Origin of the sequence: Bradyrhizobium agreste (genome assembly GCF_016031625.1) — a bacterium.
GTDB classification, from domain to species: domain Bacteria; phylum Pseudomonadota; class Alphaproteobacteria; order Rhizobiales; family Xanthobacteraceae; genus Bradyrhizobium; species Bradyrhizobium agreste.
Window position 1 is genome coordinate 57245 of record NZ_JACCHP010000003.1, and the last position, 115343, is coordinate 172587.

Here is a 115343-nt window from a genome sequence, read left to right on the forward strand (position 1 = left end):
CGAGCCCTTGACGCCCTCGATGATGACGATGTTGCCCTTGCCGCCGAGCGTCTTGAGCAGGAAGCGTGCGGTCTCGAGCCCGAGGCTGTAATCGTCGGCGCCGACGAAGGAGAGGAATTTGCCGCCTGCGGAGCGGTCGGTGATGTTGACCACCGGGATCTTGGCGTCGTTGATCTTCTCGACCCCGGGGACCATCGCCTTGTAGTCGACAGGCGTGAACACGATCGCGCTCGGCTTCTTCACCACCACGTCCTCGATCTGGCTGAGCTGCTCGGGGATCGAATCCGGCTTGGTCGGAATGTACTGGAGCGTCTTGGCGTTCATCGCCTTCGCCATGTTGTCGGCGCCGACCCGCACCGTCTGGAAGAACGGGTTGGTCTGGTTCTTGGTGAAGACGGCAATGGTCTCGCCGTCGGCGCGCGCCTGCGTGGTGAACGCGGCCGCCACTAACAATGCCAGATAGCCCAGTTTCTGTTTCATATTGTCTCCATCCCTCATTTTGCTTGTTGGATTTGTCGAAAACTCATTGCGCGCGGCGCCGGGTCTTCATGTCGAGCCAGACCGCCAGGATCACGATGATGCCGGTGACGAGCGGCTGCCAATTGGCGCTGACCGAGAGCAGGTTCATGCCGTTCAGCACCAGCGTCAGGATCAACGCGCCGATGAAGGTGCCGAACACGGTGCCGACGCCGCCGAACAGCGAGGTGCCGCCGATCAGCACGGCCGCAATCGCCGGCAAGGTCAGGCTTTCGCCGATATCGGCCTCGGCCGAGTTGAGGCGGGACAGGAAGATGATCGAGGCAAGCCCGGCCATCGTGCCTGATACCGCATAGACCAGGAGGAGCCGCCGCGCGACCGGAATACCGGAGAGGCGGGCGGCGACCGGATTGGCGCCGATGGCGTAAATCTCCTGGCCCCAGATCGTGCGCTGCGCGAACAGCGTGCCGATGCCGAGGAACACCAGCAGCAGATAGACCGGGATCGGCAGGCCGAACAGATAACCGCTGCCGATCTGGCGGAAACCGGCCGGGAAGCCGTGCAGCGTCTCTCCGGCCATGTACCAATAAGTCAGGCCGTTCAGCACCCAGAGCATGCCATAGGTGGCGATGAAGGAGGGGATGCGCAGCGCCGTCACCATGATGCCATTGAGCAGGCCAACGATGCCGCCGCAGGCAAGGCCGGTGAGGATGCCGAGCACGGGCGAACCGGTCGTGTGGATCACGGTGCCGGCGATGCAGGCGGACAGCGCGACATTGGCGCCGACCGACAGATCGAGGCCGGCGGTGAGCACCACCAAGGTCAGGCCCGAGGCGATGAAGAAGGTGAGGCTCGCCTGGCGCAGCACGTTGAGGATGTTGCCGAGGCTAAGGAAGGAATCGTTCAGCACCGCCAGCACGGCGCAAATCAGCAGCACGGCGAGCAGGCGATAGAACAGCTGGATCGCGTCCTGGGATAGGAAGGAGCGGGGCAGCGGCAGGGCCTCCTTGCTGATGTCCGTCATGCCCGGCTCCTGAGGCCATCGAGAAACAGGGCAACGATGACGAGGACGCCGACGCTTGCGACCTGCACCGAGGAGGGCAGCGAGATCAGGTTCAGCCCGTTGCGCAGCACGCCGACGGCGAGGACGCCAAGCAGTGTGCCGAGCAGCCAGCCATTGCCGCGCTCGAAGGAGGTGCCGCCGACGGCGACCGCCGCTATCGCATCGAATTCAAGCCCGAGGCCGGCGGTCGGGTGCCCCGAATTCATGCGCGCGGTCATCAACAGGCCGGCGACACCGGCCATGGTGCCGCCGAGCGCGTAAACCGCGATCAGCAGCTTGTTGGGCGAGAGGCCGGCATAACGCAGCGCTTCGCGATTGCCGCCGAGCGCGAACACATAGCTGCCGAAGCGGGTGTGATAGAGCAGGCCGTGGAAGGCAGCGTAGGTCACGAGCGCCAGCACGATCGGCACGGGGATGCCGAGCAGCGTCGCCGAATAGATGTCGCGAACGCTGTGGGGAATGCCGACCACGCTCTGGCCGTCGGACACGATCAGCGACAGGCCCTGCGCCATGCCGAGGGTGCCGAGGGTTGCCACGAACGGCGGGATACCCAGGATAGCGACCAGCCAGCCGTTGACGGTGCCGAAGGCCGCGCCAACCAGCACGCCGGCGCCGAGACCGAGCAGCATCGACTTGGTCGAAAGCGAAACGATGGCGACGCAGAGCGAGGTCAGCGTCAGCACCGCGCCCATCGAAAGGTCGAGCCCCTCGCTCATGATGATCAGCGTCATCGGCAGCGCCAGCATGGTCAGGATGGTCGACTGCACCAGCACGTTGGAGAAATTGGCCGGGGTGAGGAAGCCAGGCGCGATCGCCCCGAACAGCACGATCAGCGCCGCCAGCGCGATGGCGACGCCGGGGATGCGCTGGAGCGGATTGGGCTGTGCTACGACCGCGGCCTCACGCATGATGCATCCCCAATCGCACGATGTTCTCCTCGGTCAGCTCGTTGCGGGTCAAATGTCCGGCGACGCGGCCTTCGCGCATCACATAGGCGCGGTCGCAGACATGGCAGATCTCGACCTGCTCGGAGGAGATCATCAGGGCGGCCGCGCCTTCGGCGACGAGCCGGTCGATCAGCGCAAAGATCTCGGATTTGGCACCGACATCGATGCCGCGGGTCGGCTCGTCAAAAATGAAAAGCTTGGCGCCGGCTGCCAGCCATTTGCCGATCACGACTTTCTGCTGGTTGCCGCCGGAGAGCAGGCCCACGGTCTGGCGTGCGCTGGGCGTTGCGATGCGGAGCTGCCGGATCAGGCCGTCGGCGGTGCGCTGGCCGCGGCGCGGATCGAACAGCCCGCTCGGGAACAGTTTTCGCAGCGCCGAGACCACGAGGTTGTCGCCGACGGAGCGGAGCAAAGCGAGGCCCTCGCTCTTACGGCTTTCCGGGATCAGCGCGATGCCGCGGCGGGAGGCGACATCCGGCTCGCCGGAGATCGGCTTGCCGTCGAACACGATTTCGCCCGAGGCGACCGGGTCGGCGCCGAAGATGGCGCGCGCGACTTCCGTGCGGCCCGATCCGACCAGGCCGCAGAGGCCGACGATCTCGCCGCGGCGTACTTCGATATTGATGTCGGAAATGCCGCTCGGCGCGGTCAGGCCTTTGACCTCGAGCAGCACCTCGCCGGGCTTGTCGGCGAAATTGCGCGGATAGGTCATGTCGACATTGCGGCCGACCATCATGCGGACGAGCTGGTCGGGCGTGACGTCGGCCGGCTTGACGCCATCGATGCGACGGCCGTCGCGTAGCACCGTGATACGGTCGCCGAGCGCGAACACTTCGGCCATGCGATGCGAGATGTAGACGATGGAGACGCCATCGGCCTTGAGCCGCGCGATCAGCGCGAACAAGAGCTCGGTCTCCCGGTCCGAGAGCGCGGCGGTCGGCTCGTCCATCACCAGGATGCGCGCATTCTGGCTGATGGCTTTCGCGATCTCGACCATCTGCTGCTGGGCGACGCCGAGCGTGTTGACCACGACGGAAGGATCGATGTCGAAGCCGATCGTGTCGAGCAGGCGTTTTGCGTCGGCCAGGATCTTGCGACGGTCGATGGTGCCGGGGATGCGGCCCTTCGGCTCGCGGCCGAGGAAGATGTTCTGGGCGATGTCGAGATAGGGGACGAGCGAGAATTCCTGGAAGATCACGGCGATGCCGAGCTGTTGCGCGTCGGCGGTCGACGTAATTTCGACCTTCTCGCCTTTGTGGAAGAACTCGCCGGCATCGGCCTGGTAGGCGCCGCACAGCACCTTCATCAGGCTCGACTTGCCCGCGCCGTTTTCGCCCAGCAGCATGTGGACTTCGCCGGGGTAGAGCGCAAAGGACACGTCGTCGAGCGCCTTGACGCCCGGGAACGACTTGCTGATGCTGCGGAGTTCCAATAGCGGCGTCACTGCGGTCTCGCTCATGGCCGGACTCCCGCAAGGATCTTGCCGGGATTCATCAGCCCGTTCGGATCGAGCGCGGTCTTGATCGATCGCATTACATCCACGGCTTCGCCCAGCTCGTCGGTGAGATAGTCGATCTTGCCCATGCCGATGCCGTGCTCGCCGGTGCAGGTGCCGTCCATCGCAATGGCGCGGGCGACCATGCGGGCCTGGAGCGCCTTGGCGCCGTCGATCTCTTCAGGCCTTGCGGGATCGACCAGGATCAGCATGTGGAAATTGCCGTCGCCAACATGGCCGACGATCGGCGCGGTGAAGCCGTGCTCATCCGCATCCCGCCTTGTTTCTGTCAGGCATTCGGCGAGCCGCGAGATCGGAACGCAGACGTCGGTGATGACGGCGCGCGCGCCGGGCCGCAGGCCCAGACCGGCATAGAGCGTGTTGTCGCGGGCGTGCCAGAGCCGGCTGCGATCCTCCGGCGCCTTGGCCCATTCAAAGCCGCGGCCGCCGTGCTCGGCCGCGATCGCCTGCGCCAGCTCGGCCTGTTCGGCCACCGCGCTCTCCGAGCCGTGAAATTCGAAGAACAGTGTTGGCGCCTCGCGATAACCGAGCTTGGCATAGGCATTGATGCCGCGCATCATGACTTCGTCAAGCAGCTCGACGCGGGCCACCGGAATGGCGGCCTGGATGATCGAGATCGCGGTATCGACCGCATTGTGCAGCGTGTCGAAGCTGCACACCGCAGCCGAGATCGCCTGGGGCAGCGGATGCAGTTTCAGCGTGACCTCGGTGATGACGCCAAGCGTGCCTTCGGCGCCGACGAACAGCCGCGTCACATCGTAGCCAGCCGCCGATTTGCGCGCGCGACGGGCCGTGCGGATGACGCGGCCGTCGGCCAGCACGACTTCGAGCGCCATGACGTTGTCCTTCATGGTGCCGTAGCGCACGGCCATGGTGCCGGAGGCGCGCGTCGACGTCATGCCGCCGATCGAGGCATCGGCGCCGGGATCGATCGGGAAGAAAAGCCCGGTGCCGCGCAGCTCGGCATTGAGCTGCTTGCGGGTGATGCCGGGCTGAACCACGACATTCATGTCGCTGTCGTGGACGGTGAGCACCTTGTTCATGCGCGCGAAGTCGATACAGACGCCGCCCGCGACCGCGGACGCGTTGCCCTCGAGCGAGGTGCCGGCGCCGAACGGAACGATCGGCATGTTCGCGCCGGCGCAGAGCTTGACGATCTCGACGACCTCCGCGGTCGTCTCGGGAAACACGACGATGTCGGGGGGCAGGGCGCGATAATAGGACTCGCTCTGGCCATGCTGGTCGAGCACGCCGCGTGCGATGGTCGCACGCGGACCGATCACGCCCGTGAGGCGTTCCGCCAAGGCGGCACTGTTGACCGGCGATCCCATCGTTTCTCCCTGTCGTTCTTGTCGCGAACTGTTGTTCGTCCGTCGATTCGACGTTCGGCTTACGCCGCTTGTGCGTTGCTTGCGGCCTGCTTCAGGCCGAAATCATAATTGAGGTGATAGTAGGCGCTATCCACCATGCGACCATCCGGCGCACGGCCGGCCGGGCAGAGCACGAAATCGTGGATCAGGCTGTCCTTGACGCCGAACACCACGTCAGAGTCGAGATATTTGTCGCCGGCCACGAACACGTGGGTGACGAGTTGCTCGAAGCCCGGCGCCGAGATCATGAAGTGCACATGCGCGGGACGCCAGGGATGGCGGCCCTGCGCCTCCAGCATCTCGCCGACCGGGCCGTCATGCGGGATCGGATAGGCCGCCGGCTTGATCGACCAGAAATGGAAACGGCCGTTGGCGTCGGTGTGGAAGCGGGCGCGCATGGCGAGATCGCCGATCTCATCGAGCTGCTGCACGTCGTAGTAGCCGTCATTGTCGGAATGCCAGACGTCGACCACGGCGCCGGCGAGCGGGCGGCCATCGACCGTCGACACCGAGCCGGTGACGATCATGGGATCGCCTTCCATGTTGCCCGAGATGTCGTCGCCGCTTTGTTTCTCCGGCGCGGCCTGGACGAAGAACGGGCCGAGCACGGTGGTCTCGGTCGCGCCCTCGGGCACCGGATGATTGATCGCATCGACCAGCATGGAGACGCCGAGCGTATCCGAGAGCAGGATGAATTCCTGGCGCTTGTCGTCGCACATGTGGCCGGTGCGGGTCAGGAAGTCGATGCCGAACTCCCATTCCTTCTGGGTCGGGCGCACCTCGCGCACGAAGGCGTGGAGGTGGCGCACCAGGGCCTCGCTGACCTCTTTGATGCGCGGATCGCTCGCGCCCGCGATGCGCTCCAGCACGGCGTCGGTGATGTTGGTTTCGCTGAAATTACGCATATTCGCCTCCGTCGATCAGAGTTTGGGCTCGCCGAGGCCGGATAGTCGTTCGAGATGCTTCACGGTCGCGATGAAATCGGTCTCGCCTTCGCCCTGCGCGATTAGCGCGCCATAGGTCTCGCGCACCTGCGCGGCGAGCTGCAGCGGCACGCCGACAGCATGGCCGGCCCCTAAGATGAGATCGAGATCCTTGGCCATCTGCTTGCAGGAGAAGCTCGAGACGAAGTCGCGCTTTCGCAGCGGCGCAGTCTTGTACTTCACCATGGGCGAGGCCACCGCGCTCTCGTCCAGCACGTTCAAGATGTCCTGCCAGCCGATGCCGCCCTTGCGCGCCAGCGCCAGGCTCTCGGCCATCATCGCGGCCGAGACCGCGATCATGAGATTGACCGCGAGTTTTGCGTAGCGCGCTTCCTCGCTTGCGCCCAGATAGGTCTGGGCGCGGGTGAAGCTCGCCAATAGCGGTTTTGCAATTTCGAACGCCTCCTTCGGCCCCGAAACAAAACAGCTCAGCGCTCCCGTGTGCACGATGCTGGCATTGCCGGAGACCGGTGCTCGCAGATATGAGATGCCGCGCGCCTGCGCGGCGGCATCGACTTCGGCCGAGGCTTCGGCGCTGACCGTGCTGGTCTCGATCAGCACTGCCTTCGGCGCGATCGCGCCGATCAAGCCGGTCGGGCCGAGCATCACCGCGCGCAACGCGGCATCGTCAGGCAGCGACGTGATCACCCATGGGCGGCCGTTGACGGCCTCCGCGGGCGAGCCCGCGACGGCGATGCCATGCTCGCGCGCCTCCTTGAGCCGCGCCGCACTCTGGTCGAAGGCTGTGACGCCAAAGCCGGCCCTGGCGACGAGTTCCGACATCGGCAGTCCCATCTTGCCGACGCCGATGAAAGCGACCTGCTTGCTTGTATCAGTCATTGTTCTTGTCCGTTGGCCGCGTCATGCGGGGTGCCCTTGTCGTTCGATGTCCCGCACCAGCCGCCGGCCGGATTGCGCGAGAAGCTCCTTCTTCCGATCGAGCCCGTCGACCAGCAGTTTCCCGTTCCGCTTCTTCCAGATACCGCCGATCATGACCGCCTCGACATTGGCAAGGCTCGTCTGCATCACCACGCTGGCGACGGGGTCGTGGACCGGGAAGAGGTTGAGATCGTCGGCGTTGATGATCACGAGATCGGCGAGTTTGCCCGGCGTCAGCGAGCCGATCTGGTCCTCGCGGCCGAGCATGCGCGCGCCCTCGGTGGTGATCCAGCGCAGTGCCTCGCGCGCCGGGATCGTTGTCGTCGCCGGGATCGTGCCCTCGCTCCTGCGCATCTCTGCATTATCGAGCGCACGCTGCATCGATAGCGCCACGCGCGCCGCGGAGAAGAGATCGCCCGGCAGCACGGATTCCAGATCGATGCCGATGGTCGGGCGCACGCCGCGCTTGAGCAGCCGTCCGGTGATTGGAAAGCCATGGCCCTGAATCATCTCGTTCTCCGGCGTCACCGAGAAGGTGACGCCGAGATCGATCAGCTTTTGCAGGAGTTCGTCCGGCAAATCGTTGCCATGGACGATGTTGACGTTGGGGCCGACGAGACCGGCCTCGATCAGCTTCTCCCATCCGCCTGGCGTCTTCGCCGGTCCGCCGCCCTGATGCATCGAGGCGATCAGGCCAAGCTCCCGCGCCAGCCGAAAATCATGCAAGGACACATCGAGTATCGAATAATGCGGGCCGAGAATGGCGAGCCCGAGCGTGACCAGGCTATTGCGGTCGGCGAGGGGACCTGCCAGCAGCCGCTCGATCTCGTGGCGCGGATGTGGCACCTCAGAGAAATGCGGCTCGCCCGGTTTCGGCTCGGGCTTTGGCGAGCCGTGGAAGAAGGCGGCGCGAATGCCGCTCTCGATCAGGCCGCGCACGGCGGCGTCGGTATGAGCGGGACTAGGGTTGTTGTGGCACCAATCGACCAGCGTGGTGGTGCCGCAATTGATCTGGTTCAGCGCGCCGACGAGGGTCGCGATATAGATGTCGTCAGGCATAAACAGGGTCGCGAGCCCCGCATGCATGCGGCGGAAATATTCCAGCAGCGTCCAGTTCGCCGCAAAGCCGCGCAAGCCCGTCTGCCAGGTGTGCATATGGGCGTTGACGAGCCCGGGAATGACGATGCGCCCGCGACCGTCGACGATCTCGGTCTCCGCCGCGCCGCTGCCAAGCGCGATGCTCGGACGCACCTCCGCGATCCGCCCGTTCTCGACCAGCAAATCGCCATCCCTGACGTCGCCGATGCGGTCGTCCATGCTGATGATGGTTGCGGATTGGATGAGGGTGCGCTTCATCGCGATCAGGCCGCTTTGGAGATGACCGGCGGCTCGCCGGCCCAGGCGCGCGCGATGAGGCCGCGGATGGCGCCCCGCTCGAGCGTGCGCGGATTCCAGTAGGCGTTGGTGACGGCGAGGTCGGCCGCCCTGTCGATGCCGCCCTCGGGCATGCCGATGTCGCGCAGCGCGACCTTCGCGCCCAGGCGCTTGGCGAGATCGAACAGCCCCTTCGATGCATCCGAAGCACCGATCGCACGCGCGATCCGTGCCATCGCGTCAGGCACGGCGGGCGCGTTGTAGGCCAACGCATGCGGCAGCACGATGGTGTGCGTCTCCGCGTGGGGCAGGTCGAAGGTGCCGCCGAGCGTGTGGCAGAGCTTGTGATGCAGCGCCATGCCGACGGTGCCGAGGCAGACGCCGCACAGCCAGGCGCCGTAAAGCGCATCGCTGCGGGCGGCGCGATCGTCGGGCTTGGCGGCGATGGCGGGCAAGGCGCGCGCGAGCGCGCGGATGCCTTCTTCGGCCATCAGCGATGTCACGGGATTGGCGTCGCGCGCATAAAGCGCCTCCACCGCGTGGGCGATGGCATTGATGCCGGATGTAACGGTAAGGCCGACCGGCAGCGTCGTCGTCAGGTCGATATCGTAGATCACGGTCTCCGGCAGCACGGCCGCATCGCGCACCGTGGTCTTCAGGCCGTTCTCGGTCTGGCCGACGATTGGCGTCATTTCCGAGCCGGCATAGGTGGTGGGAATGCAGAGCTGGTTGACACCGGTGCGCAAGGCGAGCGCCTTGCCCAATCCCGTCGTCGATCCGCCGCCGAGCGCCACCACGCAATCGGCATCGCATGCCTTCATCGCCGCGAGCGCCCGCGCGGTGACCTCGACCGGCGTGTGCATCGTGGCGCCGGCGAAGATCCCGGCATAGAGCGGGCCGAGCGCTGCGCCGAGCGCCTTGCCTTGTGCTTCCTGCTGGGGCGTCGTCAGCACCAGCGCGCGCTGACCGCCGAGACGCTCGATCTCGGCTCTGGCTGCGGCCAGCGTCCCGCTGCCGAACACGACGCGGCAGGGCAGGTTTTCAAAGGTAAACGAACCGATCATGCGCCGGTCTCTGTCATGGGATAATCGACCTGGAAGCGTCCGATCCGCAAGTCGCCGAGCTCCTCGCGCACCCGCAGATGTTCCGGATGGGTGGCGTAGGCCTTCAGCGCCGCGTGATCGGTAAACTCGGAGACGAGGACAACGTCGCAGGCATAATCGACGTCGCTGACATCGACGCCGACCTCGATATGGGTGAGGCCTCCGATCCGGCCCTTCAGGCCCTCGAACAGGGTTTTGACCTTGGTCCGCGCCGCCAGGCGCTCCGCGGCCGTGTCCGCGCGCAGCCGCCACATCACGATGTGTTTGATCGGACCCGACATTTCCTAGATTTCCTCGCCTGCATTCTTGCTTGTTGGGTCCATTTTGCCTTGCAGAAATCGGAAATAAAGGTCAAAAATCGCAAGTCTCTTTTCCATTATGAGGAAGAATGGACCGGCTCCTCCAGCTCGAGGTGTTTTCCAAGACGGCCGAGCTCGGCAGCCTCTCCAAGGCCGCCGAAACTTTGCGGATGTCGAACGCGGCGGCGAGCCGGCACCTCAGCGCGCTCGAGGAGCGGCTCGCGGTCCGGCTGATCGAGCGCAACACGCGCAGGCAGTGGCTGACCGAGGCCGGGCAAGAGCTGCTTCAGCGTTGCAGCACGCTCCTGAACGAGCTTGCGGAGGCCGAGGACGCTGTCAGCGATCGCGCGCTCTCGCCAAAAGGCATGCTGCGCGTCACCAGTTCGTTGTCCTTTGCGATGATCTACATGGCGCCGATGCTGCCGGCATTTCGAAAACTCTATCCGAAGCTCGACGTCCAAATCATTGCGGCCAACCGCTATCCCGATTTCATCGAGGCCGGCATCGACGTCGCAATCCGCACGCGGGAGCAGGAGCCGGATTCCAACATCATCATCCGCCGCATCGGACAGATGCGCCGCGTGCTGGCGGCTGCGCCGTCCTATCTCGCGGCGCACGGCGTCCCCGAGCATCCCGCCGATCTCGCGCGCCATGACATGCTGGTCTACAATCTCGCCAACGATCCCTATTCGCTGCGATTGAGCAAGGGCAGCGCGACGCAGACCGTCCGTATCGCCCCGACTCTCGACAGCAATGATGGCCAGATCATCTGCGGCGCCGCGCGGGCAGGGCTCGGCATCCTGATCCAGCCGCTCTACATCGTGCAGAGCGATATCGTGGAAGGGAAGCTTGTTCCGCTGTTGCTTGACTGGGAATTGCCGCTCCTGACGATGAATATCGCCTATCAGAATAGAACCGGACTACCCGCCAAGATCCGCGCGTTTTCAGATTTTCTCGTCGATCATATTCACCGCAATTCCATGGAAGGAATTTGGATCGACACCTGAGACACTGCCATGCGTTCCGCTGGAATAGCGAGCAGGATAGACGGCTACGGAGAGACCAGTCGTGACTTGTGAGCTTGAGATGAGCCAACAAACCAGAGCAAAGGCCTTGATTGCATTCTCATTGCTTCCGCCTTCGCACCCTAAATCCGAGTTCGAACCGGAAGCGCCGGGCTGTCTGCAGCTTGCAAGCTTCCGGCGAGCTCCGCCGCTTCGGCGGTTACCTCCCCATTCAGCACGGCTTTCATGCGGGCGACATCGAGCTCACCCTCGTTGCGCGAAACGACGATGGTCGCAACGCCATTGCCGATAACATTCACTAAGGCTCTCGCTTCGCTCATAAAACGGTCGATGCCGAGGATGAGCGCCATGCCGGCGACCGGAATGGTCGGGACGACCGATAGTGTTCCGACCAGCGCAATGAACGACGCGCCGGTGACGCCGCTCGCTCCCTTCGAGGTCAGCATGGCCACTGCAAGGATCGCGATCTGCTGCGAGATCGAAAGATCCGTGTTGGTAGCCTGGGCAACGAACAGAGCGGCGAGCGTCATGTAGATGGAGGAGCCATCGGTGTTGAACACGTAGCCGGTCGGCACGACGAGACCGACCACCGGTTTCGAGCAGCCGAGACGCTCGAGCTTCTCCATGAGGCTCGGCAGGACGGGATCCGACGAGGAGGTGCCGAGTACGATCAGGATCTCCTCCTTGATGTAGACGAGGAATTTCCAGATGCTGAAGCCGGACCACCACGCGATAGGGCCTAGAACGCCGAACACGAACAGCGCCGACGTCAGGTAGAACAGGCCCACCAGCTTGATCAGGGGCCCGAGCGAACCGATGCCGTAGCGGCCGACCGTAAACGCCATCGCTCCGAAGGCGCCGATCGGCGCGAAACGCATGATGACGTTGATGGCACCGAAGATCAGCATCGATCCGGCATCGATGACCTCGCGCACAGGTCTGGCACGATCGTCCAGCCTCGACAGCACGCAGCCGAACAGGACCGAGATCAGCACGACGGGAAGGATGTCGCCGCGGGCGAACGCGTCGGTGACGGTGTTCGGAATGATGTTGAGCAGGAATTCCGCGATGGTCTGCTCTTTCGCCTTGCCGGCGTATTGCGCGACGGCCTTGGCGTCCAGCGTCGCGGGATCGACGTTGAAGCCGGCCCCAGGCGTCGCCAGATGGGCGGCGAAAAAGCCGATGAGCAGAGCGAGCGTGGAGACGACCTCGAAGTAGAGGAGGGCCTTTCCGCCGACGCGGCCGACCTTCTTCATGTCCGACATGCCGGCGATGCCGCTGACCACGGTGCAGAAGATCGCGAGCGCGATCACCATCTTGATCAGCTTGATGAAACCGTCGCCGAACGGCTTCATGTCGATGGCGACCGCCGGCCAGAAGTGGCCGAGCGCGATGGCGATCACGATTGCGGCCAGTACCTGCACGTACAGAATGCCGTAGAATGGCTTCCTGGCGCGCGCGCCGGTCGACATGCCGTTCATCTGTTTCTCCCTGATTATGGATTTCTTTGACGTTCGTCGGCCGAGAGCGGCATCGCGAGGAGGACCGTCACGGGCGAATTCGTCTTGTTGGTCAGGCGGCGATCCTCGCCGGGCGCGATACGGCAGGAATCCCATTTCCCAAGCGAGACTTCGGTCTCGCCGTTCGCGATGTGGAGCGTGCCGTCCAGCACGACGTACATCTTCTCCTGCGCCGACGAGGACAGGGTCGTTCCGCCGCCAGGCGCGAGCACGGAGACGCCGATCCAGAGATCGGATGAGGGCCCCGCCTCGCGTCCTTGCAGGCGGACCATCGCCATGTCGTGATGCCCGGGTGCGGTATACTCGGGCGCTTCGGCGAAGCGGACGACGTGCATGATCAGGCTTCCGGGCGCAGCACGATGCGGTCGCGGGACGCCCCGATCACCGCGGCATAGGCCGCTTTGGCGTCGGCGAGGGAATAGATGGCGGTGTCCCTGATCGGGAAGGGGCGAAGGCAGCCGTCGGCGAAGCCGGACAGGACGCCCCGCAGGACGTCGGCGCTCTCGATCGAGGAGAAGGCAAGAGTGTCGATCCCGACATAGGTGTGCCGGCCCCGGTAGAACTCCAGAATGTTGAACTGCACGGTCTTGTGCACGGCCGCGATCAGGATCTGCCGCCCGTCCTTTGCGAGGGAATGGTGGGCGTCGTCGAAATAGGGGTCGCCGACCGTGTTGAAGACGATGTCGGCACCCTTTCCGTCGGTCAGTTCGCGGACTCGCTTTGCAACGTCGGTCGTGGCCGAGTTGACGATCTCGACCGGCGCGTTGGCGTGGCCTTCATACGCCTCGTCCTTGCGCACCACGCCGATCACCTTGGCGCCTCGCCAGGTCGCAAGCTGCACCGCGGCCTGCCCCACCTTGCCGTTGACTCCCATCACAAGGACATGCTCGCCGGGCTTCGGTCTGCCGGATCGACGGAAGCCTTCGATCGCCGTCACGAAGGGCACGCCCAGTCCGGCCGCTTCGTCCATGGAGATGCCAGCAGGCTTTTCGACAAGCGCCGCTGTCTCGACGACCAGGTGCGATGCGTGCGTGCCGTCGCGGCGGATGCCGAGATCGCCGGAGGTGCCGAACACGGACTTGCCGACCCATTCGCTCGGGCCGTCGATCACCCGTCCGGCGAAGTCGCGGCCGGGCGTCCGCGGGAACACCGCATAGGGCATCAGGCCAGTGGCGGCCTTCACGTCGGATGGATTGACGCCGGCGGCTTCAACGGCGACGACGACCTCGCCCGGCCGCCGTGAAAGCGAGTGTCGCTCGATTACGGGCTCGAGCGATGCTGCGTCCGCCGCTTTGGCGTTGAGCCGAACGCAAGTCGCCTCAACGGAAGCGCTGGTAGCCGATCTGCTGATGACGTTCATGGCTCGCTCCTAGGCGGCGCTCACCGCGGAATGCCCGGGCAGTCCGACGATCTTGCGGGCTTCAGCGACGGTCGCGATCGCGCCTCCGAGGTCCTCGACGATACGGCGCGCCTTCGTGACCATCTCGGCGTTGGACCTCGCCAGCCGTCCGCGGCTGAGATAGACGGAATCCTCCAGGCCGACGCGCACGTGACCGCCGGCGAGATAGGACTGCGCGACCGTGGTGAATGCGGCCTTGCCTATTCCGATCGCGGTGAATTCCGCGTCCTGCGGCAGCAGATTGCGGGCGTAAAGCACGGTCTCCGGCGCCGGCTGAAAGCCGTAGCGCACGCCCATCACGAAGGAGCAGAGGACTGGTCCTTTCAGGGTACTGTCGGCGAGCAGGTCGTGCATCAGCGCGATGTCGCCGGAGTCGAACAGCTCGATCTCCGGCTTGACGCCGGCCTCCGCAATCACCTTCGCCATCCGCCTGACGTTGCCGGGCGTGTTGATGACGACCTCGCGGCCGGAATTCATGGTGTTGAGGTCGAGGGTGCAGATGTCCGGCCGCAGCACCGCGATGTGCTCGACCCGCTTCTCAGGCGGCATCAGCGTCGTGCCTTCGGCCGCGACCTTGGGATCGTCCTGGGACGGCACGAATCGACCGCCCGGTCCGGTCGTGATGTTGAGGATGAGTTCGGGATTGCGGGCGCGGATGCGCTCGACGACGTCGGCATAGTGGTCGAGCAGCATCGAGGGACGCCCGGTCTGCGGATCCCGGACGTGGATGTGGACGATCGCGGCGCCCGCGTCCGCCGCGCCGAGACAGGCGTCGGCGATCTGTTCGGGCGTGATCGGCAGATGGGGCGTCTGCTCCGGCGTCGTCAGATTGCCAGTGACTGCGCAGGTGATGATGACCTTGTCGCGTGGAGATCGCATTGAATTTTCCTTCAGAGCGAGCGGCCGCCGTCGACCACGAAGGTCGTTCCGGTGGCAAAGCCGAGCTGCGTGGCACAGGCGAGGATCGCGGAGGCGATGTCCTCCGCGGTCGCGATCCGCTTCAGTGGTGTCGTCGCGGCGGTTTTGGCGTTGAAGTCGGCCCCGCGGCCCGGAACAAAGCTGGTATCGACGACGCCCGGCGCGACCGCGAGCACGCGCACTTCGGGGGCGAGCACCCGGGCCAGCGACTTCGTCATGACGTCGATGCCGGCCTTGGCAGCGCAGTAGGCGATCGACGAGCCGATTCCATTGGTCCCAGCGATCGACGAGATCGAGACGATCAGGCCGTCGCCGGAAGCTTTCAGGAGCGGAGCAAAGGTCCGGATGGTCGCGAACTGTCCACGCCAGTTGACTGCGAACATCCTGTCGATGAGGTCGTCGTCCAGGGCCTCGAGATCGGCATGGGGGACGGGCTTGGTGAAGCCGGCGGCATTGACGAGGACATCGAGGCGCCCGAAGCGGCGCTCGATCTCGCCACGCAGCGCCTGCAACGTAGCGGTCCGCGACACGTCGGCGACCAGCGCCGCGTGGCCTTCTCCGGGCAGGGATTGCATCACCTTCGCGGCCGCTCCGGCTTCCTCCGGTACGTCGCGGTGACTGATCGCGACGCGGGCGCCGAGTTCGGCAAATTTGCTGGCCGCGACGGCGCCGATGCTGCCGGCCCCGCCGACGACGAGGACGACCTTGCCGTCCTGGGACTTGATCATGGTTCGCTCACTTGATCGGTGGTTTGGGAAGGATTGCTTCACCGGCTTGCATGACGAACCGGTAGTTCAGCGTGTACCAAGGTGCGCGCACGCCCGGCGCGGGCGGCTCGCCTTCCTCATGCCGACGATAGGCGCCGACGAGCGCACGCGTGACGCCGAACACGACGTCGCTTTCGAGATGGTCGTCATCGTCGACGAAGACCTGCGTGATGAGGGTCTTGTAGCCGGGTTTGAAGCCGAGAAAGTGGATGTGCGCCGGCCGGTAGGGATGCCTGTTCTGGGCCCGCAGCAGTTCGCCGACAGGACCGTCCGTCGGCACGGGATAGCCGGCTGGTTTGACCGATCTGAAGGAGAAGCGGCCCGCGGCATCGGTGGTGAACTTGCCCCGCAGGTTCATGTCCGCCTGCGTCGCGTCCTGGTTTTCGTAGAGGCCCACGGGCGACGACTGCCAGACGTCGACATCGACACCGGGGAGGGGCTTGCCCGCGACGTCGACGATCTCGCATTCGGCGAAGAGCTCTGGACCGGGCGTCGGGGACCGGACGATCGACCCGCCGTTCTCGGTCCGCGGGGAGTTGGCCCGCCAGAACGGACCGAGCAGCGCCGCGGCGGTTTCGGTCGCGCCGGCGCTTCCGTTGTTCAGCAGGCAGACCAGCGTCGAGAAGCCGATGGCGTCCGCGAACAGGATCCCCTCGTTGTGGCTGTCATGGGTCGCCTGTCCGATCCGGTTGAGGAAGTCGATGCCGAGATCGTACTCCGCCTCGGTGAGCTTCACCTCGCGGGCGAACGCGTGCATGTGCCGGACGAAGGCCTCCATCACCGTCCGGAACCGCTCGTTTCCGGCGCCCTCCATCGCGCGCAGCACGATCGGGGTCACGTCCTCAAGCCGCTGGATAATGCCCATCTTTCGCTCCGCCACGTATTGCACTCGATTGCAGCGTTACTGCAATCGATTGCAAATTGTCAAGCGGCCCTGTATTCTGCCGCTACCGGTCAGATAAACGACGGAAACTGCTGGTGAATCGACCTATCGCCACGATGAAACAGATCGCCGACGCCGCCGGGGTGCATAGATCGACGGTGTCGCGCGCGCTCGATCCCAAGAAGCGGCACTTGGTGGCCGACGATGTCGTCGAACGGATCGTGTCCCAAGCGGAGATCCTCGGCTATAGGCCCAATCGCATCGCCGCGAACCTGCGCCTGGGCCGGTCCGATCTCGTCGGCGTCCTGCTGCCCGACATCGCCAATCCGGTGTTCGCCCCGATTTTGGGAGGCATTACCGAGACGCTCTCCGCGGCTGGCTATGCACCGATCGTGGCGGAGGCCGGCAACGCGGCCTCGGAGCAGATATCGCTCGTCGAAACGGTGCTCAGTCAGCGCGTCGACGGCCTCATCCTGGCGACAGTCTCTCAAGACGACGAACTCGTCGGATTCTGCATCCGCCGAGGCGTTCCGGTGATTCTGGTCAACCGGTCGGAGGCGCGGGATCGGGTCTCCTCGGTGGTTTCGGACGACGCCTTGGGAATGCGTCTCGCCGTCGATCATCTCGCCGGATTGGGACATCGCCGCATCGCGCATATCGCCGGCCCGCTGTCGACGTCGACGGGCACGCTGCGCCGGGAGGGCTTCGAATCCGCCATGTCGCGCCACGCATTGCCGGGTATCGTGCGCGAGGCGGCGGCCTATAGCCGCTCGGCGGGCGCGGAGGCAACGGCGCACCTGCTCGCGACCAGCGGCGACATCACCGGGATCGCGGCCGCAAACGATCTGCTCGCTCTCGGAGTCCTGGACGCCCTGAGGGAGCGCGGGCTGCGGTGTCCGGACGACATGTCGGTGATCGGACACAACGATATGCCCCTGATGGATGTCGTCTCGCCGCCGCTGACCACGGTCCGGATCGAGCACAGGGAAATGGGGCGGATCGCCGCCAGGATGCTTGTCGATGCGATCAAGAACGGGAGCACCGACATACAGCACGTCGTGCTTCGGCCGGAGCTGGTCGTGAGGAGTTCGGCGGATCCGCCCCGCTCGACCTCCTGATCGCGAGCCACCGAGGAGGGCTTCGACTTCAGTCGAAGCGCCCAGCGCACCGCCACTCGCTCAGCAGGGCGCGCTTTGCAGCCAGCCCGTACAATCACCGACAACGATGTCCAAGCAAGGCGAGGCAGCGCGATCTAGCGTGCCGTCGACAATCCTGCCCTAAAGATGGCAATTGAACGGAGCTAGAGAATGCACGAGTCGCTCCCCGCAATCCGCAAGACGGCGGCACATCGGCCGCCGACGCATCTCGGCTCCGAGAAGTCGATCGAATGTAAGCTATTCAAAAGACTTCCGGATTTCGGACGGATTCATCCTGCGGGCTGGCCGCATTGAACGGCCTGCTCGGACGTTCGGGCGCCGACTGGTCGGGAACTCGGCGCTACGCACGGGGCGAGGGCCGTATTCAGAGCGGCGGCTCGCAACAGGCAGCCAAACTAGTATAGAGGGGCGCTGCGGCTTCCGATGATCGTGTCATCGCCGCTGGTGGCGGTCCGGAGTTCACCTGCCGCTCGTCGGCGGAAACGCGGTCCTCAGTGGTGCTGGCATATCGAAGCCTGTTTATCATCTGTGGCTTTGCAGCCCTCGTTTTCACCGACGATACAGCCGTTGCTTCTGCCGATTCGAATCAGTCGGGCGCGAAGCGGGCCGCTATGAAGTGGGTTACCTTGGGCTCTCCCGCAGCGCCAAACTCGCGGACGGCAGCTTGGACGATTCTGTCTGCGTTCGTTACGCGTTGATGTTGTCGCAGATGCTCCAGCCACGAGGCGACCATAAACGTCTCCAGGAAGCGTCCGCTGTCGGCAGCATCTTCGAAGACGTCCCAGGAATAGGCGCCATCACGCCGTCGTTGCGGCTCCAGTTGCTTGATTGCATTGAGAAAGGCGTCTCGTCGCTCCGAAGCGATGCGGTACTCCACCGTGACCAGTACCGGCCCGCGGTCGGCATCCGCGTCGATCGCCAGCACGGGTGCCGGCCAATGCATGGAGGGGGCGAGGTCCACTTCTTGGCCGCCCCGCAGCTTCCAACGCCAGGTCAGCGCGATGCCGGTTACCGCTCCGGCGGCCGCGATGAAGTGCGTCAGGGGCAGGCCGAACGCGGAGGCAAGCTGGCCCCAGACTGCGCTGCCGGCGGTCATCGCACCGAAGAACACGGTCACGAACATGGCCAGCCCGCGGCCGCGCACCCAGTCGGGCAGGGACATCTGAACCGAGACGTTCAGGCTCGCGAGAACGGCGATCCATGAGATGCCGGCGAGCAGGCAGGCGGCGAAGCCGAGTGCGGGATAACGTGCGACACCCAGCAGGACTAGGCAAGCGGCCGTGCCGAACGTGCCGGCCGCGACGAGCCGGTCTGGCCCCAGAACCGCCTTCAGCCATGGCAGCGCAAAGGCGCCGCCGACGGCACCGATGCCGATTGCGCCAAGTAACATGCCGTACAGTTCGGGACCGCCCGCGATCTGATTGCGAGCAACGAGCGGGAGTAGAGCCCAATATGCGCTGGCGAAGAAGAAGAACGCCACCGCTCGGATGAGAGTCGCGCGCAAATCGGGGTTATATCGCGCATGCCGAAAACCGATCACGAGGGCGCCGGTCAGGCGCTCGGGCGGAAGTCTGTTTCCTTGCGGTGTCGGCGGGCGCCACCAGAGCAGGGCGCCGATCACGGCGAAGTTGCTCAATGCGTTGATCCAGAACGGCGCCGCGATGCCTAGTACGCCGATCACGACTCCACCGAGCGCCGGTCCGATTGCCCTGCTGATATTGACGCCGACGCCGTTGCTCGCCACCGCCGCAGCCAGGTCTTGCTTCGGGACAAGCTGAGGCACGATCGATTGCCATGCGGGAGCGGTGAAAGCCGCGCCCGTACCGAGGAGGAATGTAAACAACAGCAGGATCGACGGATTGATCAGGTCGAGCCAGACCAGAACCGCGCTCACCGCTGCGACGACGGTGAGTAGGATTTCCGATCCGATCAGAAAGCGACGCCTGTCGACGATATCCGCCAGAGCGCCGGCGGGCAGCGCGAAAAGGAACATGGGAAGGCTACTCGCGACCTGGACCAGAGAGACCGTGAGTGGATTCGGATTGAGGCTCGTCATCAACCATCCGGATGCCGCGTTGTACATCCAGGTGCCGACATTGGCTACGACGGTCGCGGTCCAAACAACCGCAAACGCCTTGTGTCGGAACGCGATCCAGGGCGACGCACTCTGCGTCGCGGCCCGCGTTTGATTTTCGTCGATCATTGTCATGTGCTTTGCTGTGGCAAATCGCATCCTTTCGCTCTGGCGCAACGAAGGATCGAAACGACGGCGCTAAGGATCGGCTAGAAGCGAGGCTACACCGCCTATGGCGCAGGGTGGATCATGTCGCGCGCATATGCGAGGCCGATTCCGTATCCGCCACCGTGGGTTTCCACGATGGATCGAGCTCCATCGTAGGTTTCCCGACGGGTCCAGTCCCGCTGAAACTCCAGAAGAACCTGGATCCATGATGTCATATGTGCGCCTGCGTCGCTCATCCGTCGCAAGGCGAGATCATGGCTCACAGGAGTGAGACCGCCGCACGCGTCGCCCACCACAAAAACGTCAAAGCCGTCGTGAAGCGCTGAAAGAACCGGAAATGAAACGCAGGCTTCTGTCAGAAGGCCGGAAACGATGAGCCTTCGCTTGCCCGTTTGAACCACCGCTGTTCGAGCTGCGTCATCTTCCCACAAGTTCATATTCCGGCGCTCGATGGGGTGGATATCCGGAAGAACCTCCCGAATTGCCGCCATTAACGGACCGCTGTAGACCTTGGAGGCAGACGTTGATGCGACAATCGGTAGGCCAAACACCTTCGCGGTACGTGCCAGCGCAATCGTGTTGTTGAGAAGCACCTGACGGTCAATCGATCCGACCCCGAATGCGAGGCCAGCCTGTTGATCGATCAGCACTAGAGCACAATCGCTGGGTTGCAGCAGAGTCTTACTGTCGTTCATGACGGGAACCTCTCTCCGAAGTGCGCTGTTGAGTTCTCGGGGATTCCAAGTTCGTTCAAACAGACGGCAGGCGGGCAGCCTATATGAACCGCTCCCCCGGCTCTTGAACGATTGGACTGCGCGGTACAGGCAGGAAGCTCTTCGTTTGTGTCGGCCAGCAGTTGGGGCCGGCGACGGTTCAGACGCGCGGGTCTGCCTTGCGAGCCGAAGGACGCGCCTCCTCCGCAGAGGCTACCCGTCGCAATTCGTCGAGCAGAGCCTTGGCGCGCCGGAACGGGATGGACTCAAGACCCTCTGAGAATTTTCCGAGCGTTCGGCCCAGTACCGCCGAAGCTTCTTCGTTTTGGTGCTTTCGACGCAAGAAATTTGCAAGGCTCTCGGCCGATCTAAGCTCCCAGCCAAGGGCCGCCTGTCGTTCGGAAACCTCGATCGATTCACGTAAGTGGGCCTCGGCAGAGCGAGAGTCGGGACCCTCCAATACGGCAAGGACGTCGCCGTGAATCCTCAGCGCATCCGGGAGCAACCAGAGAGCATCGGTCGCCTTTGTTCGCTCCAGGCACTCCGCCGACGCCAACAGTCCCTCTTCGGGGCGACCGTCAACAGCCAGGAGCTCCGCCAACCGCCCGAGGAATGGAATGGACACATTGTCATATTGGGCGCCGCTTAGCTTCGAGAGCGCCTCCCGCAACAATCTTTCGGCGGGCTCGATCTCGCCTCTCAGGAAAAATAACCTGCCTTCGTAGCCGATCGAGGCAAATACATAGCTCTTGATGTTGTTGTCCTGGGCCACTTGCCTGAATCTCTGCAAAGCGCCGGCCGCCCGATCCAGGTCTTCAAGGCTCAGGAAGAGAGAAACCCCGCACCAACTGAGCGCCTGACAGATCGACGTCGGATTGCCGGTCTTTTCTGCCTCGGAATGTGCCGAAAGGCAGGCCAGAACAGTTCGATCGAAGCGTCCCAGATTCCAATGGGACCGCGCCATCACGCACTGCGCATAGATCGAGTGGTTCAGACCCCAGCGGCCTATGTGCGACGCGTCACTGTGAATTCGGAAGTATTCGTGCGCCTCGCGTGCGAGGTTCAGGGCCGTCGCATACTCCGCCCGGAAAAAGAGCGAGGCGCTCTTCACGCTCTTCGTCATCGCCAGCGCCGCGGGCTCGCCGACGTCCGCCACGAGTCTCTCGATCTTTTTCGTTCCTTCCAACGCGCCCTTGAAGTCGCCGCGCCGGTGCAGGAAGAGCACTAGGCCCAGCCGGGCCCGAAGCTCCCATTGCGGATCACCGAGCTGCCCCGCCAGTTCGATCGATCTGTTCAGAGCTTCTCGCGACTGACTCGTCATGCCCTCGGTGAACATCATCGCGAGTCCGAAGGCGGCCTTCAGGATCATCTCGCTTGGTTCGCTTTCGGCGGGGGCTTCGAGAGCCTCAATCGCTTTCGTCGTCCAGACGATGCACTCCGTCAGCAGCGAGTTCTCTAACCAAACCGGCACGGCTGCGGCCGTGAGCGCGATGCCTGCCTGCGGCTGGCCTCCCGGCGAGAACGCCCAGTTCAGCATTCCGCGCACGTTATCGAGTTCCTGGACCGCGTCCCTGAGCGTTTGCACCCGCTTCGGTCCATCAGCGTACTTGCGCAGCATTTCGGTGAGGCAGGATGCGAGGCGGACGGCGAGTTCGTTCCGCTCCGACTCCTCGATCAGCTTCGCAAGCGCGAACGCTTTTGTGATCTCCAGCAGCCGAAATCTCGCCCCCTCTGAGCCGATGTCGACGGAAACCAACGATTTGCAGACCAGATCCGCGATGATCGAGGCTGTGTCGGTCCCCTCTGTCGTTGGAATCACCGCGACGGCCGCCTCAAGCGTAAAGTTGCCGGCGAAAATTCCGAGGCAGCGCAGAACGTGTCGCTCGCGCTCGCTCAGCAGTTGGTAGCTCCACTCGAGCGCAGCCGCGATCGTGCGGTGTCGCGCTGGCGTGCCGCGGCGAGCGTCCGCAAGCAGGTGCATGCGGTCTTCGATCCTGGCGGCCAGTCCCTTGACACCGAATGCGTCGACGCGCGCAGCGGCGACCTCGATCGCAAGCGGGTTGCCGTCCAGTTCTCGGCATATCTGAGCCGCAAAGGCGGCATTGGCATCGGTGAGTTCGAAATCATTGATGATGGCGGCCGCCCGTTCGACAAACAACTGAACCGCCGGGTAGGCCATTAGGTCCTTTGGGCTGAGGGACGTAGCCATCGGAGGCACTTCTAGGGGAGGAAGCCGGAAGACGTGCTCGCCTTCGATGCGCAGCGGCTCCCTGCTTGTGATCAGCGCCTTGATGTCGCCGGAGCTGCGCAGCAACTCACCGATCGCGGCCGCCGCCCCGTCGATCAGATGCTCGCAATTGTCGAATACCAGAAGCAGGCTCTTGTAGCGTAGCGCAGCGGCGATGCCGGACAGCATGTCGCTCGAGCGGACGTCGATCGGGAGCGCGGACGCAATCACGCTCGCAATCAGTGAGGCATCCGCGATCGACCCGAGGTCGATCAGCCAAACGCCATCCCGAAACTGCGACAACATCGTTTCCGCCAGTCGAAGCGCGGTCGATGTCTTTCCGACGCCCGGCGGCCCGACGATACTCAGGAGACGCCCGTCGGTCAGCTTTTGCTTCATTGACCGAAGCGCTTCCGATCGTCCGACTAGCCGGATCAGTTGTGCCGGTAGGTTGTGGGCTTCCGGTGACGCCGGCTGGTCGAGGGGCGGACGTTCCTTTTCGATCACTCTGATGGGTGCGACGAAACGGTATCCGCGTCCCGGACTATTTACGATGTACTGATTGGCGCTATCATCCTCCCCGAGCGCACGGCGCAGCGCCGCCACCTGGACGGTGAGGTTGGCTTCAACGACGAATGTATCGGGCCAAGCGATCTCGACGAGTTCGCGCTTGCTCACTAGTTCTCCCGCGCGCTCGAGGAGCGCGATCAGGATCTCGATGGCTTTGCCGCCAAGGCGAACCACGCGGTCGCCCTCGAGGAGCACCCGCTTGGAGGTGGAAAGGCGAAACGGTCCGAAGAGGAATGTGCGCCCTGGTCTTTCGTCGCGATCGGACATCCTTCAATCAGTCGTCGGCTTTTCGGAAGGCGCCTCCTTACGCCACCGGTGGGAGCGTGTCCATCCATCGAGGGCACTCGAAAAGGCGCATCAGAGGTCGCGCTGAACCTGCACTGCAACCGCCTGTCGGCGCGCGATAATCGCGGTGATCGTGATGCGTTCGGCTTCGAGGGCGGACAGGGTCGCCAATTCCGCTGCGACCCCGGCCAGTTGCTCGATCATGTCGGCGCGGGCGTGAAGCTGCGCCGTCTGTCGCTTGGCTATCCAATTGGACAGCGTTTCGGGCGCGAGGGCAGTGTCGCGTTCGATGCCGGCCTGCAGCGTGTCACGGAGCTTTGCTGCGCGCTCGGAAAACTCCTTCGTGAGAGCGTGCATTCCTTCCAACCGGGCCGCGAGTTCCGCATCGTTGGCGTTGGCGTCCCCCGCGAACAGTCTGTTGATGTTGTCAAGGCTTGCCTGCAGGCGAAACAGCTGGAGACGCAAATCTTCGCCAAATTGTGTCAGGTTCTTCATCGCATCCGCGTCCTTCGAGCACGCCACACCCTTTCGCGAGGACTGTTCGAAGCCAAGTAAAATGTTCCAAAAATGCCAGCCGGGACCGCCACTTTATCCGGCATATCCGTCCGAGAAATTTTGGAACGATTTATTTCCCTGGCGCCGGTCCGACGAATAACGATCCCAGAACCTGAAGATGAGAGAACCAGAATGCCTACGATCAGGACTGCCGAGTTCGGGCTGCGCTCGTTGGTTTACATATCGAGGTATAGTCCCAGGGGTGGACCCGCCTTACTATCATTGTCGGTGCCGCGTCGTTCGCCTGGAGGATTGTGTCGCTCATGACCGCCCCGCACGACCAGTCCCCGGCGCCGTCGGCTTTGCAGAACCACGCAGACCTGTGGAACCGTCCGTTCGTCCCGAAGCGGGAAGGCACCACGGTGAAAAGCCTCCGTTCTCGATCCTGGAACGGGGTCGCCGTCAGCGTGACCGAACTTGCCTGCACCAGGTCATACTGCGCAGAGCTGTCTTACGATTGCGCCCGGCTGTCGATAATGCTCGACCTTGGCGGCAATCTTCCGGAATTGCGCAGCGATAAGCGTCGGCGCGGCCCGGATCCGGCGAATACCATCCACAACATGAACTTTGCGCCCGCGAAGATGGAAACGTGGGCAATCTGGAACGAGACGCGCTACATGCGTCACATTTCCTTCACGTTCGCAGATGACGCTCTCAAGCAGTTGGTGAACGAGGACGTGAGCCCGTCCGCATTCGCTCCGCGTCTGTTGTTCCACGATCCCGCCCTTTTCCATATCGCAAAGATTTTCGAAGCCGAAGTCAATCGGGAAGAAGACACTCCGCGGCTGTACGGAGACAGTTTGTCGGTGGCGCTGCTCCTGCGCCTTGCGGCCTTGGGGAAGGCGTACCCAACGCCGGCCAGGGGTGGGCTGCCGCCCCGGCGTCTGCGGATGGTCACCGATTATCTGCGAGAGCATCTTGCGCACAATGTCGGTTTGCTCGAACTCGCGAACATCGCTCAGCTATCGCGGTCGCATTTCTGCCGGGCTTTCCGAATGTCCACGGGTCAGTCGCCTCACCAATGGCTGCTTATCGCGCGCATAGAGAAGGCGAAGGAGATGCTGGTGTCAGGTCAGTTTCCGATCGCGGAAGTAGCGGCCCTCACCGGATTCGCCGATCAGGCCCATCTGAGCCGGCATTTCAGCCGGATAGTCGGTTGTAGCCCTAGTGCGTGGCGCCGCCAGGCAGCGCCTTAGTCCAGACCATTTGGCGTCAGCGATCCCTTCGAAGCCACGCTCAGGAGCACATCAGCGGAAGAGGGCCGAAAGGAAGATCCGGGCCATGAGTTCGTCCCGCTTGCGGATAACTCGGCTGCGCGGCACCCGCTCGCAAATCACGCGAGCTCCCGCTTCCACCAGGCATTTCTCGATCTGGAGCGCGGTTTCGTTTGCTGATCCAGCGCCCTTTGGCGTGGTCAGCAGCACGTCAACCCCGGCAAGGTTCGCAGCCGGCGAACGCATGATGTGAGTCGGATTGATGATGATGGCAGCGCTGATCGCATCTGCATGGCACGCGATCAGATCAAGCGCGGCGTCCGCTCCTTCGGCATGACCGACGACGATCAGCGGCACCAGCGTGAGCTTGTGCGCATGCAGCGCATTCCGAATCGCCAGAGCCAGACCATCTGCAAAATCTCTCGATAAGGTTTTGCCGTTGCCGGTGAACTGCGGGGTCGACACTGCCAGAATTCCCGAGCCGACGCTGACGGATCTGCAGAAATCCAAGAAGCCAAAGGGACTGGCCGCCCGACCCGGGATGGCCAGCAACAAAGGCGCACTCTCGTCCCTGCCAGGATGGAATCTGCAGCTTGTTACCAATCGCTCCAAAGGCACGCCTCTCGCGTAATTCGACGTCGTCCGGCGCCGGGACGATCGCCTGCGTCTCGCACAAATGGCCACATCTAGTGTGCGATATTTTGCCGTCGCTGTATCGCGGAAATTGCGAAAGACAGCAGAACATGAGCCGTTTGTTCAAAATGCGCTTCGTTCGGCAACGACCGCCGAAGGCATCCGTAATATCACTTGGCTTCAAGAGCATGCACCCTTGTCGGAGGGTGACCGCAGCGAAGTTGCACATGTGTTTTCGAGAGCAAGCATACGCCGTTCGCGGCGATCTGCATGGACGGCTCGGGCGCACCCGGTGTCGTCGCATCGCATCACACTCAGTTTCCACCAGCCCGCTCGCATGAGCGATTCATCACCTGAAGGAGATCAAAATGTCGAAACTCGAAATGCTCACGCCCGAGAACAGCGCGATCGCTCTAATCGACTACCAGCCCGCGATGTATCAGGGCGTCCAGTCGCATGATCGCCTGGTCGTATTCAACAACATCCAAATCCTCGCCAAGGCTGCGAAGCTGTTCAAGATCCCGACCGTGTTGACGACGGTCGCCAAGGACTCGTTCTCGGGTCCTTTCATGCCCGAGGTCACCGAACTCTTCCCGAAGCACGACATCATCGACCGCACGTCGATGAATTCCTGGCTCGACGCCAACTTCCGCAAGGCGGTGGCCGCGACTGGGCGCAAGAAGTTCGTGATCGCAGGCCTCTGGACGGAAGCCTGCGTGATGTTCCCGACGCTCGACATGCTAAAGGAAGGATACGAAATCTACATTCCGGCTGATGCGTGCGGCGACCTCTCGGTGGAGGCGCACAACCGCTCGATGGAACGTGCGATCCAGGCCGGAGCCGTTCCGATCACGTCGGCGCAGTACGCATTCGAACTGCAGCAGGACTGGGCTCGCGCCGAAACTTACGACGGCATGATGGACATCCTGCGGGCCCATTCGCCCTACGGCATTCAGGTCCGCTTCTCGAAGTGGGCGCTCGGCGAACACGCATCGGAGGCGGGACCGAGGTAAGGTCCCGGCTTGCTCATGAAGATCTATCTCCTGTCGCTCGGCGCGGGTGTTCTCGTCGGGGTGATCTACAGTCTCCTCAACGTGCGCTCGCCCGCGCCCCCTCTGGTGGCTCTGGTCGGACTGCTCGGCATCCTCGCCGGCGAGCAGATTGTTCCGGTCGCCAAGCAGATGGTTGCGGGTCACGGCCTTGCCGCCGCATGGCGGCAGGCCAAGTGCGCGCCTCACATGTTCGGCATGCTGCCCGGGCGGCATGCCGACGAGGCCAAGGAAACCACTAACGTTGCGGAGAAAGCATCATGAACGCTCCTGATACGATCTTCCACCGCGGCCTCCTCACGACGTTTGACCGCTCCAACCCGACCGCAAGCGCGGTCGCCATCAAGGATGGCGTCTTCACTGCGGTCGGCCACGACAGCGAGGTCATGAAGCTGGCCGGGCCTTCGACCAAGATCATCGATCTGAAAGGGCGCCGCGTCCTGCCGGGGCTGATCGACAATCACCTCCACATCATCCGCGGCGGGCTCAACTTCAACATGGAACTGCGCTGGGATGGCGTGTGGTCGCTCGCCGACGCAATGGCCATGTTGAAGAAGCAGGTCGCCATCACGCCGCCGCCGCAATGGGTACGCGTCGTCGGTGGCTTCACCGAACACCAGTTTGCCGAGAAGCGCTTGCCGACCATCGACGAGCTCAACGCGGTCGCGCCGGACACGCCGGTCTTCATCCTGCATCTGTACGATCGCGCCATCCTGAACGGCGCCGCGCTACGCGCCGTCGGCTACACCAAGGACACGCCGGAGCCGCCGGGCGGCGAGATCATGCGCGATGCGCAAGGCAATCCGACCGGTCTGCTGCTCGCCAAGCCCAACGCCAACATCCTCTACGCGACGCTGGCGAAGGGTCCGAAGCTGCCGTTCGAATACCAGGTCAATTCGACCCGCCACTTCATGCGCGAACTGAATCGGCTGGGAGTGACGGGCGCCATCGACGCCGGCGGCGGCTTCCAGAATTATCCGGAGGACTATGCCGTCATCCAGAAGCTCTCCGATGAGGGACAGCTTACGATCCGGCTCGCCTACAATCTGTTCACCCAGAAGCCGAAGGGGGAGAAGCAGGATTTCCTGAACTGGACCCAGACATCGAAGTACAAGCAGGGCACGGACTACTTCCGGCATAACGGGGCCGGCGAGATGCTGGTGTTCTCGGCGGCCGACTTCGAGGACTTCCGCGTGCCACGTCCGGACATGCCGCCGGAGATGGAGGGCGAACTCGAGGAGGTCGTCCGTATCCTGGCTCAGAACAAGTGGCCATGGCGGCTGCATGCGACCTACGATGAAACCATCTCGCGCGCGCTCGACGTGTTCGAGAAGGTCAACCAGGAGATCCCGCTGGATGGGTTGCACTGGTTCTTCGATCACGCCGAGACGATCTCCGACGCATCGATCGACCGTATCGCTGCGCTCGGCGGCGGTATCGCCGTGCAGCACCGCATGGCCTACCAGGGTGAGTATTTCGTCGAGCGCTACGGCTACGGCGCCGCCGAGGCGACGCCCCCGGTGAAGAAGATCATCGACAAAGGAGTGAAAATTTCTGCGGGCACAGACGCGACGAGGGTCGCCTCCTACAACCCCTGGGTCTCGCTGGCCTGGCTGGTGACAGGCATGACGGTCGGCGGGCTCCGGCTATACCCGCAGCGCAACTGCCTCGACCGCGAGACAGCGCTCAGGATGTGGACGGAGAACGTCACCTGGTTCTCGAACGAAGAGGGCAAGAAGGGGCGGATCGCAGTCGGGCAGTTGGCCGATCTGATCGTTCCCGACCGGGACTTCTTCTCCTGCGCCGAAAGCGAGATCGCCGATACGACGAGCGACCTCACGGTGGTGGGCGGACGCATTGTCTACGGTGCCGGCGATTTCAAGTCGCTCGATGACACGCCGCCTCCGCCGGCGATGCCGGACTGGTCGCCCGTACGCAGCTTCGGCGGGTACGGCAACTGGGTAGGTTCAGACGGAAAAGCCGCCGCGATCAGAGCCCACGCGATGCAGTCGTGCAGCTGCACTAACCTCTGTGGTGTGCATGGTCACAACCACGCACGTGCTTGGGCGGGCAAGCTGCCAGTGTCGGATCTCAAGAGCTTCTGGGGGGCGCTCGGCTGTGCCTGCTGGGCGGTGTAAGATGCGGGCGAACCGCGACACCCCAGGCTGGATAGCGGCCATACTGTCATGGCCGCTGCTGCTGCCGATTTCGAAGGTCGCGCTGGTCTCGGCCTTCCTGATCGGCGGAATCCAGAAGCTTGTCGATTTCCCCGCAGCGGTCGCGGAGCAGGCGCATTTTGGCCTCCAGCCAGCCTGGCTGTGGGCCGCCGCGGCCATCATCGTCGAACTCGGCGGCTCCGCGCTGGTGATCTTCGGCCGGTTGGTATGGCTTGGCGCGGGAGGACTTGGCGTCCTGACCGCAGTCGCCATGCTCACCGCGAACGATTTCTGGGCCAAGACCGGCCATGACCGCTTCCTGGCCATCAACGCCTTCTTCGAGCATCTCGGCCTGATCGCGGGCCTGATGCTCGTCTCCATCCTGTCCCTGCGCAAGCAGGACGCATGAACGCAACGAGGCTCCCCATGTCCGGTAAACGGCATCTGATCAACATTCTGCTGGTTTCATCGCTGCTGATAAGCGGTTCCGCCGCCACGGCCAAGGATGCGGCTGCGCCGCAACTCGGCGTCGGCGCGCAATACGATACGACTCACGTCTACGTCGCGCCGGAAGACGTCGACAAGTTCGTGGCGAGTTTCCTCGCCACTTTCGGCGGCCAGAGCACGAAACAGGTCGTCGCCACCGTGACGCCGACGCCGAGTAGCACGACGTCCCAACTTCTTCAGACGCCGGTCGGCACCGTGTCGCTGTTCGGGTTCAAGACGCCGATCCCCTATCCCTTCGGCGCGGAGCGGACGGGCTATCTCGTCACTGACATCGATGAAGCCGTGAAGGCCGCAAAGGATGCGGGGGCTGACGTGCTGGTGGCGACCTTTCCGGATCCGATCGGCCGGGACGTGGTGATCCAGTGGCCTGGAGGCATCAACATGCAGCTATACTGGCACACGACCAAGCCGTCCTATGCGGCATTCGCCACCGTCCCCGAGAACAGGGTCTACGTGTCTCCTGACCGGGCCGACGCCTTCATGCGCGGCTTTCTCCGTTTCTCGCATGGGGAAGTGGTTTCAGACGACGCAAAGGCGTCCGGCATCGAGATCGGCCGGCCCAAGGACGTGTACCGCCGCATCCGGATCGAATCCGTTTTCGGCAAGATGACCGTATTGGTCACGGATGGACACCTGCCATACCCCTATGGACGCGAACTCACCGGCTACGAGGTTGCCGACCTGAAGGACACGCTGGCGAAGGCGACGGCAGCGGGGGCGGCGGTTCTCGTTCAGCCTTTCACCTCGGATCGCCGGGACTCGGCCATCGTGCAGTTCCCAGGCGGCTACGTCGCGGAGATCCACGCGGCTGCGAAGTAAGCGCCATTTGCGGTGCTCGTCGAGAGCCCGTACCTTGAACCGATCCGGAGCAAGTGACCGATATGTTTTCGACGAGACAAGGCAGAGCCGGCGCATTCTTGGCGGTGAGCATCCTTGCCGCTCCCGGCTCCCTGGCGGCGTCGTCATCGGCGCTGGCCGACGAAAAGCCGGCCCGTCCGGAGATCAGAACCAACCGCTGGCAGGAGGACTGGTCCGCTCTCGCCAATCCGGCGCTGTGGACGGATCCTTTCGATCCCATCAAGTACATCCCGATCATGCCGGGCGATCCGAAGAGTTATGTCTCGTTCGGCATGACGCTGCGGGAACGGTTCGAGGCCGTGAACGCGCCCGCGTTCGGTGTTGGTGGGACCAGGAGCGACGCGTACCTGCTGCAGCGCCTGCAATTCCATGCCGACTTCCATCTGGACGAACACTGGCAGCTTTTTCTGCAGGTCGAGGACGATCGTGCCTTCGGCAAGAACGTCATCACGCCTGTTGACCAGGATCCACTCGACATGCGGCTTGGCTTCCTGGCCTACGTCAACGCGACCGAAGCGGGGACCTTCAAGGCGCGCGTTGGCCGGCAGGACTTCGACTTTGACCTCCAGCGGTTCGTCTCTTCGCGTGATGGTCCAAACGTGCGCCAGTCGTTCGACGCCGTTTGGGGCGACTGGGAACGCGGCCCGTGGCGCTTCATCGGCTTTCTCAGCCAGCCGGTGCAGTATGACCTGCAGCATCCCTTCGACGACACGTCGAACAGCCATTTCCGCTTCCACACGCTGCGTGTCGAGCGGCAGGTGCTCGGCACCAACGAACTGTCCGCCTACTACTCGTTCTACCAGAAGGACAACGTCCGCTACCTCGACGCCAGCGGCGACGAGAAGCGCAATGTGTTCGATGTCCGGTTCGCAGGGAAGCTCAACCAATTCGATTGGGATCTCGAGGCGATGGGGCAGAGCGGCGTCATCGGTGGTAAGGACATCCGAGCTTGGGCCACCGGCGCCCGGGCCGGCTACACGTTCGCCGGCATCACATGGCAGCCGCGTCTGGGGATGCAGGTCGACGCGGCCTCCGGAGACCACCAGCCTGGCGACAACGTGCTGGGGACGTTCAATCCGCTGTTCCCGAACGGCTACTATTTCACGCTCGCGGGCCTCACGGGCTACGTGAACCTCGTCCACGTGAAGCCGTCGCTCACGGTAAAGCCGGCCACGAACCTCTCGATCATGGCTGCACTCGGCTTTCAGTGGCGCGAGACGACGGCCGATGCGATCTACTTGCAGCCCAACATTCCGGTTGCCGGCACCGCCGAAAAGGGCAGCGCCTGGTCGGGCGCGTACGCGCAGCTTCGCCTGGACTATCGGTTCGACGCCCATCTGACCGGCGCGCTCGAGGCCGTCCACTACAAGATCGGAGATACCATCCGACAGGCAGGCGGGCACGACAGCGACTATGTCGGCGTCGAATTGAAGTATTCGCTCTGACATCGAAAAGGAAAACGGATGCTGTTGCCGCTGCTCTTGAGCCTTATCGCGGGCTACGTCGACACCGCCGGCTTTCTTGCCTTGCAGGGTCTTTTCACCGCTCATGTCACCGGCAATTTCGTCACCCTCGGCGCATCGCTCGCTCTCGGGACGTCCGGGGCGATTGCCAAACTGTTGGCACTTCCAGTGTTCTGCGTGATCGTCATCGCGGTGCGGCTGCTCGGCTCGCTGTTGTCGAAACGCCTCGGCCCTGTGTTCGAAACCCTGCTCGGGCTCAAGGTTCTGCTGCTGACCATTGGCGCCGCACTGGCTATCAAATTGGGTCCCTTCCATGACGGCGATAGCTGGCAAGCCATAGTAACCGGAATGGTGCTCGTCGCCGCCATGGCAATCCAGAACGCGGTACACCGTGTCTATCTCGGCAGCGCGCCGCCATCGACGTTGATGACGGGTACGACGACGCAGATCATGCTCGATCTGGCCGACGTGATCCTTCCGGGAGGCGCAAAGAGCCAATCGGGCGGTCGACTGACCAAAATGTCGATCAACGTTCTGGTGTTCGCGGTCGGCTGCGGTGCCGCGGCACTTCTGTTCACGCAGTTCGGAGTTTGGTGCTTCGTGCTGCCGCCCATTCTCGGTGGGATTTCGCTGGGCGTGCGCGTTGCGGAGCCATCCGACCAGCGAGCGTGAGACACAAAGATCCCGACAAGCGATAATCCGGGAGGACCGAGCGATGGGCTGAACCGCACATCGAATTCCGACTGCGATTGAATTCTGATCAGAAAATTGCGACACGCACATTCATATCGTCTCAAAAATTCTAGAGGCCGCCGCCAGAGGCCAGGTCTCGCCCCAATGTCTTGCGGGGCGACCGCGATGCCCTCTCGCAGGCGCGCAACATCTGGCGCTGACCGGCGAGGGGGAGGGATGAATTTCCAGATTATGGTGTTGAAGTGACTTATCCGGATAGCTTCGCCGTGATCTACCCGTCGACACGATACCTATCGGTGAAGGTCAGGCTTTTCATCGATTTCCTCGTCGAACGCTTCGGCCGCGAATTCGATGTAAAAAGAAACTGAAATGGCTTCCAAGACTTTCGATCCATCGCCTCGATCATATCCCCCTTCGGTCTCTTTCGTGCGGAGAGTTGGCCCGATCGCGGACTCCGCCGGTAACGGGGACACCTTCATCGAAATCGAAGACTGGCTGCTGGACGAGGCTTCCGCCGAACGGCAGATGATCGATCTTCTGGTCAAACTGATCTGTCGGGTGAAGGCCGCCCGCTCTTCGGTCGATCGATTCACCCTCCACATCGGCACGCTCCACCCCCAGCTTGTGGGATTCGCTTGGGTCTGGAGCGCCGACGATGGCTTCTGCGACGAGGTGCGAGTCACTGACGCGGCGGTCGATTCTGATGCTTACAAGCTCAATCCGCTGCAGCGTATCATGGAGACCGGCGAGACGATCCGGCGAGCGCCAAATGAGCTGTCGGCGCAGGCGGAGTTTCCGATCATGGCCGAACTCGCGGCCGCCGGCATGACGGACTACGTCGCGATTCCCCTTTCCGGTCTGGATGCGCGCAACGTTATCACCATCGCAACGAAGGCGGACGGCGGTTTCGGGCCGGCCGAGATAAACTCGCTCACGCGTCTGTTCAAGCTGTTCGCCTTGCATGTGCAACGGCATAGCGAGTTGAAGATCTCCGAAAACGCCTTGGGTGCGTACCTCGGCTATGGCGCCGCAGCTCGAGTACTGGAAGGCGCGATCAAACGCGGTGCGGGGGATTCGATCCGCGCCGTGATCTGGGTCTCCGATCTCCGAAATTATACCAAGATGTCCGACGTGCTGGACCCGGCCGACATGCTGCTGCTACTCAACTCCTATTTCGAGGCGGTCGTGAGCGCCGTGACTGCTCACGGGGGCGAAGTTCTCAAGTTCATCGGGGATGGAATGCTCGCCGTTTTCCCGGTGAAGGCCGGCGCCGCCAAGGCGTCGCGCGCAGCCGTCTCGGCGGCGAGGGAGGCGATCGCAAGGCTGGAGGCCTCCGATCGGAAACTCCGTATCGCATCCGATCCCGGAGGTTGTCCCATGCTGAGGGCGGGCATCGTGCTTCACGAGGGGGAGGTCTTTTTTGGCAATATCGGCTCGCCGGAGCGCCTCGACTTCACGGTCATCGGCGCGGCCGTGAACGAAGCTTGTCGGCTTGAGGCGCTTACCAAGGTCATAGGTAGAGACCTTCTCCTGACTGAGGCGGTTGCCCATCATGTCAAACAAGATGCCGAGCATCTCGGTGATCACCACTTGCGGGGCGTTTCCGCGCGCATCTCTGTTTACGGACTAATAAACTAAGAGGAGCGCGCGGCCGATTCCGGGTTCGGTCGCTTACAAGAGTGCTCCTCCGGGTGTGTCCAGCGCCGGATAGTCGAGATATCCGGCCTCGGAGCCGCCATAGATCCCGAACGGTTGCGGTGAGTTGTAGGTCGCGCCGGCGCGAATGCGCGCCGGTAGATCCGGATTCGCAAGAAACAGCCGGCCGAAGGCGACTGCGTCGGCCTCGCGGGAACCGACTACTCTCGCCGCCTGTTCGGGGGCAATGCCGGCATTGACGACAAGAGGTCCGTGATAGCGTCCGCGAAAGATCGGTAGCATCCTCCCGTAATCCGGGGCTCCGGTCCAAGCGTTGGTATCAGCAAGATGGAGATAGGCAAGTCCGGCTGAATCCAGCCAATCGGCGAGCCAGCCATAAGTATCCTCCGGCTTCGGATCGCGCACGTTGTTGTAGGCCGCGAAGGGCGACAGCCTCAGTCCGATGCGCGAGCGCGGCATGACATCAGCCATCGCCGCGACGATCTCCCTGAGTAACCTGGAGCGTCTTTCGGGGGCACCACCGTACTTGTCGGTGCGAAGGTTGATGGTCGGCGACAGAAACTGGTGTATCAGGTAGCCATTTGCGCCGTGGATCTCGACTCCATCGAACCCTGCGCGCATGGCGTTTGCGGCTGCGAGCTGGAATTCTTTCACCACGATCTGAATTTCTTCGAGAGTCATTGCGCGCGAGGACGTCGCGGCGATCCGCACGTATGCGCCGTTGGCCAGGAGCGCCCACACCTGCAGCCGCTCGAGATCGTCATTCACGCCTGAGGGAGAGAGCGGCTGCTTGTCGGACAGCAGGCCGCGCGCGCTCGCGCGACCGGCGTGCCAGAGCTGCGCAACGACTCGCCCGTCCTGTTTGTGAATCCGATCGACAACCGCTTTCCATCCTTCGGTCTGTTCGTCGGTCCAAAGACCGGGCGTCCGATCGAAAGCGAGGGACATCGGCCCGACGTTGACGCCTTCCGTTATGATCAGGCCGGCGCTCGCTCGCGCCGCATAGTAGTCAGACGCCGAGGGATTGATGACGCCGCGCTCGTCGGCGCGCGAGCGCGTCATCGGGGCCATCACGATCCTGTTTGCGAGAGCGATATCGCCGAAGGACGCAGGATCGAAGAGACTTGTCATGTTCACACTCCTTGGAAGTTCGCATCGTTCACGAAGCTCGATCGAGCTAGTCTGTGCTTCTCTCGCGCGACCAACGATTGCCGAGCGCGAGACCGTATCGGTAGAGAGAATTCCCGTATTCGAGCTGCAGCCGTTCGGTGGACGAAAGCGCAGAATCGACGTTCGCGCCTGCCGACTGCAGAGCGTGCGCAAGGACGGACGCTTCGTAGGCCGCCTTGGCCGTCCCCCCTGCCGTATGGGGACGCACCACGAACGCTGCATCGCCGGTCAGCAGGATTCGACCGAACACCGTCTTCGGCACGGTCACGTCGAGGATGGTCTGAAGAAAGGGGGCGCGCGTCTCCGATACCAGCGCCGCCATCTTGGGATGGATCTCGCGCGAAGCACGCGCCTTTAGCGCCGCGATAGTGCTCTCCGGCGTCATGCCGCGCGGAAGCGAAGAGCGATGCCTTTCGCCGTTCTTGTCGGTCAGCAGGCGCGCAAGGTCTGCGCGGCTCGCGTGCACATACCAGACCCAGTTGAGGCGTCGGAATCCGGGAGTTACGGCATCGTCCTTGCCCGGGATGAGATATGCCAGCATGTGGCCGCCGCTGCGGGCCTCGGAGAAAGTAAAAAGGTCATCGAAGAACGGCAAGAGATCGCCTGACACCTCGCGTTCATCCAGTGTGCCCCTCCAGGCCACGTACCCGGCATATCGCGCCTCGACCTCGGGAAGCATCCTTCGCCTGGTCACGGAGCCCGAACCGTCGGCGGCCAGGAACAGATCGCTTTCGACCCTGGTGCCGTCGCTGAGGCTCGCCAAGATCCTGGAGCCTTCCTGGCTCACGTCGATCACCTCGGAGCCCGCGCGATAGCATTCCCGCGAAACGGCGGCCCGCAACGCGGTGTGAATGGCCTCCCAGGAGGTGAACTGCTGCGGCATCGCCTGGAGCACGCCATCCCCGCTGTCGAAGCCGAGATATCGCCGGCCGCGACACGATGTGAAAGGGAGCGGTCCCGCCCCGTTGTCCGCGAGCAGCCGGGTCAATTCGCTTTGAACGACGATCCCCGCGCCGCGGGCCATCATCGGCCCAGGCACGCGTTCGTGGACGGTCACGGTCGCGCCGATCCTGCGGAGGGCTATCGCGTGGCACAGTCCAGCGATGGACCCGCCGCTGATCGTGACCGCAAGATCATGCTCGGCATGCCGATTCATCCGTTCCTCCCATGCCTCAGTGACGCGACACCTTGCTAGTCCCCGAGGAGACGCTCGGTAACTGCAGCAGCAGGCCGGCACTCGCCAGGATCGCCCCGTAGCCGCAGACGCCGAGCCAGGACAGATGCGCGTAAGCCCAACTCGCCCCCAGTGATCCGAGCGAACCGCCGATGAACATCGCCGTCATGAACACGGTGTTCAGTCTGCTCCGCGCCTCCGGACGAAGCGCAAAGATCAGGTGCTGGTTCGAAACGAGCGCGGCGTTCACACCGACATCGAGCAACACCACCCCGACGACCAGACCTGCGATGGCGTTCCAGCCCGCGAAGGCGATCCAGGAGGAAAGCGAAATGGCGGCGCCAAGCACAACGACCAGGTGAGGTCCACGCTTATCGGCGATGCGGCCGGCGAGAGGAGCAGCGAAAATGCCGGATGCACCGATGACGCCGAACAGGCCAGCAATCTCGGGGCCGAGGCCGAACGCCGGTTCCTGAAGGTGGAGCGACAGAACGGTCCAGAACGCGATAAAGGAGGCGAACATCATCGCTTGCGTGGCCGCGGCAAGTCGTAGCGCCGGCTCCTCGACGAGCAGGTGCCCGAGCGAGCGCAGCGCGCTCGGGTACCCAATCTTCTGTGTCGCATGATGTCTTGGCAAGATTGCGCGAACCAGCGCGGCGGCGCCGAGCGCCAGCGGCACGCCCAACCAAAACATCTCCCGCCATCCGAAATGTGATCCGACGAAGCCCGCAATCGTGCGGCTGAGGAGAATGCCACCGAGGATCCCACTCACCACGGTTCCGACGGCGGCACCTCGGGTCCGGTCGTCCGCAAGTGTCGCCGCAAACGGGACGATCTGTTGAGCCACGGTGGCTGCCACGCCAAGCATGAGGGATGCCCCGATCAACGCAAGCGTGGACGGCGCGATGGCGGCGAATGCGAGAGCCGCCGCGAGGACAACGAACTGGGCGGCGATGAGGCGCCGCCTTTCGACGAGATCCCCCAACGGGACCAGCAACAGGAGCCCGAGCGCGTAGCCGAATTGCGTTGCGGTCGGGATAAGCCCAATTGCTGAGGAATTGGGATAGCTCGCCTCGATCAGACCGAGCAGAGGCTGGTTGTAGTAGATGTTCGCGACCGCGATTCCAGCGGAGATCGCCATGGCGAAGGTGCGTGCGCGGGTGAGCTCGGAAGCCTGGTGCTCCGTTACAATCATTGACGTCGACATAGGTAAGTCCTCGTTTCGTGCGGACGCAATCTCGATTCGACGTGCCCGTCTCTTGACCTCAGACACGATCATCAGTTAATTATCAATCGATAAATAACAAGAGCTGCCGAAATCGGATGTCTTCTATGTGCGCGTGCACCGCTACGGTCGACGGCGGCGGCGCCGGCGCGCGCTCTGCGAGCCTTATGTCGCGGTTGAACGCATGGATTCCGTGCACGCACTTTGGATCGGTTCGTCGCGCTGGGATCGACAGATCGTTCAATTCGCGCATCAAACTGACAAGAGGGCGCACGGGCCTGTCTGATATGACGAGTTGATCGAGGAAGGAAGGTCGATGAAGATCAGGCTCATTCTGCTTGCGCTGCTTGCCGTCGGCACTGTCGGTAGTGCGGGGGCGCTCCTGTATGCTTGGGAATCGGCGATCCCTCCGATCGATCCGAAGTCGCTCGGCGCGCCGGACCGTGCGGCGGTGCGCCGCGGAGCGAACCTTGCCCTCCTCGGCGATTGCGCCACATGCCACACCGCGCCGGGCGCGCGTCCCTATGCCGGTGGGCTGGCGATGCCGACGCCGTTCGGTACTATCTACTCCACCAACATCACGCCGGATCCGGAGACGGGAATCGGCCGCTGGTCGGAGCGGGCTTTCATCCGTGCGCTGCGCTCCGGCGTGGATCGTGAAGGACGTCATCTTTATCCTGCTTTTCCGTACGATCATTTCACGCGCGTGTCGGACGAGGACGCAAAGGCGCTGTACGCCTTCTTTATGTCGATCGAACCGGTGAGGTCGTCGGCACCGGCCAACGAGCTGCCATTTCCGTTGAACATTCGACTGACGCTCGCCGGGTGGAAGCTGCTGTTTCTGCGTCAGGGGCCCTTCGTCGTGGACCCATCGAAGGATGAGATCTGGAACAAAGGAAAGTATCTGGTCGACGGATTGGGGCACTGCGGCGCCTGCCATTCTCCCCGAAATCTCCTCGGCGCGGAAAAGACGTCGGCCGGCTTCGCGGGAGGCGATGCTGAGGGCTGGCGCGCTTATGCGCTCGGGCGAAGCTCGCCATCGCCGATCCTGTGGGAAGAGGGTGCGCTCGCAGACTATCTTGCGCGTGGCTTCCATCCTCTGCACGGGACCGCTCAGGGGCCGATGGCGAACGTGGTCGAGAATTTGTCCCGGGTCGATCCCGCGGACGTTCGCGCGATGGCCCACTATCTCGCCTCTCTCGGCAAGCGAGAGGGACGGAATGGAGCCGAGCCGGAAGCTTTAGGTCCGGGGCGCCTGCCGCAGTCCGCGGGCATTCAGGCCGCGACGCCCCCTGTTCCGTCCGTACCGGGTGGCACCATCTATGCGACCGTCTGCGCGTCGTGCCACGAGAGTGACAGGTCCTTGCCGCTCGGCGGCGCGAGACTCGACCTCTCCACCGCGATCACTGACGACACGCCTGCCAACCTCGTCAATCTGGTGATCAAGGGAATTCCAGCCAGGGGCGGCGCTTCGACGCGCCCGATCATGCCCGGATTCGGCGACGTTCTCGACGACCGGCAGATATCGGATCTCGCCAGCTACTTGCGCAACCGGTTTGCCGGAAAGCCGCAATGGGCTGGGTTGAACAAGGCGGTTGCGGAAGCAAGAGGCGGACGATGAGTCGGAGCAAACAAGGACACAGGAGGCTCGGCGAAGCGGCATGACGACCCTTATTGTCAACGGCGAGAGCCGATCGGTGACGGCGAGTCCTGACACGCCGCTGCTTTACGTCCTCAGGGACGAACTTGGCCTGAACGCGGCGAAATACGGTTGCGGACTCGGGCAGTGCGGAGCTTGCACCGTCATCGTGGACGGCAAGGCCGTGTTCTCCTGCGTGACGCCGGTGATGATGCTGGAGGGGCGGTCGGTCGTCACGGTGGAAGGAATCGGCAGTTCGGACGACCCCGGCCCGATGCAGCGCGCGTTCATCGCCGAACAGGCCGCACAATGCGGATACTGTATTCCTGGCATGATGATGCGCGCCCAGGCACTGCTCAAGCGCGATCCGCATGCGAGCGATGAAGCGATCAGAGCTGAACTGCAGCCTCACCTCTGCCGATGCGGGACGCATATGCGTATCCTGCGAGCGATCCGGCGCGCCGCCGAAGACATGCGGCCGAAAGCAGCCGAGGCAGGGACGGGGCGATGACGCAAGCTTTCTCTCGCCGCAGTGTCCTGGCCGGCGCTGGTGCGCTGATCGTCGCTTTCCAGCTCTCCCGGTCCTGCGCGCAAACCGAGACCGGGACCGGCGGCGGCTCCCCCAAGCTCGGCCTTCCGGGGAGTCTCGACGACACTCCAAGCATCGATGCCTGGATCCGCGTCGATTCCTCGGGTGCTGCCACGATTCTCACCGGGAAGGCCGAACTGGGCCAAGGACTCAAGACTGCGCTTTTGCAGGTCGCAGCAGAAGAGCTCAAGCTGCCGGCGAACCGGCTCTCGCTGGTCACGGCGGACACGGCACGGACGCCCAACGAAGGCTACACCGCGGCAAGTCACTCGATGCAGGACTCCGGTACCGCAATTCGGCACGCGGCGGCACAGGCCCGTGAGATACTGATAGGTGAGGCGGCCCGCAGACTGGGCGTACCCGCCACCTCACTGCAGGCCCGCAACGGCGAGGTATCGGGGCCCAGCGGCGCGCGAGTCAGTTACGGCGAATTGGTTCGCGATCAACTGCTTTCGGGTCAGGCCAAGCCGGCCTCGCGATTGACCCCGCCCGCCGAATTCACGGTGATGGGCCTCCCGGTCCCCCGGATCGATATTCCGGCCAAGGTGACGGGCGAGGCGGCATATGTTCAGGACCTTCGCCCGGAGGGAATGCTGCACGGCCGGGTCGTCCGTCCACCGAGCTACGGAGCCACGCTGCGCGACGTCGACGTCGCGCAAGCGCAACGAGTGAACGGCGTCATGAAGGTCGTTCGCGACGGCAACTTCCTCGGCGTGCTTGCGGACCAGGAATGGCCCGCCATTCAGGCGATGCGAACTCTCGCGGCCAGCACGACCTGGATCGAACAGCAAGCCTTGCCGGAGAGTACGAAACTGCCGGCGGTCTTGATGAACCTGCCTTCGCGGGACACCACCATTCACGATGCCGGGTCGCCGGGAAAGGCGGCAATTTTCGTCGAGGGCACCTTCAGCCGGCCCTATCTGACACACGGCTCAATCGGGCCGTCGTGCGCGCTTGCCCTGTTTCGGGACGGCGAACTGACTGTTTGGACGCATACCCAGGGCGTGTTCTTTCTCCGCGATGCCATCGCCGGCATGCTGCGGCTGCCGGTCGAGAAGGTCCGGTGCATTCATGCGGAAGGGGCCGGCTGCTACGGCCACAACGGAGCCGACGACGCGGCGGCTGACGCAGCGATACTCGCCATGGCCGTACCCGGCCGCCCCGTGAGGCTCCAGCTGATGCGGGAACAGGAGCATGCGTGGGATCCGTTCGGCCCCGGAATGGTCGTCAAGCTCCGCGCCGGGGTCGGAGCGGACGGCGCGATTGCGGACTGGCACCATGAGGTCTGGAGCCAATCGCACATGATGCGGCCTGGTCCTCCCGGTACGCTGACGGCGGCTCGATTGAAGTCGGATCCCTCTCCGCCGGCCCCGCCCATCGCGCTCGCCCAGCCCGAGGGAGGCGGCGACCGGAACGCCGTCCCGCTCTACGCTTTGCCGAACGCCAGGGTCATCAGCCACTTTCTGCCGGATATGCCTTTGCGTGGGTCGTCGATGCGCTCGCTGGGAGGCTACCTCAACGTTCTCTCGATCGAGAGCACCATGGAAGATCTCGCGGTTCGATCCAAGCAGGATCCCGTGGAATTCCGGCTCCGGCACATCTCGGATCCTCGCGCCCGCGAAGTGATCGAAACGGCCGCTTCGCGTTTCGGCTGGGCCATGCGCGTGAAGTCTTCCGGGGGCACGGGATTCGGGTTCGGTTTCGCCCGGTACAAGAACCTGGAGGCCTGGTGCGCCGTCGCCATGGAAATCGAGGTGCAGCGCCAGACGGGCGCTGTGCGCGTCCGGCGCGTCGTGGCCGCCGTTGACACGGGGCAGGTCGTAAATCCCGATGGGGTTCGCAACCAGATCGAAGGCGGCATCCTGCAGTCGCTGAGCTGGACCTTGTTCGAGCAGGTCACGTTCGATCGTACCCGAGTAACCTCCGTGGACTGGTCGTCCTACCCGATCATGCGGTTCGACAGCGTTCCCGAGAAGGTCGAGGTCCACCTTGTAGATCGACCTGGCGACGCGTTCTATGGGGTAGCCGAGGCGGCGCAAGCACCCGCGGGAGCCGCGATCGCAAATGCGATCAAAGACGCGGCGGGCGTGCGGTTGCACGACCTTCCGTTCACGTCGGTCCGCATCAGGAAAGCGATAGGGGCGTGATTGGAACAGCATCTCCCTTCCGCGCAGGAGGCGAATGGATCGGCTGAGCCACATTCGGCTAAGTACGTCGATGCACGGATTCCTCCAACGGTGTTCGATTGGGCTCGATGGCAGCCGTTCCTCCACGCGTTTGCCGCCATGGCCATCGTCGCGATCGCATGGACTGTCGCAGCGTATTGGCCACGATGGACCGGCGCATATCGCTACCAGAGCACGGACGACGCTTACGTGGCCGGCGACGTTACTCCACTTGCCGCCAAGGTGTCCGGGTATGTGAAATCCGTGGCGGTCGACGACTATCAGCACGTGCGCCGCGGTGATCTGGTCGTCGAAATCGATCCCTCGGACTTTCAGGCCCAGCTCGACCTCGCGGAAGCCAACGTGGCTGCAGCGAACGCTGCGCAGGCGCAGATCGCCTCCCGGCGCGCGATACAACTCACCTTGATACGGCAAGCCGAGGCAAACATCCGCGCCAGCCAGGCGGAGCTTGCGCGCGCATCCGCCGAAGCCCGTCGGCAGACCAGTCTGCTGCAGACGCAAATCGCCGGCACGGAGCAACGGGTCGAGCAAGCGAACGCAGAAGCGCTCAAGGCGGAGGCGGCCGTACTTCTCAACCGCGCTCAACTCGATCAGCAGACGGCGCTGCTGTCTCAACTGGATGTCGAGGAGAAGCAGTTGATGGCCCAAACGGCGGCCGCGCACGCCCAAGCCGATCTCGCGCGCAACAATCTTGGCTATACGCGAATCCTGTCGCCTTCGGACGGGATGGTGGCTGCGAGACAGGTACGGCCTGGTCAATTCATCGGCGTGGGCAACCAGGTCATTACGGTGGTTCCCCTTCCCAATGTCTGGGTCATCGCCAACCTCAAAGAGACGCAGATGGCCCGAGTGCGCGCAGGCAATACAGCGCGCGTTACTGTGGACGCCTTTCCGTCTCTAGTGATGAAGGGTCGCGTCGAGAGCTGGTCGCCCGCCACTGGCTCGACATTCGCGCTGCTGCCGCCTGACAACGCGACGGGCAACTTCACCAAGGTCGTGCAGCGCGTTCCTGTCAAGATCACACTGGCGCCGGATCCTGCGTTGGGCAGTCTGATCCGCCCGGGCATGTCGGTGATCGCGACGATCGATACGGCCTCGGACGCCGAGCCGGACGCTTCGCACGAAGGGGGTCGACCGCGGTGACGATCGCCACATCTTTGGGCTGGAGCCCGGCGGCTGCTAGGGGCCATACGCTCAGGCCTTATCTAGGTCTCTTGGGCGTGATGATCGGCTCCATGACGTCCACTCTCAGCACGCGAGTGACCGTGTTCGGGCTCGCCGACCTTCGTGGCGCTCTAGCTGTAGGCTTCGACGAGGGGGCTTGGATCACCACGGCTATCGGAATCGGTCAACTGATCGGGGGAATATCCTGCCCCTACCTCGCGAGCGTGGTCGGGCCCCGTCGCATGCTTCTGGCAGGCATTGCGGTTTTCTTCGCGGCGAGCCTTCTAGCTCCGCTGTCGCCGAACTTTTCGGCCTACATTGTCGCGCAGGTCTTCGGCAGTCTTGGCGCAGGCACCTTCATTCCGCTGACCATCATCTACATCAGTCGTCACGTGCCGAGCCACCTGAAGACCTATGGGTTCGCGATCTTCGCGATGAATTCCGAGTTTTCTCAGAATGTGGCAGCCTCCATCGAGGGATTCTATGCGGACCATTGGTCCTGGCACTGGATGAACTGGCAGTATTGCCTGGTGCTGCCGATCATGTTTGCATGCGTCCGCTACGGAATCCCGCAAGACGATCCTGACGACGGCTCGAAATTGCGTAATTTGGATTGGCCGGCGCTCCTGTATGGCTGGCTCGGCTTCGGTCTGCTCTACGCAGGCATCGATCAGGGAAATCGGCTCGACTGGATAGGGAGCGGTCTCGTCTCCGGATTGCTCCTTGGGGGCTTTCTTGCCGTCCTGGCATTCATCGTCCGCGAGCTTACGACCTCGCACCCGGCAATCGATATCCGAATTCTCTCTCGCAGCGACCTGTTGTTGTTCTTTATCCTGCTGGCCGGCTTTCGCTTCATCATCCTATCGATCGGCTATATTATCCCGGTCTACCTGCAGGTTATCCAGAACTACCGCGGCCTCCAGGTCGGGACGGTGCTGCTATGGATCGCGCTGCCGCAGTTCTTGCTCGTCCTGCCGCTGGGGCGGCTTCTACAGCAACTTGATCCCAGGTGGACGTTGGGTCTGGGCTCGGCGCTGATCGCGGCTGCGTGCCTGATCGCCACCAATTTGACCGATCAATGGGCGACGGGCGATTTCCTGGGCCCTCAGGCGCTGCAGGCAGTGGGACAATCCCTGGCGCTCACAAGTCTGGTGATCTTGATATCGCGATCGATCACGCCTGCTCAAGCCGTCGCGATCGGATCTTTCATGCAGACGAGTCGATTGCTCGGGGGAGAGATCGGCACCGCCTTCATGCAGACCTTCGTGCGGGTGCGCGAGCAGATCCACTCGAACCTGCTCGGCCTGCATGTGCAGATGCAGGATGACCTTACGGGCGATCGACTGTCGGCCTACGGTCGCGCATTGAGCTCGCATGCGTCCGAGGGCGTAGCGCAGGCGATGAAATTGCTGGCCGGTGCGGTCGCACGACAGGCTTCTATCCTCGCTTACATCGACGGATTTTGCGCCGCAGCCGTGGTCGCGGCCCTATGTTGGATCCTCGCCGCGTTCGTCCGAAGTCCGGGTGCGGCGCGGGGCGAAGCCTCTTCCCGATAGCTCCCGGGCGACCGAGAACGGATCAAGGGCTCGTCTTTGCCGGAAGAACGGTGCGCACGCCGCCGAGGAAGGTCGCTACTTTCGCATCGATGATCGAGTCGACGTCGGTCTCGAGCGGCATGGAATAAATGAACTGACGTACCCCGAGATAGAATATGGCCGCATGCAGTCCCCACACCATCTCGATTTCGAGAACGGTGATCGGAAGGTCGCCGGTCGAGGGACGCCCGTATTCGAACCTGATCTCCTCGATGACCTTTTCGAATGCGCGCTCTCGCAGCATCTTGAGATATCGGGCGTTCAGGCCGAGGTTCTTGAGGCCCGCGAACATGAAGAGCCGGATCCATTCGTAGGTGAGAATGACCTGCGCGTACTCCCGGTAGAAGCGACCTAGCCTCGCCTTCAGAGGAACCGAGCGGTCGGTGATGATCTTTTCCCAGGATGGATTCCAGCGTCCCACGAAGACCTCCTGGTAGACCCGCTCGATGAGGGCCTCCTTGCTTGGAAAATAGCGATAGAGCAGGGGCTGGGTGATGCCCAGCCGTCTGGCGAGTTCGCGGGTTTGCCCCTCGAACCCGTGCTCGGCGAAAAACGAGACCGCTTCTCGGGCGATGATCGCTTCGCGCTCGGTTGGGTCCAGCCTCTGCTGTTCCCGAGGGGGCGCGGGGCGCCGCGTTTTGCTGAGAGTTTTCATCTGCGATTCGTCGTTGTTGCCATTCGGCCCTTCATACATGGTTTGCTGCGGCACCAGTCCTCCAATCACACTTTGTTTATCGATCGATAAATAGCGGTTGACAGGGATCAATGACACGCGGATAATTGATCAAACGATAAATAACGCTATCGTATTGGCAACCGCAAGGGAGGCTGCTCATGAGGGACTATCCTTCAAAGCGTGGGACGCATCCGAAAGCCTTGGTGATCGGCGGGTCGATGGCCGGCCTATTCGCTGCTTTGCTGCTGCGCCGGGAGGGCTGGAACGTCGAAGTATATGAGCGGATTGGCGCGGAGTTGGCAGGTCGCGGCGCGGGCATCGTCACCCATTCCGAGCTGTTCGAAGTGCTAGGCAAGGCCGGCATCGATACTCGAGCCGCGGCAGTCGGAGTCGCAGTGCCGGGCCGGCGAGTGCTGGACCAGACCGGCCGCATCGCGGGCGAGCTCGGGCTGCACCAGGTTCTTACCTCCTGGGGACATCTTTACGGTCTCTTGAAGGCCGCGTTTCCGGCGGAGCACTATCATCACGGAAGTAACCTTGTCGATGTCGCCGATCTTGGCGATCGCGTGGTGGCGCGCTTCTCCGACGGCTCCGAGGCCTCCGGAGATCTGCTGATCGGCGCGGACGGTATATTTTCGAGCATCCGGTCGCGGCTTGCCGCAGACATACGTCCTGCGTATGCGGGCTACGTCGCCTGGCGAGGCCTCGTCAATGAACGCGATCTGTCACCCCGGACGCGCGCGGAATTGTGCGATTGGTTCGCCTTCAGCCTACCTCCCGGAGAGCAGATGCTCGGCTATCCGGTCGCCGGGCCCAACGAAGCGATGGCCATCGGCGAACGGCGGTTCAATTTCGTCTGGTATCGCCCGGCGGATGCCGACCATGGGTTGGCGGATCTCCTCACGGACGTCGACGGCATCAGACATGAATTGTCCATTCCGCCGACCAAGATCCGGCCTGGCGTGATCGCGGCGATGCGACAGGACGCGGAGAGACTGCTTGCACCGCAATTCGCCGAGGTCGTTCGACTCACCTCGCAGCCGTTCATACAAGCCATTCTCGATCTCGAGACGCCGCGCATGCTGCTCGGATCGCGGACGCTGATTTTGGGCGATGCCGCTTTCGTCGCGAGACCCCACGTCGGAATGGGCGTTACGAAGGCCGCGGCCGACGCCGCGGCTCTCGTCGATGCGCTGCGTGCCTGTCCCGGCGATCTGCCCGCGGCGCTCGCGAAGTTCGAGTCGATGCGGCTTCCTTTTGGGGCCGCGGTCGTCCGCCGCGCGCGCCAGCTCGGCGCATACATGCAGGCGCAGATCGCCACCGCCGAAGAACGTGCAATGGCCGAGCAGCACCGCAGCCCGGAAGCGGTGATGACGGAAACCGCCGTCGCGACGGGCATCGCTGCCTGACGAGTTTTCAAGAGGGAGGATTGCAAACCATGGACCTGCAAACCATTCAGGCTCATCCGGCTTTTAGACAGCTTGCGCGCGAACGCTCGCGGCTCGGCGTCGCCATGTCTATCGTCATGGCCGCCGCGTACTTCGCCTATATCCTGACGATCGCATTCTGGCCGCGCCTGCTCGGCCATCCGCTGTGGGACGGCACGGTGATCACCTGGGGCGTCCTGATCGGCGTCGGTCTGATTGCACTCGGGTTCCTTCTCACCGCCGTCTATGTCCGGCGGGCCAATTCCCGTTTCGATCGCCTCAACCAACTTCTTATGGAGGACCTCCGATGACGTCGCGCCTGGCTCGCGGAGCGTTGTTCGCTACCGTATTCGCGTTTCTTTCCGATCCTGCCGGGGCCGACGCGCTGACATCCGCGGTCGGTGCGCGGCAAGCGTTGAACCCAACTGCGATCGCCATGTTCCTGGGATTCGTGGCGATAAGCCTTGCGATCACATGGTGGGCGGCAAGACAGGGGACGAGCACCGCCAAGGATTTCTACGCCGCAGGAGCGGGCCTCAAGGGCGTCCAGAACGGGTTGGCCATTGCCGGCGATTACACTTCGGCGGCGACCTTCCTGGGTGTCACCGCGCTCGTCTACACCTCGGGCTACGACGGCATGATCTACGCCATCGGCTTTCTCGTCGGCTTTCCGATGATCCTCTTTCTGATCGCGGAGCCATTGCGCAATCTGGGACGCTACACATTCGCCGACGTGGTGGCGTACCGGTTGTCCGAGGTCCCGGTCAGGGCGATTGCCGGGGTGAACACGCTGGTGATCGTGGTCTTCTACCTGATCGCTCAACTGGTCGGGGCCGGCAAATTGATCCAGCTTTTGTTCGGCCTTCCCTACATCTACGCGGTGGGCATCGTTGGCGGGCTGATGATGGTCTATGTGACTGTCGGAGGCATGCTCGCGACGACCTGGGTGCAGATCATCAAGGCGGTGCTGCTGATGTCAGGCTCGGTATTGATGTCGATCCTGATACTCGGCCATTTCGGCTTCAATCTGGAGGCGCTGTTCCGGGAAGCAGTCGGTCTGCACCCGAAGGCCGCGGCCATCATGGCTCCCGGCGGTCTCGTCAAGGACCCGGTATCTGCGATATCGCTGGGGTTGGCGCTGATCTTCGGTACGGCCGGACTGCCGCACATCCTCATGCGCTTCTTCACCGTGAGTGATGCACGTCAGGCCCGCACGTCAGTGCTGGTGGCCACGGGATTCATTTCCATCTTCTACACTCTGCTGTTCGTGCTCGGGTTCGGCGCGATCGCGATCGTCACGGCGAATCCCCAGTTCCGGGACGCGTCGGGAGGGCTGCTCGGTGGCGTCAACATGGTGGCACTGCACTTGGCAGACGCGGTCGGCGGATCGGTGCTGCTCGGGTTCATTTCCGCGGTGGCGTTCGCAACCATCCTCGCCGTCGTCTCGGGGCTGACCCTTGCGGGCGCCTCCGCCGCAAGCCACGATCTCTATGCGCGCGTGATCCGCAAAGGGCGCGCGAGCGAGCAGGAGGAGGTGCTCGTCTCGAAGGCTGCCGCGGTCGCAATCAGTCTGCTCTCGATGGGCTTGGGCATCGTCTTCGAAAACCAGAATATCGCGTTCATGGTCGGACTGGTGTTCGCGATCGCAGCAAGCGCGAATTTTCCGGTGATACTTCTGTCGATCGTCTGGCCCGACCTCACGACCCGGGGCGCGGTCAGCGGATCCCTCGCGGGTCTAGCGACTTCGGTAGGCCTCGTCGCCCTCAGTCCAGGCGTATGGACGGCGACGCTAAAGCTTGGGGCGGCACCCTTCCCCTACGACAATCCCGCACTTGTCTCTGTTCCTCTCGCATTCGCGGTGTCGTGGGCGGTTTCTGTGCTGGATCGCAGTGCGGCCGCCACTTCTGTCCGTGCATCCTTCGGCGCGCAGCACGTTCGGGCGCACACCGGACTGGGCGTCAAGTAGCGCAGCCCGGATCATCTAACTCGAGGAGACACAGCAGTGAGCGTCGATGTAACGGAAAAGGGAAGGGCCGCCTGGCCCGAGGCCATTCGCAAGGAGTTCGAGGCAAATCAGTTCAATGGACGTGTCGGCACGCGTCTGTTGTCCGAAACCGAGCGCGTGCGCGTCTGGGAAATCCGCCTCGCTCCGGGCGAGCGCATCGGATTCCATCGTCACGTGCTGGACTACTTCTGGACCGCCGTGACGCCCGGCCGAGCTCGCTCACACGCCGAGGACGGGACCATCGTGGATGCGGTGTATTCGGCCGGCGATACTCGTCATTTCGTCTATGGGAAGGGCGATCACAAGATTCATGACCTCGAAAACGTCGGCGACACTGATTTGTGGTTCACCACCGTCGAGTTTCTGGACAGCGCCAATGCGCCCCTGGAGCTTGGCATCTGAACGCCTTCGCGAAGCCGGCCGCGAACCGGCGACGATGGTCGATTGTCTCGCCAGCAAAACAGGGGAAAACGAAGAGTGAATTCACGCAGACATTTCTTGAAATCCGCCGCGGCAACGGCCGGCATGGTCTTCTGCCGTTGTGGACTGATGAGGACCGCAGATGCGCGGCCAGGGCGTGCTCCGCGCCTTCCCGTCATGGTCGAGGGCAAACGTGTCAAGACGATCGATGTCCATTCGCATTGTCTGTTCCATGATGCGGCGGCCCTGATCGGGGACGAAGCGGCGAGCCTCACGCCGCCCCTGAACAATGTTCAAGAGGTTTATCTCGACATCGAACAACGCCTCAACGCGATGGATGCTCAAGCGATCGACATGGAGGTCCTGTCCATCAATCCATTTTGGTACGGCAAAGATCGGGACTTGGCCGAGAAAATTGTCAGCATCCAGAACGAGAGGCTGGCGGAGATCGTTGCATCTCACCCGGATCGTTTCGCTGCCTTCGCATCGCTCACGCTGCAGGATCCGGCGCTTGCGGTTCGACAGCTTGAAATCGCCGTCAAGAGACAAGGGCTCAAGGGTGCTGCGATCGGCGATCAGGTGGCCGGCGACGAGTTCTCAAATCCCAAGTTCGATCCTGTATGGGCCAAGGCGGAAGAGCTCGGTGCCGTTCTCTTCATCCATCCGCAAGGCGTGCCGGAGTTGGACAAGCGCTGGAAAGGCAATGGATGGCTCGCGAACACTGTCGCTTATCCGTTGGGCACGACGATCGCACTACAGCACCTGATTTTTGACGGGACGCTCGACAAGTTCACGGGGCTGAAGGTCCTTGCGGCGCATGGCGGTGGCTATCTGCCGTCTTACGCAGGGCGGGACGATCATGCCTGCACAGTCGCGCCGACCTTTTGCGACCCGACCATTAAGCTGAAGAAAAAGCCGACGGAGTACCTGAACCAGCTCTATTTCGACGCTCTGGTTTTCACGCCCGAAGCGCTGCGTCACCTCGCGGCGCAGGTGGGCGTCAGTCAGATCCTGCTCGGAAGCGACTATCCCTATATCTGGGAACTGGCTCCCGTCGAGCATGTCTTCGCAACGGAAACGCTCAGCGACGATGAGAAACGGGCTATTCTCGGGGGAAATGCCGCAAAGCTGTTCGGCTTTAGCTGAGGAGTCCGGGCGTCAATACCCCGGCAGAAGAATGCGAGAGGCGCGCCGCCGAGATCACCCAGAGATGAGGAGGGCAGCGGTAGGGCGCCACGATCAGACCTCGCCGGAGCCGGAGAACAGCACGCCCGGCGGGGTCGCGCGGCGGCGGGATGGACCGGCTGCCTCGTGATCCGGGACGTACCGCCGGGCCAGCTCGAGCAAGCGTCGCCTGGTGAACGGGTCCGCGTTCTCGGCCAGATCGCGCGCCCGCTGCGCGAAGCCCTTGTAGAACTCTTCTGCGACCCCCCCCCCGGGGGGTTCGCTGGGCCTGCGCATCGCAGAGAGTCGTGATGAGTGATCTCGCTATCGATCGAGCTCGCCTTTACCGTGGCGCGGAAAGGGGGGATTCGTACGCCGCGACTTGGCGCGACTGCGGAAGTGACGCGCGTGCTCGAATGTGTGAACTAGTCAACTGACGTATGGCCCTTGCTTAACCTAGATCGTTGAGGGAGGGCGACGCCGCGGACCGGGCGAGATGGTGGGCTCTCGACCCGGTATGTCCCCCGGGACCGGTCCCACGCCTTAACGGAGCGGTGACGAGTGCCACATGCGGTTAAGGCCGCCGCCTCGAAGTCGTTTAAGGGTGCCACATAGGACGAGTTGGCCCCTCTGCTGCAAGCACCTGGTAGTCGCTCAGTTCGACAAGCTCGCTCACGTTCGAGATGTCGGCGCTCGCGAGCGTGCGGGTGGGAGCCGAGACCCCACCAGGCAAGAGTTGGCGATTAGGAGCAGCATTCCATTAGCTCCCCGTTTCCTCGCCTTCCGTCGGACGGATCTCGATCACAAGGCCCGCATTGAAGTGACCACCCTCAACAGGATTACAGACGACGCGCGTTCGGCCATGTTGTTCATCGAACGATGCATGCACATGCCCAAAAATCCATAGCTCAGGCCGGATGCTGTCGTGGATGTTTGGGAGTAGATCCGAGCAATAGAACGCGGGCGCCCACCACGGGACTCTGTGCTCCTGGTACACGTCGGCGACATGTGCGAGCGGCGCGTGGTGCGTTACAACCACGGTCGCTTCGCGTTCGAGCGTTGCGACTTGGTCCAGCAGTATTGCTCTTTCGCGCGCGTGCTCCGCTAGAAAAGCGTACGGACTGAATGGGCCACGCTCAGTCCTGACGGCGCGAAACTCCTTTGGGCCATCGCGCCAATGTCCGGCTAGAAATCGGGATCCCCGCGCAACCAGCTCAGGAATTTCGGGCGGCATCCATCGTCCAGCCTGTGACCAGTCTGTCCACAAGGTAAGACCGACAAAGCGGACGTCACCGATTTCGCCCTCCGGCTGCTCCGAGTTCAACACGATGACGATATCGTCACGCGCGCGCGAGTTCTGACGCTCGGCTTCTTCTTGCATCTGCTTATGGAAATCGGAGATCGTGCGCTTGTCCGTATGGTCTAATGTGTACACATCATGATTTCCAGGGACAATGATTGCAGGCTTTCCTTGCGCGATGTGGACTACGCTTTGGACAGCTTTCTCGGGCTGGCTTTCCCATATGTCGCCGGCGCACACCAAAACGTCGAACGTCGACGGGTCCAGCTGCGGTAGCTCCTCCAGCTTGCGTCGCTCGAGGTGTATGTCTGAGATCGGAAGGATGCGCATGCTTCCGCTCCCAAGGCCTGAGCTCAGGCTGACTTTCGCTCGGAGGCGGGGTCTACCTCCAACAATGGGACATCCAGACTCGGAATCTCAGGCATCGCCTTGCCCGCAATAGCTTGAAGGTCGCCAACCATGCCGACGGTTGACTCGATGACAGAGACAATCTGGGTTTCGCGCTTGGACCATTGCCGAGTCATAAACTTTCGCTCCTTGTCGAGATCCTCACGCATGTCGTTGAATTTCTCGACCACGGCTTCGACCCGCTGCCGAAATTTCGTTCCCGTCAGATAGTTGTAGACCTGCTCCATCTTACTCTGTTGACCCTGCTGAACAAGCCGAGTGCTGTTGACCTCGAGAAGCATCTGCCGGAGGGCAACGGCGACGGGAACGGCGCACCGCGGATGGGCGACCCAAACGCCGTCGACGAGATCGAAGCTCTCCACGTGCTTAGGAAGGGTCTGCGAAATAATAAGGGCTACGTCGGCGCCGGACCGACGCTGGTCGTCGCGGAGCTTGGAAAGCCAATTATCATTCCAGGCTTTCGTCCGCTTTGACTCCCATAGGATTCCACCTGCTGGCTGGCCGATTGCCCCGTTAACTTGCTGCATAACGTCGGCGCCGTGCTCGCCCTTGGCGATCGGCTCGACCAGATCGGCCGGAAACCTTGCGCGCAACAAGTCTTCTAGTTCGAGCTCCAGAACTTCACCTTGAGATTGCTGCGAACCTTGCTCGGCCTTGCGCTTGAGCTCCTCGATCGTGCGGGCCATTGACTCGATGGTCTGGTCCTTTTCAGCGACCCGGAGGCGCGCGGCTTCGTCGGCATCCTGCTTAGCTTTAGCCCGGATACTCTCTTCGGAAGCTTGCACACGCTTTTCGATAGTCAGGTCGAGCTCGCGTTTGGCTTCTTCGAACTCGCGCTGTCTGCGCAGAAAATCAGCTTGAGCCTTCTGAGCCTCTGCAAGCTTGGTATTGTTCGCCTCGAGGAGCTGTCGAAGCTCTTGCGTCTCCGCCGTTTTGGCACGCAGGTCGGCCTCTGCTGCCTCTCGGGCCTTCTTACTCTCGATGGCGGTAATTTGGGTCCGCTCGGCGGCCAGTCGCTGTGCAATCTGCTCTTCGAGCTGCTCCCGCGATTTCGCGAGCTGTTCGCGTTCAAGACGTACGTCTTCGAGCTTGCGCGCGACTTCCGCGTCCTTATTGGCGAGCTGTGCCTGGAAACGTTGGCGCGTTTGCTCAATTAGAGGAGCGGCGAGGGATTCCGTCAGGTGGATCTCATGATTGCAATTCGGGCAGTGCAACGTCGGCTCGAGTGCGCCCGCGGCAGGCATTGCTCTTACGTTCATTTTCGTTGGACTCCTTCACTGCAATGCTGCCGCAATAGCCGAGTCCCGGGTAGCCTGGGTGCGATTTTCCCCCCACTCACCCCCCAATTCACAGGGATGGTTGCGGAGGTCGATGGGACGCCCTTGATAGTGTTCGTGCGACGTTGCGGACCCAATCGACCTTCACAGTGTGGACAAGTCTGCGGGTACCTCGCCGAAGCTCCGGATTACTTTGGCATCGCCGAAGTCGCCGCTGGACGGATCTCCGGTCCGGGAGAAGGCTAGCGCGCCGACATTGCCTGGTTTGCGCGAGAGCGCCTCGGCACGCATCACGGCGGCGTTTTGACTAAGACACTCGACCGCTTCTCCGGGGGCGATTCCGTCGTCAGAGGGGGCGAACGGCAAAGCCACATAGTAGGTGACTTCCATCACTGGATCTCCTTGCGCCGGCCTAGCGCTGCGTGGCGGCCGCGCGAATATCCCTTCGATAGCGCTGCTCGTAGCTCGGCGGCCTCGACTTCAAGGAAGTCGAAGGCGATGAGCAGGGCCTTGACCGTTTCTCGAGCATCTCCGCCGCAGGCCGCAATCGCTTGGTCCGCCGCGACCTCCAGGTCATCCGCGGGGGAGGCGGTTTGCTCTGGACAGGCGGCCATTGAAGTAATGTTCCTATTTTGTTCTAGGAGAGTCAAGAGGCTTAGTGAGCTTTTGCTGCCAGCTTAAGATGTAGCGGGAACTGCCGGCAGCGGCACGGTATCTGATCCGGCCGTGCTACCTAAGGGCCGACGGCAAGGTTGGCCCTGACGCCTTTGCGGTGATCCGCGAAACGATCCGGGAGATGAACAGGGTCGCGATCGGCCGGGTCGTACTGACCAACCGGAAGCATATTATCGCGCGGCGCTCGAGAAGGGGCTCGTCGGCATGTTGCTGCGCTATCCATACGAAGTTCGCTCCGAGCAGGAGTACTTCCACGAGATCCAGGACGTCAAAATCACGAAGGACATGCTGGATCTCGCCAAGTACATCGTGAGCCAAAGGTCGGGACGCTTCGAGCCTGAGAAGTTCGAGGACCAGTACGAAACTGTCCTGATCGATCTCATCAACCAAAAACGCGCTGGTAAGCCGATCGTGCCGAAGGAGCGGCCGAAGGGTGAGAACGTGTCGACCTGATGGAGGGCTGCGCAGAAGTGTCGGGCGCGAGGCCGCGCCGGCGAAAGGGGCCAAGCCCTGCCAAAAGGCCGCGCAAGGAGTCGAGCGGCCTGAAGGAAATGCTGATGCCGATCGAGGGCAAGAAGCCCAAGGTGGCGGCTAAGAAGCCTGCGGCCAAGTCGCAGCGGAAGTCGGCGTATTGCTCCTTGAGCGAACAGCCCGCCAACGCGATCGAATTGACGAGAGTAGTGCAGCCACTGCGACCGAGAAGCTGATCCCGTTTGTCGCACGGCGGATGGATCTGCCTTCATTTCGTCGATGGGATAGGGGTCCAGTTTAGTGCGACGGCGAAAAAGGTTGATTCGGGGTTCGAGTCGATTCCCCGCTACCAAAACTGCGATATTGTGCGCCAAACTACGATTTTCTGCGATTGTGCTGCTGACGGCAGCGGTTGGAGCGGCTTGATCGCCAATTGCACCAGCCTCGTCACGTTTGACCGAAATTGTTGGTCGTCCAGGCGACGGGTTTGCGAGTAGTAGCTCCGAGGCCGGACCAAAACCAACAGGCGCCATGAGCGAGCCCGAAGGTTCCGCATTTTCGAGGGGGCAGACGCGGTTAGCCTATCGATTCGCCGAATTGCGCTCGATTGCTAGTGGTGGCGATCGGAGCGTCACGCCAACGGTAGCCCTACATAGTTTTCCGCGAGAGTTGTCGCGGCCGCCCTGGACGAGGCCACGAGCTCAAGCTCTGCGACTTGGCGCCTTAGGTCGAATTCAGTCCCCTCATGGAATCGATGGAGCATCGACGTCATCCACCAAGAGAAGTGCTGAGCGCGCCAAACGCGGCGAAGCGCGGTGCGCGAATAGGCATCCAAAAGGTCGGTCGATCGATTGGCGTAATACGAGGACAGAGCTCGGGCGAGGACGTGCACGTCCGCCGCCGCCAAATTCAAGCCCTTAGCGCCGGTCGGAGGGACGGAGTGGGCTGCGTCGCCCGCAAGGAATAGTCGCCCATGTTGCATCGGCTCGCAGACGAAGGAGCGGAGGGGGATGATTCCCTTCTGAAAGATCGCCCCCGTCTTGAGCTCGAACCCGTCGCCGCCCACCCGGGCCTGCAGTTCGCTCCAAATCCGATCGTCGGACCAGTTATCCACGCTGTCGGTGGGGTCGCATTGGAAATACATGCGCTGCACGTCCGGAGATCTCGTCGAGATCAGCGCGAACCCGCGTTCGTGGTGAGCATATATCAGTTCCTCGGACGACGGCGGTGCTTTGGCGAGGATACCGAACCATCCGAACGGGTAGACGCGGAAATAGTCGCGGCGGACCAGACGTTCCGGTATCGCGGCGCGGCTTGTGCCGTAGCCGCCATCACATCCGGCGACGAAGTCGCAGCGCAGTTCGCGCGTCTCGCCTTGCTTGGTGGCAAATCGGATGGCGGGCTGGTCCGATGTGACAACGTCGATGCTGGTTACCTTGGCCTCAAAATGAATCTGGCCGCCCGTCCGCAAGCGGAGCGCGATCAGGTCTTTCAGGACTTCGTGCTGCGGATAAACGGTAATCGTGCGGCCGTTCGCCAGATTCTGAAGATCGATGCGATGTCCGCGGCCGGCGAAGCGCAATTCGAAGCCGCCATGCACGAAACCCTCGCGCTTCATGCGATCTCCGGCACCGATCTCGGTCATCAGATCTACGGTCGACTGCTCGAGCACGCCGGCCCGGATCGTCTGCTCGATCTCGGCCTGCGACCGGCTTTCAATGATGATCGACTCGATGCCACTTAGATGCAGCATATGCGAGAGCAGTAGCCCCGCTGGACCCGCTCCGACTATACCTACTTGTGTTCGCATTGAATGTTCCTCTCGGAATCTTCCGGATGTGTCGAGCGGCTGTAACGACCTCTCGTCATGTTTTGCGCGCGGGGATGTGGCGACCAACGACGGCGAGCGAGAGGGTGAGACCGATCATGGCGACGCCCAGCATCAGGAGATAGCCGTCCTTTCCGCCGACCGTGATCACCGTTGCACCGGCAAAAGCACTGAGGATGGCTCCAAGCCGACCAAAGGCGAGGGCGGAGGCAGTGCCCGTGGCCCGGACTGAGGTCGGGTAGACATATGCGCACACGGCATACATGGTCGACTGCACCGCATTGGCGAAGAAACCCTGCACACCGAAGCCTGCTATCAGAATGTTTGCCTCCAGCCCGATGTTCACGCGGGTCAGGTAAAGCGCGGTGGTGGCGCCGAGGAAGCTGCAGAGCAGGAGCGGCCAACGGGAGCCGTACCGGGTGATGGCCATGGCGCATGTCAACGCGCCGAGCACGCCTCCGAAGTTGTAGGCCGTCAAACCGGACCCCGCGATCGCGACGTCCAGCCCCTCGGACGTCAGCATCGTCGGCAGCCACGTGAACGCGCTATAGACGGCAAGCAGGTTGAGAAAGAAGGCGCACCAGAGCGCGATCGTGTCGCGAGCTCGGCCCTTCTCGAACAATGCAAGAAAGCCCTCGCGTTTCTCGATTCTCTGCTCGCCTAAATCCGTGAAGACGATGTCGGCTGCGACCGGTCGCGACATGCGTCCGACGAGCTGGCGCAGCTCGGCCCAACGCGCTGGCCGGCGCACGAGAAAACGCGGTGTTTCCGGGAGAATGAAGAGCAGAAGGAAGCCAAGGAGCACGGCCAGAGCTCCTCCAAGAAAGAACAGGGCCCTCCAACCGAGGTTCGGCAGGACGACGCTGGCGAACAGCCCGGCGAGCATGCCTCCAAGCGGGACACAGACGATGGTCGCGGTAATGGCGAGCGTCCGCCGTCGTGCGGGTGTGAACTCCGCTGCAACGGTGGTGGAGCTCGGCAAGGCTCCACCGATGCCGAGCCCCGCAATAAATCGCAGTGCGCCGATCTGCCAGACGTTGGCTGAGAAGCCGATGCAGAAGGTTGCCAGCCCGAAAACCATCACGCTGACGATCACGGCGCCACGTCGCCCGAACCGGTCAGCGAGTAGGCCGGCGAAGGCGCTCCCTATTCCCATTCCGACCAGCCCGGCGGCAAGGGCGGGAGCAAAGTCGCCGCGGGTGACGCCCCACTCCTTCATCAGAACTGGGACAGCGAAGCCAATCAGCTGTCCATCGAACCCGTCCATGATGATCGACAGGGCGGCGATGAAGACGACGATCTTCTGCAGGACGGTCCAGGGGCCATCATCAAGGAGCTGCCCGATGTCCAGCGACGGATGTGCGCTGTCGCCGCCGCTGCTCACCTCACCAGGAAGGCGAGTTGGACCGGAGCTGGTTGCCGCGATGTGTGGAGTGGACAAGTGGCCCATGGGGTACGTCTCTGTCACAACTTCCCTCCCTGTTGTTTTGCGTCGATGTGTCGGATCACCGCGACGTCCGATCGGCCTTCAAGGGACCGAAACAAGAGTCCGTTCGCGCCGGAGCCGAGAATGGCGGTCCCATGGCGCTGTAGCTGTTGACCTGACATCCTTCGCTCCTCTGGACGAGCTTCGCCGTGCCTCCCCAGCAATGCTGAGGTAGGCGACGTCACTTCATTGGAGATTGAGATCGGACTCGCGCCTGATCAGAACGGATAGTGTCGTTCGCTTGTCTGAATGGTCATCCAGCGGGTGTCCGTGAACTCGGCGATTCCGGCCTTGCCGCCAAATCGCCCGTATCCGCTGTCCTTGACGCCTCCGAAGGGCATCTGAGCCTCGTCATGAACGGTGGGGCCATTGATGTGGCAGATGCCGGATTGAATGCGCGACGCGACGCGCATGCCTCTCGATGTATCCCTGGTGAACACGGCGGACGACAAGCCGTAGGCATTGTCGTTTGCGCAGGCGATCGCTGCGTCCTCGCCCTTGACCCGAACGATGGGCTTGATCGGTCCGAAGGACTCCTCGCTGTAGATCTTCATGTTCGATGTGACACCGTCGATCAGCGTGGCCGGCATCAGCGTGGACTCAGCTTTCGCGCCGCACAGCAGCTTTGCGCCTTTCGCGAGTGCGTCGTCGATGAGATCGTTGCAGCGCTTGACGGTGGTCATGTCGACGACGGAGCCGAGAACGACGGGGCCCTTTCTCGGATCGCCAAGCGGCAGCTTGCACGCCTTGTCGGCAAGGCGACGCACGAATTCGTCGGCGATGGCCTCGTCAACGATGATTCGCTCGGTCGACATGCAGATCTGGCCCGAATTCGCAAAGGCACCAAACGCGGCTGCGTTCACGGCGGCGCCGATGTCGGCATCGTCAAGAACGACGAGCGGCGCCTTGCCCCCGAGTTCGAGGACCGCCGGCTTGAGGTACTTCGCGCATGTGGCGGCAATGATCTTTCCGACGCGGGTCGATCCCGTGAAATTGACCCGGCGCACGGCGGGATGCGCGATCATTGCTTCGACGACAGGTCCTGCGTCCGATGGAGCATTGGTGACGTAGTTGACGACGCCCTTCGGAAAGCCGGCTTCCTTGAACGCCTCGACGATCAGCCCGTGGGTTGCGGGGCACAGCTCGGAGCCCTTCAGAACGACGGTGTTGCCGCAAGCCAGGGGCAATGCAATGGCTCGCACGCCGAGGATCACAGGCGCATTCCACGGCGCCATGCCCAGGACCACCCCGGCGGGTTGCCGCACCGCCATCGCGAAGCTGCCGGGTACGTCGGAGGGAATGATCTCGCCGCTGATCTGCGTTGTCATCGCCGCGGCCTCAAGCAGCATGCCGGCTGCGAGATGGACGTTGAACCCAGCCCAGATCCCCGATCCGCCAGTCTCTGCAGCGATGGCCGCGGCAAATGCAGCGGCCTTGGCTTCCAGCGCGTGCGCTGCCTTGGTCAGAAGGGCGCGGCGCTCCGAGGGACCTGTCGCAGACCAGCTCGGGAAGGCAGCAGCAGCTGCTTCCACGGCTGCAACCGCATCGTGCGCTGTGGCTGCCGGTGCTCGCGTTGCAATCTGGCCATCGAGCGGATTGAGGCGCTCGAACATGGCGTTACCGGTGGCCGCTCGTTGCTCGCCCGCGATCAACATCGAAATCGTGTTCATATTCACTCCCTAGGTTCTGTTCGATTTCTGCAGGTCTCCGTCCTCGACCTCGACCTCGATCAGTGTTGGTCGCTCGGACGAAAATGCCTTGGCCAAAGCGTCGTGGAGGCCCTTGCCGTTCCCGACATGGACTGCAGAGCAGCCAAGGCCCCTCGCAATCGAGACGAAATCGAGCCCGGGAAGGTCGGTGCCCTGAACGTGCTCTTGCGAACTGAAGCCGAACACGGGTGCGAAGTCCTGCAGCGCGGCGTAGCGCCCGTTCTTGAGAATGACGAAGGTGACGGATAGACCAAGTTGTGCTGCGCTCCAGATCGCCTGGATCGAGTAGAGGCTGGAGCCGTCGCCCATCAGGGCAATCACACGGCGGCCGGGCTTTCCGAGAGCCACGCCGACAGCCGCCGGCATGCCGTAACCGAGGCCGCCGCTGTCCATCGTGTAGAAGGCTTCGCTCTGGGTGATGGGCAAGTGCGCCTGCATTACAGGCCTGGCGCCCGGCGCTTCCTCGACGATGATTCCACCGGTCGGTCTCATGTCCGCAATGGTTTGCATCACGAAGGCCGTTGAGAGCGGTGCCGTCGCCTCCACGCGCCGCGCGATGGTGCGACCAGGAGGAGTGGTGCGTGTCGGCGGCGTCGCGCGTGCCAGAAGATCCAGGAGGCCGAGCCGGACGCTGCCGATCGCAGCCATTCCCTCCGGCGTCCATGCGGCGGTCTGGGGATCGTCGGTCAGCTGGAAGAGCGCGGCTCCCTCTGGCAGGTGCGGACCGAACCCCTCGACATGATACGAGAACGCCGGCGCGCCGATCGCGAAGACGAGATCGTGTCCGTCGAGCAGATGGACGATCTTCTCTCGGATCGCCGGCAGGAATCCCGCAAACAGGCGGTGGTCCTCGGGGAAGCTGCAGCGGCCGGACATCGGCGCAGTGAAGACGCGCGCATTGTGCCCTTCGGCGAGTTGCCGGACCTCGTTGAAGGCCCCGTCACGATCAACGGCCGCTCCGACGACGAAGGCCGGCCGCTTCGAACGATCGAGGGCGCTTCCGATCTGGTCGAGAATGGCTGGATCGGGGCGAACCTGTTGGCTGACCACACGCGTCGGCAGATACTCGGCCGGACGATCCCAATCGTCCACGGGCACCGAGACCAGGACGGGCCCGCAAGGCTGCGTCATCGCGATGTAATAGGCGCGCGCGATGGCATGCGGCACGTCCTCGGCACGTGCAGGTTCGATGCTCCATTTCACATAGGGCTTTGGAAGCTCGGTGGCCTCTCGAGAGGCGAGGAACGGATCGAAAGGCAGGATGGAGCGGGCCTGTTGGCCGGCCGTGATGACGAGGGGCGTCCGGTTCTTGAACGCGGTAAAGATGTTTCCCATGGCGTTGCCAACGCCGGCCGCCGAATGCAGGTTGACGAAGGCGGCGTTGCGCGTCGCCTGCGCAAAGCCGTCGGCCATGCCGACCACAACGGCCTCTTGGAGTCCGAGAACGTAGCGGAAATCGTCGGGGAAGTGCCGGAACAACGGCAATTCCGTCGATCCTGGGTTGGCGAAGACGGACGTCATGTTCAGACGACGCAGCAGATCGACGACGGCATCGCGCACAGTCGGCGCGGTCACGCGTCGTTGCTCGAACGTATCCGTCCCAGTGGCCATGGCCGTTCCCATCCCGTTTTTTTGTCGTCGGCCGGACACTAGGGGAGGGAGGTCATTGCAGAGAATTGAATAAATCAGGAAAAGTCATTACACTTGGTTATGGCTCTGAGCATCGAACAACTGACGACCTTCACCACGATCGCCAAGGCGGGGAGCCTTGGTCGGGCGGCTGCCCTGTTGAACATGACACAGCCCGCGCTGAGCCGGGCCATCAAGCGGCTGGAGCAGCAACTCGGCGCGGAGCTCTTCGAGCGCCACTCCAAGGGCATGCAACTGACCGATATCGGGAGGGCCTTCTTACCGCACGCGACTTCGTTGCATGTCGAGGCCACGCAGGCGCTGGAGGAAATTCAGGCGCTGCGTGGCGCGGCGAAGGGGACCGTCCGGGTCGGGGCGGTGGCGAGCATCGCGAGTTCGATCCTGCCGCCCGCGATCGAGCGTACCTTGACCAAATGGCCCGGCCTTCATTTCGAAGTCTTTGAAGGCGTCTGGGACTTGTTGGCAGCGAGTTTGTCGAAGCACGAGATCGATCTCGCCTTGGGCGCGGACGCGCCGGACACGGACGAAATCGTTGCAATTCGTGATTGCTGCTGGGAGGACACGAGCCACGTGATCGTTTCGTCCGGGCACCCTCTCAGGCGTCGTCGAAAGTTGACGCTCGCCGATACGCTTCACGAGAAATGGACGATTCCGCCGCCTGGCACCGGACCGCATCAACACGTCGAGCGTGTGTTCGCGGAGCAAGGCCTCGGCATGCCCGACGTGATCGTCAGGACGCGCTCGATTACAGTGCTCAAGAGTCTCGTCGTCGATTCCGGGTTTCTGAGCTGGATGGCGGAGCCGATGTTCGAGCCGGAGCGGCGCGCGGGTCTCATCGCTCCTCTTTCGATCGCCGGGGTTGATGGGCGGCGAAGGCTGGTAGCGTTTCGCCGTCGGCGGGGTCTCCTGGCCGTCCCGGCAGTGAAGCTGCTGGACGAGTTGAGGCGGCTGACCTCGGTGGGAAGCCGCAAACGCTGATCGCAAATCCGACCATCGGCATGCTTGAGTACACCCCGAACTAGTTGCGACAGCAGCCAAAGAGGTTTGGATGCAATGGTTTAGACATCTGTCCTGTTAGTGGACGGCGGACACCTTTGAGCTTGGCGCACGCCGGGTCAGGTGGGCTGTCCTGAATAAACCCCTTTATCGGTGCCGTAGCCTCTGCCTATGATGGCAAGAAAATTGCTTCGGTCGCCGGGAGGAGGGATAGATCGATGAACCGCGTTCGGGACATTGTTTCGCAAGATCTGAAGCTGTTCGGTGACATTGTCGTGCGGCTTCAGCGCATGGACCCGAGTGTCGACCTGAGACAGTCGATCCTGCCGGATCTGCTGCGGCTGCTGCGCGCGGATTTCGGAGCGTCCTATGTGTGGCGCTCGGATTACTCGAATTTCCAACACGGCGTCTCGATCAATATGGATCCGCAGAATCTGAAGCGCTACGACGACTGGTTTCAGTTTCGCGACCCCATGACCGCGCAGCTTCGCCAGCGCCGTCGCGCCTCGTTCGTTGAAGAGGTGTTGCCTCGCCGCGATATGATCCGTACCGAGTTCTACAACGACTTCCTGGCGCGAGATGGTCTGCATCACGGCATCAACATGTATGTCTTCGACGGCGACCGTGATCTCGGCGACTTCCGGATTTGGCGCGCGGCGGGGCGCCCGGATTTCGAAAGTCGCGAGATCGACCTTCTTACCGGTCTTGAGCCGTTCCTGCGCGGCGCGATGTTGCGGGGCATGCACAGGTACGAGGACTTGACCGCGCGCGAAAGCGACGTCGCGAGCCTGGTCGCAAGGGGCTGCACGGACCGAGATATTTCGCGGTTGCTTAATATCGGCTTTGCGACCGTGCGCACGCATATCAACAACGCGATGCGAAAGCGCTGCTGCGCCAACCGTGCCGAACTTGCGGCCCTGGTGGCACGCGAGAAGCCGATCAGCTGAACCGTAGTCGTCTCTGACCGCTTCGAATCGGGGTCGCGCCGAGCCCATGCGGCAGCGCGGCTCCACATTTGTGTTGATACCGCTGCGGGCGGGAGCATTCTACCGATCGCGTCCTGGAAGCAATTTCTGGGACGAGCCATGAAAAATCTGCACGACATGGGCGTGGTGGAAGCCGCTGCCGCGATCCGCTCGGGCGATATCACCGCGGAGGCGCTTGCTTCGGCGCTGCTGGAGCGCGCGAGGACGTTCAGCGGGCTGAACGCATTTGTCACGCTCGATGCCGACCAGGTCATGGCGGCTGCGCGCCGGGCCGATCAACAGCGACAGGCCGGTCAGGCGCTTGGATCGCTCCATGGCGTGCCGATTGCATTCAAGGACAACATCAATACCGCCGGCCTGCCTACGACGGCCGGCACGCCCGCATTGCGTGCGCACCGGCCTAAAACGGACGCTCCGGTCGTCAAAGCCCTGAAGGATGCCGGCGCGATTGCCTTCGGCAAAGCCGGGATGCACGAGTTGGCGTTCGGCATAAGCTCGAACAATCAGGCGTTCGGAGCCATCAGGAATCCCTTTGGAGATCGTCACATACCGGGAGGCTCGAGCGGTGGCTCTGGTGCGGCTGTGGGCGCGCGGCTGGTCCCGGCCAGCATCGGCTCCGACACCGGCGGATCGGTCCGCGTTCCCGCTGCATTCTGCGGCGTGATGGGCTTTCGGCCGACGGTGTTGCGGTGGCCGCAGGCGGGCATCGTTCCAATCTCGTCAACGCGCGACACTGCGGGGCCTTTGGCGCGACATGCCGCCGACCTCGCAGCCCTCGACGCTGCTGTCACGGGCGATGCCAGCCCTGTCCCGGTGAAGCGCCTATCGGATCTCCGGATTGGCGTGCCCAGGTCATTCTTCTGGGATGATCTGGAGCCGGAGACCGCCAGTATTTGCGAAGCGGCTCTCGACGTGCTCAAGCGCGCAGGCGTCACCTTGATCGAAGTCGATCTGCACGAGATTGCCGTACCGAATGAGGCAGTTTCGTTCACGGTGGCGCTCTATGAAGTCAAACGTGACCTCGATGCGTATCTAAGAGACGAAGGGATCGCTCCGCGCTTTGCCGAGATCGTGGCAGAGGTAGCCAGCCCCGACGTCAAAGCCGCTCTCGATCCTTTGCTGAACCCCGCATCGGAAGTTCCAGCAAAGGCTTATCGGGAGGCCATGGAAATCCATCGGCCGAAGCTGATCTCGCTCTATCGCGCATGTTTTGCCGAAAACCAGATCGATGCTGTCGTCTTTCCAACGACACCGCTGCCGGCACCACTCGTTGGGGAAGACGATAACGTAACGCTCAATGGCCGCGTCGTTCCGACCTTTGCAACTGTCATTCGTAACACTGACCCTGGAAGCAATGCCGGCCTTCCCGGCATTAGCCTTCCCGCTGGCCTGACCTCGGCTGGTCTGCCGGTCGGTCTTGAATTCGACGCTCCCGCCGGCGGGGATCGAGACTTGCTTTCGCTTGCCATCGCTCTGGAAGAGTTGCTTCCGGCGCCGCCGACACCGTGACCCGATTGCACATATCGTCATGACATCATTGGAGGGAAAAGTGCTTAAATCAATCAGGATGACTCGTCGCGACCTCGTCCGTGCCGCCGGTGCGGCAGCCCTTGCGATAGGTGCGCCCGCGATCATTCGCCCTGCGCGCGCGGCAGACGCGCTAAAGATCGGCGTTCTTGTCGCCGATTCGGGGCCGGCTGCCTTGTTCGGGCCTGCGCAACGCGCAGCGGCAGAGCTGGGCGCGGCGACCATCAATGCCAAAGGCGGAATTCTCGGACGCCAAGCCGAAATCATCTTCGCCGACGCGGGAGCCTCGCCTGCCGAAGTGGCCAAGAGCGCCGTCAAATTGATGTTGAGCGACAAGGTCGAGATGATCTTCGGCTCGCACGACAGTGCTGTTCGGCAGGGCGTGGAGAACGTGGTCAAAGGCAAGATCCCCTACGTTTACACGCCCCTGTTCGAGGGCGACGACTGCTCGTCCAACGTCTACTTCCTCGGCGAAGTGCCCGAGCAGGAGTTGCAGAAGACGCTTCCGAGGATGGTCGAACTCGCCAAGGGCAAGACCTTCTACCTCGTCGGCAACGACTACGTCTGGCCACGCACCACCAATGACAAGGCGAAGAAATACATCGCTGATCTCGGCGGTACCGTCGTCGCGGAGGATTATTACCCGCTCGGCGCGCCGAACAAGTTCGAGAACACGGTAGCCAAGATCAAGTCTGCGAAGCCCGCCATCGTGCTGCAAACCCTGGTCGGCGGCGACAACGTCAATTTCAACCGCACCTTCGCCGACTTCAATCTGTCCGACGATATCCTCCGCCTGTCGTGCCTGCTCGAGGAGAATACGCTGATCGGAATCGGGAAGGATGCCAGCAAGAACCTCTACTCGAGCCTCAGCTATTTCGCGGATCTCGATCTTCCGGAAAACAAGGCCTTCATTGGCGAATTGACCAAGAAGTATGGCGACAAGGCGCCGCAGCAATGCACCATATCCAAAGGCCTTTACGATGCGTTTGTGTTCGCGGCCGCTGTAACGAGCAAGTCCAATTCGCTCACCGCCAAGGACTTCGCCGCGGCTGCCGAGGGTGTGCAGTTCGACACCCCAAGCGGGCCGATGACCATGACGCATCGTCACACCTCGAAGAACATTTTCCTGGCTCGTTGCGAGGGGGCGAAGTTCGCTGTGATTGACACCTTTGCGGCTGTACCGACACAGCAGTCCTGCACCTGACGAGGTCGATGGTATGGAGGCTTTGCTCTTCACGCAGGGGCTCAACGTCGTGTTCGAAGCCCTGATCCTTGCGATGTTGGTCCTCGGCCTCGCCGTCGTGATGGGCTTGTTGAATGTCCTGAACATCGCGCATGGCGAGTTCATCATGATAGGCGCGTATGCCGCCTATATTGTGCAAAGGGCAGGGCTTCCATATTGGCTCGCGATACCGGCCGCGGCGCTGGTTTGTGGGGTGATCGGCCTCGTCGTGGAGCGATGCCTGATAAGGCCGTTGCATTACGAACCGTTCGAGACGCTGCTGGCAACCTGGGGGCTGGGACTGCTGCTTCGCAAGTGTGTCGAGCTCGGGTTCGGCCGGGGCTATCGCAGCGTGGAGATACCGATCGGCGGCTCAGTGAGCCTCTTTGGTGAGTCCTATCCGGCGTACCGATTGGTGCTGATGGTCGTCGCTGCCTTGGTGCTTGCCAGCCTGTTTGTCTGGTACCGGCGCGCTCCGACCGGTGCCCGGATCCGCGCCATGGTCGGCAATCCCGTGCTCGCGGAGGCCGTCGGCATCCGAACGCGTGAACTGGCGCGTAACACCTTCATCACGGGCACTGCATTGGCAGGTGTTGCCGGCGTCATGGTCGCGCCGCTGACGCCGGTCGAACCGTTCATGGGACTGACCTTCATCGTGAACTCATTCTTCGCACTGGTCGTCGGCGGAATGGGAACGGTAGCCGGGTTATTCGCTGGCGCGACCATCATCGGTGGCCTGCAAAGTGTTTTGTCTGCCGCCGTCAGCCCGACCTCCGCCTATCTCGCTATGCTCCTCATCTCGATCCTCTTCCTTTGGCAGCGACCCCGTGGCTTATTTCCTCGTCCGTAGTCTCCTGATACTGGCGTTCCTGATCCTCATTCCACCCTTGCTGGGTGAGTTCTGGGCCTATCAGCTCGGCCTCTATTTCATCTACGGCCTGGCCGCGTTGGGGATTGGTCTGGCGTGGGGGCAGGCCGGAATTCTGCCGCTTGGGCAGGGAATGTTTGTCGCGATCGCCGCCTACGTCACGGCCCATGGGCTGCTCGCTCTCGGCTCGTCGCCGATCGCTTATCTCGCGCTGCCCGCCGCTTGCGTTCTCGTCGCTGTTCTTGCCTTTGCATTCGCTGCTCTGGTGTTCCGAGGGCGGTTTGAGCAAGGCCCGTCATTCTCGCTGATGACGCTCGCGTTGACGCTGGCAGCATTTCAGGTGGCGAACGGATGGAGCAGGGTCACGGGAGGATTCAATGGACTTCGCAATATTCCAGGCCTTCCCGGCTTGGATGGCTTTCTCGACCTCTACTATCTCATTGCGATTCTCCTTGGGCTGAGCATTGCTGCCGTCGACTACCTCTTGCACGCGCCAATTGGGGTGTTGTGGCGGGCAACCGCCGACAACGAACGCCGGCTCGCTTTTCTCGGTTATGACGTTGCGGTTATCAAGGCTGCGGCGTTTGCGGTAGCATCCGGTCTCGCCGGACTTGCGGGGGCTCTTTATGCTCCGCAGCAAAACCTCGTGACGCCTGATCTTGCAGGCTTCGCCTTTTCCGGTGACCTCGTAATTTTTGCCGCTGTCGGCGGTCGTGCCACCGTGCTCGGCCCTGTGATCGGCGCGATCGTCGTCGGGGTTCTATCGGCCGAGTTGCGTGATCGCTTCCCCTGGTGGGAAATTGGCATCGCCTTGTTCTTCATCGTCGTCGTTCTTCGCCTTCCCGGCGGACTCATGACACTCTTTGTGCCATTGCGGAGATTATCATTCACGAGGACTGTCACACGCGCCCGATCAGTAGCCCCCGGCAAGCCGCGCATTGCAACGTCCCTCTCTGTGGCATTTGAGGATGTGCGTGTGCGCGTCGGGGATGTGACCATTCTCGATGGCCTGTCGGTGCGTACGGGCGAGGAAGCCGTACTCTGCGTTATCGGCCCGAACGGAGCCGGGAAGACCTCGACGCTCAATGTCATGACCGGCATGCTGCCGAGGCGAGGTGGCAGGATTGTCATTGATGGAGCGGACGTGCTTCGGCCAGAGCCGGCGATCGTTGCAAGTAAGGGAGTGGCCCGTAAATTCCAAACCCCGTCAGTGTTTCCGAAGTTGACCATCGACGAAAACCTGGCCGTAGCGCTCTGGGCCGGGCGTTGGCGCGGGTTCGACCTGCTTCGATCAGGTCTGTTTGGATGGACCTCGCCGCTGCTTGAAGAGATGCGCAGGCGCTTCCAATTTCTGGATGATGGAACAAGGCCGGCATCTGCTCTTTCACATGGCGAGCGTCAAATTCTCGAACTCACGATGGCGCTGATCACCGAGCCTCGTATGTTGCTGCTGGATGAGCCCTGTGCTGGGCTGTCGCACGAAGAAACCACGGCAGTGATCGACGCGATCCAATGGGCGCGAGGCGAGCTCAACCTGCGCGTCATCATCATCGAGCACGACATGGAGCTCGTACGCCGCCTCGCCGACCGCGTGGTCGTGCTGCATCAAGGCCGTTTTCTCGCGGACGGCAGCGTCGAGGAGGTGCAGCGAAATCCGGAAGTTCGGGCGGTCTATGTTGGGGGCTCCCGGTGACAGGCGGCTATTTCGAGATCCAGAATATCTCTGGCGGGTATGGGTCAGGACGCGTCGTCCGCGACGTCAGCATTTCGATCGCTCGGGGAGAGGTGGTGTGTCTGCTTGGCCGAAATGGCGTTGGAAAATCGACCCTTGCGAAGCTCGCGTGCGGATTCCTGCGGCCAATGAGCGGAGCTGTGCAGCTCGCAGGCGTCGAGATCACAGGGAAGCGACCGTCGGAGAACCTGACGCTTGGTTTGACTTATTGCCCGCAGGAGAGGGTGGTATTCGATGACCTCACAGTTGCAGAAAACCTGTCACTGATGCGCACCGATCGCCGGCTCGATGAGTTTGAGCCCTATTTTCGCGCCTTTCCGCGACTCTCCGAACGCCGCGGCCAGTACGCCGGAACACTCTCCGGCGGTGAGAAGAAGCTGTTGTCCTTTGTGCGCGGTCTCTCTGAGGGATCGGCCATGATGGTCATCGACGAGCCGACCGAGGGGGTTCAGTTCGAGAATGTCGTTCGTATGGCTGAACTCATGCTCGCGCAAAAGGAAGCCGGGGCATCGTTCCTGGTCGTTGAACAGAACCTGACATTGGTCGATCGGGTGGCTGACCGCATCGTAATCATGGACCACGGAGAAGTTGCCCTAAGCGCGGCTGCGTCCGAGCTCGATCGACAGCAGATTCTTGCTCACCTAACAGTGTGAACCGATTGGGCCCAGCGCGATTGGCACGTAACCGGCGCTCGAAAGCACAAAGCCGATCTTGCCTTGGGCTCAAGGCGTTACGAACGTCAGCGCTGGGACACTAGGAAAGCATCGCGAGACAATTTCGATAGTCGCGCGGCGCCACTCCGAACTTGATCCGGAAGGCCTTGCTGAAGTGGCTGAGATCGTTGAACCCGTTGTCCATCGCGATCTGGGAGACGCTCCGGGCGCGCAAGGCGGGATCCTTCAGTTGTTCGGCGCAGCGATCAAGCCGCCTTGACCATATGTAGCGGGACAACGAGGTTCCCTCGGCTTCGAGCAGCTGGTTGATATATCGCGGCGACAGCTTGAGCTCGGCTGCGATCGTCGCCGGTGTCAGGTCGGGATCGTGAACGTTGCGCTCGACCGTCTCTTTGATCCTCATCAGAGCCAGGGTCCGATATTCGGTAAGGGAGGGCGCGCTGGATTCGGCCAATTCCGCCAGCAGGGCGAGCAGAAGGTCCTTGAAGTTCTGCGATATCTTGAGGCCGGCCGCCTGGCTCGTGAGATTGGGCGCCCGATCGATCAGATGCGACAGGTAGCCAAAGACCATCGGCGCGAGCTCTGATCGTTCACTCAAATTGCACGCCGAGAGACGATTCAGGTGCGGAATCCTGCCGACGCACTGCTCGCGGGGGATCCGAATGCATGCAATTTCAAACGCCTCGTGCGAGGAAAGCTTGTATGGTCTCGTTGCATCACAAAGCGCGCCGTCGCCGAGCTTGAGCTGCGCCGAGCGACCGTCTTGCTCGGCGACCAGCGAGCCCGACAGCACGAAATTGAAGACTAGTACAGAGCTGTCCGCGCGGGAGATGCCTGCCGTGCTTCGCTGAGCTACATGAGGCGAAGCCTTGATGCGGCCTAGGTCGAGACCATTGATCGGCGTGCAGTGGAAGGAAGCATCGAACTGACCTTCGCCGATTAGCCGGTAATCGAGGTCGACGAGATTGCGGCTCACCACGTCGTGCCAATAGTCGAAGCGCTCTCGCGGCGGAAGGCTCGCCGTCGAGGCGAAGCACGGCTGCATCGCCGCAGCCTTTGTGGCTTCCAGAAGCATCTCTTGATTCCCCTCGATCCATTACGATGGGGTTCTTGGGTGCCCCTTCGGCGGTAGATCACTGACAGGATCATCCGTCCGTGTGAAGTTTATTGCTCAATTTCGGAGCCGATCAAGCACGAAATGTGCCAATTTCCCGGGTTGGCCCGGATTGCTTTCCCGCGGTGCGGGGACCTCGTCTAGCCGTTTCAGACAAGTTTCTGTTCCGTCCGAACCAAGCCGCCTTCGACAGAGCTGACCAATGTGGCCCGTCAATTCGGTCAGCATCTTTGCATCGGAGAGCATTCATGGCTTCAAAGATTAACTCCAGTCTTGTCCCCGAGACCGGTATTGCCGACCCCGCGCGACGCGACTTTCTCAAGGCCGCCGCCGCATTGACGGCGGGGGCGACGCTAGGCTCGACCGGCCGCGCGTGGGCCGCCGCGGACAAGAAGATTCGCATCGGTTACATCAGTCCGAAGACCGGGCCGTTCGCGCCGTTTGCCGAGGCGGACGACTTCATTCTCGATCAGGTCAGAAAGTCGCTCGCCGGCGGGCTATCGGTGGGAGGGTCGAAATACGAGGTCGAGATCATCGCGCGCGACGATCAGAGCAGCCCGGATCGGCAGTCCAATCTCGCCGCCGAGCTGATCAACAAGGAGAACATCGATTTGATGCTCGCGCAGGTCTCGATTGGTCCGGGCGTATCGCAGCAATGTGAGCTTAACGGCGTGCCCTGCATCTCGACGATGGGCCCGTGGCAGGCGTGGATGTTCCCGATGAAGGGCGACCCGGCCAAGGGCTTCAAGAACGTGTTTCATTTCTTCTGGGGGATCGAGGACATTGCGGCCGTCTATCTCGACATCTGGAAGGACGCGGACACGAACAAGGTGGTCGGCTCCGTCTTCTCGAATGACGTTCCCGGCAACGCCATGGGCGATTTGAAGCTCGGCATGCCGGGCGCCTTCGCCAAGGCGGGCTACAAAATTATCGACATCGGCCGCTTCCCGGTGGGGGCCGACGACTTCTCGACCCACATCCAGGCCTTCAAGAAGGAAGGCGTGGAGATCGTCACCGGCCTGTTCAATCCCCCGGAATGGGCAACCTTCCTGAATCAATCTGCCCAGATGGGATTCAAGCCGAAGGTTTGCACCATCGCGAAGGCGTTGCTCTTCCCGGGCGGCGTGGCGGCGCTGGGTCCGCGCGCGGAGGGTATGTCCACGGAAATCTGGTGGTTGCCGAGCTACCCGTTCCGCTCGAGCCTGACCGGGCAAACCGCCACCGAGCTTGCTGCTGCCTACCAGGCGGCCACGAAGCGGGAGTGGACGCAGCCGATCGGCGTCGCGCACGCCTTGTTCGAGGCCGGCGTACAAGCTTTGAAGGCAAGTGGCGATCCGAAATCCCCCAACAAGCTCGTGGAGGGCCTGCGAAAGCTCAAGACAGATACGGTTATCGGAAATCTCGATTTCGGCGCAAGCGGGATCGCCAATGTCTCGAAGATCCGGGTGGTCGGCGGGCAGTGGCATGTCGAGGATGGCGGCAAGCCGCACCTCTACATCACCAGCAACAGCACGGCGCCAGAGATCAAGGCCGAGCGCAAGCTCGAGCTCCTGAAGAGCTGACCGCGATGACCGCGTTGCTCGAACTGCGGGACGTCAGCAAGTGTTATCGCGACATGGTCGTGATCCCTGGCCTGACGCTTCAGGTTCGGGCAGGCGAATTCGTCGGAGTCATCGGGCCGAACGGAGCGGGTAAGACCACCCTGTTCGGCCTGATCTCCGGTAACCTTCGCTGCGATTCCGGCGCGGTTTATTTCGATGGGCAAGACGTCACCGCGTTCGGCGCCGATTCGCGCTGCCGCGCCGGCGTCGGCAGGACATTCCAGATCCCCCAACCGTTCCAGGGCATGACCGTGTTCGAGAACGCGCTCGTGGCGGCCACCTTCGGGGCTGCTCTGCACGGCAGACGAGCCGAGCAGAAGGCACGCGAAGCACTCGTTCGTTGCGGTCTCGAGCGCCTCGGCGACACGACAGCCGGCCGCTTGACCTTGCTCCAGCGCAAGCGGCTTGAACTGGCCCGGGCACTTGCAACCGAACCCCGGTTGCTGCTGCTCGACGAAGTCGCGGGCGGGCTGACGGACGCGGAGGTCGCAGAGTTGCTCGAACTCGTCACCGCGATCCACAAAGTCGGGGTGACCGTGATCTGGATCGAGCATCTTGTCCATGCGCTGGTCTCGTCCGCCGATCGCCTGCTCGTGCTGTCGGAGGGACGATTGCTCGGCGACGGGGCGCCCACCGCGGTCATGAGCAGCCGCGAAGTTCGCGACGTATATCTCGGATCCGATCTCGACGAGCAGGCGTCCCATGCTGCGCACTGAGCATCTCAATGCCAACTACGGCATGTTTCAGGCCTTGTTCGGCATCAACTTTGCGATCGAACGCGGCGAGGTCGTTTCTCTGATTGGTGCGAACGGCGCCGGCAAGTCGACGCTGCTTCGTGCCATCGTCGGCTCCGTCCCGGTTGCGGCTCCGAGCGTGCTGCTCGACGGAAAGCCGGTCGGTGGCTCCGCCGAGATAGATCAGCTGAGCCGTGGAATTGCGCTGGTTCCGGAAGGCCGCCGGCTGTTTCCGAGCCTGACCGTTGAGGAGAATCTGCTTCTCGCCGCGCGAAACGGCCGTCGAGGCACGTGGACGCCAGATCGTCTCTATAGGGAACTACCGGCTCTCCAGAGATTGCGCGCTCGTCCCGCCACGGCGCTTTCCGGCGGTCAGCAGCAGCTCGTGGCAGTTGGCCGGGCGCTCGTCACGAACCCCGACTTCCTTCTCTGCGACGAGATATCGCTCGGCCTTTCGCCGGTCGCGGTCGAGACGGTCTACGAGCTGCTCGGCACCGTCATCGAGGAGGGCATGGCGGTGGTCCTTGTCGAGCAAAATGTGCGTCGCGCGCTCTCCAAATCGTCCAGGTACTACTGCATGCTGAAGGGAAACGTCGTGCTCGAGGGCATCTCGAAGACAGCCGATTACGCTCGCGTATCGGCCGCGTATTTTGGAGATTGATCATGCAGATCGCGGCGGAAACGTTGTTAAACGGGCTGATGCTGGGAGCACTTTATGCGCTGTTCGGGCTTGGCCTGAGTCTGAGCGTCGGCGTCATGCGCATGATCAACATCGCCCATGGCGATCTGATCGTCGTCGGGGCCTATCTGACCAGTGTCGTCATGAGCGAAGCGGGCATCGGTGCCTTGACCGCGTTGCTCGTGGTCATTCCGGTGATGTTCGCGCTCGGCTGGATCCTTCAGATCATTTTGTTCAATCGTGTCGTCGGAAAAGATGCTTTGGCTCCGCTTCTCCTCACATTCGGCCTCTCCATCGTCTTGCAGAACGTTCTTCAGGAGATGTTCACTGCCGACACGCGGAGCTTGCAGGCAGGCGATCTGGCCGGTCTCGGGTTCAACGTTCTTGGCGTTTCCATTGGCGTTCTTCCCTTGCTCTCTGCGCTCGCAAGCATCGCACTGCTCGGTGCGACGCATTGGCTGGTCGGTCACACCCATTTCGGGCGTCAGGCGCGCGCCGTATCGGATGATCCCGGGACCGCGCGGCTGGTGGGTGTGAATGATCGCCGTCTCTTCGGGATTGTGACCGGGCTCATCTTTTCGATGATCGGTGTCGCAGCCGTGCTCTACGCTCTCAGGACGCCCTTCTCGCCAACGGCAGGGCCCGAACGGCTGCTCTATTCGTTCGAAGCAGTCGTGCTTGGTGGGCTTGGCAATATCTGGGGGACTTTGTTCGGTGGCCTCGTGATCGGCATCGCGCAGCTTTTCGGGGCGAAGATCGCCTCCGGCCTCGGTCCTTTCTTCGGTCATCTCGCATTCCTCGTGGCTCTGCTCGCTCGTCCCCAGGGGCTGTTCGGAAAGGCGTCGTCATGACCGCGGTCACCGTGTCGAGTGCGAATTTCAGGACGGCGTTGGTGCGGATGTCCGTAAGCGCCGGGCTCCTCATTGTGGCTGCGCTTGTAGTTTCGATTCCCTGGCTGTCGACGTTCGCCGTGCAGCGGCTGCTCGTCGAAGTCTTCACGCTCTTCGCTGTCGCGCTCGCCTGGAATCTGCTGGCAGGCTATGGCGGCCTGGTCGCCATCGGCTTGCACGTCTTTGTAGGCGTAGGCGCATATTCACTCTTCGCGCTCTCGAACGAGCTACACCTCAACCCGTTTTTACTGCTGCCTGCCGCAGCCGTTTTCGCGGCCGTTTTCGCGGCCGTTTCAGCTTGGCCGATGTTCCGTCTGAGCGGTGCTTACTTCGCGGTCGGTACATGGGTCCTTGCTGAGATGATGCGGATACTAACGTTGAATTCGCCATCGCTGGGCGCCGGAGGCGGGATGCCGCTCGAAGCGATGAGCGACATCGATCGGTGGACGCGCAATGCGGGAGTCTACTGGGCCGCGCTGTTGGTCGGTGTCGGATCGCTGGTCGTAAGCCGGCAAGTGCTGCGCGGCTCGCTGGGACTTGCGTTGATGAGCGTGCGTGACTCCGAACCTGCCGCGTTGGCAAGTGGCGTTCCGGTGGCCCGCGCCAAGATCGCGCTTTGGGTGCTGTGCGCCGTCATCTCAGGGCTTGCCGGTGCGGTGTCGTACATGAATACGCTTCAGGTCACGCCGGATGCCTCTTTCTCGCTGAACTGGACCGCCGCAGCGATCTTCATTGCCGTTCTCGGGGGCATCGGAACGCTGGAGGGCCCAATCGTCGGCACGATCGTCTATTTCCTGCTTCGCGAGACCTTTGCAGGCTATGGCGCCTGGTACTTCATCGGGGTCGGGCTGCTTGCGATCTTGACCATGGTGACAGCCCCGGGCGGGGCGGTTTCTCTCATTCCGGAAAAGTGGCGCCTTGATCCGTTCCGAATACGCCGGCGCATGGCCGGATCCGATCTGGACCGATCCGCGTCATTCCCTCAAACCTAAAACCTTGCTCGGAGAACTCGCATGCAGGACACGAAATTCAAAGTCGCAGTCGTTCAGGCAGCGCCGGTCTTCATGGATGCGCCAGCCTCCGTGGCCAAGGCGATTGGTTTCATCCGGGAGGCGGGTGCAGCGGGGGCGAAGCTGCTGGCGTTCCCGGAGGTCTGGATTCCGGGTTATCCCTGGTGGCTTTGGCTCGGGACGCCGGCTTGGGGAATGCAGTTTGTGCCCCGCTATCACGCCAATTCGCTGCGCGCCGATGGGCCCGAGATCCTCGAGCTCTGTGCGGCCGCCGCCGAAGCCAAAATCAACGTCGTGATGGGCTTCTCCGAAATCGACGGCGGAACGCTCTACCTAAGTCAGGTTTTCATCAGCGATGCGGGAAAGATCATTTTCAAGCGCCGAAAGCTCAAGCCGACCCACGTCGAGCGTACGCTCTATGGCGAAGGCGATGGGTCTGATTTCCGCGTTGTCGAAAGCAGCGTCGGACGCCTCGGAGCCTTGTGCTGTGCCGAGCACATTCAGCCGCTCACGAAATACGCCATGTACGCGATGAACGAGCAAATTCACGTGGCGTCTTGGCCATCTTTCACACTGTATCGCGGCAAGGCCTACGCGTTGGGCCATGAGGTGAATCTCGCTGCCAGCCAGATCTACGCGCTGGAGGGAGGTTGCTTCGTCCTGCATGCCACAGCAATTACTGGCCAAGATATGTTCGACATGCTTTGCGATACACCGGAAAGGGTCGATTTGCTGAACGCGGAGGGAGCGAAGCCAGGTGGCGGCTATTCGATGATTTTCGGTCCCGATGGCCAGCCGATGTGCGAGCATCTGCCGCAGGACAAGGAAGGCATCCTCTATGCTGACGTAGACCTGTCGATGATTGCAATCGCCAAAGCGGCCTACGACCCCACGGGGCACTACGCCCGCGGCGACGTCGTGCGTCTCATGGTCAACCGCAGCCCGCGTCGCACGAGCGTCAGCTTCAGCGAAGACGAGAATGCGGCGGTCACTTTCACCGAGACTTGACCGGATTGCGCGATACTGGTTGAAGGCAGGGGTAGTTGGCGAGCGAATTCACCCCGCTGATTTCGACAGCCTTGTCGCGAGCGGTCGCGATATGCTCGCTTAAGCCGTGTGGAGTTGCCCTTATGACAAGAACGGTGTGGCTTGAGGGCTTACAGTGACCCCGATTAACGTCGACGACTATCGAAGCCTGGCTCGGCGTCGCCTTCCACGAATGGTGTTCGACTATCTTGATGGAGGAGCCGAAAGCGAGCGTGGTTTGCACCGAAACCTCAAAGCTTTTGCGGCGATCAATTTTGCGCCTCGGCGGCTTGTCGATGTCAGCCAGCGCAGTTCGTCCGTATCTCTGTTCGGACGGACGCTTCCAACGCCCTTTGTGGTCGCACCGACCGGCCTGAATGGTGCTCTGTGGCCTGATGGCGATGTAGCGTTAGCCCGGGCTGCTCGCAGCGCCGGGATCCCGTTTGTACTTTCGACTGCGTCCAACGCGACAATTGAGGACGTCGCGGAACGGGCGGGCGGTGATCTGTGGTTCCAGCTTTACGTCGTGCAGCGAGATCTAGCGCAGCAGCTTGTTCGCAGGGCCAAAGACGCGGGGTACCGTGTTCTGGTTCTCACCGTTGATGTTGCGGTCAATGGCAGAAGGGAGCGTGATCTGCGAAACGGATTTGCGATTCCCTTTCGTCAGACTCGCCGATCGGTTCTAGACGCCGTAACGCATCCGAGGTGGGCGCTCAACCAAATCCGCCATGGCTTGCCTCAGCTCGCAAATTTTGCCAGGCCTGACGCAACCGACGTGAACGCACAAGCCGCCTTGATGCGTCGGCAGATGGATGCCAGTTTCTGCTGGGAGGATCTTCAGGCGCTCCGCGACGCATGGCCGGGTATCCTCATCGTGAAGGGCATTATGACTTCGACCGACGCAAGGCGATGCCGGGAACTTGGCGTCGATGCCGTCGTTCTGTCCAATCATGGCGGAAGGCAGATCGAGGACGTTCCGGCGCCGATAGATTTGTTGGCGGAAATCTCGAACCAGAATGCGATGCCTCCGCTTCTCGTCGATGGCGGCATACGCCGCGGAGCCGATGCGGTAAAGGCGTTGGCGCTCGGTGCCAAAGCGGTGTTGTTGGGACGTGCCATCCTTTATGGGCTCGCCGCTGCGGGCGAACAAGGGGCAAGCCACGTGCTTGAAATCCTCACTGCCGAAGTTGATACGACGCTCGCACTCGTCGGCTGTCCAGAGGCCGAACGTCTTGATCGCCAGTTCATTCAATTGTGAGGGGCCATAGGCACCGCGAGCGGCGATGTGGCGATCGCTGCTTGCAGCGCGCGGCCGATGGCCAGAACAGCTGCGTCGCAGCCATAACGGCCAATCAGTTGAACCGAAAGCGGCAATCCACCGGCCATTCCACAGGGTAGCGCGAGCGCGGGGCCTCCAAGGGCATTGGCGAACGCGGTAGGACCGACGCGCGACCAATGTGCGAAATTGACCGGTGCCGCCGGCTTTGCCAGGGCTGGGGCCGGACCAAAGGTTGTCGGCAGCAGCAGAATGTCCGCAGGTCCCATGGTCGCTTCGAAGCAGGCGACAAGCTCAGCTCGGCGCGCCATGGCCAAGAGATAATCGTCGCCCGACACGAGGGCACCGAGGTGGAGCTTCAGCCTGGCATCGCGGCCGTAAAGCTGCGGCGAAGCGGATAGCCGTTCGCGATGGTAGTGCCAGCTTTCGCAGGTAGCGATCACGGCACTGATGGCATCCAATTCCTCAATACCCCGAATCTCCGTCGCGCGCGGAGTGACACCAATCGCACGCAGCAGCGTCTCCACCTCGTCGAGAACGCGCCGTTGCGCGGCCGGCAGGAGGTCGTCGAAGTCGCGGACTCGGACGTAGCCTGCGGTAGGCGGGAGAGCTTCCGATGCGGTACGAAAGCTCTTCTCCGCCCGTGAGCGCCCGGCGACCGCTGCGTCCTCCTGTGTCAACATCGCATCGAGGAGGATAGCAACGTCCTCCACAGTACGCGCCATCGGGCCGACGTTATCCATGGTTTTCGAGAGGGGCATGACGCCGCGATGGCTGACCAGCCCGCGCGATGGTTTGAGGCCCACGATGCCGTTGAAAGCCGCGGGCACTCGGATGCTGCCGCCGGTATCCGTGCCCAGTGCGCCGAAGACCTCGCCTGCCGCAACGGACGCGCCGGATCCCGACGAGGAGCCGCCCGGCGAATGCGCTGTATTCCATGGATTACGGGCGTTTGGAGCCAGCGCCGTTTCGTCATGCATTCCGATGGCGAATTCGTTCGTCGTGACCTTGCCGAGAATGACCGCTCCCGCCGCGCGCAGAGCCGCCACTACAGTCGCATCGCGCGGAGCGACGCGGTCGGCGTAGAGCCGCGAATGCCCGGTGCAGCGGACACTGGCGACGTCGATGATGTCCTTGACGGCAAGCGGGATGCCAGCAACCGGGGCAACCGCCGCACCGCCGCGGCGCAGCGAGTCGGCCGCGCGCGCCATGGCAAGCGCTTGGTCCTGCATGAGCGTGATGAAACAGTGCAGCGTCGGCTCCATCGCCGCGCACCGCTTCAGACAGGCGGTGGTCAGTTCCAAGGAGGTGATTGCGCCACTCTCGAGGGCGGCGGAGGCTTTGGCCAACGTGTCTAGGTCGGACAGGATCGTCTGTTCCATGAAACCTCGAATGCGGGCGGGACGCTGATTATTCGAAGACCGGGCTTTCGTTGAGACCGCTACGGCTGACGGCCGCATTGCGGCGTATCAACTGGATTTTGGCCTCCATGAATAGCAAGCCCGGAATGAGTGCGGCACGGTCGGCGGCGTCGAGGCCGGAGGCACCGGCTCTGTCGAGAAGCCAGCCGAAATCATGCGCCGCCAATGTGGCCGGCGGGTTATCGTCTTGTTTCAAGAGCGTCCTCCCGCCGGCGGAAGCGCTGGATCAACGTAGATGGGGCCTGGAAGCACCGCCGGATTCGAGTGATGGTAGTGATGGTGGTGCGCTGGCCGGCACGCATCGATTATTGTCGCGGGCAGATCGCGCCGCAGCACAACCGGCTGGCCGTGCGGCGTAACGAGATAGGAGCGTCGCCAGTCCTCCATGGTCGCCCGGATGTTCGCCTCGTCGATGGCGAGTTTACGACCGACCAGGTCGCAGAAGGTGTCGATCCAGGTTTGGAAATAAGCCTCGGATGTCAGCGCGTCGCCATGGCGGGCAAGTCCTGCCGAGAATCGTTCGCCCCATTCCGTCCAGGAAAAATGCCCAGCCTGGCTCGTGCGAACCGTGATCGCGAACAGCGTTGCCTGCCAGGGGTCGTCGAAACTCTGCTCGCCGAAGTCGGGCGCGAAGCGCGCAGTGGACATTGCGTCAGTCATGATCGACGCGTCCTTCGATATAGCTCTCATACAGTTCAATCCGCACGCAAGTGTTCGGCTCCGAAGCGCTGCCCCACATCTCCGCGCCATCGAAGCGGACCGAGTAGACGTGCTGGAATTCCGATCGGTCGGACGCAAAGGCGTCCGCGAATCGGAAGATGCCCATGTATTGTTCGATCCGGCCAATACAGCCGCGCACGTAGCGGGGCAGCCGGGTGTGGGTCGCAGGGGCATCCCGCCGTGCTCGGATCAGCATTCCTGTTACAAACTTCGGCGCGGGCAGCGCCGGAGGAGCGGGCACCTTCGCCGCCTTGAATCGGGGCCATAGCTTGTCGGCAGGAATAAGCATCGCATCCGGAATGGCCACTTCTGCTGCCTCCGGCGTCACGCCGAGTTCGGCGTATAGCCGTTCGATCATGCCAAGCCAACGCTCCCAATATGGCGTCGTGAGGTAGACCGCCGGGGAGACGTTCTCCATGTAGTAGCGGGTTTTGTCGATGTTGTAGGCGCGCTGCAGGATCGACAGCATGTTGATGCCGTAGATTCGCTTGTACTCTTCGCGCTCGAACACCGTCTCGTAGTTGGGATCGACCGGCCCGAAGCCGTGCATCCCTCCCATATCGTGGATGCCGTCCATCAGCGTGATCCCGCAGCGTCCGGCGTCAACGCAACGCCGGTGCCGATCATCGAGTTCCGGGTGACGAGTTGAGCCAGAGCGTCCTCGGTCCAGCCCTCGGTCCCGACCGGGCGCTGCGGCAGTACGAGATAACGCAACTCGGCGTTGGAATCCCAGACCCGGATCTCTCGCTCCGTCGGCACCTCCAACCCGAATTCCCGCAACACCTGCCGAGGTTCGCGCACGATGCGGGAGCGATAGGCTGGCGACTTGTACCAGCCGGGTGAACTGCCGAGTAGCCGAAACGGATAACACGAACACAATGTGCAGACGATGACGTTGTGCACCAAATCGGTGTTCTCCAGTACGACAATGTTGGCCCCGGTGATGTCGACCAGCTCCGCGGTGACGTCTTCCGCCCGCTCCAGCAGGCGGCGGCGATAGTCGGGGTCGACCCAGGCGCGTGCCACGATCCGCGCGCCGATCTTGGGACCGATACGATTTTCCGCGATGTCGACCAATTCGTCGACCGCCTTCGGATCGATGATGCCTCTCTCCGACAACAGAGTTTCCAGCGCTCTGACGCGCAGGGCAAACTCGGCAGGCGGATCGGTGAATTCCTCATCGGACATGGGGTTCTCCAAGCTCGTGGCGATCTTCGTCGGCAGGCGAACGGCTCAATTTGCGAAGACCTGCTTGTACATCTCCAACTGCGCCGGATATTTGCTGATAAGCGTACGCCAGTCCATGACGTTGAAGACGAGCCCTTGGGGAGCACCGGCGACCTTCGGCGCGTCCGGCATGGTCCCCTGCATACCGATGTCGGCGAGTAGCGCCTGAGCCTCGGCGCTGAACAGCCAGGTCGCGAACAGCTTGGCGGCGTTCGGATGAGGCGCCTTGGCGAGAATGGCCTCGTTGAGGGGAATCGAGATGACGCCTTCTTCGGGGAAGATGAACTCGAAGGGCGCTCCCTTCTTCGCTGCCGCCTTGAAGAAATGATAGGGCACGTCGAGACCAAGGGTGGCCTGACCGGATGCCACCGCCTGGATTGCCTGGGCGTTCGCTTGCGAGACAATGGGGTGGTTGGCGGCGAGGCCCTCGAACCAGGCCCGGTCCAGCTTGCCGGCGATGGTCAGTGCCGTCAACGCTTGCCCCGTGCCCGACACGCTCTGCAACGTGGAGATGGAGATCTGCTTGTTCCATTTGCGATCGGCGAGTTCGCGCCAGCTCTTCGGTGCGTCCGCGGGCTTGACGTAGCTCTTGTTGTAGAATGGGCCGCTGACGGTGAGCGTCCAGTCGAACCACATCCTGTTCGTGCCGACGAACTTTTCGTCGAGGCCGGCGGTCGTCTCGGGCGCATAGCTGGCCAGGAAGCCCTTGTCGGCGTATTCCGGCATGTCGTTAGACGTGGTGTACACAATGTCACCGGCCGCTTGGCCAGACGCTGCCTCGGCTTCCAGCCGGCTCGTCAGCTTCGCTCCAAAGAGATCGACACCCACAACCTTGATGGTTGGAAACCGCGCGGAGAATGCGGCGAAGATCGGCGTATTGGCGCTGGTGTTCGGGTTGTAGACCACGACTTCGCGCTCGCCGGCGGCCACCGCGGCGTCATAGAGCGGCTTCATGATGGCGGCATCGTCCCTCGCCACCGCTGAGTGAGCATTCAGCCCCAGGGCAAGCGCGACCGCCCCGCGGCAAAGGCCTTTTGTCCAATCACGTCGGTTCATTCTGATGCCCTCTCTCATGGCTTGCCTCCGATCAACGGAGGAGCGGTGCGGTATCTGGAAGTTGAAGGAAAAGGTGCTCGCCCGCCTTCGGTGCGGGAGCGGCATCCGCCGACTGCGTGACTAGCAGCGGCTGGTCAGCCGCCCTGATCTCGATCTCAAGAGACGAACCGAGCCGTGTGACCCGGCCGACGGTGGTTGCGATGTGGTTCCCGCGCGGTGCGCTCGTCAGGCTGACATCCCGTGATTTCAGAGCGATCGCGAGCCGCTCCCCGATCGCGAACCGCCCCGACGATTGCATCGTTACGCGGGTACCGTCGAGATCGAGCGTGGTCCGCCCCGCGGCCAGATCAGTCACGATGCCTTCGAGCATGTTGTCGTAGCCGACGAAGCTCGCGACGTAGCGCGTTGCCGGCTCGAACAATACCTCGGCTGGCGATCCGTATTGTACAACCGCGCCCTCGTGGAGAACTGCGATCATGTCGGCAAGCGCCATGGCCTCGTCTTGGTCGTGCGTCACCATCACGCTCGTCATACCAAGGCGATCATGGATGTTGCGCAACTCGCGTCGCAACTGATTGCGAAGGCCGCTGTCGAGGTTCGACAACGGTTCATCCAGCAGCAAGATCGACGGCTCGATGCAGAGCGCGCGTGCCAGCGCAACGCGTTGCTGCTGTCCACCGGACAACTGGCCCGGGAAGCGATCGAGAAGAGGGCGGAGCCCGATCAGGTCGGCGAGGTCCGAGACCCGGGTTTCGATTTCCCCAGAACTTGCGCGCTTCTGGCGCATTGGGAAAGCAATGTTATCGAACACCTTCAAGTGCGGCCAAAGCGCATAGTGCTGGAACACCATGCCGAGCCCGCGCTTCTCCGCAGGCACCGGAACGGGCATCGTCTCGTGAAACATCGTCCGGCCTTGCAGGTCCAGCCGACCCCGGCTCGGGTGCTCCAGGCCCGCGATGCAGCGTAGCAGGGTCGTCTTGCCGCAGCCGGACGGACCAAGCAGGCAGAGATAGGTCCCGACGGGGACCTTAAGGTCAATTCCCTTCAGGATCTCCGTGTCCCCATAGAACTTGCGCAGCGCCGAAATCCAGATGCTGGGCGCCGTCGGCGTATCGCTGGTCAAGAGCATCGTTCTTTCCTGTGGTCTTGCGTCGGGAGGTCCGGACCTAGCGGCTGGCGACGGCAACTCGGGGCTGGTTGCGCATGGAGGTGTAGAAGCGTGTTGCGAGATACAGACCGGCGACCATCAGCAGGAACAAGGCGAGGTAGCTCAGGAAGAAGGCCGCGGCCTGCGCCACCTCGCCATTGTTGAAAAGGGAATAGGCGTAGGTGGCGACAGTCTGGCTTCTGGTGCTCTGCAGGAGAAGCGGCACGTCCAACGCGCCGGCGATCGCCAGGCTGACGAGCACCCATGCTGCCGCAAGGCTCGGCGCGCACAGACGAGCGGTGATACTGAGTATGACCGTCGCCGGCCGCGCAGCGCTCATGCGCGCCGCGTCCTCGAGCTCCGGGCTAACCTGGGCAACAATACCCTCGCAGGCCCGGATCGCCAGCGGCAAGTGAGCGACGACGAGGGCAATGGCCATCAGGATGTTGGAGCCGTAGAGCGTGCGCAGTCCGGGTGTGCTGACGAAGGTCCACACGAAGGCAAGGCTGAGCACGATGCCGGGCGCAGTGGCCGGCACCCACGACGCAATGCGGACGAAAAGTCGCAGAATGCGGAGGGAGGTGCGGGTCTCGACATAGGCCATAATGAAGGCGACCGCGATGACGAATAGTCCGCCGACGGTCGACATTGCCAGAGTCTCCATCAGAATGACGACCTGGCGCCCGTCGGCGAAGATAGCCTTGTAGTTCGCAAGAGTATAAGTGCCGTACATGCCGAAGTAGGGCTGAAGCGATCCGATGACCATCTGCGCTAGTGGCAACAGGAGAGCGAGCACCAGAAAAAGTCCGATTGCCAGTGATATCGCCCAATCCCAGCGCGAGGGCTCCATCGCAGCTGTCTGGCGCGCCTTGCCCACGATCGAGGTAAAGCTACGTCCGCCGACGAGGCGCGCCTGCAGCAAGAGCAACAGCGTGATCATCAGCACAACGACCAGAGACAAGGCCGTGGCCGAAGCCCATTGCGGCGTCGTCTCCTTGTTGAGATATGCCTCGACTGCCGTTGACAGAGTCTCGATGCCGGCTGGGGCCGCCAGCAACGCTGGGAAATCGTAGATTTGGATCCCCTCGACGAACATCAGCATGGCGACAGCGACCAGCGCCGGTGTCAACAACGGCAGGCTCACCTGAATTACCGCACGCCCCCGGCTCGCCCCTGACATGACGGCGGCGTCCTCGAGGCTGCGGTCGATCTGCAGCACCGGTCCGAGCAGGAGAAGATAGGCGGCGGCGGAGACCTTCAAGACCGTCACCCAGACGAGGCCACCGAAACTGTAGACCGTCAACCAATCGGGAAGGTCGCGGCCGAAGGCCTGGAACACGTTGGCGATGAGGCCGCTGCGCGGCGCACCGATCATCCCCCAGCTCACAGCGAAGAATAGTCGCGGAATGGCCGCGATCAGCACCATGGCCGGCACAAGCAGCCGGGCCGCGCGGGCCGCGGACCGGGCCGTAACAAAGGCAAAGGCAAGCCCGATCGAAATGGAGATGACGAGTACAATGCTGGAATACAGGGCGGAGACGCCGAAGGCGCGGTAAGTCGCGACGTTGCCGAACACGGTCGAGAAGCCGGAGAGCGTAAAGGTGCCGCCGAATGGCGTCGACTTGAACGCGCCGCCGATCAGCGTGAAGAACGGCCAATAGACGAAAGCGAGCAGCAAGAGACAGAAGCCGCTCCCCCAAGGTCCGAGCCGCCAGATTGTCCGAACCAAGGCCGCCAAAACGTGACTCCCGTGCTTTCACCAGCGACAAAGTTGATGACATGTCACTCTGATACGGCAGCGACCAGGCTGGATATGCTGTGTGAGCATACCCCCTGTTTCTCATGGTGAGCTGCCTACCGCGTGGGCGAAAAATCCGGAAATGACCAAATCGAGGCGGCCAATGGCCAAGAGCTAGGCAGGTGTCCGACGCGATCCTGGCGCTATGAGATAGCCGCTCCTGTCGTGACGGAGGAACTCATTCGCCACGTCTTTGATGACCGCCATCAGGGCGCGGTACTCTGGACGCTTGGCCGCCGACTTCAGAACGCACAGGTCTAGCGACAGCCGCTCGGTTCTGGCCGGAATGATCTTGAAGTCATTCAGCCGGTTATGCGCGGCGAGCAGGGAATACGGCAGTATGGTGTAGGCGTTGTCATCGACGATACGGATCGCCTCGGAGGCGGGCCACACCTCAATGCGACGGTTTGGGTCCAGACCGTGCTCGGCGAGAATACGCTTTTCCACCCTTCTGATCTGCGGCGACTTGGCGGCTTCTATGAAGGTCATCCGCCGCAGTTCGCGCACTTTCGCCGTCCGCGACGTCACGAGCAGCAGCGCCTCCTTCCAAAGCGTGGTGCAGTTGACAGCGGAATCCGACGTCTCCGAGCGTCCCACCTTGATCTCGAGTCCGAGGACGCTGAGCGGCTGGTCTGTCAATCCTTCGATGCGCAGGAAGACGTCCGGACAAACCTTCGCGAAGCGGACGACGACCTTCTCCAGCAGGAGAGAACTCGCGCTCGACACCATGCCGAGATGCAGCGTCCGCGACTGATCGGGGGGCAATGGCATTTGTCCGATCTGACCGATCTGCTCAAGAAGAGATGTCAGTTCGATCGCGCGCTGCATCAGCTCCCGGCCGACCTGACTTAGTTCGACACCGACATGCGAGCGGATAAACAGAGGCTTGCCGATGTCGGTTTCAAGCTTGACCATGCGACGGCTGAGCGCCGATTGCGTAATGTGCAGCGTCTGGGCTGCCGCCTTGATGCTGCCGAGCGTTCCCACCTCGAGAAAATAGCGCAACTGCGTGCTGTCCAGCGCCATGCTGTGGGTATCTCCATTCGGCATATCCCCTCAGCTGATTAGCCAACTAGGTTGGCGAGCACAAGAACCGGTCAAGGCCGGCTCACCTGAAAACCGTGAGACCCCGTCATGCGCCCCGCCGTCGCAATTTCGCTGGCCGCGCTGCCCACCTTGCTCGCAGGACTGGAGCAGTCGGTGATGGCGACCACCGCGCCGGCGATCGCAGCCCAGATCGGCGCCGATGCGGCTCTTGTCTGGATCCTGGCAGCGTTCTTCGTCGCAGCATCGGTGGCGACGCCGATCTACGGCCGGCTCGCCGACCATTTCGGACCGATCCGCGTCCTGACGGTCGCCATGCTGATTTTCTCTGTCGGCAGCGTGCTTGCTGCGCAGTCCACCGGGCTGGTGACCCTGGCACTCGCCCGCTTTGTTCAGGGCATTGGTGGCGGCGGCCTGATCTCACTGCCGCAGGCATTTCTCAGCCAGACCATCGCGCCCCGCCAGCGAGCCGCGTTTCAAGGTTATATCGTTGCCATCGCCTTCGTAGCCAACACCTTGGGACCGGCGGTCGGCGGATTTCTCATTAGCGGACTCGGCTGGCGCGCGATTTTCTGGATGCAGGCACCACTGGCGCTGATTGCCGCGGCCTTGCTGATACTGGCGCCCGGGCCCAAGCCGATGCATCGTGCCCATGCGGCACCTATACTTCGCTTCGACTGGATCGGCGCGACCTTGCTCATGGGATGTATTTCCAGTCTCGTGATGCTGATACAGACCTTGTCGGGGGCTGCCTTCTCCGGCGCGGCGTTGGGTTGGTCCACGCTTTTCGTCACGACGGCAGCCGGTTTCGTCGTCGTCCAACGCACCGTCAGCGATCCGCTACTGCCGCTCGGACTGCTGCGCGCCCCGATTGTTTGGAAGGGCGGCCTCATCGTGTTTCTTTACGGATTCCTGTTCACCGGCCTCAGCAGCTACCTGCCCGTTCTCTTGCGCGCGCACTATGTTTTGTCGCCGAGGGAGATCGGCATCCTCATGATGCCGCTGCTCGGTGCCATCGGTGTCGGGTCGCTGATCACGGGGCAGATGGTGCGCCGGACCGGTCGGACCATGATCTTTCCCTCGGTGGGTCTGGCCAGCGTGGCGACCATCCTTCTTGGCTTCTCGTTTGCCTTGCCGGTTCTTTCGCCCTGGGAAACCGCTTTCTGGATGGGCGGAGTCGGGCTCTTCATGGGAAGCACGCTCGGTGTCGTTCAGGTCGCGCTGCAACTCGGTTCACCCGCCCACATGATCGGCCGGGCGACCGCCTTCCTTCAACTATCGCGAACGATCGGCGCCAGCGTGAGCGCCGGCATCGGCGGCCTGATCTACTTCTATAGCCTGCAGTTCTTCGTGAATGCGCCTCCGGCGCTGAGCGGAGCATGGGAGCCAATCGGCCCCGTGACGCCGGGGACGTTCTCCACAATGCCATTCGCAATGCTGTTCGGGTGCTTCGCAGCAGCCGCTCTCGCGGCTGCCGTCACGGCAAGCCGCTGCCGGCTCACACGGATCACTTAAGAATCCCCTAGATCAACTCTTGATTCGAGTGACTATGGGAGCCCACGGACGATCCCGAAGGCTGAATCCAATTAGATTGGACCGAGTGCCGGCTTCTTCCGACAACTATGGAGTTATCGTTAATCGCGTGCGCGACGTGGTGCCGCGCAGCATTTCGAGATCAAATCGGAAAGGGCAACCGTAGCCATCGTTGCGCGCCTCAAAAAGCTCCGGGCGTTCAAGGCAATGCGGAGGAGGGAGTATTCTCAAAGTACGGGGCTGCTGCGCTGGGGGATGTAGGTGAACTCAAACGGCAACTATAGCGCGATGCGTCTATTTCGTACCAAATGCGGCTCTCGGCGGGCTAAAAATGGGCGGCCCGACCGGCTACGCTACGCGACCATAAGAAAACAGCGCTTCCGAAATAGTGGGTTTAACGATGTAGAGGACCCCGCTACCAAAACTGCGAAATTCTACGCCAAACTTCGATTTCCTGCGATTCTCAAAGTGTCGCCCGACGCTTGAGCGGCTTGCTTCGTACGCCGTTTTGGGGTGGCCGCATAGTCGGGCCCTGAAGGGCTCGTTCCTCATTAGGATCGGGCTATTCATAGCGAAGGTTCGAGCAAGGGCGCAGAGTTGGCGCATACCGTGCGAGCGCGCCGTCGGCTTCGTCAAAAAAATCATAGCCGAGCGCGGGCTGTGGACCGGCGCGGCCAATGACCCCCGACCGGCGCCCAACATTGTATGCGCCTAGATCCATTTCGAATTGGAGCAGTCGGCCACTACTCGGATATCTGTCAGTCAATTGCAGCAAAGTCTCAGGTCATGATGGCCGCCACCGCCGCCTCAAATCGGGCGCGCGTGGACCCCGCAAGGCGACCGAGGCCAAAGTGCTCCTGCATGCCACGGATAATCTCTTCCTCATCCTCCAATCCCTCACGACGCAGCATCTCAGCGAGACCGGCCAGCTCGGACAGAGGAATGTCGACATGGTCACGTCCGCCCGCGCCGCGATAGGTCGTCTTTGGACCAACCACGAGATCCTGCGGCCAGACAACTTCACGGTCGCCATCTCGGCTGCTCGGGAAGCGGCGCCGTCCCAGAGCGGCGGCAACAATATTCTGGACAGTTTCGCCGGAACGCTGGAAGCCATGTGCACGAGCGATCCGCTCTACAAGCACGTCGAAATAGATTGGACCTTCGGTTTCGACCACGTGGTCAACCATTCTCCGAAGATCACCGCGGTATCCGACGTCGTAGAAGCGATGTCGATCCGCTGCGACTACTGAGGTCGGATCCGCCTTGACGTACTTTTCCTGCCATTCAGCTGGCCTCTGTTCTTGCGCTGCAGCACGCGCGTACAACCGGGGCGCCTCCTCGACAGGCTCGGGGTCGTTCGCAGGCTGAGGAGCCGGAGCAGGCGGCTCTGGATCGGCCGCCATCGCGGCAATCGTCTCCGTCTCTGATGAATCTGGCGGTTCGCTGGCTTCGTTGTCTTGGCTCAGCGACGCTTGGCTCTTTTCAGCTTCTTCAGAGACAGGGCGTTGAGCCCGATCACTCTCGAGATCTGCAACGAGCCTTTGGTGAAGCTTCTCTAGCGCCGAAGCCGAATCCATCCACCATTCGGTGCTCCAGATGCGACGAATTCGCCAACCGAGGTCAGTCAATACCATCTCGCGCAACCGATCTCGGTCGCGGGCACTGGCGGAGCGGTGATAGGCGGCGCCATCGCACTCCACGCCGGCGAGATAGCGGCCGGGAAAATCCGGATGGACGACGCCGAGATCAATTCGGAAGAAAGACACGCCAATTTGTGGGTGAACTTCCCACCCCCTGGACTGCAGTGCCTGCATCACCGCGTCCTCAAAGGGGGATTCGGTCTGCCGTCCCGTCGGCGAGAAAGCCTCGGCGATTGCACGCGCGCCGTTTTCGGCAAATTCCAGGAAGTGTTTGAAATCGATAACGCCTCTGGCGCTGGTGCGACCGAGATCGATTTGTTCAGGCCTGAGCGTAGCAAAGACCAGCAATTCGCGTCGTGCGCGGGTCACAGCGACATTGAGGCGGCGATGACCACCCTCATTATTGAGCGACGATATCTGTGCGGTGATTCGGCCAGTCTTATCCGGGCCGACAGCCACCGAGAAGATGATGATGTCCCGCTCGTCACCTTGCACATTCTCGATGTTCTTGACCAGGATTGGCTCGCTCGTCTGGTTGCGGTCGAAGTGGGCCTCCAGTGACGGGTCGGCACGGCGAGCCTGGTCGAGCATATTCTCGATGAGGCGCTGCTGATCGCCGTTGAAAGTTACAACTCCGATCGAATGCGACGATGTCTTTGCCCGTTTAACGATTTCCGCAACTACTGCTTCGGCTTCCTTGCGGTTTACTTTGGCGCCGCCGCGTTCGTAGATGCCACCTTGGACATGAATGTAGCGAACCGCGGTATCCCGCGTGACAGGGGATGGAAACGTCATCAACTCGCCGCGGTAATATTTCGCGTTGGAAAAGGCGATCAGACTTTCGTGACGGCTGCGGTAATGCCAGCTCAGGCGCATGCTCGGGATGTTTGAAGCAAGACATTCGTCGAGAATGCTCTGCTGGCTCTGTACGGTCGAACCGTCGTCATCGTCGTCGTCGACGCCGCGTTGTCCAACGTTCGTCGGGGGGAGCTGTTCAGGATCGCCGACGACGATGACCTGGCTGCCGCGCGCGATGGCGCCGATCGCGTCCCATACGGGGATCTGCGAAGCTTCGTCGAAAATGACCACGTCAAACGGTTTGGCGTCAGCCGGCAAGTATTGCGCGATCGAAAGGGGGCTCATCATCACGCAAGGTGCTAGCTTCGTAAGGACGTTGGGAATACGTCCAAAGAGTTGACGCAGCGGCATGTGCTTCGCGCGCTTGTTGATCTCGCGCGCCAGCGTGCCCCACTCCGGATCCGTGCCGAAGTTCGTCTGGGTTGGCACCGCCCCGCCGATCCTTGCTTTGACAATTTGCTTTGCGAGCTCCGCTACCTTTGCGTCGGCTGCGACGAAAGCCTCGATCGCAGCATTATGCCTCTCTGCAAGGAATGTGCTCAATGTCTCGTCATTGTTGACGATAGTTTCTGCGGTCCACCGCGCGTATCCATACTCGAATAACCGCGATATTTCCGCGCCCGAAATACGTCCCTCCTCGACGGCCTCGACGAGAGGCGCCAATCCTGAAGCGCGCGCCGCTTGGGCGGCCGCGCGCCAGGTCGCCCATTGGGGAGCCTTGATGACATTGGCTTTCCAGCGCGAAGTCCGCTCCTGGAGGCTTTCAATCCAACCAGCCTCCACAGACACGATATCTTCGGGCTGATCGAGGCCAATGCATGCGCCGAGCTCCTTTGCCGCCTGACGCATTGCTGGGAAGGCTCGATACATTGTTTCGAACGCCCGTCGGACCTGTCCGCCGGCCTTGAAGCGCGACATATCGCGGTCGATTAGACTTGCAATGTGGGCGAGCAACTGTTCGGGGGTAATGCCCTCGATTTGGAACGCATCTACGGCATCCCGCATGTTATTCGACCATTCGATGAGACCTTCGAAGCGTGCGGTTTCGCTAGCCGCGCCCCGCCATAGCCTTTCCATGCCCCTGAATTGAGGTCTTAGCATTTCGATTTCGCGGAGCAGCGTAGAAACGTCTTGAAGGACAACCAGATCGCGCCCGATCTCGTCCGGAACATCACCGGGGCAATAGGGCTTAAGCGCGAGGCGCACCTTTTTCCTGCGTCCGCTGCGGACGATGACGTTCGACGCGCATGCCTCAGCCCAATCTCGCTGAAGCGTCTGCAGATCGAGAGTCGCAGCTTTCAGGTTGTACTGAATTGACAGTTCGGACGATTTCTCGGTCAGCCGGGCGACCGTCTCCGCCAAATCTGACAATGCCCGGACTCGCTCCGGGGCTTCATTTGTTAACAGCAGCACACCGTCGGCCGCCTCCGTGTGCAGCGCCAACGAGACCAGCCGGATCAATTGAGGTAGCAGCCCATCGTCCACATTGTTTCGATCCAGTCCAATCGACGTCACAAGCGCGTCGGCCGCGGCCTTAACCTCGCGCAGCGCACTCTGCAGGCTGTCAATCAATTGTTGTAGCGACTGAACCCAGGCGGGATTCCACCTCGTCTGTTTGATACCTTGTAGCGGATGCGTGCTGGGACCGCCGACCGCCTCTAGAGCGGTGCGGATATCCGCGCACGTCTCTCGCATGCGGGCTAGTTCGTCAGGTGTATGAACCGTGCCAACTGTCCACTTTAGTTCGATATCGTTGAACCGGTCGCGGTCCGCGACCACTCGGCCGAATGCTTCATAGGCCGTCATGCCGTTAGAACGCCGGCGGTGTAGCGCTGAGACCAGCTTGTTCAACTGATCACGCTTTTTCTTCAGATCGCCGGCGGCCGCTGCCCAGTGTTCCTCTGTGACCGGAGTGCGCTCGCGCCACGCGGTCGCCAGCTGCTCGATCACATTGGATTTCTGTGCCTTCGTCGAGTGAACTTCGAGACAGTAGCTGCCAAGGCCGATGCCTTGCATGCGGTGTCGTACGACCTCGAGAGCGGCGGTCTTCTGGGATACGAACAAAACAGTCTTTTGGTGCGCCAGGCAGTTGGTGATCATATTTGCAATCGTCTGGCTCTTGCCGGTGCCAGGTGGGCCGAACAGCACGAAATCGCCGCCGCGTTGCGCGGCGACGATCGCCGCGATCTGGGACGAGTCGGCCGAAAGCGGCGCGAACAGATCGGCTGGGTCGATGATGTGGTCGATGGTATTGGGAGCGACGAATGCTCCTGGGGAGTGAGAGTAGGTATGGGTTGGCGTATCGATGAGATGACGCACAACTGGATTTTGCTTGAGCAGTTCCGTGCGATCGACCAAGTCCTTCCACATGAGGTACTTGGTGAAGGAGAGGGTGGCGAGTACGACCTGCTCGGTCACCTCCCAACCTTTGATGTTCTTGATATGGCGACGGACCGTCTTCCAGATCTCGGCGACATTGGTGTTCTCGGGAAGCTCGCCTTCGAACTCCGGCAAGGACAGGTCGTAATCCTGTTTCAGCATTTGCAGGAGCGTCGGGTTGAAGCGCACCTCGTCTTCGTGAGCGGCAAGCTTGAAGCCTGATCGCACGCTCTTGCGCTCCAGTTGGACAGGAACGAGAACAAGAGGGGCCCGGTAGGGACCAGCACCGTCCTGCGGCGTCCACTTCAAGAAACCGAGGCATAGATATAGGACGTTGGCTCCGCCTTCCTCAAAGGCGAGGCGCGAGGACCTGTAAAGATCGGTCAGTCGACCTTCGAGGTCAGTGTCTGCGACTGATGTGTGGAGATCTCCTCGCACCATAGCGTCGACAATGAAGTCCTTGCGCGCATCGTCATTCTGCCGCTGAGCAAGCAATGCCGCATCTCTTCCATCACTACCATCGAGAACGGTCGCCTTGCCGAGTAGCTTGAATCTCGCACCATCGGCGAGCTTATCCTCGAGCAATCCCGCGTCAGGACACTCAATTGCAATGGTCGACTTCGTGTCCTTGAAGTTGATCAGGCGGTTCTTCAGCGTAAGATCCAGAAGGCTACGCTTCCAGCTTTCGAGGCGGTCCAGGGTCTTCTCCGCCACCGGTTCACGGCGCTTATCGAGCTCTTCCTCGAATTGCGGGACCTCTCCTACTTCCTGCGCCATTCCAGCTGTTGCCGCAGGTGCAATCGTTGGTTCGCTCGAACCGCTGAGATCGAGCGGACGGATCTTGGCGCTTCGAGCTCTCCGCACATCGATGGCGAGTTCGAAGGGAGAGGTCGCGTCTTCAGCGATCAGTTTTCTGCCGGCCTCCACCGCCTGCTTGAACCGACCAGGAGTCGATCCGGTCAGAAGCGTCGTTTCGATCATCACCATTTCTTCGAGTTGCACCCGCTTTCGCAGCATTTGCGGGTCGTCGATCACCAAACTCGAGAAATCATCGTCTACGAGCCAAACGCCGACGAAGGCGTGTCCTGCAGTCAACGCGAGCACAGGATTGAGGCCAGCCTGTTCGAGGCAGGATGCGTAGAGCAGGGTCAGATCGAGACAGGTGCCAACCTTCCGAGACAGAATATCGCTGGGACCACGAATCTGCTGGCCGGACCGCTCGAAGCTCTTGGGAGGAAGTACGTAGGCGATTGAGTGCGAGACGAGCGCGGCCCAGATGGCGTCTGCGATCTCCCAGGCTCGAGCCTTGGTTCCTTTGCGATAGCCATCCATCGAATCGTCGCGCCCAGCAGCTGCAAGCTTGCCGGCAGCTTCGCGCAGGACGACGTCGACGCTCGGATCCGTCGGCCTAACGAATGCAGAAAGCAATTCGGGCGCCGAGGTGACCCCGCCCCAATGGGATGGTGGCAGTAGGTTGATCTCGGTGGTTGTTTCAGAGAGCGTTTGGCCAGCCACCTTGACGCGGATGCGCAGTTCTCCACGCCTGGATGCGTTGACTCCGACGAGAAAGGCAGGATCGAGCTTGAGGTCCAGGTTCCGGATATGGTGCGTTGCCTGGTCGGCTATCCGGTCGATCCGCCACACTCCCGGCGTCAGGAATGGGGGTTCTGCCGTGAGGTGAACTGAAATTTCAGTTGCTTCTCGCCCGAGCCCGTTCTCGATGGCCAGTTCGCGGACAATCGGGACAGCGTTTTGGTAGAACGCGATGTTCACATTGTCGGACGCGATACAGGCGATCTTGACCGCTTTTACGGTCGCCTCATCGACTTCAGTTCGCTCCAACATAGTCTTTCCCCCAAAGGCACGGGGGACGGGCGGGCGCCGAACGCCTGCGTAAGCAACGTTCTCCTGTCGCGCCGGTCCGATGGTGAGAGCCCAAGAGCCCCCGTCGGGCCGACCCTCGCCATTATTGCCCCCTTGTACTCGTTTCAGGTGACTATAGGCTGGTTTGCTCGCGTATTTCGAGTGCCTTGCGCAGATTGCGCATTGGAAAATTGGCTAAGCCTAGGGGTAGTTGCTCGAAAGCAGCACCACAGAAGGGGGAACCAGCATGCAGAAGGTCGGGGGCGTGCTCAATCTAAGCTCGGGCGACCTGATAGGCCACTTGAACTGCCGCTACCTCACTGAGCTCGACCTGCGGGTAGCGAACGGATTGCTCGAAAAGCCCAAGATCTGGGATCCAGTCCTTGAGACGCTCGCCGAACGCGGGGAGCAGCATGAGAAGGGCTTTGTCGAGCACCTTAAGGACGGCGGCCTTAACGTGACCATTATCGATGGGGTCGGCGTCGATGCGGCCGCACTTTCCTCGACGATCAAAGCGATGGAGCGGGGGGATGCCGTCATTGTCCAAGGCGCCCTTCAGTCCGGCAGGTGGAACGGCCGCGCCGATGTCCTGCGTCGCGTCGAAACTCCGAGCCACTTTGGCCCATGGTCCTACCAAGTTACCGACACGAAGCTCGCCAAGGAAACGAAAGGTAATACCGTCCTCCAGATCTGTCTCTACTCGGACCTGCTTTCTGCGATGCAGCAGGCTGAGCCAGGTTCTGCCTACGTCGTAACGCCAGGCACAAACTACGTGCCGGAAGAATACCGGATTGCAGATTACGCAGCTTATTACCGCCACGTCAGAGGAAGCCTCGAGCGTGCCGTGGCTTCGCCAAGCTCGGACGGCGCGTACCCCGAACCGATAGAACATTGCGACATTTGCAGATGGCGTCGGCACTGCGACGCTCGAAGGCGGGCGGACGACCACATGTCGCTCGTCGCAGGTATCAGCAAATCCCAGATCGGCGAGCTTGAAAGGCACGGCGTTGAGACAATGGCGGCGCTAGCCGAGCTTCCGCTACCACTGCAGTGGAGGCCTGACCGCGGAGCTGCGCAAAGCTACGAAAAAGTGCGCGAACAGGCGCGGATCCAAGTAGAGGGCCGAACCAAAGGAACGGCCCTCTACGAAGCTCTACCACCCGAACCGAAGTTTGGTCTGTCGCGTCTACCTCAGCCTTCGGACGGGGATATTTTCTTCGACTTCGAGGGGGATCCATTCGTAGGCGATGGGGGACTCGAATTCCTGTTCGGCTATCTTTATTCGGACGCCGACGGCGACCTCAGGTATGTAGGCGACTGGTCATCCAACAGACACGAAGAAAGATCCGCCTTCGAACGCTTCGTCGATTTCGTCATCGACCGGATGAAGATCTATCCCGACCTGCATATCTACCACTTCGCTCCTTACGAACCGGCCGCGTTGAAGCGGCTCATGGGGCGTTACGCCACGCGAGAAACCGAAGTGGATAATCTTCTGCGGGGTGAAGTCTTCGTCGACCTTTATGCGGTCGTACGGCACGCGATCCGCGCAAGTGTCGAAAGCTATTCGATCAAGAAGCTCGAGCCTCTCTATTCCTTCACGCGCAGTGTGCCGCTGGATGATGTTGGCGCGGTGCTCGCGAGAACGCAGGCCAGGCTGGAAATGGCTGACGCCGCAGGCATCCCTGATGCGGATAAGGCTGCGATCAAGGGCTACAACAAAGATGACTGCGCCTCCACCAGAGGACTGAGGAATTGGTTGGAGGTACTACGGGCCAAGCTCATCGAAGAGGGGCTAACCATCGATCGGCCCGCAGCTAGCACTGCCGAGATCCGGCCGGAACTCGACGCCTGGCAGAAGCGGGTGGCCGCAGTTTCGACGAGACTTACGGAAGGCATCCCTGACGACATCGATGAGCGGACCGTCGAGCAGCAGGCTCGATGGCTTCTGGCATCAATGCTGGATTGGCACGGTCGCGAGAAGAAAGCGGTGTGGTGGGAATACTTCAGACTCCGCGATCTTTCGGCCGAGGATCTTCTCCATGAGCGCGACGGCCTGGCGGAGCTCGAATTCGTAGGGCAGGCTGGGGGAACCGCAAAGGCGCCGATCCACCGGTATCGATTTGGTCTTCAAGATACCGACATCCGTGCGGAGGATGAACTCAGGAGTCTTGGCGGTGATAAATTCGGCACCGTTATTGCCATCGCACTGGAGAAGCGCACGATCGACATCAAGAAGCGCAAAGATACGATGGATGTCCATCCCGAGGCAGTTTTCGCCCATAGCTACGTCGATACGCAGGTACTCGCGGATTCGCTGATGCGGATCGGAGAGTACGTGGCTCACAACGGCATAGAAGGCGAGGGGGAGCATCGCGCGGCCCGCGACCTTCTTATGGCGGTCGCTCCGCGGCTCCGAGGTCAGGAATTGCAGCAGCCCGGCGAAACCAGCTTGGCGGCTGCCGTCCGCGTAGCTTTTAATTTGGACAGGACGGTCTTCCCGGTCCAAGGCCCTCCAGGCGCTGGAAAAACCTTCACTGGCGCTCGCATGATTTGCGCCATGGCAAAGGAGGGGAAGACAGTCGGCGTCACCGCCAATAGTCACAAGGTCATTCGAAATCTTCTCGACGGCGTAGTCACGGCTGCTGCCGAGCAGGGGCAGAACATTCGCTGTATTCAGAAGGTCTCTGACGACGAAGGTGACCTACCAAGCCTGAAATTTACGACGGCTAACGCGGACTTCATCAACGCCTTAGGCGCTGACTGCAACGTGGGTGGCGCGACCGGATGGTTTTGGGCCAGACTTGATGCATCGCGCAGCGTCGATATTCTGTTCATTGACGAAGCCGCCCAAATGTCGCTCGCCAACGTGCTTGCTGTTTCGCAAGCTGCAGAGAGCATCGTCCTACTCGGGGACCCCCGCCAGCTCGAGCAGCCCATTCAAGGCAGTCATCCCGATGGAGCCGACGTCTCCGCTCTGGATCATATTCTCGGGCCCCACGCGACCGTCCCACCCGATCGAGGTCTCTTCCTTGAGGAAACTTGGCGCCTCCACCCGCAGATCTGTGCCTTCAACTCCGAACTCTTCTACGAAGGCCGCCTTCATTCCCGTCCGGGACTAGAGAACCAGGAGATCAAATCGAAGGGTCGCTTGAGCGGTGCCGGTCTGCGCTACCTGCCTGTCGAACACGCCGGCAATCAGAGCTCGTCTAAGGAAGAGGCTGAGGAAGTCCGTGAGCTCGTTGTCGAGATCCTTGCGTCCGGTACGAGTTGGATCGATCGTAGCGGCGCCGAGGCGCCAATAGGGTTAGATGATATATTGATCATTGCTCCCTACAACGCGCAGGTATTCGAGCTGCAAGAGCGTATCCCGGGCGCCCGCATCGGCACCGTGGACAAGTTTCAAGGGCAGGAGGCACCAATCGTCATCTATTCCATGACGACGTCGACCTATTCCGATGCGCCACGTGGTATGGAATTCCTTTACAGTGCAAACCGGCTCAACGTCGCGACCTCTCGGGCCAAGTGCATTTGCGTTGTTGTCGCTTCGCCCCGCTTGTTCGAAGCAGAGTGTCGAACCCCTCGACAAATGCAATTGGCTAACGCGTTCTGCCGATATCTGGAGCTGTCGACCTTGCTTTAGCCCGTCTGTCTGGGATTACGCAGGGGCATCAACTATCTGTACTTGCGAGGCCTTCGAAGCTTCGCCACCTTGTCGGCCATGTCGTCACCGCGCACGTCCGAGCTAGATACGACCGCGTCCGGCACCCCATGAATGCGGGCCGATTCAGGAAGGGCGCGCAAGAGTTCTTCCTTCTCCGCGAGCGTTGCCATCAGCACGCCAGCTGGGATGTCATGCCGCGCGACCGCCTCACAGACTTCACGCCAATCAGGTTCGATGTCCGTTCCGCCGCTTGCGGCCATGCAAGCCCATGTCGTTGATCTGACCACCCCGGCCGGCGAAATCTTCATTGGCGCGAAGTCGAACAGCGGAGAGAGCCGTACTCGTCCGTCGGGAAACTTCCGAAGCGCCGTGTTGCGCCCGTGGTTGTCGGGGTTGCCCATCGCCAGGTTCAGAAGATCCCGCAGCAGGTACTCGATCGTATCTCCCAGCGGGTCCGATGAGAGTTCCTGGATTTTGGCGAGATGCGTCTCGTGTTCGCCTATGTGGCCGAATTTCGCAATGCCGATGGCCGAGACTCAGCTTTCTTGGCCGTAGCGGATCAGCGCGCCGTCATCCCTGCCGCGGTCGAACCTCGGTATCGTGAGCACGCCATTCTTGTAGGTGCAGGGGCGTTCCACCAACAGGCCGAACTCCTGAGCAACTTTCGCATATCCAGCCTCCGACTCCAGAATGCGCTGATCGATCCTTTCGTTGCTGCGAAGCAGTTTCGTGATGACATGATCGACCGCATCGTCGTCCTCGACCATCGGGTCTGGATACCAGAATCCGTCTGCCCCAGATTGGGTGAACGCTACCTTCGGCCAATCGCCTTGTAGACCGCTAGAGCCAGAAATGATCAGCGCTAGGTCGTTTGCGATCGCTAGAAAATGGTCGGTGCAACCGAGGATGTCATCCGTGGAGATGCCTATACGCGGCACTTTCTCGATGCGCTTCGTTTCCTCCTCGTGCGCCTCTTTGATGCGAATGTTTCCGACGGGAGCTCCGGCCGATCTCAACAGCAATCTGATCTGGCTTGATGGAGCGCTGGCCGGAATGTCGAGGAAATCGACTATCCGTACTGCTTGCCTGCCTTGAGGAAGTAAATCTAAGAGGAACGCTGGTCAAGTATCCGCTGCGCGGTCTTCCAAGTCCACGGGGGCCGCGACGGAATAGGCGCGAAGGTTGCGAACCGCATCGCCCGAGGTGCCGTGGTCGTAGAAGTAGGGCATTTCGTAACTGACCGATGAGGCGCCAGTTAGCCCCTTGTCGGGATCGCTCAAGGTCACGACAGCGGCATCATGCCACCTGCGATCGAAGAACGTCTGAATAGTGAGCCTCATAGTGAAGAACCCCTGAGCGGCCTCTTAATAGGGTCGATCCTTCCCGAACCGTCCAAAAGTCTAGTTTGCCGCCTCCCTCGACAGTTCCGCGACGGCCCGCATCAGTGCCGCTCTTTTGGGCGCGTGAAGTGAAGACACGCTCTTCGGCCAATCCTTCAGCAACAGGATCCCAGTGGTCAGATCGGAGGCTCCCATAACTCGTCTCGCTATCTCGATGAGTCGAACCAGTTCAACCGCGGTCCAATTTTTGAAGACGGGCGCCAACGAGTCTCGAACTTCTTCGCGTCGACTTGCCTTCATTGAGTAGAGGGAGGCCCAGAAGCGACTGGCCTCGATCTCGTTGTCGGTCCCTTGGGTGGAGGGGATTGATCTAATATCCGCTCGGCAGGCTGTGCAATTAAGCAACTCGTGGGCATCTCGCCACCAAAATGGATGGCCGCACGGGCATCGATCGACCAGACGTTCGCCCGATGTAGGATCGCAAGTAATGGGGCGGATTGCCCACAAAGCTCGCAGGAAGGGAGTACGATCTCGTGAAAGATGACCTGGCGCGAAACGCCGCTTGCTCCGCTCAAGCGCGGACGACGGGATCGACTGTCCACCAAATGTTGTTATCTCGGCACTCAGGTCCAAATGCATCATCTCCCGGATGATGTCCTCCGAAGTGTCAGTGAGACAGGAGATGACAAGCGAGTGCTCGGTCCGGGAAGCGATCGATGCAAATTCGGACGCTTTGATGTCGACGAGCTGCTCTGCGAAATCTGAGAGCACGATACCGTTCGCATCGCAAAGCCGCATCAGCCAGCTCAACAGATGTTCGCCAGGAGCTGGCTGAAAGACCTGTCCCAATTTGACAAAGCTCGGCATCTTAGCTCCAGATGCGAGCGCCGGGGCCGCGTGGCGCCTTCGGCAAGACGACCGAGTTCTGCTCTTCGGCTTTCTGCTTGACGCGCGCGCGCGCTTGTTCGATTTCACCTAAGGTCGGCGCGTCGTGTCTTGAGAAGGGATTGAAGGTGAGGGGGGTTTCTGAAGCCGCGAAAACCCGCCAGGCTTCCGCAAAATCATCCTTGCCGATCAGATAAGACGAAGTTTGCAGGGCCGGGCCTTCCAAGACGGCTCGGAGCGTCTCCAGCACCAATGTGATCATCAGGCCCTCAACACCCCACGCGCCGGCCCAGAACCTCTTCGCCATGTCGTCGGTGTGCAGCTTGAGCTCGACCCCCGATCCGGCGAGTGCGGGCTTCAGGCCGTCGGCCAAAAGACCGAGAAAGGCTTTAATCGCGTCCAAGTCTTGCCCATTCTCATATTTGAGCGGCTCTACAGTCACCACCTCCATGGTTTGGGCGACGACTTCCTTCAAGCGCTTTCCAATTGCGCTCGTGTTCTCGCGCCCGACGAGAGCGACGGATGCGGCGCCTGACGCAATGACACTTCCCAATATGCGAAGGACGCCTTCGCCGCTCCGCCCTTCTTGGTCGAGAAAATGAGAATTGTCTACGATGAGAAGCTGTCGCCCCTTCTTCGGCATCTGGATCTGGATATAGCTCGCGAGCCTCGCGGGATTACCAAGCCCGGAAGGCGGTACCCTAAGATCAAGGCAAATCAATTCGCCGAGTACACTTGCATTCGTGGTCCCGGTGCAACGAACTCTGCAGATGTTAACCGGGAGCGCGGCAACTTCCATGCTTTGAATCGTGCCATTGGCAACATCAATGCTGCGCGTCTTGCCAACACCGCCAGGGCCCTCGATAACCAGGATGTGTTTCCGCGGGCCACGCTCGACGAGGGCGCGAAGCCGATCGACGACACGACATTGATCGCCCAGATCGATATGAAGAGCGTCCAACGCAGCACACACCTTGGCAAAGGCGGGATGCGGGTGAGGGTTTTCCAATCGTTCAATAGGCATCGTCATTATCGTCATCTTCGTCGACATCTACTTGAGGGGGATCCACGCGGGCGGTGCCAAGCGAGGCGATCTGGATTAAAGGGCCTGTTTCTACGGGCGCGGGCGGGGCCGAGTGTTTGCGCAGAAGGAGCGAGCGAGCACGTGCGGGATCGAATGCTTCCTCCAATTCCCCGATGCCCTCGCTCCGAGTTGGGGCAATGTGCGCCTGGTGCTCGGAGTAAATGGGCGAACGCTCCGCGCGAGGATGCGGCGGAGCGCCGTGCATGAGATCGGCGCCTCCAGGACCTCGCAGTTGCGCGATCCTTGCTGCGCCTCCGACCGAGCGCCTCGAGGCGCCGCGCTTCATCGCTTTCTCGCGCGCTCTTGCCGTAACTGCCGTAAACGTGTTGTTCAAAAGAGCTTCGTTGATCTCCTGCTCTGCTTTCTTCGCGATCTTTGCGGCATTCAGAATGATGTTATGTAGGGCCATCGATTTACCCGGCGCATAACCACGGAAGCAGCACTCGACTTGTTTCCAGCCCCCCGTGATCGGATGCGGATCGTGAACGATGGCGTCGGAGATGTCCTCCGGTTTAATGCGAGCCTCAACTTTCGGATCTCCATTCGAATGCGCGTGTGCATCGGAACGGATCTTCTTGATATTGTCGTCATTGTAGAAAACGTATTTGACGCGAATGCCCTCGTTGCGGGCTCTACGATGAACGCTAATCCTGAGTTCCTGATCTAACTCAGCCGCGGAGCGGGCCGTATCGGGGGCCCATCCAGGATGCATTTTTTCGTAGTGGCGCCACGCGGCGTTGGGCGACATCCATCGCGTCGATGGAACGTTCACCGCATGCCCATCAACGTTGAACTTGATAAATCGGCGATCGAGTTCATCAATAGCTAGGAGCTCACCAACCTCGCTGGAGGACTCGGGCCGAACGATCGTGTTGCGGCCAAGCGCGCCTACGAGCTTGGAGATGAACATCTCCTCGACTATGCCGAAGTATCGCTCAATATGCGGACGCTTCTGGGGATTACCCTTTTCGTCAATCGCGATTTCGACGCCTAGCGTCGTCACGGCCCTAAGCACGTCACGGGCGAGATTCGCGTCTCCGTGATCGAAAGCGAGGATCTTCATTAGCCCATGGTGTAGCCAAGTACCTTTCACACCCAAGTGCGCATAGCTCGGCTTTTGTCGAATCATATGCGCAAATGCTCGCATGACATCACCTCGGGCGACGCTTCCGACCGACCAGCTGTACCCGTAGAGTCCGCCTGTAGCGACGCAGATCCCCGCACTAAGCCAAAGGCGCGGGATTGCCACGCCGGCGAGTTCACTTAGATACTCGTACGTCTTCGGCCATTTGTTCTCGAGATCGATCTGGTGCCAGTCGAACTCCACCAGGGTTCCCGGCTCCTCGGGCCGTTCAAGCTTTCCTGTAACCCGGTATTTCAGAGCTGCTTTCTTCTTTCCTTCCTTTGCAGCGCACAGCTCGATACCCGGAAATGTTATGATCTGGTTCTCGATCGCGCAGCGACCAACATACTCGAGACGAGCGTTATCAGGGCGCTCCTTGTTTAGATCTTCCAACCTATCATTGACGGCCCTCTCGGCTCCTGCAACGCTCTCAAAAGTGCGCGTAGCGAATTGTCCTCCGATGACCTCCCGGATGATTTCCCGACGCGTAGAATCAGTTCGTGCGGGTTGTTCCGCAATCTTACGACCATCAATCAGATGAATGGCGGACACCACTTCGAGATGCTCAGTTTCTTTCCGTTTTCTTCCTATTGTTTTCCAGTGAGGGCGTGTCTCCAAGGGGAAGCCCAGTTCGCTCCAAACCTTTGCACTGAACTCGTCCAGGTTCGTTGGATTTTCGGTGGGCTCTGAGCGCTTACCTTTGTCGCGCGGGCCCACCAAGGGTAGGAGCGGCAAACCTGCCTGTGTTCGACGCTTTTGCTCGTCCCGGAGACGATTTAGGATGGTTGCTACAGCAAATTCCTCAGAGAGGACCTCGTGGAGCTTGGCCGGCGATACTAGGCCGTTTGCCGCGGCCTCGTGGGCTCGAGAAGGCCGCGCTCGAACACCGCGTTCGACGCGGACCACAATGCCGGCATTAAATTCGGCGAGAAGGCGCCATGAGCTTCGCAGGATGGGCGTTGCGGCATTCTCCGCGTCGAACACAAACGTGCCATCAGTCGTGCGTCGCGAATGAGTGAAGATCGTCCCACCGAAGAGGAAACGTTCACCGACCTTGATTGGAAATGGAGGAGGCTGGTCCGCCTGCGGTCCAGGATCGCCCGGCCAGGGCTCATATAGACCCGGCATTTTGCTGCTGGGGTCCGAGAGCCGGACGATCGAGTTCACGGCAGCTCTCCCGAATATCGGCCGAGATCGAGGTTGCCCGCGACCACTTTGGACGCAGAGCCGAGTGCTGACGATGTGATGTCGATGGTGATGACGCCCTGGGCGTGCAAAGCGAGCGCTCGCCTGGGATCGCCCGCTCCGAGGACAGAATGGACGTCGCCGAGCGTAATCGGTCCGCTCTTCAGGGCCTTCATGACGTGATCGCGGTCGTCGAATTCGAAGCGCACACGTCGCGCGCGCCAGATCTCGTCGACTGCATGGGCGAGGGGAGGTCGTCGCAAGTCCATGGCCGTGACAGGTTCGTAGAGCAGACCTTTCTGCGCGTACGCTCGAGTGATCGCCCTGAGCTTGTCCGAAGTCCAAGGGGCGAATGCGAACGCAGTAAGGCCCTTGACGCCGACACGCGCCGTGCCGGTCGGGCGCTGCACTAGGAAATCCGGGATGTGTCCGACGACATATCCGTCAACTTCAAACCAGATAATTTCCGGCTGCGGAGCAATCAGGAAGGCGCGACGAACAAAGCGTTCAAACCAGAGCGCCTGCCGCTCGTTCTCTCCCTCCCACGCAATTGCGTCCCTGCCTGCAAATACCGGGCTCATGCCCTTGTGTGTCCACACCGACTTAAAGGGGTCTCGGATCGGAGTGCCATCGGCATTGTGCTCAATTCCGATGGTGCGCACTGGCGCATTCCAGTTGATCAAGGCGTCACGCTTCATGCTCGCGGCTCCTTGTGCGGATGAAGCAAGAAGGCGACGTTGTTGAAGTTCGGTGCGGTCGCAGGCCCGTCGGGTTGAGCTGCGACAAATTGACTCGCTCTCGCTGCGCCATTGCGAGCGAGCCAGTCCAGCTGAGCGCTCTCGGGGAGCGATTTGGCGAGTCCAGTCAGACTCATAGGCGCAACTCCGCGTTCGCTGGCTTGAGTCCAGCGTGCTTCCTTCGTTAAGTTTTCAGGAGCGGGAGAGGCCTTGCAGCTCGCGAATCTGCGTGCGATTCTAACAATGCGTTCCCGCCGCCCCATACCTGGTAGTCAGTGAGGACGTCTGCTTTCGAGCAAGCGCACGGTCGATGGATGGATCGACCGTGCGATTTGCGCGAAATGTCAGGCTCTAAGTTAGATCCTCCTTTCTGTCTTCACGACGCAGGATTCGAATCGAGTCCTGAAAGGGTCAAGCCGCAAAACTAATTTTTTTTGCTCATCAGATTTCGCAAATTGCCATCATTGGACGACCAACGAGAGCGGCATTTGACCTCAGAGTGCCGGCCCGTGTGTGCGTGTTGATTGTTAGATTTGCGCCGTGCCGCCGCCTGAAACCTTGCTGAGCATTCCTCGACGCACCTGGGTTTCAGGACCGAGCGGCCCAACCGCCAAGTCGATTTCGACCAGCCCTTGACAAGCTAGGGCCAAAACAACCGCTATTGCATCGCTGGTGCGCAAAGCTGCACTTGCCGTCTCGATGAGTGGCAGTGGGCCGCTTTCCGTTAGTACGTGGAGGATCCGTATTCGATCACCGGCCGCAACACGTTGGCTGCGGCACTCCCAAACCAATTTTGAATTTGAGTACAATGGCTCTCGTCGCACATCGGCAGGCGTGAGGACCTGATAGAGACATCCGGTTGTCCTGAACCTTTCGCTAGCCTCTTCGATTTCCTGCGGTTCAGGAGGCTTATCGCCCGGAGAGACCACATACAGCGCCGTACGCGAAGCATCGGCTGAGATTAGAGCCGTCGTCTGGTGTTGGTGCGCCGATTGGCCTGAGCCTAGCGCAATTACTGGTCCTGGCTCCATTTGAAGGACGCTTGCGTCCAGGGTCGCTTGGACCATCGCCTGGTAGTGCGCATCCGATGGGCTGGGAATGGGCTGCAGCGTTTTGGCGCTCTCGAAGAGAGCAGGGGTTCTCAACCGTCGCCACTCGACACGGCTAACAGGTACGCTGGGCATCTGACGAACTCAGCCCGGTTTGAGGGTGATTGAAGCGCTCAGATAGCTAGATAGTCAGCTATCTACTTTGCGGCAATTTTGTGGCGCTGCTATAGGGTCAAATTCGGAATTCTCGGAGAATTCGGAATTTCCTACTGAGCCTTGTCGGGAGGATAATTATCGTCTGTCCTATGGGCGCCATCCATATCACTCGATCCAGCCGGAACGTTATGGCTCGCAGAGGTCCGATCGCATCAAAGCGCGGCGGCTCTTCAGTGGCCTCAGTCGACAGAGTTGAACAGTGGAAGCGAATCCTTTGCCGTTCGGGTACCAACGACCTTGCGAGCTTCGTTCTTGGAGCGCAAAGTACTATCTATGAAGCAGGCTGAAGGATTGAAGAAGACGTCACGCTCCGGCGACCGGGCCGATGGCCGCAAACAGCTTCTTGTCTACATGGAGCCCACCCTTGTTAGGGAGTTGAAGAAGGCTGCCCTCGATCGCGACGTCGCCGCTTTCGAAATCGTCGAACAAGCGGTCAAGGATTGGCTTCAGCGAAACCAGCGCTGAACATGCCGCCATCTCGTGTCGGTCTCCCAGCTGGAGAGGCGGCTGAAAAATATTCAGAGATTGGTCGGGTAGGAACCGGAGACGGCCGCCGCTTTTCCAAGTGATGGCGCCATTTGCGGCTTTCCACGGCTTCGAGCATCCTAAGCGTGTCCAGAGAACAGGCATGCCCAAGATCCTTAAAAACGCAGCTCAAGATGGCGCTCAAGCGGATATCTATCTCGCGGGCCGGGAAGCGAAGCTGCCTGGCTTTGATCCATTTTTCGCCATGTGGATCAACAACTTGCGCGGAAACTCTGCCGCTGACAACACCGTTTCGACGTATGCCATCGCCCTGCGCAGCTGTTTGCAGGTCCTGAGCGAGGTGACAGGCGCGGACGTGTCAGTAGATGCATTCCGACGGCTCGGTCCGAACGACATCAACAAGATGCAGGAGGCTATGTCTAATGCTGGTGACGAGCCGAACACAATCGTCGTCAAGATGTCTGCTCTGCGAGCATTTGCTCGGTTTCTGCATGACCACTGCAGCATTCGGTGCGACGGCATCCTCGTGAGCCGCCTCCTGACCTATGGCCGTGGCGATAGGCATGTCCTGGAGAGCGAAGATCGCGGTAGCCTTCTCGGAGCTGCGCGCTCGGATCATCTCAACAGCTCCTGGCAGGAGTTTCGCACCCGCGCTCTGGCAAGTCTTCTATCGACAGACGGGCTCAAACTAGGTGAGGCACTTGGCCTCGATTTTTGGGATGTCAGTCTCGCACGCGGCTCGGTCCTCGTCCGGAAAGGGCCTCAATCTCGGATTGTCTCGCTTTCCTCACCGAGCACGGAAGCGATAGGAGAGTATCTCGCAGTCTGTCCCTTCAATATCTCCGACGGTTGGCCGCTATTGGTGGGCAAATTTGGCGACCGACTAACGAAGAGGGCGGCCGAGCTTTCTATCGCGGACCTCCGCAATCAGCTCGGTCTCCATGAGCGTATGGACTCGAGCGCATTTCGGAATGGTCGTGTCCGCGAGTTGCGGGCACTCGGACACAACGACGTTTGGATCATGAGGGAGCTGGGCTTCTCGTCAAGAGTTAGCCTGCAGGATGTCTTCGCGAATGAGCCTCCGAATTATGCAGCGGCAGAGTTGGCCGCGCATCATGTCCGCAAGAGCTTTGTTCCTGCGCGGACTGATCACAACGCCACCGACGAGGTAACCGCGGAAGTTCCGTCGGCTCCGAGGTCGCCCGAGGTCGAAGCGAAATCGAGTGTACGTGAGCGCAGAAAAAGAGCCGCGAACGTTCGAGACGGCGACGCAGCCGGCTACATTGATCATCTGTTCAAAACCAAGCCGCACAACACTGCGGTGACCTATTGCAGCGTGGTGCGCGAGTTTGCCGACAAATTTCTGCCGTCCCAGCAGAAAGCAGTGCGAGACGCAAATGCCGAGGATATCGCCTCGTTCCAATCAGGACGGAGCGCCACGCGCGGCGCGGCCTCAGCTATCATCGATCGTGCCGCTTTGAAGGGCTTTTATGTCTATCTTTTTGAGCGTGGGGCGGTTGCGTCAATACCGGTCCTTGACCTGAAGGCCCCTCAGCGTCCAGACGATCGCATTCGCAATGCGGCGGCGACTGTTGATGTACGGGAGTGGGTCACCAAGCTTTGGGAATATACGGCGCTCCACCCGTCTAATTTCAATTTGGTGCGACTGCAGGCGTTCGTATCTCTGCTAGCGCTGCAAGGCCTGAAGTCCAATGAAGCTCTTGGCTTGAGAAAGTCAGCCTTGCTTGGCGAGACATTGGATGTCAAAGGCCGGTCCGTGATCTTGGCACCCCACACCAAAGCGGCACTACGGATGGCCATTGGCCTGCCGGCCTATTCAGCGGATTTCATTTTCCCGGGGCGGGAGGGAGGTCAATCCATGAACCACCGTACCATGTTGATGTGGGTGAAGAGCGCCCAAGAACGACTCAATCTGCCGAAGGTCACACCAGAGCAGCTTACTCAGGCATTCCGTCGCAATCTGTACGCCGTGCTAGGAGATGCGCTTGAGACCGCGAAGGCGGTGGGGCTCCGTAGTTCAGACCAGTTTGCCGCCGGGCAGAGAGCTCATGTCGCTCGCAAGATCGAGGCCGAACAGCATCCGATGACGAAGCTCATGTGAGGCCGAAGAAACCGCAAAGAATAACGGATTTTGCCAGCACAACGTTGGGAGGTTGCCCCACTCGAATGACCTAGCCGGAGATTTGAACGAATTTGTCTCACCCGCAGTAGTTGTGATAATGTGGGCATTTCTGCCAGGGGGACATCATTGCCGAGGAAAGCCCAAGAGCAATTAAAGGTGGTCGCGCGATCGGCCCGGCAGTGTTGGGACGAATTTGTACGCATTGGTGGTCTTGATGTCGAGCATTACGATGGGGCGGTCGTGGCCGCGCTGGCGAAACGCCTCAATTTAGACCCCACCCAGAATATCGGCCCGCAACTCGACCATCAAAGCGTAGCAACCGAAGACTTTATCGACGCCTTGTTTGCGGCCACGGCTACATTCACCGACATGCTAAGCGACTTGCTGGCCTTCTTCGAGAAGGCCGACGCCTCCTACTCATCGACTGGAGGTCTTAGTGTTGCATTTGACTTCGGAAGCAAGGTCCGAGATATCAAGTTCGACCTCAAACAGTTCCGAGAATGGGAGTGGCGTTGGGAAGAAGGCAAGCGGTACAGCGTTGAGGGAGTACCAGCCTGGAACCACGATATTCTGCGAGGCCTGGCTGGCCCTCAACCACGGCCAGAAGCCGCGTCCAAGCCGCTGAGCGAAGCAGCTGAAAGGTGGCTTGTAGAGTATGACGAAGGGCGCTGGCCAGCGGACTTGCCCAATCAACCAGCGTTCGGGAGTGGTCACTCGGGCCACACGTTGCGTCTCCTCTGGAATCTGTGGTCCCAAATTGTCCAAGCCAGTCGCGATGTCGGTGATCTAAGGAGCGCACTCGACACCTTCAAATGGACGCCAACTGGATCGCTCCGATCGATTGGCTTTGATCCGTGGCTCCTAAAGCTGTTGGACGCTGAGGCGTGGTCGGCACGCGTGCTTCGCAGCATCTTCGATGCCGCCAACGACATCGCTCGACAAGAGCAGTTCGTTCGATCGGTTCAGTCGGTCTTTGATAGTGTTCCAAAGGTGAAACGCCCGATTGTTGACCGCGTCGCCGTACTTGAAGAATTGCTGTCCTTGCCCGCCTGGAAACGTCGCTCTGAATTGTATTCAGCCTGGGTCGGCAGCCAAGTAGTGCAATCACTTGGTCCCCATGTAGAGATACATTCGATAGATGGCTGGATACGCTATTCTTTTGGCGGCACTCACTTGGCAACGGCGAGGCGAACCGACGGGGATCTCCTCTATGTTTGGGCGGAGTTGCGTTCGCCGCTAGAAAATCCAAAAGGCAAGGGCCGCACTCGCGCCATCCAACCAGACTACTCCATCCAAAAGGCACCGATCACGTACCCAGAAAGTTCAGTGCTGGTAGTCGAATGCAAACAGTACCTGAAGGCAAGCTCCGCAAATTTTACTGCCGCCCTGGAAGATTACGCGCGAGGTCGTCCACGAGCAAAAGTCGTGCTGGTGAACCACGGCCAAGCTAGCGATTCCATTCGCGAGCGGCTCAGCCCACATCTAAGGGACCGAACGGAGATTATTGGTGACTTAAATCCATCTAGTGACGTTGCCCAAGACTCTCTTCGTCAAATTGTTCGCTCGTTGCTGGGAAGCTTCGAGCGCCCAGTTTCGGCAGCTGACGCCGGGAACCGAAACGACGTCGCGGTCTCGGCACTTTCGGAGCGAACCGGCGCACCGTCGCACTTAGTGGACACTGCCGGATCGGCTGCTTCTACGTGGGGCAGGATTATCCTGCGCTGGAGCACGCAGCCGCGCGATCTCGACTTGCATGTTTGGTTGACCGACGAGAATGGCGCGGTGGCAGAGATCAGTTACGAAAATTCCGGCACGCTTGCATCTTCGCCGTGGGCAACTCTCTACCAGGATTGCAGGGAAGGCAGCGGTCCTGAGATTGTTGCTATTGGGCAGCCGCGTGGGGTTCGTTGCGCTGTTTTCAATTATTCCTGCGAGAAGCCGCTCGCTGAGAGTGGCGCCATCCTAGAGATAACGCTCGGTACGATCAGGATGAGTTTGCATTGCCCGAGCGAGGGCAGGGGAAGGTGGTGGGTGGGATTCGAGTATCGAACGAACTCTAGCGATGTCGTGGTTTACGACAGAATTGGCCAAAGTCCTAACTTTTAAGCTGGAGGTATTGGTGATGTTGCCATCGGCGGAGTTTTGCGAAATTTTGCGGCAGGTTTCCGCGGCCCAAATTGGCCCGCTTAGTGACGCGATTGATCGATTGTTCGCGGGTTCGGCGACTGACGTGACTGCACACACCCGACCTACATGGGTTTCGGTGTCCGAAGAAGGTCTTCCCGCCTTTGAGTTCGACTCTGAATTCAAGAGCTATAAGGACTCCAACCACATTTTTGCGGATTTCCTCGGCGGAGTGACATTGCCGCGCCCGTTCGTAGTCCATTTGTCTTGGGCGAACGCACCGGGAGCCCGCGTTACTCTTATCCCTGAGAGGGACATTCCGATAATTGCACTTGGAAAGCCATACTCCCTTGCTGATGTCGTCGGTGCCATTAGCTACGTGCTTCAACAGCAAAATGTGACCGTCGTGTCACCCTGGTTTCGCGGCAAGCTAAGAACATATGGAATTGATCCAGACGATCCATCGTTCAAAAACATCGTCGCGTTGCCGGTCGACTTTGCACGATGGCTTCAACAAAACCGTTCGCAGCTTGGGAAGCGAACGATCCTGGTTAAGGAGGATAGAGTTGACGCGGAAGCAATTGCCGATGAACTTCAGATCGCGCCAGAAGGACGAGCCATTATTGCCCGCTACTCGCCGGATGAATTGCGCTGCGACGTCGGGGTGGATTCTAAGCGCGAGATTGTACCAGTTTCCAGAGTGTCTACGTTCTTGCGCGCCGGATCTCTTCGTAACATCGCAGTTGTTGTATCGGCTCATGACGAAGAGTTTTGGAGCAAATTACCACCAAACGCGTTTGAGAACATTGATACCGTTCTGGTGGCTGCCGATCCAGAAGCTGTCAGTTGGCTGCCACGACTGAGCCCCTTTTCGGAGTTCAACTGCTTGCGACGGGTCCCAAACTGACCTGAGAAGGGCTGCTGGCCGCTCGGGGCGGGGTAGGTCCTCCATGCACCCTACGGGCGTCAACGGGTGGTGCCATAATTATTCCTGAGCAGGAGAAGCGTAAGCGTCGTTTCGCTTCCACCTTCTTGCGGCGCATGGGATAGGCGAGTGTCACGATCTCTTTGAAAGGATCAACTTGTGTCTATGCTTGACGGATATGCTGAAGTCAGACGTGACGGCGCGCCTACTGGAAATGATCACGGAGACGGGACACCGCCATTGGTTCTCCAAGGACGATAAGGCCCGGATCGTCGAGGATACGCTGGTACCAGGCTCGGTCGTTTCCGAGATTTACCCGGCGGCACGGGCTGACTACACAACAAGTGTTCACCTGGCCGGCAAGCACGCCGGTTGCCGACGCCGACGGCTGAGCGAAGGTCCCCAAAGGCTTCAGCAGTCGATGGACTGACATTCTGGGCAGGTATCGCCGATCGAGGCTAGCACGTCCTGGATTTCGGCCACCGCATCGTCCGGCGACAGCCCAGCCGGAGGATTGTGGGTCGCAATGTCGATTGCTCGGTCGCGCGCGTGAGGGTCGGCACGGTCCTGCATCCAGCCATGCTCCTCGAATTCGCGAATAGCGCCAGCGTCCTGCAGCACCGAGATTGCCCAACCTTGCAGCGTCCGAATTGCAGGTCGTCGTTCCTTGGTCATCAGCATTGAGAGCGTCTCCTGGCGGGGAATCCTTCCACCGTCCTGCTCGTTCCGAGCGTTTAGCACGGGGCAGGGATTCACAAACGGCAGGGCTGAGGCTTGTCGACGTGTTCCGCGCCACCCTGGAGACTAAGCCGCCGGCGCGGCGTCTTCCTTCACGCCGCGCGCGACGATTTGCAGGGTGCCGTCTGGAAGCGGCCGTTGCAGCTTCAAGGCTTCCTCCGTAGGAGCCGTCATCCAGATCTCGACCTCTTCGGGCGTGGTCAGGATCACTGGCATCGCCTTCGGGTGGATGGCGAATACTTCGGCATTCGCTTCCGTTGTTAGGAATGCATAGAGGTCATTGGTGGTCTCGCCTTCCTTGACCTTTCTGACCGACGTCCAGTTGGCCCAGATGCCCGCGAAGCAGGCGAGGGGACGGCTATCGTCGAGAGCGAACCAGATGTCGCCGCCTTCGGCCTTGTTGAACTCGCTGAACGAGTTGAATGGCACGATGCAGCGATTCTCGATGCCCAGCCAGCGCGTCCAGTGCTTGCTTTTTACGTTGCGAATGTTGGTCGTGCCACTATCGGGCTCCATCCGGAGCAATTCCTTGAAATCGACGGTCTTGCCCTTGGCTTGCAGCTTCTCCGCACGCTTCTTCGTCGCGTCCATCAATGCTTTCGAGGATGACGGCATGCCCCAGCGCGCGGTTGCCAGCACCCGGCCCTCGGGGCCGTTCCGGACGATCGGCGCATTGTAGTCCGGAAACACGCCGGGCATCGGCGCGAGGTTGCCGACGTACTGGTTGACCACGCGGAACAGCGCGCTGATGGCGGCCTGGTTCGTGGTGATTGAATAGAGATTGCACATTCGTCACGTCTCGGGAGAAGCGGGGCGGGGATGGTGCGCGAGCTGTAGCAATGTCGCGCCAGGGCGGCGTCCCGCCTTAGCACATTTGTTGCAGCGGAGCCTGCCAGACAGGTCATGGACAAAGGTGGTGGAGGCGTGCGGCAATACAGCCAGATCCACGTCGCGTCGCGTCTTGCAGCGCGAGCACTGGATCTCAAGCCAAGGGTAGCCGCCGTTGATCGCTTGGTCGATGGTCGGCGAGGGATCGATCGGCTCGCCGTTTGCCCACATGCGCTCGTTCCAGCTTTCGCACAGGAGGCAGTCGGCCTGTCTGATCAGAGCTTCACCCTCAACGCGAGCCGCAGCGGACTTCGCGGCCAGAATGGTGGTCATCGCACGCGCCTTGCCGAGCTCCTTGCCAAGGGCTTTGCGGTCGCCGCCGGATAGCGGCGTCGGATGATGCTTCGGAGCCATGCGAGGGAGTGCGGTCAAACCGGCCCGAAGGCTGGCCAACAGCCGTCTTCCTCATGGCGGCCAGTTCGGTTCTGGCAGGTGTTGTCCAGCAATCGCTGCGCGACCTCCTTCCAGATCGCGTGCTGCCCGTACAGTCGAACCGCGTCGGCTTTCTGGATCTCAACAATGCGCTCGCACCTGCGGCAGGAAACGCGCAGGACGTACTGCGGGAGCTCCGACAGCCGGAGCCCTGCGTTCCGTCCCACCGGCTTGGTGTCAGCCGGCACTTCGTCCAGAACGGCCTGCCAATATTCCTCCGGCATCTCATCCTGCGGACCGGGCTGGCGCTCCTGTCCGACGGACCTACCCCTTGATGTTGCTAGCTTTTCCATCTGTTTCGGGGTGGGCATCCGCCAACTCGCAGGTCGATCGCTCATGACGGGAATTAGAACATAAAGAGAACAAAAGTCGAGTCCGAGAAAGGACGATGGTTGAAAATTTTGGGGCAGGAGGTGTCGGAACCAGCCGCGTTAGATCGTCTTGAATCCAAGCCGCCCCCTAACGGAGTTCTGCGTACATGGCCCCCCGCGCCAATTGGAAAGGCTTCCTGCGCCTATCTCTCGTGACCTGTCCCGTGGCTCTGTATCCCGCGACTTCCGAGTCCGAGAAGATCTCGTTCAATCAGCTCAATCGGCAGACGGGGCACCGGATCAAGTATCTCAAGGTCGACGCTGACACCGGAGACGAGGTGCCCAACGAGGACATCGTCAAAGGCTACGAACTCGAAAAGGGTCAGTACATTGAGGTCACCAAAGAAGAGCTCGAGGAGCTCGCCCTGGAATCAACGCGAACCATTGAGATCGACGAGTTCGTTGACAAATCGGACATCGACCCGCGCTACCTGATCCGCCCATACTATTTACGACCGGATGGCAAGGTCGGGCACGACGCTTTCGCAGTGATCCGCGAGACCATTCGCGAGATGAACAAAGTCGCCATCGGCCGCGTAGTACTCACCAATCGCGAGCACATCATTGCACTCGAGCCCATGGACAAGGGGCTGGTGGGAACGCTGCTGCGATACCCCTATGAGGTCCGCAGCGAACAGGAGTACTTCGACGAGATCCAGAACGTCAAAGTCACGAAAGACATGCTCGACCTCGCCAAGCACATCGTGAACCAGAAGGCTGGCAATTTCGATCCTGAGAAGTTCGAGGACCACTACGAGAGTGCCCTGATCGAACTGATCAACCAAAAACGTGCCGGCAAGGTGATCCGGCCGAAGGAGCGGCCGAAAGGCGAGAACGTCGTCGATCTCATGGAGGCGCTGCGACAGAGCGTGAGTAGGGAATCCGCTCCAGCGAAGATCGGTAAGCCCGCCAAGAAGGTGAAGAAGGCTGCTGCTGGCCAGAAGGAAATGTTGATGCCGATCGCCGGAAAGAAACCGGCAAAGGAGGCCATCTCCAAGAAGCCGGCGGCCGGAGCGCGACGTAAATCGGCTTGACGCTCCAGGAGCCATGGCTTGGTTAAATGGCGTTGAAGAAGGCCTAGGCGGCAAGATCGAACGATGCGATTAAGGCACGCACGTCGTTGGCGAGCGCGCGATAGTGTTGGCCCGCCCGCTGGTACAATTCGCGATTACTTCCTTCCGATCGATTAGCGA

Annotated in this window: 100 protein-coding genes and 1 pseudogene (2 of these 101 running past the window's edge); 43 read left to right on the forward strand and 58 right to left on the reverse strand. The window is 61.5% G+C overall.

Going from position 1 to position 115343, the window contains the following annotated elements:
• The 10 genes in view from HZZ13_RS05145 to HZZ13_RS05190 are tightly spaced (at most 59 nt apart) and all read right to left on the reverse strand, a layout consistent with a single transcriptional unit that may run on beyond the window.
• Positions 1–480 carry the 5' end (the start) of a sugar ABC transporter substrate-binding protein gene (locus tag HZZ13_RS05145; protein ID WP_197958573.1) on the reverse strand. Its footprint begins 489 nt before the window's first position, so the window shows 480 of its 969 coding nt (coding positions 1–480); the start codon lies at positions 478–480; its stop codon lies beyond the left edge, outside the window.
• Positions 481–523: 43 nt separating this feature from the next.
• Complete coding sequence (locus HZZ13_RS05150; protein ID WP_197958574.1) at positions 524–1501, reverse strand: ABC transporter permease; 978 nt, start codon at positions 1499–1501, stop codon at positions 524–526.
• Entirely contained in the window at positions 1498–2448 is a 951-nt protein-coding gene (locus HZZ13_RS05155) for an ABC transporter permease (RefSeq protein WP_197958575.1), read from the reverse strand. The genes HZZ13_RS05150 and HZZ13_RS05155 overlap by 4 nt, the downstream gene beginning before the upstream one ends.
• Positions 2441–3946, reverse strand: coding sequence for a sugar ABC transporter ATP-binding protein (locus tag HZZ13_RS05160; RefSeq protein ID WP_197958576.1), 1506 nt, complete (start codon positions 3944–3946; stop codon positions 2441–2443). Before HZZ13_RS05160 ends, HZZ13_RS05155 begins: the two co-directional genes overlap by 8 nt.
• Entirely contained in the window at positions 3943–5334 is a 1392-nt protein-coding gene (locus tag HZZ13_RS05165; RefSeq protein WP_197958577.1) for an FAD-linked oxidase C-terminal domain-containing protein, read from the reverse strand. Before HZZ13_RS05165 ends, HZZ13_RS05160 begins: the two co-directional genes overlap by 4 nt.
• 59 nt (positions 5335–5393) lie before the next feature.
• On the reverse strand, positions 5394–6278 hold the full coding sequence (locus HZZ13_RS05170) for an intradiol ring-cleavage dioxygenase (protein WP_197958578.1): 885 nt from the start codon (positions 6276–6278) through the stop codon (positions 5394–5396).
• Between the two features lie 15 nt (positions 6279–6293).
• Positions 6294–7196, reverse strand: coding sequence for an NAD(P)-dependent oxidoreductase (locus HZZ13_RS05175; protein ID WP_197958579.1), 903 nt, complete (start codon positions 7194–7196; stop codon positions 6294–6296).
• A 21-nt stretch (positions 7197–7217) separates the two neighbouring features.
• Positions 7218–8591 (reverse strand): amidohydrolase family protein, encoded by a 1374-nt coding sequence (locus HZZ13_RS05180; RefSeq protein WP_197958580.1) that lies wholly within the window; start codon positions 8589–8591, stop codon positions 7218–7220.
• A 5-nt stretch (positions 8592–8596) separates the two neighbouring features.
• The gene (locus HZZ13_RS05185; protein WP_197958581.1) at positions 8597–9673 is read right to left on the reverse strand and encodes a maleylacetate reductase; all 1077 of its coding nucleotides are present in this window, start codon (positions 9671–9673) and stop codon (positions 8597–8599) included.
• The gene (locus tag HZZ13_RS05190) at positions 9670–9993 is read right to left on the reverse strand and encodes a Dabb family protein (RefSeq protein ID WP_197958582.1); all 324 of its coding nucleotides are present in this window, start codon (positions 9991–9993) and stop codon (positions 9670–9672) included. The genes HZZ13_RS05185 and HZZ13_RS05190 overlap by 4 nt, the downstream gene beginning before the upstream one ends.
• Positions 9994–10100: 107 nt before the next feature.
• On the opposite strand from HZZ13_RS05190, the gene HZZ13_RS05195 reads away from it, so the two are divergent.
• Complete coding sequence (locus HZZ13_RS05195) at positions 10101–11018, forward strand: LysR family transcriptional regulator (protein WP_197958583.1); 918 nt, start codon at positions 10101–10103, stop codon at positions 11016–11018.
• A 140-nt stretch (positions 11019–11158) separates the two neighbouring features.
• Here HZZ13_RS05195 and HZZ13_RS05200 read toward each other — a convergent pair whose 3' ends face one another.
• From HZZ13_RS05200 to HZZ13_RS05225, 6 genes are read right to left on the reverse strand one after another with little or no spacing between them, the layout of a single operon-like run.
• A complete protein-coding gene (locus HZZ13_RS05200) occupies positions 11159–12508 on the reverse strand; it encodes a dicarboxylate/amino acid:cation symporter (RefSeq protein ID WP_197958870.1) in 1350 nt (449 codons plus the stop codon).
• 23 nt (positions 12509–12531) lie between these two features.
• Positions 12532–12891 carry a cupin domain-containing protein gene (locus tag HZZ13_RS05205; protein ID WP_197958584.1) on the reverse strand — a complete coding sequence of 120 codons (360 nt, stop codon included), beginning with the start codon at positions 12889–12891 and terminating at the stop codon, positions 12532–12534.
• A 2-nt stretch (positions 12892–12893) separates the two neighbouring features.
• Positions 12894–13916 (reverse strand): quinone oxidoreductase family protein, encoded by a 1023-nt coding sequence (locus HZZ13_RS05210; RefSeq protein WP_197958585.1) that lies wholly within the window; start codon positions 13914–13916, stop codon positions 12894–12896.
• A 9-nt stretch (positions 13917–13925) separates the two neighbouring features.
• On the reverse strand, positions 13926–14834 hold the full coding sequence (locus HZZ13_RS05215) for a beta-keto acid cleavage family enzyme (protein WP_197958586.1): 909 nt from the start codon (positions 14832–14834) through the stop codon (positions 13926–13928).
• Positions 14835–14845: 11 nt separating this feature from the next.
• Positions 14846–15601, reverse strand: coding sequence for an SDR family NAD(P)-dependent oxidoreductase (locus tag HZZ13_RS05220; RefSeq protein WP_197958587.1), 756 nt, complete (start codon positions 15599–15601; stop codon positions 14846–14848).
• Between the two features lie 7 nt (positions 15602–15608).
• Entirely contained in the window at positions 15609–16505 is an 897-nt protein-coding gene (locus tag HZZ13_RS05225) for a dioxygenase family protein (RefSeq protein WP_197958588.1), read from the reverse strand.
• A 113-nt stretch (positions 16506–16618) separates the two neighbouring features.
• Between HZZ13_RS05225 and HZZ13_RS05230 the strand changes: the two genes are divergently transcribed.
• On the forward strand, positions 16619–17641 hold the full coding sequence (locus HZZ13_RS05230; RefSeq protein WP_311972603.1) for a LacI family DNA-binding transcriptional regulator: 1023 nt from the start codon (positions 16619–16621) through the stop codon (positions 17639–17641).
• 625 nt (positions 17642–18266) lie between these two features.
• Here the strand turns inward: HZZ13_RS05230 and HZZ13_RS05235 are convergent.
• The 4 genes from HZZ13_RS05235 to HZZ13_RS05250 form a co-directional block, all read right to left on the reverse strand.
• Positions 18267–19889 (reverse strand): MFS transporter, encoded by a 1623-nt coding sequence (locus HZZ13_RS05235; RefSeq protein ID WP_197958589.1) that lies wholly within the window; start codon positions 19887–19889, stop codon positions 18267–18269.
• Between the two features lie 95 nt (positions 19890–19984).
• The gene (locus HZZ13_RS05240) at positions 19985–20617 is read right to left on the reverse strand and encodes a hydrolase (protein ID WP_197958590.1); all 633 of its coding nucleotides are present in this window, start codon (positions 20615–20617) and stop codon (positions 19985–19987) included.
• Positions 20618–20795: 178 nt separating this feature from the next.
• Positions 20796–23699 carry an ATP-binding protein gene (locus HZZ13_RS05245; protein WP_197958591.1) on the reverse strand — a complete coding sequence of 968 codons (2904 nt, stop codon included), beginning with the start codon at positions 23697–23699 and terminating at the stop codon, positions 20796–20798.
• 90 nt (positions 23700–23789) lie between these two features.
• Positions 23790–24212, reverse strand: coding sequence for a hypothetical protein (locus HZZ13_RS05250; protein WP_197958592.1), 423 nt, complete (start codon positions 24210–24212; stop codon positions 23790–23792).
• 323 nt (positions 24213–24535) lie between these two features.
• On the opposite strand from HZZ13_RS05250, the gene HZZ13_RS05255 reads away from it, so the two are divergent.
• Positions 24536–25468 carry a helix-turn-helix domain-containing protein gene (locus HZZ13_RS05255; RefSeq protein ID WP_197958593.1) on the forward strand — a complete coding sequence of 311 codons (933 nt, stop codon included), beginning with the start codon at positions 24536–24538 and terminating at the stop codon, positions 25466–25468.
• Between the two features lie 51 nt (positions 25469–25519).
• On the opposite strand, the gene HZZ13_RS05260 is transcribed toward HZZ13_RS05255, so the two are convergent.
• A complete protein-coding gene (locus tag HZZ13_RS05260; RefSeq protein WP_197958594.1) occupies positions 25520–26041 on the reverse strand; it encodes a hypothetical protein in 522 nt (173 codons plus the stop codon).
• A 446-nt stretch (positions 26042–26487) separates the two neighbouring features.
• Between HZZ13_RS05260 and HZZ13_RS05265 the strand changes: the two genes are divergently transcribed.
• The 9 genes and pseudogenes from HZZ13_RS05265 (at position 26488) to HZZ13_RS05300 (ending at position 34483) form a co-directional block, all read left to right on the forward strand.
• Positions 26488–27132 (forward strand): hydrolase, encoded by a 645-nt coding sequence (locus tag HZZ13_RS05265; protein ID WP_197958595.1) that lies wholly within the window; start codon positions 26488–26490, stop codon positions 27130–27132.
• Positions 27133–27147: 15 nt separating this feature from the next.
• Positions 27148–27432, forward strand: a complete 285-nt coding sequence (locus HZZ13_RS05270) for a XapX domain-containing protein (protein ID WP_038966833.1) — start codon at positions 27148–27150, stop codon at positions 27430–27432.
• Complete coding sequence (locus HZZ13_RS05275) at positions 27429–29306, forward strand: amidohydrolase (RefSeq protein ID WP_210349228.1); 1878 nt, start codon at positions 27429–27431, stop codon at positions 29304–29306. The genes HZZ13_RS05270 and HZZ13_RS05275 overlap by 4 nt, the downstream gene beginning before the upstream one ends.
• Before the next feature lies 1 nt (position 29307).
• The gene (locus HZZ13_RS05280; RefSeq protein WP_197958596.1) at positions 29308–29733 is read left to right on the forward strand and encodes a DoxX family protein; all 426 of its coding nucleotides are present in this window, start codon (positions 29308–29310) and stop codon (positions 29731–29733) included.
• A 17-nt stretch (positions 29734–29750) separates the two neighbouring features.
• A complete protein-coding gene (locus tag HZZ13_RS05285; RefSeq protein ID WP_197958597.1) occupies positions 29751–30650 on the forward strand; it encodes a glyoxalase in 900 nt (299 codons plus the stop codon).
• 62 nt (positions 30651–30712) lie between these two features.
• Positions 30713–32134, forward strand: coding sequence for an alginate export family protein (locus HZZ13_RS05290; protein ID WP_197958873.1), 1422 nt, complete (start codon positions 30713–30715; stop codon positions 32132–32134).
• A gap of 18 nt (positions 32135–32152) precedes the next feature.
• Complete coding sequence (locus tag HZZ13_RS05295) at positions 32153–32824, forward strand: YoaK family protein (RefSeq protein ID WP_197958598.1); 672 nt, start codon at positions 32153–32155, stop codon at positions 32822–32824.
• A gap of 293 nt (positions 32825–33117) precedes the next feature.
• A pseudogene (locus HZZ13_RS36690) lies at positions 33118–33213 on the forward strand (LysR family transcriptional regulator); the annotation flags it as partial.
• Between the two features lies 1 nt (position 33214).
• Positions 33215–34483, forward strand: a complete 1269-nt coding sequence (locus HZZ13_RS05300) for an adenylate/guanylate cyclase domain-containing protein (protein ID WP_246504313.1) — start codon at positions 33215–33217, stop codon at positions 34481–34483.
• Positions 34484–34516: 33 nt separating this feature from the next.
• Here HZZ13_RS05300 and HZZ13_RS05305 read toward each other — a convergent pair whose 3' ends face one another.
• From HZZ13_RS05305 to HZZ13_RS05315, 3 genes are read right to left on the reverse strand one after another with little or no spacing between them, the layout of a single operon-like run.
• Positions 34517–35632: an alkene reductase gene (locus HZZ13_RS05305; protein WP_197958874.1), complete on the reverse strand. Its 1116-nt coding sequence runs from the start codon at positions 35630–35632 to the stop codon at positions 34517–34519.
• 46 nt (positions 35633–35678) lie between these two features.
• Positions 35679–36827: an FAD binding domain-containing protein gene (locus tag HZZ13_RS05310; protein WP_197958599.1), complete on the reverse strand. Its 1149-nt coding sequence runs from the start codon at positions 36825–36827 to the stop codon at positions 35679–35681.
• Between the two features lie 16 nt (positions 36828–36843).
• Complete coding sequence (locus tag HZZ13_RS05315) at positions 36844–38052, reverse strand: MFS transporter (RefSeq protein ID WP_197958600.1); 1209 nt, start codon at positions 38050–38052, stop codon at positions 36844–36846.
• A gap of 334 nt (positions 38053–38386) precedes the next feature.
• Between HZZ13_RS05315 and HZZ13_RS05320 the strand changes: the two genes are divergently transcribed.
• From HZZ13_RS05320 to HZZ13_RS05340, 5 genes are all read left to right on the forward strand, one after another.
• Entirely contained in the window at positions 38387–39691 is a 1305-nt protein-coding gene (locus tag HZZ13_RS05320; protein ID WP_197958601.1) for a cytochrome c, read from the forward strand.
• A 40-nt stretch (positions 39692–39731) separates the two neighbouring features.
• On the forward strand, positions 39732–40220 hold the full coding sequence (locus tag HZZ13_RS05325; RefSeq protein WP_197958875.1) for a (2Fe-2S)-binding protein: 489 nt from the start codon (positions 39732–39734) through the stop codon (positions 40218–40220).
• The gene (locus tag HZZ13_RS05330; protein WP_197958602.1) at positions 40217–42445 is read left to right on the forward strand and encodes a xanthine dehydrogenase family protein molybdopterin-binding subunit; all 2229 of its coding nucleotides are present in this window, start codon (positions 40217–40219) and stop codon (positions 42443–42445) included. Before HZZ13_RS05325 ends, HZZ13_RS05330 begins: the two co-directional genes overlap by 4 nt.
• Positions 42446–43627, forward strand: coding sequence for an HlyD family secretion protein (locus HZZ13_RS05335; protein ID WP_246504315.1), 1182 nt, complete (start codon positions 42446–42448; stop codon positions 43625–43627).
• 92 nt (positions 43628–43719) lie between these two features.
• Positions 43720–45204, forward strand: coding sequence for an MFS transporter (locus tag HZZ13_RS05340; RefSeq protein WP_246504316.1), 1485 nt, complete (start codon positions 43720–43722; stop codon positions 45202–45204).
• A gap of 22 nt (positions 45205–45226) precedes the next feature.
• Here HZZ13_RS05340 and HZZ13_RS05345 read toward each other — a convergent pair whose 3' ends face one another.
• On the reverse strand, positions 45227–45898 hold the full coding sequence (locus HZZ13_RS05345) for a TetR/AcrR family transcriptional regulator (RefSeq protein ID WP_197958878.1): 672 nt from the start codon (positions 45896–45898) through the stop codon (positions 45227–45229).
• Between the two features lie 179 nt (positions 45899–46077).
• On the opposite strand from HZZ13_RS05345, the gene HZZ13_RS05350 reads away from it, so the two are divergent.
• The 5 genes from HZZ13_RS05350 to HZZ13_RS05370 all read left to right on the forward strand — a co-directional run bounded on the left by HZZ13_RS05350 (position 46078) and on the right by HZZ13_RS05370 (position 50917).
• Positions 46078–47328 carry an FAD binding domain-containing protein gene (locus tag HZZ13_RS05350; RefSeq protein WP_197958603.1) on the forward strand — a complete coding sequence of 417 codons (1251 nt, stop codon included), beginning with the start codon at positions 46078–46080 and terminating at the stop codon, positions 47326–47328.
• Positions 47329–47357: 29 nt separating this feature from the next.
• On the forward strand, positions 47358–47657 hold the full coding sequence (locus tag HZZ13_RS05355) for a DUF485 domain-containing protein (protein ID WP_197958604.1): 300 nt from the start codon (positions 47358–47360) through the stop codon (positions 47655–47657).
• Positions 47654–49312 (forward strand): cation/acetate symporter ActP, encoded by a 1659-nt coding sequence (gene actP / locus HZZ13_RS05360; protein ID WP_197958605.1) that lies wholly within the window; start codon positions 47654–47656, stop codon positions 49310–49312. The genes HZZ13_RS05355 and actP overlap by 4 nt, the downstream gene beginning before the upstream one ends.
• 36 nt (positions 49313–49348) lie before the next feature.
• The gene (locus tag HZZ13_RS05365) at positions 49349–49753 is read left to right on the forward strand and encodes a cupin domain-containing protein (RefSeq protein ID WP_197958606.1); all 405 of its coding nucleotides are present in this window, start codon (positions 49349–49351) and stop codon (positions 49751–49753) included.
• A 96-nt stretch (positions 49754–49849) separates the two neighbouring features.
• Entirely contained in the window at positions 49850–50917 is a 1068-nt protein-coding gene (locus tag HZZ13_RS05370) for an amidohydrolase family protein (RefSeq protein WP_246504317.1), read from the forward strand.
• Between the two features lie 93 nt (positions 50918–51010).
• Here the strand turns inward: HZZ13_RS05370 and HZZ13_RS36695 are convergent, their stop codons facing one another.
• The 5 genes from HZZ13_RS36695 to HZZ13_RS05390 all read right to left on the reverse strand — a co-directional run bounded on the left by HZZ13_RS36695 (position 51011) and on the right by HZZ13_RS05390 (position 54534).
• Positions 51011–51232, reverse strand: a complete 222-nt coding sequence (locus tag HZZ13_RS36695; RefSeq protein WP_246504318.1) for a hypothetical protein — start codon at positions 51230–51232, stop codon at positions 51011–51013.
• A gap of 463 nt (positions 51233–51695) precedes the next feature.
• Positions 51696–52565 (reverse strand): metallophosphoesterase family protein, encoded by an 870-nt coding sequence (locus HZZ13_RS05375; RefSeq protein ID WP_197958608.1) that lies wholly within the window; start codon positions 52563–52565, stop codon positions 51696–51698.
• A gap of 23 nt (positions 52566–52588) precedes the next feature.
• On the reverse strand, positions 52589–53902 hold the full coding sequence (locus tag HZZ13_RS05380) for a DUF2130 domain-containing protein (protein ID WP_197958609.1): 1314 nt from the start codon (positions 53900–53902) through the stop codon (positions 52589–52591).
• Between the two features lie 162 nt (positions 53903–54064).
• Positions 54065–54313: a hypothetical protein gene (locus HZZ13_RS05385; RefSeq protein ID WP_197958610.1), complete on the reverse strand. Its 249-nt coding sequence runs from the start codon at positions 54311–54313 to the stop codon at positions 54065–54067.
• Entirely contained in the window at positions 54310–54534 is a 225-nt protein-coding gene (locus HZZ13_RS05390) for a hypothetical protein (RefSeq protein WP_197958611.1), read from the reverse strand. The genes HZZ13_RS05385 and HZZ13_RS05390 overlap by 4 nt, the downstream gene beginning before the upstream one ends.
• Before the next feature lie 265 nt (positions 54535–54799).
• Here HZZ13_RS05390 and HZZ13_RS37760 point away from each other — a divergent pair, with 265 nt between their 5' ends.
• Positions 54800–55048: a Ku family protein gene (locus HZZ13_RS37760; protein ID WP_446471679.1), complete on the forward strand. Its 249-nt coding sequence runs from the start codon at positions 54800–54802 to the stop codon at positions 55046–55048.
• A 649-nt stretch (positions 55049–55697) separates the two neighbouring features.
• Here HZZ13_RS37760 and HZZ13_RS05400 read toward each other — a convergent pair.
• The 4 genes from HZZ13_RS05400 to mdlC form a co-directional block, all read right to left on the reverse strand.
• Positions 55698–56876, reverse strand: coding sequence for a 4-hydroxybenzoate 3-monooxygenase (locus HZZ13_RS05400; RefSeq protein WP_197958612.1), 1179 nt, complete (start codon positions 56874–56876; stop codon positions 55698–55700).
• Positions 56877–56931: 55 nt separating this feature from the next.
• Positions 56932–58344, reverse strand: coding sequence for an MFS transporter (locus tag HZZ13_RS05405; protein WP_197958613.1), 1413 nt, complete (start codon positions 58342–58344; stop codon positions 56932–56934).
• Between the two features lie 254 nt (positions 58345–58598).
• The gene (locus HZZ13_RS05410) at positions 58599–60050 is read right to left on the reverse strand and encodes an aldehyde dehydrogenase (RefSeq protein WP_197958614.1); all 1452 of its coding nucleotides are present in this window, start codon (positions 60048–60050) and stop codon (positions 58599–58601) included.
• Positions 60051–60059: 9 nt separating this feature from the next.
• Complete coding sequence (mdlC, locus tag HZZ13_RS05415; protein ID WP_197958615.1) at positions 60060–61700, reverse strand: benzoylformate decarboxylase; 1641 nt, start codon at positions 61698–61700, stop codon at positions 60060–60062.
• Between the two features lie 99 nt (positions 61701–61799).
• On the opposite strand from mdlC, the gene HZZ13_RS05420 reads away from it, so the two are divergent.
• The 7 genes from HZZ13_RS05420 to HZZ13_RS05450 all read left to right on the forward strand — a co-directional run bounded on the left by HZZ13_RS05420 (position 61800) and on the right by HZZ13_RS05450 (position 69723).
• Positions 61800–62717: a LysR family transcriptional regulator gene (locus HZZ13_RS05420; RefSeq protein ID WP_197958879.1), complete on the forward strand. Its 918-nt coding sequence runs from the start codon at positions 61800–61802 to the stop codon at positions 62715–62717.
• A 236-nt stretch (positions 62718–62953) separates the two neighbouring features.
• On the forward strand, positions 62954–63682 hold the full coding sequence (locus tag HZZ13_RS05425; RefSeq protein ID WP_197958616.1) for a helix-turn-helix transcriptional regulator: 729 nt from the start codon (positions 62954–62956) through the stop codon (positions 63680–63682).
• A 138-nt stretch (positions 63683–63820) separates the two neighbouring features.
• The gene (gene iaaH / locus HZZ13_RS05430; RefSeq protein ID WP_197958617.1) at positions 63821–65230 is read left to right on the forward strand and encodes an indoleacetamide hydrolase; all 1410 of its coding nucleotides are present in this window, start codon (positions 63821–63823) and stop codon (positions 65228–65230) included.
• A gap of 40 nt (positions 65231–65270) precedes the next feature.
• On the forward strand, positions 65271–66452 hold the full coding sequence (locus HZZ13_RS05435) for a substrate-binding domain-containing protein (protein ID WP_311972604.1): 1182 nt from the start codon (positions 65271–65273) through the stop codon (positions 66450–66452).
• Between the two features lie 13 nt (positions 66453–66465).
• Positions 66466–67320 carry a branched-chain amino acid ABC transporter permease gene (locus tag HZZ13_RS05440; protein ID WP_197958619.1) on the forward strand — a complete coding sequence of 285 codons (855 nt, stop codon included), beginning with the start codon at positions 66466–66468 and terminating at the stop codon, positions 67318–67320.
• Positions 67298–69031 (forward strand): branched-chain amino acid ABC transporter ATP-binding protein/permease, encoded by a 1734-nt coding sequence (locus HZZ13_RS05445; RefSeq protein WP_197958620.1) that lies wholly within the window; start codon positions 67298–67300, stop codon positions 69029–69031. Before HZZ13_RS05440 ends, HZZ13_RS05445 begins: the two co-directional genes overlap by 23 nt.
• The gene (locus HZZ13_RS05450) at positions 69028–69723 is read left to right on the forward strand and encodes an ATP-binding cassette domain-containing protein (RefSeq protein ID WP_197958621.1); all 696 of its coding nucleotides are present in this window, start codon (positions 69028–69030) and stop codon (positions 69721–69723) included. Before HZZ13_RS05445 ends, HZZ13_RS05450 begins: the two co-directional genes overlap by 4 nt.
• Before the next feature lie 100 nt (positions 69724–69823).
• On the opposite strand, the gene HZZ13_RS05455 is transcribed toward HZZ13_RS05450, so the two are convergent.
• Positions 69824–70720: an AraC-like ligand-binding domain-containing protein gene (locus HZZ13_RS05455; protein ID WP_197958622.1), complete on the reverse strand. Its 897-nt coding sequence runs from the start codon at positions 70718–70720 to the stop codon at positions 69824–69826.
• A 191-nt stretch (positions 70721–70911) separates the two neighbouring features.
• On the opposite strand from HZZ13_RS05455, the gene HZZ13_RS05460 reads away from it, so the two are divergent.
• The 7 genes from HZZ13_RS05460 (at position 70912) to HZZ13_RS05490 (ending at position 78056) form a co-directional block, all read left to right on the forward strand.
• Entirely contained in the window at positions 70912–72420 is a 1509-nt protein-coding gene (locus tag HZZ13_RS05460) for an ABC transporter substrate-binding protein (RefSeq protein ID WP_197958623.1), read from the forward strand.
• Positions 72421–72425: 5 nt separating this feature from the next.
• Positions 72426–73175 carry an ABC transporter ATP-binding protein gene (locus HZZ13_RS05465; protein ID WP_197958624.1) on the forward strand — a complete coding sequence of 250 codons (750 nt, stop codon included), beginning with the start codon at positions 72426–72428 and terminating at the stop codon, positions 73173–73175.
• Complete coding sequence (locus HZZ13_RS05470) at positions 73162–73854, forward strand: branched-chain amino acid ABC transporter ATP-binding protein (protein ID WP_197958625.1); 693 nt, start codon at positions 73162–73164, stop codon at positions 73852–73854. The genes HZZ13_RS05465 and HZZ13_RS05470 overlap by 14 nt, the downstream gene beginning before the upstream one ends.
• A gap of 2 nt (positions 73855–73856) precedes the next feature.
• The gene (locus HZZ13_RS05475) at positions 73857–74723 is read left to right on the forward strand and encodes a branched-chain amino acid ABC transporter permease (RefSeq protein ID WP_197958626.1); all 867 of its coding nucleotides are present in this window, start codon (positions 73857–73859) and stop codon (positions 74721–74723) included.
• Positions 74720–75754 carry a branched-chain amino acid ABC transporter permease gene (locus HZZ13_RS05480; RefSeq protein ID WP_197958627.1) on the forward strand — a complete coding sequence of 345 codons (1035 nt, stop codon included), beginning with the start codon at positions 74720–74722 and terminating at the stop codon, positions 75752–75754. Before HZZ13_RS05475 ends, HZZ13_RS05480 begins: the two co-directional genes overlap by 4 nt.
• Positions 75755–75775: 21 nt before the next feature.
• Positions 75776–76780 (forward strand): nitrilase, encoded by a 1005-nt coding sequence (locus HZZ13_RS05485; protein WP_197958628.1) that lies wholly within the window; start codon positions 75776–75778, stop codon positions 76778–76780.
• 154 nt (positions 76781–76934) lie between these two features.
• Positions 76935–78056, forward strand: coding sequence for an alpha-hydroxy-acid oxidizing protein (locus tag HZZ13_RS05490; RefSeq protein ID WP_311972605.1), 1122 nt, complete (start codon positions 76935–76937; stop codon positions 78054–78056).
• On the opposite strand, the gene HZZ13_RS05495 is transcribed toward HZZ13_RS05490, so the two are convergent.
• From HZZ13_RS05495 to HZZ13_RS05535, 9 genes are all read right to left on the reverse strand, one after another.
• Positions 78047–79456 carry an amidase gene (locus tag HZZ13_RS05495; RefSeq protein ID WP_197958629.1) on the reverse strand — a complete coding sequence of 470 codons (1410 nt, stop codon included), beginning with the start codon at positions 79454–79456 and terminating at the stop codon, positions 78047–78049. The two genes, HZZ13_RS05490 and HZZ13_RS05495, sit on opposite strands and share 10 nt — an antisense overlap.
• Before the next feature lie 28 nt (positions 79457–79484).
• Positions 79485–79691: a hypothetical protein gene (locus HZZ13_RS05500; RefSeq protein ID WP_197958630.1), complete on the reverse strand. Its 207-nt coding sequence runs from the start codon at positions 79689–79691 to the stop codon at positions 79485–79487.
• A complete protein-coding gene (locus HZZ13_RS05505) occupies positions 79688–80155 on the reverse strand; it encodes a nitrile hydratase accessory protein (protein ID WP_197958631.1) in 468 nt (155 codons plus the stop codon). The genes HZZ13_RS05500 and HZZ13_RS05505 overlap by 4 nt, the downstream gene beginning before the upstream one ends.
• Complete coding sequence (gene nthB, locus HZZ13_RS05510; protein WP_197958632.1) at positions 80148–80792, reverse strand: nitrile hydratase subunit beta; 645 nt, start codon at positions 80790–80792, stop codon at positions 80148–80150. The genes HZZ13_RS05505 and nthB overlap by 8 nt, the downstream gene beginning before the upstream one ends.
• A complete protein-coding gene (gene nthA / locus HZZ13_RS05515; protein WP_197958633.1) occupies positions 80792–81403 on the reverse strand; it encodes a nitrile hydratase subunit alpha in 612 nt (203 codons plus the stop codon). Before nthA ends, nthB begins: the two co-directional genes overlap by 1 nt.
• Positions 81404–81448: 45 nt before the next feature.
• On the reverse strand, positions 81449–82396 hold the full coding sequence (locus HZZ13_RS05520) for an ABC transporter substrate-binding protein (protein WP_197958634.1): 948 nt from the start codon (positions 82394–82396) through the stop codon (positions 81449–81451).
• Positions 82397–82529: 133 nt separating this feature from the next.
• Entirely contained in the window at positions 82530–83627 is a 1098-nt protein-coding gene (locus HZZ13_RS05525) for an ABC transporter ATP-binding protein (protein ID WP_197958635.1), read from the reverse strand.
• Between the two features lie 37 nt (positions 83628–83664).
• Positions 83665–85221: an ABC transporter permease gene (locus tag HZZ13_RS05530; protein WP_197958636.1), complete on the reverse strand. Its 1557-nt coding sequence runs from the start codon at positions 85219–85221 to the stop codon at positions 83665–83667.
• Between the two features lie 336 nt (positions 85222–85557).
• Positions 85558–86469: a LysR family transcriptional regulator gene (locus HZZ13_RS05535; protein ID WP_197958637.1), complete on the reverse strand. Its 912-nt coding sequence runs from the start codon at positions 86467–86469 to the stop codon at positions 85558–85560.
• A 108-nt stretch (positions 86470–86577) separates the two neighbouring features.
• On the opposite strand from HZZ13_RS05535, the gene HZZ13_RS05540 reads away from it, so the two are divergent.
• On the forward strand, positions 86578–88002 hold the full coding sequence (locus HZZ13_RS05540) for an MFS transporter (protein ID WP_197958638.1): 1425 nt from the start codon (positions 86578–86580) through the stop codon (positions 88000–88002).
• Between the two features lie 797 nt (positions 88003–88799).
• On the opposite strand, the gene proA is transcribed toward HZZ13_RS05540, so the two are convergent.
• Positions 88800–94742, reverse strand: coding sequence for an anti-phage protein ProA (gene proA / locus HZZ13_RS05545; RefSeq protein WP_197958639.1), 5943 nt, complete (start codon positions 94740–94742; stop codon positions 88800–88802).
• Between the two features lie 265 nt (positions 94743–95007).
• Between proA and HZZ13_RS05550 the strand changes: the two genes are divergently transcribed.
• The gene (locus tag HZZ13_RS05550; protein WP_197958640.1) at positions 95008–98403 is read left to right on the forward strand and encodes a TM0106 family RecB-like putative nuclease; all 3396 of its coding nucleotides are present in this window, start codon (positions 95008–95010) and stop codon (positions 98401–98403) included.
• 32 nt (positions 98404–98435) lie between these two features.
• Here the strand turns inward: HZZ13_RS05550 and HZZ13_RS05555 are convergent, their stop codons facing one another.
• The 8 genes from HZZ13_RS05555 to HZZ13_RS05590 form a co-directional block, all read right to left on the reverse strand.
• Positions 98436–98951: a HipA domain-containing protein gene (locus tag HZZ13_RS05555; RefSeq protein WP_197958881.1), complete on the reverse strand. Its 516-nt coding sequence runs from the start codon at positions 98949–98951 to the stop codon at positions 98436–98438.
• A gap of 9 nt (positions 98952–98960) precedes the next feature.
• On the reverse strand, positions 98961–99446 hold the full coding sequence (locus tag HZZ13_RS05560; protein WP_197958641.1) for a hypothetical protein: 486 nt from the start codon (positions 99444–99446) through the stop codon (positions 98961–98963).
• 99 nt (positions 99447–99545) lie between these two features.
• On the reverse strand, positions 99546–99764 hold the full coding sequence (locus HZZ13_RS05565; protein ID WP_197958642.1) for a hypothetical protein: 219 nt from the start codon (positions 99762–99764) through the stop codon (positions 99546–99548).
• 60 nt (positions 99765–99824) lie between these two features.
• Positions 99825–100631, reverse strand: a complete 807-nt coding sequence (locus tag HZZ13_RS05570) for a TniQ family protein (RefSeq protein WP_197958643.1) — start codon at positions 100629–100631, stop codon at positions 99825–99827.
• 1 nt (position 100632) lies between these two features.
• The gene (locus tag HZZ13_RS05575; protein WP_197958644.1) at positions 100633–101700 is read right to left on the reverse strand and encodes an AAA family ATPase; all 1068 of its coding nucleotides are present in this window, start codon (positions 101698–101700) and stop codon (positions 100633–100635) included.
• Positions 101663–104023 carry a TnsB C-terminal domain-containing protein gene (locus tag HZZ13_RS05580; protein WP_197958645.1) on the reverse strand — a complete coding sequence of 787 codons (2361 nt, stop codon included), beginning with the start codon at positions 104021–104023 and terminating at the stop codon, positions 101663–101665. The genes HZZ13_RS05575 and HZZ13_RS05580 overlap by 38 nt, the downstream gene beginning before the upstream one ends.
• On the reverse strand, positions 104020–104739 hold the full coding sequence (locus HZZ13_RS05585) for a hypothetical protein (protein WP_197958646.1): 720 nt from the start codon (positions 104737–104739) through the stop codon (positions 104020–104022). Before HZZ13_RS05585 ends, HZZ13_RS05580 begins: the two co-directional genes overlap by 4 nt.
• Before the next feature lie 1607 nt (positions 104740–106346).
• A complete protein-coding gene (locus HZZ13_RS05590) occupies positions 106347–106673 on the reverse strand; it encodes a hypothetical protein (protein WP_197958647.1) in 327 nt (108 codons plus the stop codon).
• Between HZZ13_RS05590 and HZZ13_RS05595 the strand changes: the two genes are divergently transcribed.
• The 3 genes from HZZ13_RS05595 to HZZ13_RS05605 all read left to right on the forward strand — a co-directional run bounded on the left by HZZ13_RS05595 (position 106672) and on the right by HZZ13_RS05605 (position 111703).
• Positions 106672–108651 (forward strand): tyrosine-type recombinase/integrase, encoded by a 1980-nt coding sequence (locus HZZ13_RS05595; RefSeq protein ID WP_197958648.1) that lies wholly within the window; start codon positions 106672–106674, stop codon positions 108649–108651. The two genes, HZZ13_RS05590 and HZZ13_RS05595, sit on opposite strands and share 2 nt — an antisense overlap.
• 147 nt (positions 108652–108798) lie before the next feature.
• Positions 108799–110778, forward strand: coding sequence for a DUF8600 domain-containing protein (locus HZZ13_RS05600; RefSeq protein ID WP_197958649.1), 1980 nt, complete (start codon positions 108799–108801; stop codon positions 110776–110778).
• 13 nt (positions 110779–110791) lie between these two features.
• Positions 110792–111703, forward strand: coding sequence for a hypothetical protein (locus HZZ13_RS05605; protein WP_197958650.1), 912 nt, complete (start codon positions 110792–110794; stop codon positions 111701–111703).
• 429 nt (positions 111704–112132) lie between these two features.
• Here the strand turns inward: HZZ13_RS05605 and HZZ13_RS05610 are convergent, their stop codons facing one another.
• From HZZ13_RS05610 to HZZ13_RS05625, 4 genes are all read right to left on the reverse strand, one after another.
• On the reverse strand, positions 112133–112402 hold the full coding sequence (locus HZZ13_RS05610) for a hypothetical protein (RefSeq protein ID WP_197958651.1): 270 nt from the start codon (positions 112400–112402) through the stop codon (positions 112133–112135).
• Positions 112403–112525: 123 nt separating this feature from the next.
• Positions 112526–113248, reverse strand: coding sequence for an SOS response-associated peptidase (locus HZZ13_RS05615; RefSeq protein ID WP_197958652.1), 723 nt, complete (start codon positions 113246–113248; stop codon positions 112526–112528).
• 3 nt (positions 113249–113251) lie between these two features.
• Complete coding sequence (locus HZZ13_RS05620; protein WP_197958653.1) at positions 113252–113701, reverse strand: hypothetical protein; 450 nt, start codon at positions 113699–113701, stop codon at positions 113252–113254.
• 14 nt (positions 113702–113715) lie between these two features.
• Entirely contained in the window at positions 113716–114117 is a 402-nt protein-coding gene (locus tag HZZ13_RS05625; RefSeq protein ID WP_197958654.1) for a hypothetical protein, read from the reverse strand.
• 140 nt (positions 114118–114257) lie between these two features.
• Between HZZ13_RS05625 and ku the strand changes: the two genes are divergently transcribed.
• On the forward strand, positions 114258–115184 hold the full coding sequence (gene ku / locus HZZ13_RS05630) for a non-homologous end joining protein Ku (protein WP_197958655.1): 927 nt from the start codon (positions 114258–114260) through the stop codon (positions 115182–115184).
• A 43-nt stretch (positions 115185–115227) separates the two neighbouring features.
• On the opposite strand, the gene HZZ13_RS05635 is transcribed toward ku, so the two are convergent.
• Positions 115228–115343, reverse strand: partial view of a hypothetical protein gene (locus HZZ13_RS05635; RefSeq protein ID WP_197958656.1) — the 3' portion only. It continues 61 nt past the right edge of the window; 116 of the gene's 177 nt are visible here — the last part of the coding sequence; the start codon falls outside the window, past its right edge; the stop codon is at positions 115228–115230.

Excerpts from the sequence above, each read along its gene's own strand:
- HZZ13_RS05330 (WP_197958602.1), top strand. The coding sequence starts at position 40,217 with ATGACGCAAGCTTTCTCTCGCCGCAGTGTCCTGGCCGGCGCTGGTGCG.
- HZZ13_RS05575 (WP_197958644.1), bottom strand. The coding sequence starts at position 101,700 with ATGTCGACGAAGATGACGATAATGACGATGCCTATTGAACGATTGGAA.
- HZZ13_RS05520 (WP_197958634.1), bottom strand. The coding sequence starts at position 82,396 with ATGAAGCCGCTCTATGACGCCGCGGTGGCCGCCGGCGAGCGCGAAGTC.
- HZZ13_RS05405 (WP_197958613.1), bottom strand. The coding sequence starts at position 58,344 with ATGGGCCACTTGTCCACTCCACACATCGCGGCAACCAGCTCCGGTCCA.
- HZZ13_RS05400 (WP_197958612.1), bottom strand. The coding sequence starts at position 56,876 with ATGCGAACACAAGTAGGTATAGTCGGAGCGGGTCCAGCGGGGCTACTG.
- HZZ13_RS05625 (WP_197958654.1), bottom strand. The coding sequence starts at position 114,117 with ATGAGCGATCGACCTGCGAGTTGGCGGATGCCCACCCCGAAACAGATG.
- HZZ13_RS05540 (WP_197958638.1), top strand. The coding sequence starts at position 86,578 with ATGCGCCCCGCCGTCGCAATTTCGCTGGCCGCGCTGCCCACCTTGCTC.
- HZZ13_RS05345 (WP_197958878.1), bottom strand. The coding sequence starts at position 45,898 with ATGAAAACTCTCAGCAAAACGCGGCGCCCCGCGCCCCCTCGGGAACAG.
- HZZ13_RS05550 (WP_197958640.1), top strand. The coding sequence starts at position 95,008 with ATGCAGAAGGTCGGGGGCGTGCTCAATCTAAGCTCGGGCGACCTGATA.
- HZZ13_RS05190 (WP_197958582.1), bottom strand. The coding sequence starts at position 9,993 with ATGTCGGGTCCGATCAAACACATCGTGATGTGGCGGCTGCGCGCGGAC.
- HZZ13_RS05310 (WP_197958599.1), bottom strand. The coding sequence starts at position 36,827 with ATGAATCGGCATGCCGAGCATGATCTTGCGGTCACGATCAGCGGCGGG.
- HZZ13_RS05305 (WP_197958874.1), bottom strand. The coding sequence starts at position 35,632 with ATGACAAGTCTCTTCGATCCTGCGTCCTTCGGCGATATCGCTCTCGCA.
- HZZ13_RS05265 (WP_197958595.1), top strand. The coding sequence starts at position 26,488 with ATGTCGAAACTCGAAATGCTCACGCCCGAGAACAGCGCGATCGCTCTA.
- actP (WP_197958605.1), top strand. The coding sequence starts at position 47,654 with ATGACGTCGCGCCTGGCTCGCGGAGCGTTGTTCGCTACCGTATTCGCG.
- HZZ13_RS05270 (WP_038966833.1), top strand. The coding sequence starts at position 27,148 with ATGAAGATCTATCTCCTGTCGCTCGGCGCGGGTGTTCTCGTCGGGGTG.
- HZZ13_RS36695 (WP_246504318.1), bottom strand. The coding sequence starts at position 51,232 with ATGCGCAGGCCCAGCGAACCCCCCGGGGGGGGGGTCGCAGAAGAGTTC.
- HZZ13_RS05595 (WP_197958648.1), top strand. The coding sequence starts at position 106,672 with ATGCCCAAGATCCTTAAAAACGCAGCTCAAGATGGCGCTCAAGCGGAT.
- HZZ13_RS05565 (WP_197958642.1), bottom strand. The coding sequence starts at position 99,764 with ATGAGGCTCACTATTCAGACGTTCTTCGATCGCAGGTGGCATGATGCC.
- HZZ13_RS05195 (WP_197958583.1), top strand. The coding sequence starts at position 10,101 with ATGGACCGGCTCCTCCAGCTCGAGGTGTTTTCCAAGACGGCCGAGCTC.
- HZZ13_RS05420 (WP_197958879.1), top strand. The coding sequence starts at position 61,800 with ATGGCTCTGAGCATCGAACAACTGACGACCTTCACCACGATCGCCAAG.
- HZZ13_RS05410 (WP_197958614.1), bottom strand. The coding sequence starts at position 60,050 with ATGAACACGATTTCGATGTTGATCGCGGGCGAGCAACGAGCGGCCACC.
- nthB (WP_197958632.1), bottom strand. The coding sequence starts at position 80,792 with ATGGACGGCATCCACGATATGGGAGGGATGCACGGCTTCGGGCCGGTC.
- HZZ13_RS05165 (WP_197958577.1), bottom strand. The coding sequence starts at position 5,334 with ATGGGATCGCCGGTCAACAGTGCCGCCTTGGCGGAACGCCTCACGGGC.
- HZZ13_RS05615 (WP_197958652.1), bottom strand. The coding sequence starts at position 113,248 with ATGTGCAATCTCTATTCAATCACCACGAACCAGGCCGCCATCAGCGCG.
- HZZ13_RS37760 (WP_446471679.1), top strand. The coding sequence starts at position 54,800 with ATGTTGCTGCGCTATCCATACGAAGTTCGCTCCGAGCAGGAGTACTTC.
- HZZ13_RS05255 (WP_197958593.1), top strand. The coding sequence starts at position 24,536 with ATGACCGCCCCGCACGACCAGTCCCCGGCGCCGTCGGCTTTGCAGAAC.
- HZZ13_RS05590 (WP_197958647.1), bottom strand. The coding sequence starts at position 106,673 with ATGCCTGTTCTCTGGACACGCTTAGGATGCTCGAAGCCGTGGAAAGCC.
- proA (WP_197958639.1), bottom strand. The coding sequence starts at position 94,742 with ATGTTGGAGCGAACTGAAGTCGATGAGGCGACCGTAAAAGCGGTCAAG.
- HZZ13_RS05505 (WP_197958631.1), bottom strand. The coding sequence starts at position 80,155 with ATGACTGACGCAATGTCCACTGCGCGCTTCGCGCCCGACTTCGGCGAG.
- HZZ13_RS05465 (WP_197958624.1), top strand. The coding sequence starts at position 72,426 with ATGACCGCGTTGCTCGAACTGCGGGACGTCAGCAAGTGTTATCGCGAC.
- HZZ13_RS05150 (WP_197958574.1), bottom strand. The coding sequence starts at position 1,501 with ATGACGGACATCAGCAAGGAGGCCCTGCCGCTGCCCCGCTCCTTCCTA.
- HZZ13_RS05585 (WP_197958646.1), bottom strand. The coding sequence starts at position 104,739 with ATGAAGCGTGACGCCTTGATCAACTGGAATGCGCCAGTGCGCACCATC.
- HZZ13_RS05340 (WP_246504316.1), top strand. The coding sequence starts at position 43,720 with ATGACGTCCACTCTCAGCACGCGAGTGACCGTGTTCGGGCTCGCCGAC.
- HZZ13_RS05175 (WP_197958579.1), bottom strand. The coding sequence starts at position 7,196 with ATGACTGATACAAGCAAGCAGGTCGCTTTCATCGGCGTCGGCAAGATG.
- HZZ13_RS05250 (WP_197958592.1), bottom strand. The coding sequence starts at position 24,212 with ATGAAGAACCTGACACAATTTGGCGAAGATTTGCGTCTCCAGCTGTTT.
- HZZ13_RS05210 (WP_197958585.1), bottom strand. The coding sequence starts at position 13,916 with ATGAACGTCATCAGCAGATCGGCTACCAGCGCTTCCGTTGAGGCGACT.
- HZZ13_RS05290 (WP_197958873.1), top strand. The coding sequence starts at position 30,713 with ATGTTTTCGACGAGACAAGGCAGAGCCGGCGCATTCTTGGCGGTGAGC.
- HZZ13_RS05185 (WP_197958581.1), bottom strand. The coding sequence starts at position 9,673 with ATGATCGGTTCGTTTACCTTTGAAAACCTGCCCTGCCGCGTCGTGTTC.
- HZZ13_RS05620 (WP_197958653.1), bottom strand. The coding sequence starts at position 113,701 with ATGGCTCCGAAGCATCATCCGACGCCGCTATCCGGCGGCGACCGCAAA.
- HZZ13_RS05570 (WP_197958643.1), bottom strand. The coding sequence starts at position 100,631 with ATGCCGAGCTTTGTCAAATTGGGACAGGTCTTTCAGCCAGCTCCTGGC.
- HZZ13_RS05525 (WP_197958635.1), bottom strand. The coding sequence starts at position 83,627 with ATGCTCTTGACCAGCGATACGCCGACGGCGCCCAGCATCTGGATTTCG.
- HZZ13_RS05245 (WP_197958591.1), bottom strand. The coding sequence starts at position 23,699 with ATGTCCGATCGCGACGAAAGACCAGGGCGCACATTCCTCTTCGGACCG.
- HZZ13_RS05285 (WP_197958597.1), top strand. The coding sequence starts at position 29,751 with ATGTCCGGTAAACGGCATCTGATCAACATTCTGCTGGTTTCATCGCTG.
- HZZ13_RS05240 (WP_197958590.1), bottom strand. The coding sequence starts at position 20,617 with ATGAACGACAGTAAGACTCTGCTGCAACCCAGCGATTGTGCTCTAGTG.
- HZZ13_RS05170 (WP_197958578.1), bottom strand. The coding sequence starts at position 6,278 with ATGCGTAATTTCAGCGAAACCAACATCACCGACGCCGTGCTGGAGCGC.
- HZZ13_RS05205 (WP_197958584.1), bottom strand. The coding sequence starts at position 12,891 with ATGCACGTCGTCCGCTTCGCCGAAGCGCCCGAGTATACCGCACCCGGG.
- nthA (WP_197958633.1), bottom strand. The coding sequence starts at position 81,403 with ATGTCCGATGAGGAATTCACCGATCCGCCTGCCGAGTTTGCCCTGCGC.
- iaaH (WP_197958617.1), top strand. The coding sequence starts at position 63,821 with ATGAAAAATCTGCACGACATGGGCGTGGTGGAAGCCGCTGCCGCGATC.
- HZZ13_RS05180 (WP_197958580.1), bottom strand. The coding sequence starts at position 8,591 with ATGAAGCGCACCCTCATCCAATCCGCAACCATCATCAGCATGGACGAC.
- HZZ13_RS05470 (WP_197958625.1), top strand. The coding sequence starts at position 73,162 with ATGCTGCGCACTGAGCATCTCAATGCCAACTACGGCATGTTTCAGGCC.
- HZZ13_RS05375 (WP_197958608.1), bottom strand. The coding sequence starts at position 52,565 with ATGCGCATCCTTCCGATCTCAGACATACACCTCGAGCGACGCAAGCTG.
- HZZ13_RS05155 (WP_197958575.1), bottom strand. The coding sequence starts at position 2,448 with ATGCGTGAGGCCGCGGTCGTAGCACAGCCCAATCCGCTCCAGCGCATC.
- HZZ13_RS05535 (WP_197958637.1), bottom strand. The coding sequence starts at position 86,469 with ATGGCGCTGGACAGCACGCAGTTGCGCTATTTTCTCGAGGTGGGAACG.
- HZZ13_RS05380 (WP_197958609.1), bottom strand. The coding sequence starts at position 53,902 with ATGAACGTAAGAGCAATGCCTGCCGCGGGCGCACTCGAGCCGACGTTG.
- mdlC (WP_197958615.1), bottom strand. The coding sequence starts at position 61,700 with ATGGCCACTGGGACGGATACGTTCGAGCAACGACGCGTGACCGCGCCG.
- ku (WP_197958655.1), top strand. The coding sequence starts at position 114,258 with ATGGCCCCCCGCGCCAATTGGAAAGGCTTCCTGCGCCTATCTCTCGTG.
- HZZ13_RS05320 (WP_197958601.1), top strand. The coding sequence starts at position 38,387 with ATGAAGATCAGGCTCATTCTGCTTGCGCTGCTTGCCGTCGGCACTGTC.
- HZZ13_RS05295 (WP_197958598.1), top strand. The coding sequence starts at position 32,153 with ATGCTGTTGCCGCTGCTCTTGAGCCTTATCGCGGGCTACGTCGACACC.
- HZZ13_RS05325 (WP_197958875.1), top strand. The coding sequence starts at position 39,732 with ATGACGACCCTTATTGTCAACGGCGAGAGCCGATCGGTGACGGCGAGT.
- HZZ13_RS05440 (WP_197958619.1), top strand. The coding sequence starts at position 66,466 with ATGGAGGCTTTGCTCTTCACGCAGGGGCTCAACGTCGTGTTCGAAGCC.
- HZZ13_RS05215 (WP_197958586.1), bottom strand. The coding sequence starts at position 14,834 with ATGCGATCTCCACGCGACAAGGTCATCATCACCTGCGCAGTCACTGGC.
- HZZ13_RS05300 (WP_246504313.1), top strand. The coding sequence starts at position 33,215 with ATGGCTTCCAAGACTTTCGATCCATCGCCTCGATCATATCCCCCTTCG.
- HZZ13_RS05475 (WP_197958626.1), top strand. The coding sequence starts at position 73,857 with ATGCAGATCGCGGCGGAAACGTTGTTAAACGGGCTGATGCTGGGAGCA.
- HZZ13_RS05485 (WP_197958628.1), top strand. The coding sequence starts at position 75,776 with ATGCAGGACACGAAATTCAAAGTCGCAGTCGTTCAGGCAGCGCCGGTC.
- HZZ13_RS05315 (WP_197958600.1), bottom strand. The coding sequence starts at position 38,052 with ATGTCGACGTCAATGATTGTAACGGAGCACCAGGCTTCCGAGCTCACC.
- HZZ13_RS05225 (WP_197958588.1), bottom strand. The coding sequence starts at position 16,505 with ATGGGCATTATCCAGCGGCTTGAGGACGTGACCCCGATCGTGCTGCGC.
- HZZ13_RS05355 (WP_197958604.1), top strand. The coding sequence starts at position 47,358 with ATGGACCTGCAAACCATTCAGGCTCATCCGGCTTTTAGACAGCTTGCG.
- HZZ13_RS05200 (WP_197958870.1), bottom strand. The coding sequence starts at position 12,508 with ATGTCGACCGGCGCGCGCGCCAGGAAGCCATTCTACGGCATTCTGTAC.
- HZZ13_RS05160 (WP_197958576.1), bottom strand. The coding sequence starts at position 3,946 with ATGAGCGAGACCGCAGTGACGCCGCTATTGGAACTCCGCAGCATCAGC.
- HZZ13_RS05390 (WP_197958611.1), bottom strand. The coding sequence starts at position 54,534 with ATGGCCGCCTGTCCAGAGCAAACCGCCTCCCCCGCGGATGACCTGGAG.
- HZZ13_RS05480 (WP_197958627.1), top strand. The coding sequence starts at position 74,720 with ATGACCGCGGTCACCGTGTCGAGTGCGAATTTCAGGACGGCGTTGGTG.
- HZZ13_RS05275 (WP_210349228.1), top strand. The coding sequence starts at position 27,429 with ATGAACGCTCCTGATACGATCTTCCACCGCGGCCTCCTCACGACGTTT.
- HZZ13_RS05350 (WP_197958603.1), top strand. The coding sequence starts at position 46,078 with ATGAGGGACTATCCTTCAAAGCGTGGGACGCATCCGAAAGCCTTGGTG.
- HZZ13_RS05495 (WP_197958629.1), bottom strand. The coding sequence starts at position 79,456 with ATGGAACAGACGATCCTGTCCGACCTAGACACGTTGGCCAAAGCCTCC.
- HZZ13_RS05280 (WP_197958596.1), top strand. The coding sequence starts at position 29,308 with ATGCGGGCGAACCGCGACACCCCAGGCTGGATAGCGGCCATACTGTCA.
- HZZ13_RS05425 (WP_197958616.1), top strand. The coding sequence starts at position 62,954 with ATGAACCGCGTTCGGGACATTGTTTCGCAAGATCTGAAGCTGTTCGGT.
- HZZ13_RS05235 (WP_197958589.1), bottom strand. The coding sequence starts at position 19,889 with ATGACAATGATCGACGAAAATCAAACGCGGGCCGCGACGCAGAGTGCG.
- HZZ13_RS05220 (WP_197958587.1), bottom strand. The coding sequence starts at position 15,601 with ATGATCAAGTCCCAGGACGGCAAGGTCGTCCTCGTCGTCGGCGGGGCC.
- HZZ13_RS05610 (WP_197958651.1), bottom strand. The coding sequence starts at position 112,402 with ATGCTGATGACCAAGGAACGACGACCTGCAATTCGGACGCTGCAAGGT.